This is a genomic window from Thermomonas carbonis (assembly GCF_014396975.1).
GTDB lineage: Bacteria > Pseudomonadota > Gammaproteobacteria > Xanthomonadales > Xanthomonadaceae > Thermomonas > Thermomonas carbonis.
Window position 1 is genome coordinate 335,229 of the sequence record NZ_CP060719.1, and the last position, 115,343, is coordinate 450,571.

A 115,343-nucleotide genomic window follows, 5' to 3' on the forward strand; every position below is an offset into this window, starting at 1 on the left:
GGCGGGTTCCAGCGCCCGGAAACACTGCAGGACACCACCCTGATGATGGGCGCGTTGGTGGTGCATTCGGTGATCCCGATGCTGCTGGTGGCCTCCTACCAGGAACGCTTCAACGTGATGGCCGCGCTGCACCACCGCGCCACCCGCGACCCGCTGACCGGGCTGCTCAACCGCGACGCCTTCGAGGAGCAGGCGCGCGCGGCGCTGGGCGAAGGTGGCGAAACCCTGACCCTGCTGTACACCGACCTCGACCACTTCAAGCTGGTCAACGACTCCGCCAGCCACGTCGCCGGCGACGAGATGATCCGCGGCGTCGCCGCACTGGTCAGCGCCGAGTTTCATGACACCGCGCTGATCGCGCGCACCGGCGGCGACGAGTTCGCGGTGCTGGCGCGGCTCGACGCCGCGGGTGCGAATGCGCGTGGACGCCGCCTGCTGGCCGCGATCGAGGCCATGCGCGTGGCTTGGCAAGGACAGAACCTGGGCACCACCGCCAGCATCGGCCTGACCACCAGCCAGCCACCGCACATGGCCTTCGACGAATTGCTGTCGAAAACCGACGCCGCCTGCTTCGAGGCAAAGGAACTGGGCGGCAACGGGCTGTTCGCGACCGAGCAGGACGCCGAAGGCATCCACGTCCGCACCCGCCTGATGCACAGCGCGATGGCCGCGCGCGAGGCGCTGGACCAGCGGCGCGTCGAATTGTGGTGCCAGCCGATCGTCGACCTGCGCAGCCCCGGCATGCAGCAGACGCATTTCGAGGTACTGATGCGCTGGCGCGATGCCGACGGCAACCTGCGTTCACCGGCGGAACTGATCGCCGCCGCCGAACGCTACCGGTTGGGACCGCGGCTGGACCGCTACGTCTGCGGCGAAGTGCTGGGTTGGCTGGAAGCGCATCCCGAGGCGGCCGCGAAGGTCGAGCAGTGCAGCATCAACCTCGGCGCGGCGACACTGACCGACGAAGACTTCAGCGACTACTTCGCCAATCGCCTGCGACGCAGCACCCTTCACCCGGAGCAGTTCTGCCTGGAGATCACCGAGACCAGCGTGGTTCGCGACATGACGCGTACGCGACACTTCATCGGCCGCATGCGCGACCTCGGCTGCCGCTTCGCGCTGGACGACTTCGGCACCGGCTTCTGCTCGTTCGGCTACCTGCGCGACCTCGACGTGGACTACCTGAAGATCGACGGCAGCTTCGTCCGCGACCTCGACCACTCCAGCCTGTCGGAAGCGGTGGTGCGCTCGATCACCGAGATCGCCCACCTTCTGGGCAAGCGGGCGGTCGGCGAGCAGGCGGAAACCGAATTGCAGCTGCAGCACCTGCGCGCACTGGGCGTGGACTACGCCCAGGGCTACGTGTTCCAGCGACCTCAGCCGATCGAGGCGTTCTTCGGCCTGCCCGAAAAGACCTGAGCCGCGCCGGCCTCGAGGGCCTGGATCGCCAGTGCATCGTCCAGCAGGCCAGCCGCGGTGACATCCGCGCCGGCACCCGGCCCCTGGATCACTAGCGGGCGTTCGCGATACCGATCCGACCAGATCGCGACGCGATTGTCGGTACCGGCGCCACCGACCAGCGGGTGGTCGGCGGGCAGCGACTCCAACCCGACCGTGGCCAGGCCGCCAGCCTGCAGGCGGCCGACGAAGCGCAGCTTCTCGCCATTCCGATACGCCGCCGCGTAACGCTCGCGCAGCGGTGCGTCGACCACAGTGAGACCTTCGGCAACGCCGTCGCGTGGGAGCGATGCCAGCGCGTCCGGCACCAGCGATTCCACCTGCACGGCATCGGCCTCCAGTGGGTAGCCGCTGGCGCGGGCCAGGATCAACAGCTTGCGGCGCACGTCTTCGCCGGACAGGTCATCGCGCGGGTCGGGCTCGGTGTAGCCGGCCTCGCCGGCCTGGCGGACGAAGCCGGAAAACGGCCGCAGGCCGTCGTACTGGTTGAACAGCCAGGCCATCGACCCCGACAACACCCCGGCAATCGCATGGATGCGATCGCCGCCGGCCTGCAGCGCGCGCAGGCTGCGCAGCAGCGGAAGGCCCGCGCCGACCGTCGCGCTGTCGCCGTAGCGCGTGCCGCCGACCGACTGCGCCGCCTGGATCGCATGCCAGCGCGACAGCGAGGTGCCCTGCCCCAGCTTGCAGGCGGTGACCACGTGGATGCCGCGGGCCAGCCAGTGCGAATGCCGCGTGGCGACCTGTTCGGATGCAGTGGCGTCGATGACGATGCGCGAGCCATGACCGGCCAGCACGTCGTCGACTGCCTCCAGCGAACTCGCATGCGGCGGGTTGCGCAACAACATGTCGCGGGTGTCGGCGGGGATGCCGTCGCGGTTGCTGATCGCGAAGCGCGAGTTGGCCGCATGCACCAGCGACAGCCGCTCGCCACGCGGCGTACCGGCCCAACTGGCCAGGCGTGCCCAGACCACGCTGCCCACGACCCCGGTCCCGAGCAAGGCTACGCGAGCCGGCCTGGAACTGGGACTGCGCAGCGGCGCGATCCGTGCACTCACGGTGCGGCGGCCTTGCGTTTGTCCTGGCAGGTCTGCGCACGGTCGAGTGCGGCACCGATGTCGGCCAGCAGGTCATCGGCGTGTTCGATGCCGATCGACAACCGCAGCAGGCCGTCGGAAATGCCGGCGACCGCGCGCGCTTCCGGGCTCATCGCCGCGTGGGTCATCGTTGCCGGATGTGCGACCAGGCTTTCCACACCGCCCAGCGACTCCGCCAGGGTGAAGTACTGCAGGCCATCGACGAACGCACGCACCGCGGCTTCGCCACCGGCCAGTTCGACGCTGAGCATCGCGCCGAAGCCATGCTGCTGGCGCGCTGCCAACGCGTGCCCCGCATGCGAGGCCAGGCCGGGGTAGTAAAGCGTGCCGACCGCCGGGTGGCCGTCGAGCAAGCCGACCAGCGCCTCAGTGTTCTCCTGGTGCACGCGCAGGCGCGCATCCAGCGTGCGCAGCCCGCGCAGGGTGAGGAAGCTGTCGAACGGCGAGCCGGTCAGGCCCAGGCAATTCGCCCACCAGGTGAGTTGTTCGTGCTGCGCCCTGTCCTTCGACACTACCGCGCCACCGACCACGTCGCTGTGGCCGTTGATGTACTTGGTGGTCGAATGCAGCACGAAGTCGGCGTCGAAATCCTCGATCGGCCGCTGCAGCGCCGGCGACAGGAAGGTGTTGTCGACCAGTGCCAGCGCACCGGCCTTGTGCGCGGCATCGATCACGAAGCGCAGGTCGGTGATCCGCAGCAGCGGGTTGGACGGCGTCTCGATCCAGACCAACTTCGGCGACCCCTGCAGCGCTTCGGCCAGCGCGCGCGGATCGGTCAGGTCGCAGGTGATGAGCTCGAACGCGCCCTTCTTCGCAAGCGCGTTGAACAGGCGCCAGCTGCCGCCGTAGCAGTCGTGCGGTACCACCAGCGTATCGCCCGGCTGCAGCAGTGCGTTCAGGGCCAGGGTGATCGCGCCCATGCCGGTCGCGGTGACCACGCCGCCGGCGCCGCCTTCGAGTTCGGCCAACGCCTCGCCGAGCAGGTCGCGGGTGGGATTGCCGCTGCGGGTGTAGTCGTACTGGCGCTTCTCGCCGAAGCCGGCGAAGCTGAAATTCGACGACAGCACCAGTGGCGGAGTGACCGCACCGAACGCGAGGTCGCGGTCGATGCCGGCGCGCACCGCGCGGGTGGCGCGGCGCGCGTGGGTAGCGGTCGGGGCCTGGCTCATACGGATACTCCAATCGGATCGTTGTAGTCGTGGACGGGGGATGGACGTTGCTTGCCGGCCTGCAATTCGCCTGCGAGCAGCGCGTCGATGCGGTCGGTTTCCTTGAGGAAGGCGTCGTGGCCGTACTGCGAACGCAGCACGCGCAGGCGGCCGTTCAAGCCGAGTCCTTCGACCAGGCTGACCGCATCGGACATCGGCACCAGCCGATCGCCCTCGACCGCGACCACGGTGGTCGGCACACCGACGCGCGCGGGATCGACGCGATGCAGGTCGATCGACTCGGACAGGCGCAGCCACGCGGTGGCGGAGACGCGGGCGACGAACTTCGCGCCGGCCGCGTCCAGGTAATCCTCGGCGGCCACGCGCACATGGCCGTTGCACAACGTCGGCGCGGCATCGAAACGCTCGCCGAATTCCTCCGGCGTGCGGTAGCTGAGCATCGCGAACTGGCGGGCCAGCGACAGCCCCTGCTCGTCCGCGCACTGCAATTGCCCGAGGGCGACGGCCTTGCGCTGCAGCGCGCGCCACGCTGCGGCATACGGATGCGCGCGATGCGCACCACTGACCGCGACCAGCTTGCGCAGGCGCTGCGGATGCCGCGCGGCCAGTTGCAGCCCGACCAGCGCGCCGTACGAATAACCGACGAAGGCTTCGAGTACGTCGATGCCCAGCGCGTCGAGCAGCAGCGCGACCGCGTCGGCCTGGTCGGCGGTATCGATCGGTGCGTCGATGCTGCCATCGGCGCCCACGTAGTCGAACGCGAGGATCCGCAGGTTCGCCGGATCCAGCGCGCGGCCGGCGTCGAGCAGGCCTTGTGCCCAGCCCGCATCGCCATCCAGCGCGTTCGCCGCGACATGGCGATGCGCGGAAATCCCGCCGGCGACGAACACCACCGGAGCACCGGCCGGGCCTGCCAGTTCATAGGCGATGCGAAGCTTGCGGGTGCCGGCGTGGCGGGTCGGCAACACCGCGTCGATGCCGCCGTGACGCGCGTCGAGCACATCAGGCACCGCCGTGACGGCCGCACGCATCCCGTCGCCGCCCGGGGAAGGGTCGGACTGGCAAGGGCACTACGTTCGGCAAGGCTCACGGCGGCACTCCGATGTGGACGGCCCATCGGAACGTTGCGGGGAGTACCGGAAAGAAGGACCGACGGCGTCGGCGTCGCGAACCGCACGCGGCGGATCGCAACCATCTTCCGGTGGACACACAGGTCCCCGCAGGATTTGGCACCGCGACATGGGCGCACTGCACTGCAGCTGCACCCCATCAGGTTGCCCCGGCTTCAAAGGGCCTGTCCCTCAGCCGGTCTCGATGGATGCAACCAGTCTGGCCACGCGATCCGGGCATGTCAATCGCTTTATCCGGATGAAGCGATTTAAATAACCAATCGTCATGACCCGGCGTCATCGGGAATACTGGCCACAGTCCTCAAGATCGCGCATCCCGACAGGAGTGGACAAAGGTCCGCACGACGATCCCGATCAATGACTCTTCCTTTGCAGGCCGCAGCGACGCAATGACGATCCGAACCACCTTCTGCCTCACCGCGATGCTGATGCTCGCGGGCCTGCCATTGGCAGTCGGTGGCGCGGATGGGCGAAGCAACGGCCCGGCCGCCATCGCCACCCTGCGCATCGAACCCGCCGACGGCGAGTACCTGGCCTGGGCCGACAATCGCCTGGCCGGCCCGATCGAAGTCATCCTGCGCCCGGGCGCGGGCGGCGACGTGCCCAGCGACCCACATTTGCCCGCGCGCGCCAGCATCCCGGCGGACGGCAGCGTATTGGTCGCGCGACTGCGACCCGCCAGTGGTCGCAGCGGCAGCTTGCGGCTCAGCCTGGAAGGCGTGCCGGGCAGCTCGAATTCGCGCCCGCGCGATGTCGAGTACCTGCCGCCGTTGCAGGGACCGGCACGGATCGATCAGGGCTTCGGCGGAAGTTTCAGCCACGAGGACGTGCAGAACCTCCATGCACTGGATTTCGCCGCCGACATCGGCACGCCGATCTTCGCCGCGCGAGCCGGCACAGTGATGCAGGTCGAGGCCGGCTTCCGCGCCAGCGGCTTGGCATCCGGCGATGGCCGCGCACGGGCCAACTTCATCCGCATCCTCCACGACGACGGCAGCATGGCGCTGTACGCCCACCTCGCCGTCGATGGCGTGCAGGTCCGCGTCGGGCAGCAGGTCCAGGCCGGCCAGCGCATCGGCCTGTCCGGCAATACCGGCTTCAGCACCGGTCCGCACCTGCACTTCGCGGTGCAGGTGAACCAGGGGATGCGTTTGGTCTCGATCCCGTTCCGGATGCGCGGCGTGATCCCGGCGCGCTGATCCTTTCGCGGGCCAGGCCTACTTCGCCTCGGGCGGGAATTCCTTGCGCAACTCGGCGGCCTGGTCGCGCATGCCCAGCGTGTCGTAGGTCTTGGCCAGCAAGGCCGCTGCATCGCGGGTGCGGGGGTGCTTCGGCCCCTGCTTTCCCTTCAGCGCGGCAAGCGCCTGTTCCAGTTTCCGCCGCGCGCCCGGTGCATCGCCGAGCGCGAGGTCCGCATTCGCCGAACTCGCCACGATCGCGGCGTAATTGGGATGATCGACGCCCATCGCGGTTGGTGCCAACGCCAACGCCTGGTCCCAGCTGCGCTTGGCGTCCGCCACGCGCCCCGCGCGGAACAATGCCGTCGCCTTCGCATTGCGCGCCGCCACGGTATCGCGGCTGGGCTTGCCGTCCTCGCTGGCGATCGCGCGATCGGCCATCGCGATCGCGTCGTCGTAGCGGCCGAGTTTCTCCAGCGTGGTCGCCAGCATCACCCGGTCGACGACTGCCTCGAGCGCATCGCCCTGGCCTCGCGCCTCGTGCGCCTCCAGCGAGCGACGCAGCAGGGGCTCGGCTTCCGCCGCGCGCCCCAGGGTGTTGTACGCGGCGGCAAGCTGGCCGCCGGACCCCAGTGTCAGTGGATGCGCATCGCCATAGCGCTTGCGTCGTTTCTCGTAGACCTCGGCATACAGCTGCACGGCGTCGTCCAGCCGGCCTTGCCGATGCAGCGACTGGCCCAACGCCTTCTTGGTGTAGAGGGTCTGCGGATGATCCGCGCCAACGCGCTTCGACTCCGATGCCAGGGTCTCCCGCAGGAGGCGCTCGGACTCCTCGAAATCGCCCGAGTTGTTGAGTGCGTATGCCAGGTTGTGGCGCAGGCTGTCGGTGGTTTCCGCCGCATTCGGCAATCCCGCCAGCGACGGATCCGCCAGCAATTCACGATCCAGCTTGATCGCGGCCTCGACGTCGCCGGACTCCTCCAGCGCCTGCGCCTGCAGGATGCGCGACTCGAACGCCAACGCCTTCGCCCAGTCGGCCGGGATCTGCGCAAGCCGCTGTTGCAGTGCCTGCGCCTGCGCCAGCACCGCCTCGGGTTCGCTGGCGCGTGCGGCATCCTCGATGCGGGTATATCGCGCCCGCATCGCCTCCTCGCTATCGGCACCGAATCCCGCATCGAGCCAGTCCTGCGCGCGGTCCAGCAGCCCACGCGCCTTGGCGCTCTCGCCCAATCCACTCCAGCTGCGTGCCAGCAGCAGGGCGACCTGGCCCTCGGTGCGTGGCGATCCGCTGTTCTCCCGCAGGGTCTGCTCCGCACGCTCCAGGACTTCGCGCATCGGCATGTCGGCCGAGCCACCGGACTCGGGATCGGCTTCGGTCAGCATGGTCTCCACGAATGCGTTGACCGCGGCCAGCTCATTCGCCCGCGATTGCGCCTCCGCCAACGCGGCGCGTGCCCGTTGCGCCGCCAGCGTGCTGACGATGGTCGCCGCGAGCAGCGATGCGAACACGATCGCCGAGGCGATGCTCAATGCGCGATGCCTGCGCACGAAGCGGGCGGCGCGGTAGGCCCGGGTCGGCGCGCGCGCACTCACCGGGCGCGAGTCCAGAACCGCCTCCAGGTCCTCGGCGAAGTCTTCGGCGGTGGCATAGCGACGCGCGGGTTCCGAGGCCAGCGCCTTCATCACCACCAGGCTCAGGTCGCCCCGGGCAGCGTGATTCAGGCGTTCGAGGGGTTCAGGCTCCTCGCGCCTGACGATGTCGAGCGCCTCGAACAGGCTCGACGACGACAGTCGCGGATGCGGAAGACGGCCGGACAGCAACTCGTAGCCCATCGCGCCCAGGGCATAGACATCGCTGCGCGCATCGGCGCCACGGGCGTTGCCCTCGAGTTGCTCGGGGCTCATGTACGGCAGGGTGCCCATCACCTGGCCGACCTGGGTCATGTCGCCGCCGATCTCGCCGAGCATGCGGGCGATGCCGAAGTCGAGGATCTTCGGTTGCCCGTGCTCGTCCACCAGCACGTTGGACGGCTTGAGGTCGCGATGGACGATGCCGCGCTGGTGGGCGAAGTGCACCGCCTGCGCCAGCTTCACCAGCAGGCCGACGCGTGCGCGGAGGTCGGGCTTTTCGCGCTCCAGGTAGCCGCGCAGGTCCGGCCCGCGCACGACTTCAAGCGCGAACCAAGGCGACGGCAGGCCGCCGATCACGTCCTCGCCGGCCGCGTACAGGCGGACGATGCCGGGATGTTCCAGTTGGCCGAGGATGGAGACTTCGCGGCGGAAGCGCTCCAGCGCGCCGCCGGACAGGCCGCGCACGACCTTCAGCGCAACATCGCGCGGAGGATGCGATTCGCGGGCCAGGTAGACCCGGCCCATGCCGCCCTCGCCCAGCAATCCGAGGACGCGATAGGGACCGATCGCATCCGGCAGGCTCGCATCGGCCTGCGCCTGTTCGTCGAGTGCGTGGGTGGCGTCGTCTTCCATGATGGCGCGATGTCCCTGACGGATTGCGTTGGCTGCGATCATGCTGCCCCACCCGTATAATTCCGCAATGTCAGAAGTCGCTTCAGAAGCTGCGCGCCGTCGCACCTTCGCCATCATTTCCCATCCCGACGCCGGCAAGACCACGCTGACCGAGAAACTGCTGCTGTTCGGCGGCGCGATCCAGATGGCCGGCTCAGTCAAGGGCCGCAAGGCCGCGCGCCACGCGACGTCCGACTGGATGGCGCTGGAAAAGGAGCGCGGGATCTCGGTCACGTCGTCGGTGATGCAGTTCCCCTACGAGGGTCGCATCGTCAACCTGCTGGACACGCCGGGCCACGCCGACTTCGGCGAGGACACCTATCGCGTGCTCACCGCGGTCGACAGCGCGCTGATGGTGATCGACGTCGCCAAGGGCGTCGAGGAACGCACGATCAAGCTGATGGAGGTGTGCCGCCTGCGCGACACGCCGATCATGACCTTCGTCAACAAGCTGGACCGCGAGGGCAAGGATCCGATCGACCTGCTCGACGAGATCGAATCGGTACTCGGCATCCAGTGCGCACCGGTGACCTGGCCGATCGGCATGGGCCAGCGGCTGAAGGGCGTGGTCCACCTCGTCAGCGGCGAAGTGCACCTGTACGAACCTGGCCGCAACTTCACCCGCCAGGATTCGACGATCTTCCCGTCGCTCGACGCACCCGGCGTGGAGGCACGCATCGGCGCGGACATGCTCGCCGAACTGCGCGACCAACTGGAACTGGTGCAGGGCGCGAGCCACCCGTTCGACCGCGAGGCCTATCTGGCCGGCCGGCAGTCGCCGGTATTCTTCGGCTCCGGCGTCAACAACTTCGGCGTGCAGCCGCTGCTCGACTTCTTCGTCGAACACGCACCCTCGCCGCGCGCACGCGCGACCACCACGCGCGAGGTCGAGGCGGAGGAAGACAAGCTCACCGGCTTCGTGTTCAAGATCCAGGCCAACATGGATCCGATGCACCGCGACCGCGTGGCGTTCATGCGCGTCTGCTCGGGCAAGTTCGAGGCGGGGATGAAGGCGTATCACCCGCGCACCGGCAAGGAAGTGAAACTCGCGAACGCGCTGACCTTCATGGCCAGCGACCGCGAAATCGCCGAATCGGCGTTTCCCGGCGACGTGATCGGCATCCACAACCACGGCACGATCTCGATCGGCGACACCTTCACCGAGGGCGAGAAGATCGCCTTCACCGGCATCCCCAACTTCGCCCCGGAATTGTTCCGCCGCGCGCGACTGCGCGATCCGCTCAAGCTCAAGCAGTTGCAGAAAGGTCTGGCGCAGTTGTCCGAAGAAGGCGCGACCCAGTTCTTCCGCCCGCTGATGAGCAACGACCTGATCCTGGGCGCGGTCGGCGTTCTGCAGTTCGAAGTGGTCGCGTATCGCCTGAAGGACGAGTACGGCGTGGAGGCGTCATTCGAGCAGGTCGCAGTCACCACCGCGCGCTGGATCAAGTGCAACGACGCCAGGAAGCTGGAAGAGTTCCGCGAGAAGAACGCGATGAACCTGGCGCTCGACGCCGCCGGCCACCTGGTCTACTTGGCCCCCACCCGGGTCAACCTGCAACTGGCGCAGGAACGCGCCCCGTCGGTGGAGTTCCTGGCCACCCGCGAGCATGCGCAGGCGGTGGCGCTGGGTTGATCGGAAGCTCGTGCCGCTCACTCAGAATTCATAGCGGAACAGCTCGATGTCGCTGCGGTAGCGCGTCGCCACTGCATGCTTCAATTCGTCCGTGTAATAGCCGCGGTAATCCCCTCGCGGGCTGCCGTTGACCTGATCCAGCGCGCGTGATGGGATGCCGATGCGCGCGCAGATCGCCTCGTAGGAGGCCTGCATCGTCTCGACCCGGCCAACCATGTCGGTGAGCAGCCGGCCTTCGTCGTCAGCCAGCAGGCTGCTCTGCGGCTGGAACAGGATGTGATGCTCAGGTGGCGCATCGAACAGGAAATAGCGCATGACTGCCTGCGGGTTGCTGGCGAAGTGACCGCTGTCTCGGCTCATGAACGCGCAGTACGAGACGAAGCGATCGAACGGATTGCGCACGAATGCGAACTTGAAATACCCATCGAACGCGTCCTCGCCCAGAAACGGACGCACTTGCTGAAGGGACAGGTGGCCATGCCGAATCGCGGCGAGTTCCTCGAACGGGAAGCGCTTGTTGACGAACAGGCCGACTTGCTCGATGTCGTCCTGGCTCATGTGCTCGCGCAGGGCCTGCCGCACCGAATGCGTACCGGTTTTCGGAACCGCGGCGAATATGAAGCGATGCTGGTGCGAGATGATCATGCGGGCTGATGCAGGCTGCAGGTCGCCATGTTAGCCCGCCAGCCACCACCGAGCATTTGCTCCACCCCCGCCACCGAAGCTGCCCGCATGCCCCCAACGATCGAAACCCCCGCCCCCGCGAAGGCCACGCCCGTGAAGAACTGGCGAGCGCATTGACCCATGGTCTTGGCGCGACCGCCGCGCTGGCCGGTGGTGCGGTGCTCATCACCCTGGCGGCCCTGCACGGCAATGGCTGGCAACTGGGTGCGGCGATCGTGTTCGGGATCGCGCTGGTGCTGCTGTACGTGGCATCGACCCTGTATCACTCGATCCATCACCCCGTCGCCAAGGGCCGACTGAAGGTCTTCGATCACTGTGCCATCTACATTCTGATTGCCGGCACCTACACTCCGTTCACCCTGATCGGCCTGCGTGGCACGGTGGGCTGGTGGCTGTTCGGCGCGATCTGGACGCTGGCGCTCGCCGGGGTGATCTTCAAACTTTTTTACACCGGCCGCTTCAAGCGCCTGTCCACCCTGATCTACATCGCGATGGGCTGGATGATCGTGATTGCGGCGAAGCCGATGCTGGCCGCACTCGACGCGTGGACGCTCGGTTGGCTGCTGACCGGCGGCCTGTCCTACACGCTGGGCACCTGGTTCTACCACCGCGAATCGATCCGCTACTCGCACGCGATCTGGCATCTGTTCGTGCTGGGCGGCAGCATCAGCCACTACATCGCGGTGCTGGCACAGGTCGTGCCCAGCCGCTGAATCTTTCGCGTTTCGATTGCTTAGGAGGCGATGTAACGCTGCAGGTGGTCGAGCTCCAGACGCTGTTCCTCGATCACCGCACGCACCAGGTCGCCGATCGACACCACGCCGAGCACGGCATCGCCATCGACTACCGGCAGGTGGCGGATCCGGTGGTCGGTCACCACCTGCATGCAGTGTTCGGCGGTATCACTCGGCCCCACCGTGATGACCTTCGCGGTCATGATGTCGCGTACCGGCGTGTCCTTCGACGAGCGCCCCTGCAACACCACCTTTCGCGCGTAATCGCGCTCCGAGAGGATGCCGGCCAGCCGCGTTCCCTCCATCACCAGCAGGGCACCGACGTGGTGTTCCGCCATCAACCGGATCGCTTCGATCACCGGTGCATCCGGCGGAACCGCGTGGATTTCAACCGACTTCGATTCCAGCAACTGCCGTACCGTGCGCATCGCTCGCTCCTGTCGAATCGGGAACCTGTCCCGAGGATACTCCGCTCGCCGGCCGCCAGCTGTCGACGAAATACAGCGGCCGCTGCTTGGATTCCTCGTAGAGCCGTCCAAGGTATTCGCCGATGAGTCCGAGCGCGACCAGTTGCACGCCGCCCAGGAACAGGATCACCGACATCATGGTGGGCCAGCCCGCCACCGGGTCGCCCCACAGCAGCGCTTTCAGGATGATCCAGCTGCCGTAGCCGAACGCGACCAGCGCGGTGGCGATGCCGATGTAGGTGGCCATCCGCAGCGGTGCGGTGCTGAAACTGGTGATGCCTTCCAGCGCGAAATTCCACAGCGCCCAGAAATTGAACTTGCTGCGCCCGGCGACGCGCGCCTCGCGCTGATACGGGATCGCCACCTGGTTGAAGCCGACCCAGCCGAACAACCCCTTCATGAAGCGATGGCGCTCGCGCAACTGGCGCAACGCCGCCAATGCACGCGGCGAGAGCAGGCGGAAATCGCCGGTGTCGCGCGGCACCGGCGTCTTCGAGAGAGACCCGATCAGGCGATAGAAGCCGTGCGCAGTGGCGCGCTTCAGCCAGCCCTCGCCTTCGCGCTCGACGCGGGTGCCATGCACATCGTCGAAGCCTTCGCGCCACTTCTCCACGAACTGCGGCAACAGCTCGGGGGGATCCTGACCGTCGGCATCGAGGATAAACGCCGCGCCGCGCTCGACCCGGTCCAGGCCCGCGGTCAACGCGGCTTCCTTGCCGAAATTGCGCGACAACCGCAGCAACGCCACCCGCGGGTCGTTGGCAGCGAAGCCACGCAGGATGTCCCACGTGGCGTCGCGGCTGCCGTCATCGACATACAGCACCCGCGCTTCCAGCCCTTCGGCCTCGGCCAGCGAAAGTGCCTTGGCGATGCGCGGCTGCAGCGCTGGCAACGCCTCTGCCTCATTGAAGGCGGCGATCACGATGGTCAGGCAGCGGTCGTCGGGCGCGATGCGATGCATGGGTCGATGGTATGCCAGCGCCGCTGCCGGCGCTCAGTCCAGCGTACGCAGGTAGGCCGGGCCGCCGATCGCGCGCATCTGCCGCTCGATCGCACGCGTCCGCCGCTGCACGTACGGACCGGGGCGGGTCGCGCTGTAGCGCTTCGGGCTGGGTAACACCGCCGCAAGCCGCGCGGCCTCGGCTGCCGACAGCTTCGATGCATCCTTGCGGAAGAAGCTGCGTGCCGCCGCCTGCCCGCCATACACGCCATCGCCGAACTCGGCGATGTTCGCGTAGACCTCCAGGATCCGCGTCTTCGGCCACAGCAGCTCGATCAGCGCGGTGTACCAGACCTCCAGGCCCTTGCGCAGCCAGCGGGTCGGGCCGCTGCCCTGCCACAGGAACAGGTTCTTCGCGGTCTGCTGGCTGATCGTGCTGGCCCCGCGCAGGCGCCGCACCGGCTTGCCGCGCTTTTCCGCGCGCTCGACCATCTTTTCGTTATGCGCCTGCGCTCTCTCGATCGCGGCGAAGTCGACGCCGTGGTGGTTGGCGAAGTTCTGGTCCTCCGATGCCACCAGCGCCAGCGGCAAATTCGGCGATATCCGCCCGAAATCGCGCCAGTCCTGGGCGATGCGGAAGTCGGTGTCGCCCGCCACCAGCGCATCCAGTTGGCGCGCGACCATGAACGCCGAAAACGGCGGATCGACGAAGCGCAGCACAAGCACCTGCAACACGCTGAAAGCAACGAAACACAGCGGCAGCTTCCACCACCAGCCTCGCCAACGGCGACGGCGCGGCAAAGCGCCGGCATCAGCCTCCATTCGCAACCACCTTGCGATCCAGCCGCGCGCCCCCATTTCCATCGACCGCCCCTTGAATGCCCCGTCGCCCGCGCATTATCCGCAGGCCGTGGCCACACGATACCGACATGACCCAGACGCCCGACACGCCATCGCAGGATCTCCAGCTCCGCTTCCTCCTCCCCGATGCCGGGGTACGCGGCGTGGTCGTGCACCTGGACGACACCTGGACCGCGATGCTGGGTCGCGCCGACTATCCGCCCGCAGCCACCGAACTGCTCGGCGAAGCTGCGGCCGCTGCCGCCCTGTTCACCGGCCACGCCAAGGTCGATGGGCGCCTGTCGGTGCAATTGCGTGCCGATGGCGCGATCCGCACCCTGTTCGCCGAATGCACCGCCGCTGGCACCCTGCGCGGGATCGTGCGGGTATCGGAAGCCGTGGCCGAAGGCCGCGCCGAACCGCCATCGCGGGACCTCCGCGCACTCGGCGATGATGCCGTGCTGGCGATCACCATCGAGAACCCGGCCCTCGGCAACCGCGAGCCGATGCGCTATCAGGGCCTGGTCGCACTGGACGCCGGCCGCCTCGACGAAGCCTTCGAGGGCTATTTCCGCCAATCCGAACAGTTGCCCACGCGGCTGTTGCTGGCCTGCGACGGCCAACGCGCCGCGGGGCTGATGCTGCAGAAGCTCCCCGGCGACGAAGGCGATGACGACGGGTTCCAACGGATCGGCGCGCTGTTCGATACCCTCGGCAGCGACGAACTGCTCGCCCTCGCCCCGGCCGATGTCGTGCACCGCCTGTTCCATGAGGAAGCACCGCAGCTGCTGGGCGAGAAGCCCCTGCGCTTCGCCTGCTCGTGCTCGCGCGAACGGGTCGAGGCCATGCTGGTCTCGCTGGGCGAGCCGGAAGCGCGGGCCGCGGTCGAGGCCGGGCACGGCGAGGCCTCGATCCATTGCGAGTTCTGTGGCCAAGAATACCGGTTCGATGTTGACGCGGTTGGCATTCTGTTCCGCGATGCCGCCGCCGAACTCCCCACCGCACCCGGGATTCAGTAGTCTGCGGCAAGGCAGGTCGCGGCAGGTCGCGACCTGCATGGGCATTGTTAAAGAATCATAAATCCGCTAGGATCGATCGTCCTTGGGAGGGGAACTTCGCCGGCCACGGCCTGTCCATCACACACCATGCGTATGCGCCCGACGTCAATCGCTGCTGCCCTGCTCGCCCTGGCCTGTGCCAGCGGCGTCGCGCAGGCGCAATCGAAGGCAGTCAAACGCGATGAAGCGCGGGTGTCGCTGCCAGTCTTCAACAAGGACAGCCGCAAGCTGGAAGCCGTCCTGCTGCTCGAGCCCGCCACCACCGGGGCCGGTGCAGGTGCCCGCTGGCGCTTTGGTAGCACCACGCTGGAAGCGACCTACGGTTTGCAAACCGGAAGCTCGCTCGCCCTGCTCTGCGACAGCCAGACCGGCCTGTCCTCGACGATGGGGCAGCTCGCGAGTAATTGCGTGCTGGGCGTGCTCGGTTCGGAAGGCGACAAGCCGGGCACCGGCAGCCGCCACGCCGTCACCAGTGCAAGCCTGAGCCGCAACGGCAACAAGGTCGGCGTGTCGGTCGGCAACGGCCGCGATACATTGCCGATCTGGCTGGCACCGAACCAGTCCGGTGGCGCACGCTACGAGCAGAACGATATCTCGCTGTTCGCCGAAAAGGCGATCAGCCGCGAAGGCTTCGTCAGCGTTGGCGGCACCGTCGCTCGCGCGCGCCTGGTGCCGGCTTCCGACGTGCCGCAGCTGGCAGATCAGTGGAACACCCGCAGCCTCAGCATCGGCGGTGGGTTTGGTTCCTTCGGTGCCAACGTGGTCGGTCGGGTGGTCAACGTACCCGGCGAGAGCAACGTCTGGAAGGGCCTGGGCTTGGGCCTGACCTGGCGCACGCCGTGGAGCGGCCAACTCAGCGTGGGCGCCGATAACGTGGTCACCCGCGGCAAGAATCCGTTCTCGGTGAACGGCCAGAAGGATGACGAGGGCACCGTGCCCTACGTGCGTTACCAGCAGGACCTCTGAGCCAACGCCTCGCTGGTGCCGTCCGGCGAACAAACCGCTCGAAAACGAAAGGCCGCATCGCAGGATGCGGCCTTCGCATTTGTGCCGAGGCCGGCGTTACTGCAGACGCAGGGTCGCATCGCCGGAAAACGTCTCCATCCGCACATCGCCCTTGCCGGCACCGTAGCGAGTCTGGAAACTCGATCCCGGCCCGAATTCCTCGCGCTGGATCTTCGCGCCCGGTGCGCTCAGGTCGCCGCTGAAGCTCTCGCCGCTGACCTCGGCAGACAGGTCGCGGGGCAGGCGCAGCAACAAGTCGCCACTGACGCTTTCCAGGCGGATCTCGCCGCCATCGGCCAATCCGGTCTTCAGGTCCATGTCACCGGATACGCTGCCCGCCGAAAGGCTGCGCAGGCGCTCGCCCACGCTGTCCATGCGCAGGTTGCCGGATACCGTCTCCAGCGAGACCTCGCCATTGAGCCGCCCCTGCAGAACCAGCTCACCACTCACCGTATCCACCGAAACATCCTGACTGTTGAGGGTCAGACGGACATCGCCGCTCACCGATTCGACGCTCGCCTCGCGCGGCGCACCGTTGGCGGCGATGTCGCCGCTCACCGATTCCAGCGAGAGTTCGCGCGATGCGATGCCATGCACGTCGATATCAGCGGACACGGTTTCGATCTCCAGCTCAGCCAGGATCGGCACCTGCACGATCAGCACCGTTGGTTCGGTCCGGCCGGAGCGCGAGGGATATTTCACTTCGATGCGCAGGTTGTGGCGATCGCCGTCCATCGAGAATTTCTCGACGCCGTCTCCCAAGGTGCCGGTCACCTTCACTTCCTGCCGATCCCAGGCACGCACTTCCACGCGCCCCTTGAGGTTCTCGATTTCGATCCGGCCGCGCGCATCAAGGGGGCGGGTCTGGTCGATGGGGGTGCCGGCCAGTGCCGGCAACGCCGCCAGGCAGGCCAACGCCAAGGTGGAACGGATCAACAAGGTGCGCATGGTCGACTCCTCAAGCGTAGAGCGCGCGGCGCGACAGGGCGAGCCGGCGGGTATAGGTCTCGCGCAGCCGCTCCAGCAGCAGGCGCGAATCGGGGTTCTGTTGCAGGGCGCTGCGGATTTCGGCCGCGCTGCGGTCCAGCACCTCCAACCCCGGTTGCCAGTTCGCCGGTGCCGGCTGGAATTCCAGCTCACGCAAGGCCGCCTGATACTGGACGGTGAGCGTGCTCGCTTCGCGCTGCACCAACGTGGTCGCGATGCGTGTCTCGGCGGCGGGCAACGCCACGGGCGCATCGACCGGTCGCATCTGCCAAGCCAGGCCAGCGGACAGCAGCATGGAGGCCGCGATCGCCACAGGCCATGGCCAGCGCCTGCGCGGCTCGAGAGGCGTGGACGCTTGCGGCAACGCACGGATGCGAGCCTCGATGCCGGGCCACAGGTCGGATCCGGGATCGCGAGCCTGGCGCAGCCCGCGCAGGGCCAAGCGCAGGGCGGCATCGCCACTGTCATGCATGGGGTTGTGGGTTCGTTCGCTCATGCCATCACTCCGATGCGCGTGCGCAACAAGCCGCGCGCGCGATGCAACTGTGCCTTGGAACTGCCGACCGCCATGCCGAGTTCCGTCGCGATTTCCTCGTGCTTCCAGCCTTCCACGTCGTGCAGGACCAGCACCGCACGCGCACGTGGCGGCAGCGTGGCGACCGCACGTTCCAGGTCGCGGCCGAGCATCGCCTGCCCGGCGGTGTCGGGCGTGGCGACCGACTCCAACGCCTCGTCGTCCTCCGGCCACGGCCGGCTGCGGCGCGAGCGCAATTCCATCAGCGCGGTATTCACCGCCAGCCGGTGCAGCCAGGTCGACACTGCGCTCTCGAAACGGAACGCCGGCAACGCCTGCCAAGCCCGCACGAAGGCCTCCTGGGTCAGGTCATCCGCACGCTCGCCGGCATGGCCGACCAGCCGCGCGATCACCCCATGGATGCGCCGGTGGTGGCGACGGTACAACTGCTCGAAGGCGCGCACGTCGGCCACTGCCGCACGCCGCGCCAGCGCGGCATCTTCATCAGCGGCGGCCTGGACGGGATCCTGCAAGTCCTGCGGAATGGGCATGGTCGACATCAGCATATCCACTGTGATGCCTCCGGGTGCCCGAGGGTTTAAGTGGACGCTTCGGCAACCTCGACGCCGCCTTGGCGCAAGGCGGCGATCAGCGGCTGCAGATGGCGCGCATACGGCACCCATTTCGGCACCTCGCGGCGTACCACCCGGTCGCGTACCTGTACCGCGCTGGCGGTGGCGACCGCACGGGTGCTGCTGCGCGGATCGCGCATGGCGTCGACATACTCGATCCCGCAGAACGCGGCCACCCTGCGCATCACGGCTTCGGGATCGCAGGTGAGTTCCGCGTAATCGACATCGAGGATCCGATCAGGCCAGGCGGCATGCCAGTGCGCCATCAATCGGCGGTACTGCAGGAAATAGTCCGCCAATTCGGTTTGCTCGTAGGAATACGGATTCGCGTCGGAGAACAGTTCGCGCAGGTTGGAGAAACAGGTCTCGACCGGGTCGCGCACCATGTGCAGGATCTTGGCTCCTGGCAATGCCCGGCAGATGAAACCGATGTTGAGGAAGTTCGACGGCAACTTGTCGGTGAAGAACGCTTCATCGCCTAGCCGCCACGCCATGCCCTCCAGGTATCGCCTGCCAACATCGACGAAATCCACGCCTGGGGCGCGTTGCACGATGCTGGCGTCGATCACGCCCTTGCAGTGATGGTCGGTGGCGTAACGCATCGCGCTGGTGAAGTCGTACAACTCGCCGACGCCTCGTACCTGCGGACTTCCGTCCAGCAACTGCTCCAGCAGGGTCGTGCCGGAACGATGCATGCCCACGATGAAAAGAGGCGTCTTGCCATTGCTTGGTGTATTGGCACCAGCTTTCTCGACCGGCATACCGATGAGGTCATCGACCAGAGCGCGGCTGTCGGCGGCGGCGTAGTCCAGGGCGCCACGTTTGGCCCTGCAGGCTTGTTGCAAGGCGTCCCACGCACCATCGGCATCACCCAGGTCATCGAGCTCCTTGTGCAGGGCGAAGGCGAATGAGGTGCGTTCGTTTGCAGGTAATTGTGGTCGAGCGATCCAGCTCCGCAGACGATCCACATGATTCTCCGCTGCAGTCGACCGACCCACATGCGCCAGGAACCAATGCGCTTGGCCAATCTCCGGCGCACGCCTTATGCAACGCTCGAAACTGTCCTTCGCCTCCTCGATACGGCCCACATAAGTCAACAACTGCCCGCGTGACAGGAGCGTGGTTGGGTATGTCGGATCCGCGCGCAACGCTTCATCCAGCAACCCGAGCGCTTCCTCCTGCTGATTCAGGTAGGAGAGCTGTGCCGCGAACGTCAGCAACAGCGGAATCGGCATGTTGCGGGCGGCTCCCGCGCCGGCCACGATGCCCCGCAACAAGGTGGCCTCGTTGAAGGTACGCAACCGCGCGGCAAGTTCACCCAGCAACTTAGGTGAACGCGGCACATGGGTCGCCGCGAGCAGCGCCGCCGTACGCGCATCCACATATGCCCCCGTCAGCGAACACGCATAGGACACCTCCAGCAACCGGGCGGCTTTCGCTTCTCCGTCCACTGGAATCGTGGCTAGCACGCGACGCATCGCATCCATGTCGCGACGCTCCGCCATCGGCCTTGCGTAAGCCAGCAATGCGCGCATGGGCTGGTCGAGATGGGTCATGCGTGGCTTTCCTCGATGCGTTGCGCAGTTTCGAGCGCGGCTTGCAGCGGACCGAGCCATCGTTCATAGCGCCGCCATGTGCCGATGTTGCCATCGGTGATGCGCTCACGTACCTGCACGGCACTGGCGGTTGCGACGGCTGCGCCTACAGGCATGGCCTGCTCTCGCGTTGGCAATCCAAGCAACTCCGCCAACCGATTGGTCTCGACCTCGGGGGAACGCACGAAGTCCTCGTAATCGGCGGCGACGATGCGCTCGCCGAAAGCTTCGCATGCCGAGTCGAGCAGACGCTTGTAGGCGACCTGCCTGCGAGCGACGTGTTTTACGTCGTAGCTGTAACGATAAGCGCCACCGAACCACTCGCGGAGGTTGGACCAACAGCTGTCCATGGCATCCCGCCGCACTGCCAGCACGCGCAGACCCGGCAATGAAGCCAACGCGATCCCCTGCACCAGGTAATTTTCCGGCCACTTGTCGGAATAACGCGAGGCTCCCTGTGCCCGCCAAACCGTGTGCGAACGGTATCGTCTGCCGAGTTCATCCAGGTGGCCGGGTTGGATCGCATCGATCAAGCCTGTGTCGGGTTCGAGCCCTCCCGGGCGATTGGCAATCCAGCGCATCTGCCGCACATAGTCGTGCAACTCGCCTGCCGCCTGCATGTCTCGGGAGCGGCACAGTGATTGCTCGATGATGGTGGTACCGGTACGCGGCATGCCCACCACCATCACCGGCATGGGTGAGCCATCATCCTCGTGGTGGGACTGCAGGTCGTGATGACTCGCCCATTTGCGCATATCCCCAGTCAGTCTTCGCAACAGCGCCGATTCGCGCGGCTCATCGTATGGAACCTGATGACCACGGGCACGCATCGCCCGTTGCAGGATCGGCCAGGCACGATCGACCTGATCATCCGCATCGAGTTCATGGAAGAGGCTGTAGAGCCACAAGGCAGCATCGGGATGCGAATCCTGATGGCGCTCCAGTAGCGATTGCAGTCGGTCGATGCGCTCGCCACGCTGCTCCTGCCGCCGCAGCTTGGCCAAGCTCCAGTACGCCGGCGCGAAAGCGGGATCCAGCCCGACGCTGGCGGTCAAGGCATCGAAGGCGCGATCGAGTTCGCCCAGGTAGAGTCTGTTCAACCCTTCCAGATAATGACCTCCCGCAGAGGGCGGAAGACCTGCATCGCGGGCATGGGCAAGCAGCGCAAGTGCAGCAACCGGTTCCATCGAGTCGGACAGCAATTTCGCGATCTGCGCCAGCAGCGGGAATGCCGAATCGCTGATCCGATCAAGGCGACTGGCCACGTCAAGTGCGGCCTGTATCTCCCCAAGCCCGAACAACTGCCGGCACAGCTGCGCGAGCAAGGATGGCTCGTCATGCGCCAGACGGTATGCCTGCAATGCATGTCCGCTCGACGCGCGAAGTTCTCCGGCCGACAGATCCAGGTCGGCAAGGCGAAGGTGCGCATAGCAGGCAATGGATGCGATGCGAACGAGTTCGCAGTATTCACGTCGAGCGCCCACCAAATCGCCCGCAAGACGCGACGATTCCGCCCTTCGCCAGAGTTCACCTGCATTCAAGCCGGCATCTTCCCGATCCAATCGCCAATACGCATTGTCCGCGACATCGCTCGAGCGCACAAAAAAAGGACGGCCGCACAAGGCGGCCGTCCCATTTACAACGTTACAGCTGGATCAGAAGTCGTACTGCACCATGAAGCGCACGGCACGCGGGGTCTGCCAACCATTCACAGACTTGTACACGTTCGGCTGCAGATTGCCACCCGCATCCTCGCCAAACTCGTTCACGGTCACCGGCTTGCGGCTGTTGAACACATTGAACACGTCGACCTTGAATGTGAGCTTGTCGCTGGCGAATGCCGGCTGCCAGGACACGTTCATGTCCAGCTTCTGGGTCCACGGCGTACGACCTGCGGTACCACGATCCACCTGTTCGCCATCACAGTAGAAGTAGGAGTTGCCGTAGTTCGGGGAGATCGGGTGGTAGCCGAAGCAGTTGATCGGACGACCGGACTGCGCCGAGAAGTTGCCACCGATCGACACCGTGTCGGTCAGGTCGTAGCTACCGAACAGCTTGAGGCTGTGACGACGATCGTTCGGCAGGTAGCCGTACGAGCCTTCCGCCAGTTCCGGATAGTCGAAGTCCTGGGTCGTGCCGGTGTCGTCCTGGCCAATGTCCGACTTCACGCCACCTTCGGTGTTGCCGATGTTCTTGGCGAAGGTGTACGAGCCCTGCAGGAAGCCGCGCTCGAAGCTGCTTTCGAAGAAGACTTCGAAGGCGGTGTACTTGCGCTTGGCCTTCGGGCCCAGCACGTCCGCGTCGATCTCGACCGTCTCCAAGACGCCGTCGCCGTTGACGTCCATCCGGAAGGTCGCATCCTCGCCCGGGTTGTAGAGATGGCAGAAGGCGAAGCCAGGGTTGTACACCGCGACGTCGGTCGGCAGGGTCTTGTCCGCGACTTCCTGGAAGCCGTGCGAGCCGTTGTCGGTGAAGCCATTGGCGAACGCCCAGGCCAGCAGCGGGCGGTAATCGCACTGGTCGTCGATCGCGGCCTTGAGGTCACGATGGATCAGGCGCGCGCCCAGCGAGAAGCTGTCGGTGATCTGCTTCTGCATGCCCAGGATGTATTCGTCCTGGTACATCGGCTTCAGGTCGACATCGGCGATGGTTTCCGGGTTCTTGCCGACGCCGAACTCGTTGTTCAGGTAACGAATCGGACGACCGTTCGCCGGGTTGTCGATCAGGGTCAGGCCGGTCGGAGCGCCGGTGACCGGATCCACGCCGGTGTAGGTGTAGTACTGCTCGCTGAACAGCGACTTGGAGGCACCACGCACCGCCACGGTGGCGGTCAGCGGCAGCGCGTAACGGCCGGCATTGCCGTAGACCTTGAAGGTGGAATCACCGAACACGTCCCAGCTGAAGCCCAGACGCGGGGCGAACTGGTTCTTGATCTCGGCGAAGGTCTCGCCTTCACCGTTCATGTTCTTGAAGTTGTCCCAGCGCAGACCCATGTAGGCGATGAAGTTGTCGGTGACACTCCAGCTGTCCTCGATGTAGTACGCGGTCTGGTCGACGGCCACGGTCGAACCGGACTGGAACACGCGCTTGCGCACCACTTCGTTCTCGCTGGTGTTGCCAGTCGCAGCGTAGCGACCGTAGCGCCACACGGCACCGCCGGAGTACGACTCACCCGCCACCGACTCGAAGTTGTCGATATCAATACCGGCGCGGAGCAGGTGGTCGCCCAGTTGCCATTCGGCGTCGATGCGGAACTGGTCGCGAGTGTCCTTGGCATCCGGACGGCCCAGGATGTCGGCAATGGAGCAGCCGGAGCGGCCGACGATGGTGTTGTTCACAACCGACGGACGCGCATCGACGATCACCGGGCAACCGGCGGCAGGCACGCCAACGGTGCCGTTGTATTCATTGACGAGGCCACTGGACGACACGGAATAGTTGCCGCGCGCGGACTCGGTGGTGCCGGCGAGCACCGACAGGGTGAAGTTGTCACTCAGGTAGCCGGTGTACTTGCCGATGTACGTATTGCCGCCGAACTCGCTGAATTCGGTACCGGTATACACGCCTGAATTCGGGATACCGCCGGTCACCGTGGTGGTGAAGTAGTCGGTCTCGATCTCGCGCTTGTCGGAGATGCCGGTGAATTCGATGATGTGGTTGTCGCTGATGTTCCAGTCCATCTTCAACAGCCACTTCGGCTGCACATTGATGTCGGAACTCGACTTGCCGGCCGTGGTGCCCGGCAGCGCCAGGTTGTTGTCGATCCTGGTGTACTGCACCAAACCATAGGCAAACAGGCGATCCTTGACCAGCGCGCCACCAGCCCAGACTGCGGCGGTCAACTCATCGGCGAACTTGTCGTTCGAGTTGTTCGCGACGACCGTACCATCGTTCAGCACCTGGTTCGGGAAGGTTTCACGCATGCTGCCCGGGGTGTAGAAGATGTTGCCGCCGGCCATGAACTCATTGGTACCGCGACGCGAGATCTGGTTGACCACGCCACCGGTGGAGCGACCGAACTCGGCGCCGTAGCCGCCGGTCTTGGTCTGCTGCTCGGCAATCGCCTCGAACGGCACCTGAGCGAAGTTCAGGTTGTTGAACGAGTTGGTGATGTTGAAACCGTTGAAGAAGTACTGATTCTCGGCGACGGACGCGCCGCCGAAGGACGCCAGGTTGCCGAAGGCGGCGTCGCCGCGCACGGTACCCGGAGCCAACAGAGCGACCGCGGTGGTATCACGCGCGACCGGGATCTTGGCGATCTGCTCGGCGGTCAGGATGGTGGTGGACTCCACCGAAGACACGTCGATCGGATTGATCGCACCGGAGCCGACGACGGTCACGGTGTCGAGGGTGGTCGCATCGCCGCCGGAGCTGACGAAGTCGATGTTGGCTGCGCTACCGACATTGACGGTCACCGGACGCGTGGCACCGCCGTTGCGGCTCAACTGGTACTGGCCAGTCGGCAACGCCGAGAAGCGGTAAGAACCGCTGCCATCGACGGTGATGGTGCGGCTGAAACCGGTAGCCGGGTTGGTGATGGTGATGGTGTCGCCCGACGCGGCACGACCAGTCACCGCACCAGCGGAGTTCGACTGCGCCTGCACGCCGCCGACGAAGCACATACCGAGCGCAACGGTCAGCGCGCTACGCTTCAGGCCTGTAGCGAAATTATTAGAAGCCATTGTGTAAACCCCCATAGGGACAGAAGTGACAAAAATACAAATGTACGTCTGGCCCGAGGCGGGCTGACCGACGGACTATAGACCAGCAAACAAATCCTTAACAAGCCCCTCATCCGCAATTCATATTGCTTTCCACCCATTCAGTTTCAACGGAAAGCATGCTGCGTCGCTGCAATGGACACCTTTCATCAGGCGCTGGCTAGCCGATTGACTTGGCGATTCGTGCCTGCTCCTCCATCAGAGCCACTGGAATTCTTGGGCCGTAATCCTCGAGATAGCTGCCGATGCTCTCGAGTTCGGCCTGCCAGCCCGCGCGGTCGAAACCGAACAGCAACGAACGCGCTTCTTCGCCAAGATCCAGCCCACCCAGGTTGATGTCGCCTTCAGTGGGTTGCAGGCCGATCGGCGTGTCGACCGCACCGGCGGTTCCCTCGACCCGCCCGACAATCCACTCCAGCACGCGGAGGTTGTCGCCGAAGCCGGGCCAGAGGAACTTGCCGTCGCTTCCCTTGCGGAACCAGTTGACGTGGAAGACCTTCGGCAGCTTCGCGCCATCCCGATCAAACGACAGCCAGTGGGCGAAGTAGTCGGCGAAGTTGTAGCCGCAGAAGGGCTTCATCGCCATCGGGTCGCGACGCATCACCCCGACCTGCCCGGCCGCGGCGGCGGTGGTCTCTGACCCCATCGATGCCCCGACCAGCACGCCATGCGTCCAGTCGCGCGCCTCGAACACCAGCGGCACCAGTGATGCGCGGCGCCCGCCGAAGACGATCGCCGAGATCGGCACGCCTTGCGGGTCTTCGGCCATCGGCGAATACGACGGGCACTGCTTGGCGCTGACGGTGAAACGCGCGTTCGGATGCGCGGCCGGTCGCATCGCTGGATCGTAGGGTTCGCCGCGCCAGTCCGTGGCGGGTTGCTGGCCGTTGTCGATGCCTTCCCACCAAGGCTGGTTGTCGGCAGTGACGCCGACATTGGTGAAGATGGCGTCGTGCTGGATGGTGGCCAATGCGTTCGGGTTGGATTTCTCCGACGTCCCCGGTGCGACGCCGAAGAAACCGGCCTCGGGATTGATCGCATACAGTCGCCCGTCTTCGCCCGGACGCATCCAGCAGATGTCGTCGCCGATCGTCCACACCCTCCAGCCGGCTTCGCGATAACCCTCGGGCGGAATCAGCATCGCCAGGTTGGTCTTGCCGCAGGCGCTCGGGAACGCGGCGGCGATGTAATGCGTCTGGCCCTGCGGATTCTCGAGGCCGAGGATCAGCATGTGCTCTGCGAGCCAGCCTTCCTTGCGCGCCTGGTGCGAGGCGATGCGCAGCGCATGGCATTTCTTGCCGAGCAACGCGTTCCCGCCGTAACCGGAGCCGTAGGACTTGATGGTCAGCTCGTCCGGGAAATGCATGATGAAGCGACGGTCCGGGTCGAGCTCGCCGGTGGAGTGCAGACCTTTGACGAACGAGCCTTCGCGCTCGATGCGCGCGAGTGCGGCCGCGCCCATGCGGGTCATGATCCGCATGTTGGCGACGACGTACGGCGAGTCGGTGATCTCCACGCCACAACGCGACAGCGGTGAGTCGATCGGCCCCATGCAATACGGGATCACGTAGAGCGTGCGACCGACCATGCAGCCGTCGAACAGTGCATCCATCTGCGCGTGGCCGTCGACCGGCGACATCCAGTGGTTGTTCGGGCCGGCATCGTCCTGTTCGGACGTGCAGACGAAGGTCAGGTGCTCGACGCGCGCCACGTCATCCGGATGCGAGCGATGCAGCCAGCTGTCCGGATGAGTTCGTTCGTTGAGTTTGATGAGAGTGCCGTCGGCCTGCATCCGCGCGATCAGCGCGTCATTCTCGGTATCGCTGCCGTCGCACCAGTGGATTGCGTCGGGCCGGGTCAGCCGTGCAACGTCCAGCACCCATTGGTTCAATGCATCGAGCCTGCTGCTCATCGATGGTTCCTCGTGAAACTGTTCAGAGTGAAATCGATTGCAATCGCGGGCTGGCGAAGTCCTGCCGCGCGACGCGCGGAAATCAGGTTTGCGGGATCAGGGTATCCATGACGTGTTCGACGTAGGCCTCGAACTCGTCGTGGTGCAGCCGGGGCTGCTGCAACTGCAGGCTGAGCTGCAGGAAGCCGACATAGGCCGCGTAGGCCAGGCGCGCGCGATGCTGTGCAGCCGTGCGGCCCAGTCCGGCCTGGCGGAAGCTCGCGGTGAGGTAGTCCAGTCGTCGCTGGGAGACCCGCCCGATGACCGGGCTGACCGTGGGATGGTCCAGGGCCTTCAGCAATTCGCTATAGATAATGTGTGACTTGACCTCATGCGCGACCAGTTGGAACAGCGAGCGCAACCGCTCGCGCGGATCGGAGACATTTTCCACCGAGCCGAACACGATTTCCTGCTCGGCGGTTTCCCAGCGCTCCAGCGCCGCCTGCAGCAATGCATCGCGCGACGGGAAGTGCCAATAGAAGCTGCCCTTGGTCACGCCGAGTCGACGCGCCAGCGGCTCCACTGCCACCGACGCAACGCCCTGTTCGGCGATCTGGTCGAGCGCTTCGCGTGCCCAGTCATCGGCGCTGAGGCGCCCGTTGCGTGATGCGGCTTCGGTCATCGCGGCATTCTATCCGTACGCTTGCGGATGCGGGAGTATGTCGAGCAAATGCTCTTATCCCGCGATTGACAGCCTCGCCGGGATTCCCATACTTTGCCGTATGGTAGGCGAGGCCGCATCCGCAATGCAATGCCGCCGCGCCCGGAACATCTGCGGTACCCGGAGCCCCACATGAGCATCGCCCTGCCCTTCCTCGCTTTCCTCGTCGCCAGCGCATTTGCTGCCTACCACCGCCTGCGCCTGGCGGTCTGGGCCGCGATGACTGCCACCCTGCTGGTCGCCTGTTGGCTGCTGGGCGCCAACCACGTGGCGACCATCACCGCCGGGGTGCTGGTTGCGCTGATCGCGCTGCCGCTGCTGATCCCGCAACTGCGCAAGCCCTTCATCACCACGCCGCTGCTGGGCTTCTACACCAAGCTGCTGCCACCGCTGTCCGATACCGAGCGCACCGCGCTGGAATCCGGCACGGTCGGCTTCGAGGGCCAATTGTTCTCCGGCAAGCCGGACTGGAATCAGCTTCTGACCTTGCCCAAGCCGCAACTCACTGCCGAGGAACAAGCCTTCCTCGATGGTCCGTGTGAAGAACTGTGCCGGATGACCGACGACTGGGATATCTGCCATGTCCGCGCCGACCTGCCGCCGGAACTGTGGGATTACATCAAACGCAATGGCTTCTTCGGCCTGAACATCCCGAAGGAATACGGCGGCTTGGGCTTCTCGGCGCTGATGAATCACAAGGTGATCCAGAAGCTGGCATCGATCAGCAGCGTGGTCAGCTCCACGGTGGGCGTGCCGAACTCGCTGGGTCCGGCCGAACTGCTGATGCACTACGGCACCGAGGAACAAAAGCAGCAGTACCTGCCGCGCCTGGCCGATGGTCGCGAGGTGCCGTGCTTCGCGCTGACCGGTCCGTTCGCCGGCTCCGATGCGACCTCGATTCCGGACTATGGCATCGTCTGCATGGGCGAGTGGAATGGCATCAACGTCCTCGGCATCAAGCTGACGCTCAACAAGCGCTACATCACGTTGGCGCCAGTGGCTACGCTGATCGGCGTGGCCTTCCGCATGTACGACCCGGACGGGCTGCTCGGCGACAAGCGCGACATCGGGATCTCGTTGGCATTGGTTCCCGCGGACACGCAGGGTCTGGAGATCGGCCGCCGCCACTTCCCGCTGAACTCGCCGTTCCAGAATGGCCCGATCACCGGCAAGGATGTGTTCGTGCCGCTGTCGCAGCTGATCGGTGGCGAAGACTACGCCGGCCAGGGCTGGCGCATGCTGATGGAATGCCTGTCGATCGGGCGCTCGATCACCCTGCCCTCGACCGCCAGCGGCGGCTCGAAGATGGGCGCGGTGACCGTGGGCAGTTATGCGCGCATCCGCAAGCAGTTCGGCCTGTCGATCGGTCGCTTCGAAGGCGTGGAAGAAGCGCTGGCGCGCATCGCCGGCAACGCTTATGCGACCAGTGCGCTGAGCGAAGCGACGGCGGCTGCGGTTGCGCGCGGCGAAAATCCGGCGGTGCCGTCGACCATCGCCAAGTACCACTGCACCGAGATGGGCCGCAAGGCGGCGATGGATTGCATGGACATCCTCGGCGGCAAGGGCATCATCCTCGGCCCGCGCAATTTCGCCGGGCGTTCCTGGCAGGCCGCACCGATCGCGATCACGGTCGAGGGCGCCAACATCATGACCCGCAGCCTGATGATCTTCGGCCAGGGCGCGATCCTCTGCCATCCGTGGGTGATGAAGGAAATGAAGTCGGCGCAGTTGGCCGATCCGGTGGAACGCATCGACCAGTTCGACGCCGCGCTGTTCGGCCACATCGGTTTCGCGATCAGCAATGCGGTGCGCAGCTGGTGGTTCGGCCTGACCGGCACCAATATCGGCAGCGCGCCGGGCGACGACGACACCCGTCGCTATTTCCGCAAGCTCAACCGCTATTCCGCCGCGCTGGCGGTGATGGCCGACACTTCGATGCTGCTGCTCGGCGGCAAGCTGAAGTTCAAGGAATCGCTGTCCGGCCGCCTGGGCGACGTGCTCAGCCAGCTGTACATCGCCAGCTCGATGCTCAAGCGCCACCAGGATGCCGGCAACCCGGTCGGCGACCAGCCGTTGCTGGCCTACGCCTTCCATGATGCGGTCAACAAGATCGAGACCGCGCTGTCGGGCGCGCTGCGCAACTTCCCGATTCGTCCGGTCGGCTGGCTGCTGTGGCTGGTGATCTTCCCGCTGGGTCGCCGCGCGCAGGCACCCAGCGATCGCCTGGGCCACAAGGTCGCGAGCCTGCTGATGACCCCATGCGATGCCCGCGAGCGCCTGGCCGAAGGCGTGTTCACCACACCATGCGCGAACAACCCCGGTGGCCGCATCGTCAGTTACCTGCCGAAGGTGGTGATGGCCGAGCCGGTCGAACGCAAGTTCCTCAAGGCGCTGAAGAACAGCGACATCGAGGCGCTGGAGTTCGATGCGCAACTCGATGAGGGCGTGCGCGAAGGCTGGATCACCGCGGACGAGCGCAAGCAGCTGGAAGAACTGCGCGCGATCACTCTGGACGCGATCATGGTCGACGACTTCGATCCGGAAGAATTGCGTTCGGCCGGGTATGCATCGCTGCACGGCCGCATTGCCCCGCGCGCGGCGGCGTGAACGTACTCGCCTCCTACCAACGCATCAGCCAATGGCCGGCGGGCCGCTGGCTGTTCTCGAAGCTGGTTTGCCTGAAGGCGCCCTACTTCGCCAGCATCGCGCCGCGCATCGAAGTGCTGGAACCGGGTCGCGGTGTCGCCACGCTCTCGCATCGCCGACGGGTGACCAACCACATCGGCACGGTGCACGCGATCGCGCTGTGCAACCTCGCCGAGTTCGTCGGCGGCCTGACTTGCGATGTCAGCATCCCGGCGTCGATGCGCTGGATTCCGAAAGGCATGACCGTCGCCTACCTGAAAAAGGCGGTGGGCACGATGCGCGCAACCGCGACGCCGGCGTTCCCGCCACGCGAATCAGCGGAAGGCCATGAACTCCCGTTCGAGGTCTTGGTCGAGGATCTGCAGGGCGAGGCCGTGTTCAAGGCGACCATCGCGATGTGGGTCTCGCCGAAAGCGATGCGCTGAACCACCGTGTTGTTGGATAGACGGAGAGACCGTGGCGTGCTCGCGTAGCGGCATTTCGAGCCGCGCAGCGAGTACGCCGCGGTAGGCGCCGTCGCGCGAGCAACTACAAGAGCACCGCCGCCAGCGCGGCCAATGCCGGCACCCCCTGCACGACGAAGATCCGCTTGTTGACACTGTAAGCGCCGTACAGTGCAGCGATGATCACGCAGGCCAGGAAGAACAACGCGAACTCGCGCGAGCCGGTGGCGATCGCATAGAACAGACCGGCGGCAAGGAAGCCGTTGTACAGGCCCTGGTTGGCAGCCAGCACCCGGGTGGTTTCGGCTTTTTCCGGCGTGTTGCGGAACGTCTTCAGGCCAAGCGGCCTGGTCCACAGGAACATCTCCAGCACCAGGAAATACAGGTGCAGCAGCCCCACTACACCAATCAGCACCAGCGCGATCATCGACATCATCCGTCCTCCTCAGGATCCGCGTTCTTCCGGCAATTTCTTCGCCTCGCGCAGGACGCCCAGCGCACCGATGGTCATGCCACAGGCGATCAGCAGGCCAACGCCGAACACCACCTGGGAACCGAACGCGGACAGGAACTTGTGCACCCAGACGAAGGTGAGGTCGCCGCCCCGATAGATCACGGTGTCGATCGCGGCACCGGCCTTGTAGCGCCACTCGCGGCCGACCCGGGTGTAGATGGTTTCGCGCGCGGGCTTGGCCAGGGAGAACTCGCTGGCGCGGGTGAAGACCTGCACGATCGCCACCATCATCGGCAGCGGCGACGCGGCGAGAATGGAAAAGCCCAGGATGATCGCCGCACCCGGCACCAGCAGCGCGGGCGCAATGCCGAAGCGCGACATCAGCATGCGAGTCACCAGCAACTGCAGGACAAGCGTCAGCGAGTTCACCGCCAGATCGAGGGTGGCGAAAAACGCGGCACGCTCCTCCGCGGTTGCGAACGCAGTCCGCGCGATCCGGTTCTGCTCGTTGTAGAGCAACGTGCCCACCCCGACGCCCAGCACCACCATGACCGCCAGCCAACGCAACAGCGGCTCCTTCAACACCAGCTTGAGACCGGCGAGCACCTCGCCGCCCATCGGTTTTTCGCCGCTCGTCTGCCCGCGTTGCGCCTCGCGCGCCATCGCATGGCGTCGCAGGCGAACGATGCAGACCACGCACACCGAGAACAGCGCCGCCGACACCAGCATCATGTTGGCGATGCCGACCTGTTCGACCAGGGTTCGCGTCAGCACCGGGCCGAGGAACGCGCCGATGGTGCCGGCCGCACCGATGTAGCCGTAATACGCACGCGCCTCGGCATTGTCGTAGATATCGGCCATGAAGCTCCAGAACACCGCCACCGCGAACAGGTTGAACACCGTGATCCAGAGGATGAACGCCAGTCCGCGCCCGGCGATGCCGCTGTCGAACATCGCGTAGAACAGCAGCAGGGTGGCGATGAAGAAGCCGTAGATCACCGGCAGGAACACGCGCCGCGGGAAGCGACTGACCAGCCAGCCGTACACCGGCTGCAACAGCAGCATGATCACGAACACCGCGGTGAAGATGAACTGCAGGGTGAACTCGCCCAAGGCCACGCCACGACTGGCGAAGGACGCGATCAGCGCCGGCGGGAACACCACTTCGATATCGCTGGAGGCGGCCATCGCCTCGCGCACGGGGCGCAGCACGTAGTAGCCGCACAGCAGGCAGAAGAAATACAGGAACGACCACAGCAGTGGCGGGGATTTTCCGAACGCGGCGCGAAACCGGTCGATGCGTCCGCTGGCGACAATGGGATCGGTCATCCTGGGCCCGTCGTGCCACGGCGATGGGCCACGTTAACCGCAGTCGCGCCACTCCGCCACCGCATCGGCCGAGCATTTGCTCTAGGCCGGGGGCATAGCGTCGCCGGGTCTTCGTCGTGGGGCGGCACATTCTTTGAACGGCATGTTCGATTACATCATCATCGGTGCCGGCTCCGCCGGCTGCGTGCTCGCCAACCGCCTCTCCGAAGACCCGAACACGAAGGTATTGCTGCTCGAGGCCGGCCCGCGCGACTGGCATCCCTTCATCCACATGCCCGCCGGGCTGGCCAAGCTGGTCAACCGCAAGGGCGTGAACTGGGATTACGACACCGCACCCGAGCCGCACCTCGACAACCGCGTGCTGTGGTGGCCGCGCGGCAAGGTGCTGGGCGGCTCCAGTTCGATCAACGCGATGTGCTACATCCGCGGCGTCGCCGGCGACTACGACGACTGGGCGAAGGTCGCGTCGGGCTGGCACTGGGATGCGGTGCTGCCCTACTTCAAGCGCGCCGAAGGCAACACCCGTGGTGGCGATGCCTTGCACGGCGGCGATGGGCCGCTGGGCGTGTCCGACCTGCGCCACCACAACCCGCTGTCGGATATCTTCATCGAGGCTGCCAGCCAGGCCGGCATCGCCCGCAATGGCGACTTCAATGGCGCGACGCAGGAAGGCGTCGGCCTGTACCAGGTCACCCAACGCGATGGCGCGCGCTGTTCCAGCGCCGCGGCGTATCTGGCACCGATCCGCTCGCGTCCCAACCTCACCGTGCACACCGGTGCATTGGTCAGCCGCATCACCTTCGACGGCCGCCGCGCCAACGGCGTGACCTACGCGATGGGCGGCAACGCCTTCCACCAACCCGTGGCGCGCGAAGTGCTGCTGTGCGGCGGCGCGATCAATTCGCCGCAAACGCTGATGCTGTCCGGTGTCGGACCCGCCGATGAGTTGCGCACGTTCGGCATCGACGTGGTGCACGATGCCGCCGGTGTTGGCGGCAACCTGCAGGACCACCTCGACATCTGCACGCTGCAGCATTCGACGCAGCCGATCACCTACGACCGCATCAACGAACCGAAGATGGCGTTCGACTATTTCCTGCGCGGCCATCGCGGCGCGGGCAGCAGCAACCTGGCCGAGGCCGGCGGCTTCTTCCGCTCGCCGCTTGCGCCCGACGAGCGCTGCGACATCCAGTTCCATTTCGTCCCGGCGATGCTCGACGACCATGGCCGCAACCGCCTGCCCGGCGACGGCTACACCCTGCACGCCTGCTTCCTGCGCCCGCGCAGCCGCGGCCGCCTGACCCTGGCCAGCAACCGCGCCAGTGACAAGCCGCGCATCGAGGCGAACTACCTGGGCGATGCCGAGGGCTTCGACCTGCGAATGATGCTGGAATGCGCCAAGGTCAGCCGCGAGATCTTCGCGCAGCCTGCGTTCGATGCCTATCGCGGCGCGCCGATCCACCCGAAGCGTCCCGACCTGTCCGATGCCGAACTGATCGACTTCATCCGCGCCAAGGCGGAGTCGGTGTACCACCCGGTCGGCACCTGCAGGATGGGCGACGACGATGCCTCGGTCGTCGATGCCACCTTGCGCGTGCGCGGCGTCGAAGGCCTGCGCGTGGTGGACGCCTCGGTGATGCCCTGCCTGCCGGGCGGCAACACCAACGCGCCGACGATCATGATCGCGGAGCGTGCGGCGGATTTGATCAAGGCCGGCTGAGAGGCTTCGCCGAAAAGGGCGATATCACCAGACCGACACCATCTTGTCCGCAAACCATCGCCATGCACTCGATCGGCTGCCGACGAAGTCCATCGCATGGGCCGCAAGGAACAGCCCGATGATCGCGAGGTAAGGACTGCGCGACACCGGTCGCGAATACCTGAACTTCGCGAACAGCATGCCTGCGACAAGCGTGCCATAGATACCCGCGACCACTGCAAGGATTCCGGGCAGGCCGCCGATCACATGCAATCCCAGGCGCGCCAGCCCCGGTGTCGCCGCCGCCAGCGAGGCACCGACCATGAAGGCGACATGCTGATGCAGGTTGCGGCGTCGCCAGATCGCCATTGCGTAGAACAGCAGGAACAGCGACAGCCCGGTAAACGATTGCGAGAGCAGGGACAACACGGTGTCCCTTGGCATCTGGGTGATGCCCTGCAGGTAGAAGCGCTTCATGACCTGCACGGCGGTATATGCGACCAGCACTACAAGGATCACCGAGGCCCGGCCCAGCCACCGATGCAGGTCGACCCGGTTCGCACGTATCAGGAATGGCTGCACGCAGAGCAGGACGAACCATGCCAGCGCCACGATGGCATGCGCATGGATGACACCGGGCACCGGCACGCCCTTCGCGACGTGCCCGAAATAGCCGAAGAACGGCGTCTCCGGAATCCTCGGGGTAAAGCCTGCGATGACCAATGCAAGCAGCAGCAGGAAGAAGAATCCGATGTTCGCGTAAGGCCGCTTCATGATGCTCCTTGCATGCACGAGTCAACGGACATCGCATCGCCAAGCGGTCATGTTCGTGGTCAGCCCCGTTCCAGCATCGGCGGCAACGGGCAATGCAGCGCGCCGCAGATGGTGCGCAGCAGTTCCGCCTCGGCCACGCTGACGCGACCGTCGTGGCTGACCGCAGCGGTCACCGCCTCGACCATCGCCTGCTTGGCCAATGGATCCAGCGCATCCAGCGGCTCCCACACGGCGTCCAGCGCGAGCACGCCATTACCGGGTGGTGCATACGGCAGGTGATCGCGCGGCAGCACGCGCTGCAGGCCAGCCAGGTAGGCATGCTGCGCCGAAGCCCGATCCTCATGCCCGGCCTGCGCAACGACCGCGAGCAGCGTGGCGAATTCGTTGCGGACACTGCCCGGCTTGCGCCGGCCGAAGCGCGCATAGCGCGACGGATCCAGCGACTCGCGCACCTGCACGGTGAGCAGGCGTCCCAGACAGTATTCGAATAGCGACACCTGGCCATCGGCATGGACCACCGCATGCACCGTGTCCATGAAGGCATCGAGTTGCGGACGCGGGCGCAGGCGCAGCACCGGGAACGCAAGTGCCGCCAACGGCAAACGCAGCATCGGATGCAGATCCGCGATCAGTTGCTGATGGATGCGCAGCGCATGATCGGCCATTTCGCCATCCAGACGCGCGGCGATTTCCATGTGCTGGTGCTGGGCAAGCGCCTCGTCGTCGGCCAGCAGCAGGCCGAGCAGCAACGGCATCACCGATGCGCGCTCGCTGGCCAGATCGCGCAGGGCGTCGGGGATCGCGATGACGATGCTGTCGGCGCGACGGTAATCATCAGCCGCGGGTGCGGCGACCTGCGCGGCCACCATCGGTGGGGTCACGCTGAGTTCCTGGGTCGCACCGGGCAGGCGCGAACCGCTGCCACCGGCCAGACCGAGCGCCACGTCTTCCTGCATGCCGTCGGGCGGACTCGCGATCCATTGCGCCTGCAGACGGGCCAGTTCTTCGCCGCCGAATTTCGGCTCCAGCGCACGGATGCGTTCCAGCAGCGGCGGATGGGTGGCGAACAGACCACTGAACCCGATGCCGTCACCGAACAGCATGTGGCTGACTTCCTCGGCATCGCTGCGCTGGTTGAGCCGCGAACCATCGTGCAGGCCGCCGATCTTCTTGAGCGCGCCGGACAGGCCGCGGGTCTGCCGGGTGAACTGCACCGCGCTGGCATCGGCCAGCTTCTCGCGGGTGCGGCTGACCCCGGCCTTGATCATCCGCCCGAAGAACAGGCCGATGTAGCCGATGATCATCGCCACCAGCGCGGCAACCAGAATCGCGCCGACGTTCTTGCCGCGTCCGCCGAAGCGTCCGTGCTCCAGGATCTTGCGGCCGATCAGGCCGATCATCAGGATCCCGAACAGCACGCCGACCAGGCGGATGTTGAGACGCATGTCGCCGTTGAGGATGTGGCTGAACTCGTGAGCGACCACGCCCTGCAGTTCGTCGCGATTGAGCCGGTCGAGCGCGCCGCGGGTCACCGCGACCACCGCGTCCGATGTCGAATAGCCCGCCGCGAACGCATTGATGCCGGCTTCGTGTTCGAGCACGTAGATCTTCGGCACCGGCACGCCCGAGGCGATCGAGATTTCCTCGACCACGTTGCGCAGGCGACGCAGGCTCGGTTCGGTGGTGTTCTCAGGCACCAGCGTGCCGCCCAGTTGCTGCGCCACCGGCTCGCCACCGCCGCCGAGGCTGGCGATGCGGTAGAGCGACCCGATCGCGATCACCGCGATCGACGACAGCGTGGCGAACAGCACCATCCGCGGCGACTGGGTGGCGACCCAGACCACGCCATCAACCGCCAGCACGATGCCGCCCACCGCCAGCAGCATGAGGATCACCAGCCGCGCCGACGTCCGTCGCGCAGCGGCCTGTTGCTCGAAGAAATTCATGCGACGGATTCCGCGTTCACCCGCCACGCATCTCCGCGGCCCGGGTCATCCAGGATCAGAACTTCACTTGCGGCGCGGCGCGCACGTCCAACTGCTTGTCCGCCGGGATCTCCAGCAGGTTGGCGGCGGCGAAATTGAACATGCCGGCGAAGATGCTCGACGGGAACACTTCGCGCTTGTTGTTGTAGGCCATCACCGAATCGTTGAACGCTTGCCGGGCGAAGGCGACCTTGTTCTCGGTGCTGGTCAGCTCCTCGGTGAGCTGCATCATGGTTTGGTTGGCCTTCAGGTCCGGATAGGCCTCGGCCACCATCATCAACCGGCCGAGGCCGGCATTGAGCTGGCCCTGCGCGGCGGCCAGCTGCGCCATCGCCTCGGCATCGCCGGGATTGGCCTTGGCCGCAGCCAGTCCCGATTGCGCGGCGGAACGCGCGGCGATCACCGCTTCGAGCGTCTCGCGCTCGTGGCTCATGTAGGTCTTGGCGATCTCGACCAGGTTCGGGATCAGGTCGAAGCGCCGTTGCAGTTGCACGTCGATCTGCGCGAAGGCGTTCTTGAAGGCGTTGCGGGCGGTCACCAGGCCGTTGTAGATGCTCACGCCCCAGAGCCCGACAACCACCAGAATTGCGAGCAAAATCAAGAAGCCAAGCATCGAAGTTCCCCTTGTTCATGCAATTGTGGAAACAGGCGCTAGAATCGACCCGTCATTGCAGCATACGCAGGGGGCATGGCCGATGAAAGAACAGCGCATCCGGCAAGCGTGTCGCCTTGCCTTGGTCACGGCCTTGCTGCCGTTCGCGGTGGGTTCGTCCGCACAAAGCGCGATGCACTGGAAGGGCACGGTCAGTCGCGCGCCGGAACCCGCGGCATCGAACATCGGCCTGCCGACTCCGCTCGATAGCGACACCCAACTCGCCGACGGTTTCGATGTGCAGCGTTTCGAAGCCGCCGCCAACCAGCTCGTGGCCAACGGCCGCATCCCCGGCTTGGCAATGGCGATCGTCAAGGACGGCCGGATCCTCAGCGCGCGCGGCTACGGCGTGACCGATGCGCGCAATCCGCAACCGGTCGATGCGCATACGGTGTTCCGCCTCGCCTCGCTGTCCAAGTCGTTCGCCGGCACCGTGACCGGCATGCTGGTCAACGATGGGGTGCTGCGCTGGGACAGCCACCTCACCGATTACGTGCCCGAGTTCCGTCTGTCCGCGCCGAACGCGGCACAGCAGGTCACGGTGGCCGACGTGCTCAGCCATCGCGTCGGCCTGACCCACAACGCCTTCGATCGCGACATCGAGGCCAACGCCGACTATCACAGCGTGACCATGAAGCTGGCCACGGCACCGATGAAATGCGCGCCGGGCGAGTGCTACGCCTACCAGAACGTCGCCTTCAGCCTGATCGGCGACGTGGTGTTCGCCACCACCGGCCAGTTCTTCGGCGAGACCGTGGCCCGCCGCATCTTCAAGCCGCTGGGCATGCACGATGCCAGCTACGGCCTGGACGGCATCCAGGCCAGCGCGCGCTGGGCCCGTCCGCACGTGCGCGGCGGCGGCGGTTGGGTGCCGCTGACGCCCAAACCCACCTATTACCGCGTCGCGCCGGCAGCCGGCGTCAATGCCAGCATCAGCGACATGGCGCAATGGTTGCTCGCGCAGACCGGCCACCGCCCCGACGTGCTGCCCGCGCCCTTGCTGGCCACCCTGCATGCGCCGCTGGTCGATACTCCCAGCGAGATCCGCGGCGCCGCGTGGCGACGCACCCGCTTGAGCTCGGCCGGCTATGCGCTGGGCTGGCGTTCGTACACCTACTCGGGCCATCAGGTCGTCTTCCACGGCGGTGCGGTGCAGGGCTATCGTGGTGCGATGGCGCTGCTGCCGGGCAAGAACCTGGGTGTGGTGTTGCTGTGGAACAGCGAAAGCGCATTGCCCAGCGGATTGCTGCCGACGATCCTGGACACTGCACTCGGCCTCACCGATGGCCAATGGCTGGACGACGACATCGACATCGCCGCGCCTTCCGAAACCCTGTACGCGACCCAGCCGGTGAAGACCCCGGCCGGTGCCGACTCGTCGGCCGCCACCGCCTCGCCACTCTGAGCGTTCGCACTGGCTGAGGCTTTCGCAGTTCCAGGCCGCAGCGCGCTCGCCACGACCGCCAAAAAGAAACCCCTCCCGCCTGGGCAACGGGAAGGGTCTTCATGGTGTTGCAGACGCCAACCCGGGCATGCCCGGGCCGGTCGCTTGACTTCAGATCACCGGACCCGGGGTCACGGGAAGTACGGCAGCCGGCTTGGCCTTCTTGGCGGGCTTCTTCGCAGCCTTCTTCGCAGCAGGCTTCTTGGCAGCCGGCTTCTTCGCGACCTTCTTCGCAGCCTTCTTGGCGGCGGGCTTCTTCGCGACTTTCTTCGCAGCCTTCTTGGCGGCGGGCTTCTTCGCGACCTTCTTCGCCGCCTTCTTGGCGGCCGGCTTCTTCGCGACCTTCTTCGCGACCTTCTTCGCAGCCTTCTTGGCTGCCGGCTTCTTCGCGACCTTCTTCGCCGCCTTCTTGGCGGCCGGCTTCTTGGCGGCAGCCTTCTTCACTGCCTTCTTTACTGCTTTCTTCGCCGCCGGTTTCTTGGCGACTTTCTTCGCCGCCTTCTTGGCGGCCGGCTTCTTCGCAGCCTTCTTTGCAGCTTTCTTAACGGCCATGGTATGGCTCCTCGTCAATGGGTAAATCGGTAAAGCCCAGTTGCAAAAACACCACGGGTATCGGACCCGCGATCGACCGCCGACGCGCATGGCGCACCGGAACGGATGCCGTGCCGGCGCGCGCCATGCGCGCTGCCGACGTTGGATGTTCCCCGCCCATTAAAAAACCCGCGGCGATGCACGCTGCAGGTTTCGATCATGGGCACGCATCCGGCGACTGGTGTTGTGCATTTCCGCGAAGGACAGTCCGGCTGCGTCCACCGTTTGATGTTGCTGGCGGAGTCGCGTGCCGTGCTGCCGTCTTTCGCGTTGTGCTCACTCACTCGCTTCTGCAGGGAACGTCTGCTGGGCGAAACCTAATCACGGTTTTTTCAACTGTCAACAACCTGTCGCAATCTTTTTCCGCGCGTACCTGCATGTCGTTCGCAACGACACGCTTCCATGCGCATTCGATGCAGCGCATCGACGCATCGTCGTTGCGATTGCAGCCGATGCATCGATGCGCTGCACGCAAGCAATGACGCGGGTTGCAGCAGTATCGCTTGCGAAAAACGCAACATCGAAACATGCATGCATGCATGCGTTCGACGCATTGCAGAAGCTCGACTCGCAGCGCATGTCGCACGCGCGCGATGGCGAACCGCTTGCCGCGATTTCGCGCCGCACAAGTACGTTTGCGCGAAAACTGCGCAGGATTTTCCGCGCGTCCCATGCGTCGATGCCGCCTGCGCGCACTTCGCGAACACCAGAAACGAAGAACCCGCGACGTCGCCATCGCGGGTTCCTGGTCGCCGACTGGCAGTTCGGATCAGTGGTCTTCGTCTTCCAGCAACTCGGCGTAGTCGTCCGGCTCGATCAGGTCGTTGAGCTGGTCGGCATCGTCGATCTCCATCACGAACAACCAACCGTCGCCGTAAGCGTCCTCGTTGATCGTCTCCGGCTTGTCGGCGAGTGCCGCGTTGACGTCGACCACCTTGCCGCTGAGCGGCGCGTACACGTCCGACGCCGCCTTCACCGATTCCACCACCGCGCATGCAGTGCCCACGGTCACCTGGTCGCCGACATTCGGCAGTTCCACGTAGACGAGGTCGCCGAGCAAGCCCTGGGCGTGGTCGGAGATGCCGATGGTGACCTTGCCATCGCCTTCGACGCGGGCCCACTCGTGGGACTTGAGGAACTTGAGGTCGCCGGGGATCTCGCTCATTGCTGGCTCCAGTGGAACGTGCGGGGATTGGGTGGGGAAAGTCTAGCGAAGGCGGAGGCGAAAGTTCACCTCTGCCGGATCAGATGCCGTCCTGGACCTTGCCGTCCCTGACGAACGGGAACTTGACCACGCGCACCGGCACCTCGCGGCCGCGTATGTCGACGCGCACGTCGCCAGGCTCGCCGGCAGGAATGCGGGCGAAGGCGATGGCCTTGCCGATGCTCGGCGAGAACGTGCCGGACAGGATCTCGCCGTCGCCATTCGCGGTCAGCACTTTCTGGCCGTGGCGCAGCACGCCCTTCTCGTCCATGACCAGGCCGATCATCTGCCGCGACGCGCCAGTCGCCTGCTGCGCTTCCAGCGCAGCGCGGCCGATGAAGTCGCGTGGCTGTCCATCGGAATTCGCATCCAACACGACCGTCCAGGCGAGCGCAGCCTCGAACGGCGAGACCGTATCGTCCATGTCCTGGCCGTACAGATTCATGCCGGCTTCGAGCCGCAAGGTGTCGCGCGCACCCAGACCGGCCGGCTTCACGCCCGCATCCAGCAGCGCATTCCAGAAAGCGACGGTCTGCGATTCCGGCACGATCACCTCGAACCCGTCCTCGCCGGTGTAGCCGGTGCGCGCCACGAACACCTCGACACCATCGACGGTCTTCGCCTGCCGCGCGGAGAAGCGCAGCAACTTCGACACCGGCACGCGGTCTTCCTCGCGCAGCAGGCCGATGACGCGTTCGCGCGCAGTCGGTCCCTGCACCGCGACCATGCCGAACTCCGGACGCTCGCGCACGACGACGTCGAACGCCGCGGCTTGCGCGGTGATCCAGGCCACGTCCTTCTCGCGGGTGGCGGCGTTGACCACCAGCCGGAACCAGTCCTCGGACATGAAATAGACGATGAGGTCGTCGATCACCCCGCCCTGCGGGTTGAGCATCGCCGTGTAAAGCGCCTTGCCCGGCTTCTGCAGCTTGTCCACCGAGTTGGCGACCAGATGGCGCAGAAAGTCGCGCACGCGCGCGCCGGTCAGATCGACCACGGTCATGTGCGACACATCGAACATGCCGGCGTCGCGGCGCACCAGATGATGCTCGTCGAGTTGCGAGCCGTAGTGGATCGGCATGTCCCAGCCGCCGAAGTCCACCATCTTCGCGCCCAGCGCTCGGTGGGTTTCGTTGAGGACGGTCTTGTTGGTCATGCGCGCGATCCGGCTACGTGGGAAGCGGCATTATCCCAGACCTCTCGCGCCCTACGCGCCGGTATGCCGCCGACTCATTCGGCCGCTTCGACCTGCAGGGTCATCGCATCGCCACCGATGATCCGCACGCGAGCGCCCGCCGGCAGGTCCGGGCCGGCGACATCCCAATAGGCATCGGCGATCTGCACGCGACCGCGGCCATCGACGATGGCGCGGTCCAGCACCGCCATCCGCCCCACCAGCGCAGCGGTGCGGCGATTGAGCGCTGGCTGGTCGCTGTCGCGCTCGCGACCACGGAACCAGCGCTGGTAGATGCGGATCGACACGAAGCTGAGCGCCACGAATGCGGCAACCTGGGCGAGCAGCGGCACCTCGACCGGCAGCAACCACACCGCGACGAACACCGCCGCCGCGGCGAAGCCGAGCCACAGCATGAACGCACCGGGCAATACCGCCTCGGCGGCGAACAGGACCAGCGCGAAGGCCGCCCATGCGAACACGTCCCAGCGCATGGCTCAGGCCACCGGCTTGCTGCTGGCGATCAGCGTGCCGCCGGGTTGACGATCCAGCGCTTCCTTCGCCAGTTCGGCGATGCCGCCCAGCGAACCGATCACGCCCGCCGACTCCATCGGCATCAGCACGAACTTCTGGTTCGGGCCTTCGGCCAGCGCCTTGAACGCCTCGATGTATTTCTGCGCGACGAAGTAATTGATCGCCTGCACGTTGCCGGAAGCGATCGCGTCCGAGACCATCTGCGTCGCCTTGGCCTCGGCCTCGGCCAGGCGCTCGCGCGCTTCGGCCTGGCGGAATGCGGCTTCCTTCTCGCCCTCGGCTTCGAGGATCACCGACTGCTTCTCGCCCTCGGCCTTGAGGATCGCGGCCTGGCGGAAGCCCTCGGCTTCCAGGATGTTGGCGCGCTTCTCGCGCTCGGCCTTCATCTGCCGGGCCATCGAGTCGACCAGGTCGCGCGGCGGCTGGATGTCCTTCAGTTCGATGCGGTTGACCTTCAATCCCCACGGATGGGTGGCCTGGTCGACCGCGACCAGCACCTTGGCATTGATCTCGTCGCGCTTGGACAGCGATTCGTCCAGGTCCATCGAGCCGATCGAGGTGCGGATATTGGTCATCACCAGGTTGAGGATGGCGATCTCCAGAGTGGCGACTTCGTACGCGGCCTTGGCGGCATCCAGCACCTGGAAATAGACCACGCCGTCGACTTTCACCACCGCGTTGTCCTTGGTGATGACGTCCTGGCTCGGCACGTCCATCACCTGTTCCATCATGTTGATCTTGCGGCCGACGCCGTAGACCACCGGCACCAGGAAATGCAGGCCCGGGGTCATGGTGTGGGTGTACTTGCCGAAGCGCTCCACCGTCCATTCGTACCCTTGCGGCACCATCCGCACGGTCTTGAACAGGATGATGACGCCGGCGAACAGCAGGATCAGCGCGAGAATCGTGCCCATGGAATTTCCTCCCCGGAAGTGAGTCGGAGTATAGGCCCGGCCCGTGGCGGGCGATATTGCGATGCCACTGCGACCGTTTTCCTCGCTCGTGCATCCAGATCAGGGAATGGCCGGACACTCCAGCTTCGCGATCGACGTCCCTACCGCCCTGCTCGCCCGCGTGCGACACGGCGAACGGGATGCGTTCGAGCAGGTGTACCGCTGGTTCGAGCGGCCGGTATTCACACTGGCGCTGCGGATCTGCGGCGACCGCAGCGAGGCCGACGAGGTGCTGCAGGAGACGATGTTGAAAGTATGGTCCTCCATCGACGGCTTCCGTGGCGATGGCGGCACGCCGTTCTGGGGATGGTTGCGACAGGTCGCGGTCAACGAGGCACTGATGCAGCTGCGTCGCGGGCGTCGACTCGCAGCGGAACTGGATGGGGTGGACACCGACGAGTTCGCCGAGGACCTCGCATCGCCACCACCCGCCGCAGCCGATGCCGCGCTGCTGCAACGCGTCCTGGAGCAGTTGCCGCATGCGACCCGCAGCGTGCTGTGGCTGTACCACGGCGAAGGCTATACCCATGAAGAAATCGCCACCGCAATGCAACGCAGCGCGAGCTTCTCCAAATCGCAACTCGCGCGCGGCACCCGCCGCTTGCGCAGCCTGCTGCAGGTTCCCGAACCCGCAGGCGATGCACGCACCTATGAGAAGGAGCAGGCGCATGCCTGATGCCGGCGACTACGAAACGCGCAGCGCACCGGCGTCGCCCGCGAATTGGGGCGATGCGTTCGCCGCACTGCCCGCCGAAGTGCCCCCGGCCGATGGCTGGCGGCGTCTGCAGTCGCGTCTTCCGAAAACCGCGACGCGACGTACGCGCAGGCATTGGCCGCTGTGGCTGGCAACCGCCGCTGCGTTGGCGCTGGTGATGGTGATGGTGGTTCCGCTGCGGATGTCGCAGCAGGCCACCATCGACCCGCTTGCGCCGGCAGCAGATCAACCGGCAACCGAAGACGTGATTGTTCGTCATCCCGGCGCAGGCCGGGATGACGAAAACACGGCCCTCATGGTCAGTGCGCGCCCAGCCACGACGCCCGCTGCCAATCGCAGCAAGCCCGATCGCCCACCGCGCATCGCCCCCGCGCATCGTCCGATGCGCACCGCCGCGGAACCGGCCGGAACGACACGCCTCGCAATCGCGGATGCGGCCACGCAGCCCATCGAATCGCTGCACGCCGAATCCGCGCAACTCGAACAATTGCTGGCGATGGTGCGCGACGACCGCGTGGCCAGCGCGACCAGCGTGGCGCTGAGCAGCGACCTCGACAACCACATCGCCGGCATCGACGACGCGCTGGCCCAGCCCGACCTGGACACCGCCGATCGCGACCGCCTGTGGCAGCAACGGGTGGACGCATTGCAGCAGCTGGTCGGCATCGAGACCACCAACCGCCTGCTGTCCGCACGCGGCGAACACTTCAACGCCTCACTGGTCAGCATCGACTGACCGCGTCTTCCACCCGATCCACACACGAGGTCCGCATGACATTTGCATCCAAAACCCTGGCGCTCGCGATCGGCCTGGCAGTGGCCGGACTGGCCATCGCCCAGACCGCACCCACGCCCGCGCAACAGAAGGAACTCGACGCCGCCCGCGCGCAGCTCGACCAGGCCGCGCAGCGCTACGCCGAACTCGCCCGCAAATACGGCGATGCCGACGCGCCGATCCGTATCGAGAAGCGCGTGTTGCGCAAGCCGGTAATCGGTGTGGTCCTGGCCGCGGACGAACAGGCCGGCGTGCGCATCGCAGCGGTCACTCCGGGCAGTGCCGCCGCCGGTGCCGGGCTCCAGAGTGGAGACCGCATCACCAGCGTCTACAGCCGGCGGCTGGATGCCGGCGATGGTGCAGCACGCGTGGCGCAAGCACGCGAACTGCTGGCCGCGATCGAGGCGGACACACCGGTACTGTTGAGTTACGAGCGCAACGGCAAGCCCGCAACGTTGTCGCTCACGCCGAAGGTCGATGACCGGGTGATGGTCATGCAAGGGCCGGGAGGCGCGTCATTCGATGGCGACGTCAAGGTCCTCGTCGGCGACGATGGCGCTGTTCGCGAAATCGCCGCCGACCGCATCCATGTGCAGGCAGGCGAAGCCCGTGCACATGCCGTCGAAGCACGGGCCCGCGCGCTCGCGGCGCGCGAACGCACCGAGTGGGTGATGGTTGCGCCGGACGTGCGCACCGAGGTGATCCGCCTGGGCAGCGACTGCAAGGGCGACGACTGCAAGCTGCCGGTGCTCGCCGAGGCGTTCCGCTGGAACGGCCTGAACCTGGCCTCGGTGGATGCCGGGTTGGGCCGCTATTTCGGCGCCAGCACCGGCGTGCTGGTGCTCAGCACCGGCAAGGAGCTGGAGGGTCTGCAGGCCGGCGACGTGATCCGCAGCATCGGCGGCAAGGACGTCGGCAGTCCGCGTGAGGCGATGGATGCGCTGCGCGCGCAGCCGGCCGGCGGCAAGGTCGCCATCAGCTACCTGCGCGACCGCAACGTCGCCACTGCACAGGTCAACGTGCCGAAGGCCATGACCTTCATGCTGCCGCGCGTTGCCGCCGCGCCGCGCGTACCCGGCAAGCCCGGCGCGATCGAGCATCGCAAGATGGTCATCGTCGGCAGCGACGGCAAGGTGCAGACCTTCGAGGGTGGCGATGGCTTGGCTCCGCACGCACTCCCGAAGGACGGGCCGCGCGTCGAGAAGCGCCGCTACGTGATGGTCGACAAGGACGGCAAGCGGATGGAATGGGAGGGCGACGCCGGCGACACCGCACCCGCCTGGGTGCAGGCCTTGCCGAAGGATGCGTCGCAGCGACAGGTGCGCAAGATCGTGATGGTCGATGCCGACGGCAAGACCACCGAAATCGAAACCTACGACCCGCCACCACCGCCCGCGCCGCCCGCGCCACCTGCTCCGCCGGCACCACCGTCGCCAGCGGGGCGCTGATCGATTGAACGAAGAAGCCCCGCAGTGCGGGGCTTCTTGTTGGTGTCGTCTGCAACTCTGCTGCAACGGCGGCAGCGCAGCACGCTAACGAATGCGATCCGCCATCAGGATCATGCCCATGTCCTCGTGTTGGAGCCGACTGCTCGCGCGGCGTCGTCTTGTCCCTGCGCCAGCGTGGTGCGGTTCGCCGCCTGCCGGCAGCAGCATTCGTCGATCAGGCCGCCGCAGGCCACGCCTTCGCGCTGGACGATGCGTCGAGCCACGTCCGCGCCGCAGGCCGACAGCCGCGGCAGGCTGGCGGCCAGCAACGACTGCTCCGCGAAACCCGGGCCTGCGGGCGGTGCGTGGAAGCGCAGCACGTTCGCCCGCCACACCGGGCCACCCAAGTGCCGGGCGACCCGTCGCCACAGGCGTTCGCGGATGCCGAGTCCCGGCTCCGGCCGAGCCTGCGCGGGCAACCCTGCAAGCAGGCGCTCCCAAGCCAGGAAGTCGGTGTCCGGCAGCAGGTACAAACGCCAGCAGCAATCACCATCGCGATCGAAGAACTGCAGGCTCTCGCACAGGCCATCGCTGTCGAGTTCGCGAGCACTGCTCACCCGCAATGCCTGCGACCAGCCATCCAGCTCGCTGCCGGCATGCGCGCGATACAGGCACAGCACCGCGCCCAGTGCGGCCAGTTCGTGCGGATGCGGCAGCGACCTCACTTGGTCAGGATCAGCTTGTCGTTGCGGGTGTGGCGCAGCCGGTAGACCTCGTTGCCGTGGTGGATCAGGACTTCGTTGCAGCCCTTGAGCAGGCTTCGGCTTTCGACCGTGGGCGTCATCACCGGCGTTATGCGTGGCGAGCATGGGGTGTTGAGGACGAGGTGGCGGGTGAGGCGGGGACGTGACTCGAGGATCGCGGACATCGGCGGCGCTCCGGTGGTGATCGTCTTGATGATAATGATTCTCATTATCGAGTCAAGCGATCCCCTGCCCCCTATGCTGTGAAATCGAAAGGAGGATCAGGTGCCAATAGCAAATTCCGGCTGGCGCGACTTCTGGCCACGCCTGCTCGAGCGACCGGACGCGCTGATGCTGGAACTCGGCGCCGGCGGTGAATTGCTGGTGTCGCAGATGCGCGCGGTGCTGTCGCTGCTGCTGTTGCCGCTGCCGCTGATCAACGTGCTGGGTGGCGGCAAGCTCGAGGAATCGCTGATCGGCCTGTTCGGCGCGGTGTTCGCGATCGTCATGTCGCTGGTCTGGCTGGCGTTGGCAAGGCAACGTGGGCGTTATCGCTGGTTGCCATGGATCACCGCCACCTACGACGTCAGCATGACCACCCTGGTGCTGGGACTGCTGGCCTGGAGTTCGCCGGTCATCGGCCTCAACAGCCTGGTGGTGTGGGCGTTCTACCTGATCGCGATCTGCATGACCGCGCTGCGCAACGACGGCCGCCTCACGCTTTACACCGGATTGTTGGCGCTACTGGAATATGCGCTGCTGTCGCTGTCCATCTTCGCGCTGGTGGGCAGCCCGGACCAGTTGATGTCGCTCGACTACGGCACCGCCACCCCTGGCACCCAGATCCAGCGTCTGGTGCTGCTGGCCATGGTCACCGGCATCACCACCACCATCGTCTATCGCATGCAACGGCTGGTCGACCTGTCCGGCACCGATGGCCTGACCGGACTGCCCAATCGCACATGGCTGGCCCACCGCTTCCCGGGCATGCTCGAAACCACCCGCGGCCAGGGCGGCTCGCTGTCGATCTGCCTGCTCAACCTCGATCATTTCAGGCGCATCAATGACGAGATCGGCCATCAGGCAGGCGACCGTGCGCTTCGCCATGCCGTGGACGTGTTGCAGCAGCAACTGGAGGAAGGCGACTTCCTCTCGCGGCTCGGTGGCGAGGAATTCGCGCTGCTGATGCCGCTGCCGATCGGCCGCGCCTGGGAGCGCCTTGACAGCATGCGCAGGACCACCGCGTCGCAGCCCTTCCTGTCCGATCCCGGTGCCGACCCGCTGCGGGTCACCTTCAGCGCCGGCATCGCCAGCTGGCCGCAGGACGGTGCCGACCTGTCGCAATTGCTGCGCCGCGCCGACGTGCGCCTGCGCCAGGCCAAGCTGGAAGGCCGCAACCGCGTGCTCGCCCGCGACCTCTGAGCGCGCCGCTTGCCGGCACCGGCGGGCATGACTACCCTGCGGGATCGCGTGCGGGTCCGCACGGTCGGGGAAGGGTCATATGGAAGGTTTGGCAAGGATCGGCTTCGGCCTGTTCGGACTGGCGGTGCTGATCGGGATTGCCTGGCTGTTCTCCAACAACCGGCGTGCGGTGGACTGGCGGCTGGTGCTGACCGGCCTGAGTCTGCAGATCGCCTTCGCGGCGCTGGTGCTGCTGGTGCCCGGCGGCCGCGAAGTATTCGACTGGCTGGGCCACGGCTTCGTGAAGATCCTGAGCTTCGTGACGGCGGGCTCCACCTTCATCTTCGGCAACCTGATGAACGTGGAGACCTACGGCTTCATCTTCGCGTTCCAGGTGTTGCCCACGATCATTTTCTTCGCCGCGCTGATGGGCGTGCTCTACCACCTCGGGGTGATGCAGTTCATCGTGCGGATCATGGCGCTGGCGATCACCAAGGTGATGCGCGTGTCCGGCGCGGAAACCACCAGCGTCTGCGCCAGCGTGTTCATCGGCCAGACCGAGGCGCCGCTGACGGTGCGCCCGTACATCCCGCGGATGACCGAATCCGAATTGATCACGATGATGATCGGCGGCATGGCGCATATCGCCGGCGGCGTGCTGGCCGCGTACGTGGGCATGCTCGGCGGCGGCGATCCCGAGCAGCAGGCCTATTACGCCAAGCACCTGCTGGCGGCGAGCATCATGGCCGCGCCGGCGACGCTGGTGGTGGCGAAGCTGCTGATCCCCGAGACCGGCGAGCCGCTGACCCGCGGCACGGTCAAGATGGAAGTCGAGAAGACCGCCAGCAACATCATCGACGCCGCCGCCGGCGGTGCCGCCGACGGCCTGAAGCTGGCGCTGAACATCGGCGCGATGCTGCTGGCCTTCATCGCCCTGATCGCGATGATCAACGCGCCGCTGACCTGGATCGGTGAAGTCACCGGCCTGCAGGCCATGCTCGGCAAGCCGACCGATCTCGCCGCGATCTTCGGCTGGGTGCTGGCACCGCTGGCCTGGGTGATCGGCGTGCCGTGGCAGGACGCCAACACGGTGGGCTCGCTGATCGGCCAGAAGGTCGTCATCAACGAGTTCGTGGCGTATCTGCAACTGGCCGACATCGTCAACGGCAAGGTCGAAGGCGTGACCCTGACCGACCAGGGCAAGCTGATCGCCACCTACGCGCTGTGCGGCTTCGCCAACTTCAGCTCGATCGCGATCCAGATCGGCGGCATCGGCGGCCTGGCCCCGGAACGTCGCAGCGACCTGGCGCGCTTCGGCCTGCGCGCGGTGCTGGGCGGCTCCATCGCCACCTTCATGACCGCAACCATTGCCGGCGTGCTGAGCTTTTTCGGGTGATGCCATGAGCCACGTCGTCGTCGTCGGTTCCTTCAATGTCGACCATGTCTGGCGGGTGCCTGCGTTGCCGCAGGCGGGCGCCACCCTCAGCGGTGACTACACCACCGGCCCTGGTGGCAAGGGGTTCAACCAGGCGATCGCCGCAAGGCGCGGCGGTGCCTCGACATGCTTCGTGTGCGCACTTGGCGATGACCTCGGGGCGCAGCTCGCGCGCGCGCTGTGCACGGCAGATGAGATCGACCTGCGCGATGTCGTCGTGGCCGCGCCGACCGGCACCGCCGGCATCTATGTCGATGCGCAGGGCCGCAACAGCATCGTGATCGGCGCCGGTGCCAACGCGGCGTTGCAACCCGTCTTCGTGGACGAGGCGCTGGCGGGCTTGAAGCCGGGCGACGTGGTGATTGCCCAGCTGGAGTCGCCACTTGATGCGATTGCACGGGCGCTCGACGCCGGCCGAGCGGCGGGTGCGACCACCCTGCTCAATCCGGCACCGGCGAACGTGGCGATCGACCACGCGATGCTGGAACGGGCCGACATCCTCGTCCCCAACGAAACCGAATTCGCCGCCCTGCTCGGACGCCACGTCGGCGCCCGCATCGAGGCCGATACGATCTCCGGCATCGACCAGCAACGCCTGCATGCGCTGTGCCGCGACCTCACCCGCGGCACCGTGGTCGTCACATTGGGCTCCAGCGGCTGCTTCGTCTCGCACGCGGAAGCGAACCTGCGCGGCGACGCGAGCGCCTGTTATCGGGTACCCGCAGAAGCCGCGCGTGTGGTCGATACCACCGGTGCCGGCGATGCCTTCAACGGCGCGCTCGCGGCGTCGCTGGCGTTGAAGCCGGAACGCTGTTTCGCCGAACACGTGCGCTTCGCCGGCCGCTATGCCTCGCGCTCCACCGAGCTGTACGGCGCAGCATTGGCGATGCCGCGGATGGCGGTCGAATAACTCACTGCCCTGCTCCCCTTGCGGGGGAGCAGGGCATTCGAGCGGCGAAGCCGCGAGCCTGCGAACGCCAGCCGGCATGCAAGCTGGCTGGCCGGGCTGGTCGATGCGCGAAGCGCATCGTGAGAGGGGCCACCTACAATGTGCGCATGCAGATCGGCCCGCACCGCATCGAACCGAAGGTGATCCTCGCGCCCATGGCGGGCGTGACCGACAAGCCGTTCCGGTTGCTGTGCAAGCGGCTGGGTGCGGGCCTGGCGGTGTCGGAGATGACGACCAGCGATCCGCGCTTCTGGACCACGGCGAAATCGCTGCATCGGATGGACCATGTCGGCGAACCGGATCCGGTCAGCGTGCAGATCGCCGGCACCGTGCCCGCGGTGATGGCCGATGCCGCACGCTTCAATGTCGACCACGGCGCGCAACTCATCGACATCAACATGGGCTGCCCGGCCAAGAAAGTCTGCAACGCCTGGGCCGGCAGCGCGTTGATGCGCGAACCGGACCTGGTCGCACGCATCGTCGAAGCGGTGGTCAACGCCGTCGACGTGCCGGTGACGCTGAAGATCCGCACCGGCTGGGATGCCGACCACCGCAACGCGCCGGAGATCGCGCGCATCGCCGAGGATGCCGGCATCCAGGCACTGGCCATCCACGGCCGCACCCGCGACCAGCAATACAACGGCATCGCCGAGTACGACACCATTGCCGCGATCAAGGCGATGCTGCGGATCCCGGTGATCGCCAACGGCGACATCGATTCACCGGAAAAGGCGCGCTTGGTGCTGGACGCCACCGGCTGCGACGCGGTGATGATCGGCCGTGCCGCACAGGGCCGGCCGTGGATCCTCGGCCGCATCGCGCATTACCTGGCCACCGGCGAGTCGTTACCTGAGCCGTCACTGCAGGACATTCGCGACATCCTGCTCGGTCATCTCGAACACCTGCATGCGTTCTATGGCGAAGTGTCCGGTGTGCGCATCGCCCGCAAGCATCTGGGCTGGTATGCGAAGGATCGGCCCGAGAACGCCGCGTTCCGCGCGGTGGTCAATCGTGCGCAGACCGCCGACGAACAACTGCGGTTGACCCGCGATTATTTCGATACGCTGGTCGCCGGCATTTCGCCGGAACTCGCCGCCGCCTGATCCGGCGCTGGCTCGTTCCAGATCCGCGTCCACATTTCGCCGAGGCGACGCCGTGCCTGCCACGGCCAACGCAACTGCTGCGGCGGGATCGCGCGCCAACCCTCGCCATCGCGTTCGGCGACCGCGAAGTTGAAGGTGTAGTCCGGTTCCGCACCCATGCGCAGGTCGCTGAGCACCAACTGGCCGTCGCGCACCTGCGCCTTCATGAAGCCGTGATTGAACCAGCTGAGCCGCTGCACCGCAGGGATCTCTGCGGCCTGACGCAAGGCCTGCACGTTGGAGGCATGGCCGCGGAACTGCATGGGTCCTTCATCGGCCACCAGCGAGCGCTCACCTTCGACGAATCCGCTCGGCGTCATCGCCACCACACGCCACAGCAGCGTATTGAATGGCATCGGCACCGAGAAGCGCGGCGCATCTGCCAGGCCCATCGCGGCAAGTGCGCGATCCGCTTCGCGATCGACCAGCGCCTTCGCCAGCAGCGACCAGCCCAGGTAGGCGGTGCTCAATACCAGTCCCGCGACCAGCACGCGTTGCGCCGAGGCGCGTTCGCGCAGGAAGAACGCGGCCACGCAGGCGGCCAGCAACCAGAGCGTGTACAGCGGATCGATGATGAAGACGCTGGACCACATCGTCGGCGGTGGCATCAGCGGCCACCATAGTTGCGTGCCATAGACGGTGAACGCATCCAGCAGCGGATGGGTGACCAGCGCCAACTGGATCGCCCAGAACCATCGCTGTGGCGCTTCGGCCACGCGTCCCTTGCCGAAGCGCTTGAACAGCCACCAGATCGCGCAGGCCAGCAGCGGCAGCACGAACAGCGAATGGCTGACACTGCGATGCACCGTCATGTTCACCACCGGGTCGTCGCTCAGCAGCATCAGCGGCAGCGCATCGAGATCCGGCAAGGTGCCCAGCGCGGCACCGGCCAGCAAGGCGGCACGCCGGTGGCGGGCGGGTGCGATGGCGGCAGCGACGGCGCTGCCAAGGACGATCTGGGTCAATGAATCCATGGATGGATGCTAACCGGCATCCACCATCGCGATCACGCGGCGCGCGGCAGCGCCTCGGGCGCAGCAGTCGGCACTGCCCGTGACCTTGGCTGCACTTCGGCCAGCAGCTTGCCGGTATGCGCCAGCAGGCGCAGGGTGCCGTCGGGTTCCTCGACCAACGCGCTCAGGCTTTCCACCCAGTCGCCGTCGTTGGCATACACCAGGCCGTCGCGTTGCAGCAGCGCGGCGCGATGGATATGGCCGCAAATGATGCCGTCCAGGCCGCGACGGCGCGCGTCGTCCAGGCCGGCCTGCATGAAGCGCTCGATGAAACGCTCCGCCGCACCGCTCTTCGACTTCAGGAACTCCGACAGCGACCAGTACCGCAGGCCCAAACGACCACGCACGATATTCAACAAGCGGTTGCCGCTGAGTATTCGGTAGTACAGCCAGTCGCCGAACTTCTCCTGCAGGTTGCCGAAGTGGGTGACGCCATCGAACTCGTCGCCGTGCACCACCAGCAGGCGGCGGCCATCCGCAGTGACGTGGATCGCGCGACGGCGCACCTGCATCGCCGGCAATGCCAGCCCGCAGAAGCGGCGGATCGGGCGATCGTGGTTGCCGGGGATGTAGATGAGTTCGGTGCCAGCGCGACGCAGCGTGTGCAGTGCTTCCACCACGCGATTCTGCGCACCGCCCCATTGCGCGCGCCGCTGCGCCATCCACCACAGGTCGACGATGTCGCCGACCAGGTACAGCCGCTTGCAACGCAACGTCGAGAGGAATGTTGCCAGCTCCGCCGCGTGGCAGTGGCGCGAGCCGAGGTGCACGTCGGAGATGAACACCGCGCGGCGCAGCGGCGTCGCGGCAGGCGATGTCACGCGACTGCCTCGGCCGATTGCGACTTGTCTTCCAGATAACGCTGGCGCTTCTTCGGCCGCATGCGCTGGATGTCGACCTCGATCAAGCCATCCACCGCATCGCTGAAACCGGGATCCACCCCGAACGCGAGGAAGCGCGCGCCACCGGGTTCGCAAAGCTCGGTGTACTGCTTGTAGAGCATCGGCAGTTGCGCACCGAGCGCGTCCAGATTGGCCTTGAGCACGCGGAATGCGGTGTCGGCGTCCATCGTGGCGTCCGCAGGCTGCGCGGCGCGATACGCGAACGGTCGCTTCGACACCACTTCATCGGCAGCGCCACCGAAGTAATGCGCGTAGTGCGCCGCAATCTGCTCGCGGGCCGCGATCGGCAGCGCCGCGCTGATCGACACCGCGCCGAACAGGTAACGCACCTTCGGATGCGCGCGCAGGTAGGCACCGATGCCCTGCCACAGGTAATCGATGCTGCGGCTGCCCCAGTACTCGGGCACCACGAAGCTGCGACCGAGTTCCATGCCCTGGGCGATGCGGGCGATGGCGTCGTCGGCGTAGTCGAACAGCGATGCGGTGTACAGGCCGCGGATGCCGTGCGTGGCCAGCACCGGCGCGCCGCGGGCGATCCGATACGCGCCGACCACCTTCGAGGCCGCGTCATCCCACAGCACGATGTGCTCGTACCAGCTGTCCCAGGCGTCGAGGTCCAGCCGGCGGCCGGTGCCCTCGCCGACCGCGCGGAAGGTCAGCTCGCGCAGGCGGCCGATCTCGCGCAGCAACGGGGCATCGACTGCCAGCGTGCCGACCCGGATCTGCTTGCCGTCGCCGGTTTCGCCGAGCACGCGCAGGCCGACCACGCCTGCACGCACCTGCGCGGGATCCACCGCCTCCACGAGCGGCTCGGGCCCTTCGGGTTCGCTGCGCTCGTCGCGTTGCCGGCGCGTGCCCAGCGCATACAACGCACGGCGAATGTCGCGCAACAGCGAGGCACCATCGGAGTCGGCAGGGATCGCGCGTGGCGTGCCGATCTGCAGGAGGATGCGCCGCCCGCGCCGCGCGAACATCTCGCGCGCCAGCAGCGCGGTGCCGGCGGGCTTGAACAGGGCGGACGCGCCGTAGAAGAGCGCTGAATTGCGCGCCTGGATGCGCACCGGCAATACCGGCGCATCGCAGCCGCGGGCGAAACGCAGGAAGCCGCGCCGCCAGCGCGTGTCGCGGATGCCGCGCGGGCCAAGCCGCGAGACCTCGCCGGCCGGGAACACCACCACGCACTCGCCACGCGCCAGCGCCGCATCGACCGCGCGCAGGCTGTCGGGTGCGGGCCGGCCGCCGAGAATGCGCACCGGCAGCAACAGGCCGTCGAGGTTGTCGAGCGCGGACAGCATGTCGTTGGCGACGATGCGCACATCCCGCCGCACCTTGCCGATGGCATCCAGCAGGGCCAGCGCGTCGAGCGCGCCGCTGGGATGATTGGCGACGACCAACAGGCGGCCGTGCGCGGGGATGCGTGCCAGGCCGGCATCGTCCACTTGATAGCGTGCGCCGAGGAACTGCAGCGCCGCGGCGACAAAGTCGAAGCCGCGCACGTGGCGGTTGGCGGCGATGAAGGCGTCGATCTCGGCGAGTCGCGACCAGCGCGCGATCCCGCGCAGCAGCGGGCGGGCGATGGCGGCACGGCGGCCGCGGAACCAGTGCGGGAAACGCTGGCGAACCCGTTCTTCGAGCTGGAGCATGCTGGCGGCCCGCGACCGTGTTGGCCGGCAGCCTGCTCCCACGCTGCGACGCCCAGGTTGCGGCCAGATTGCGGCCCGATGACAACGACGCGGACGGACGCCGCTTAACACAACGGCAATACCCATCCCCGGCGGATGGCGCAAGATGCACGCGGGCCCGCGCAGCTGTATCATGCGCGGCCATCTTTTCATCCGCATACAAGGATGAATCACTTTCCAGGAGCCGCGATGTCCAGCTATCTCTTCACCTCGGAATCGGTCAGCGAAGGCCATCCCGACAAGATCGCCGACCAGATCTCAGACGCCGTCCTCGACGCGATCCTCGCGCAGGACAAGCGCGCCCGCGTGGCCTGCGAGACCATGGTGAAGACCGGCGCCGCCATCGTCGCCGGCGAAGTCACCACCAGCGCCTGGGTCGACATCGAAGCGCTGGCGCGCAAGGTCATCAACGACATCGGCTACGACAATTCCGATGTCGGCTTCGACGGCCACACCTGCGCGATCATCAACATGCTCGGCAAGCAGTCGCCGGACATCAACCAGGGTGTGGACCGCAAGAAGCCCGAGGAACAGGGTGCGGGCGACCAGGGCCTGATGTTCGGCTACGCCTGCAACGAAGCCCCGGAATTCATGCCCGCGCCGCTGTACTACTCGCACCGTCTGGTCGAGCAGCAGGCCAAGGTGCGCAAGAAGGGCAAGCTCAAGTGGCTGCGCCCGGACGCCAAGTCGCAGGTCACCCTGCGCTACGACGGCAACAACGTGCTCGGCCTCGACGCCGTGGTGCTGTCGACCCAGCATGATCCGGACATCAAGCAGAAGGACCTGGTCGAAGCCGTGCGCGCCGAGATCCTGGTGCCGGTGCTTCCGAAGAAGTGGCTGGATTCGCTGTCGAAGAACAAGGTCCACATCAACCCGACCGGCAAGTTCGTGATCGGCGGGCCGGTGGGCGACTGCGGCCTGACCGGCCGCAAGATCATCGTCGACACCTACGGCGGCATGGCCCGCCACGGCGGCGGTGCGTTCTCCGGCAAGGATCCGTCCAAGGTCGACCGCTCGGCTGCCTACGCCGCGCGCTACGTGGCCAAGAACATCGTCGCCGCCGGCCTGGCCGACAAGTGCGAGGTGCAGGTCAGCTACGCGATCGGCGTGGCCCAGCCCACCAGCATCTCGGTCACCACCTTCGGCACCGGCAAGGTCGGCGACGACGTGATCGAGAAGCTGATCCGCGCCAATTTCGACCTGCGCCCGTACGGCATCATGCAGATGCTCGACCTGGAGCACCCGATCTACCAGGCCACCGCCGCCTACGGCCACTTCGGTCGCAAGCCGAAGGAGATCAGCTACACCGACGGCAGCGGCAAGAAGCAGACCGCCACCGCCTTCTCCTGGGAGAAGACCGACAAGGCCGAGCAGTTGCGCAAGTCCGCCAAGCTGTAAGCGCGGCTTCGGCCGCGACCAGCTGCACGCGACATCCGACGGGCCGCAGCGATGCGGCCCGTCTTGTTTACGGGATTCACCGCGCGCCAGGTTCTCTGCCTCAACCCGCCACCAGCAAAGCCGGTCGACGCACGCGGATCTGGTCGTGGAAGAAGTCGCGGAAGGTGATGACCGCATCCTCCTTCTCGTACACGGCTTCTTTCGATGCTTTCAGCGACTCCGGCACCACCAGCACGATCGCATTGCGCGCCATGTCGGCGATCGCCTCGCTTGATACGCGGTCGTCAACGGTGGCCAGGAACACCGGCGCACGCAGGCGTTCCAGCCCCAATTGCTTCAAGCGCTCCCGCAGCGTGGTTTTGAGCCGGTGGATGAGCGTGTCTCGGTCCCGCACGTCTTCAGCCGCGGGAGGTTTTGACGAGCGATGTAGGAATTAGCCGAGCGCGCCAGGCATTCAACTGAGCCAATCCCGGTTCACGCGTTGCAAATCGTAATCCTCGCCATATTGCAAGGCCGCTTCATCTGGCGGCAGGTCGGCGTAGCGACGAGCCACTTCATCGGTAATACCTGCATCGTGGCGCGCAATAGCAAGGTGTTCTTGAAGCGCTTTGTCGAATTCCATCAACCACGTTGCGTCGAGATCAGACATATGGATAACCCAGAGTTAGTGTTCGGGATCAGGCTGAAACCAGCATGCGCTCACGATGACGTTGCACGAAGCCGACCTCAGGAATAAAGCGCTCGGGGAGTTCGATCCGACGATCAGAGATGGGATGAAACGCTTCGCGCAAAAAACTGTCTTTCGTATTTTCCAACGCGGCGGAAAGCACAATTCGGTAGTCGTCTGTCAATGAGAACAAGTAACTGTCGAATGCCTTGTCATGCAAAGCAGACAAGCACAAGCCGTTTCCCGGGTGAAGTCGAATCGCCACATCATCGCGCCAAGGCACGATATGACTGGCCACTAGCAGACGCGAATCGGAGACGCCGCTGATACAACACCGATAGTGATACCCGCTGAGTACGGAACGCCGAAAGAAGGCTTGTTTAACGCGCACTTTCACCATCGCAGCCCGAGTTTCCCCGACAAAGTCCCGCGAAATGTCTTCGACGGCTTCCGCGATTTCGGCATCCCGCACGGGCTGCGCATATTGGGCTCGCAACGCTTCGAGCAATGCTTCGCATTCCAGCGCGAGCGCCTCCCAATCCGAATGAAACTCGCCCCAGATCTGGCGATCCAAAGACGAAGCATTGCCCAAGCCAGCCACCCCACGCGCCCCCATCGCCGGATCGAGGCTGGCGATGTTGCAGCACTTCATCGCAAGCGCATCAGGTGTGCGATTCAGCAAAGAGGCCAGCGCGATGACATCCGGGTTTCGTCCATGCAATTTTCCGAATGGCGTCTGGCAATAGAAATGGAAAGCTAGCTTTGTTTGTTCGCGTGTCCAGTTGCCGGAACTTGCGAATGCATCTTTGGAAATCGCGGGGACATTTGTCATGGCCGGGAACATTACTACTAACCTGAGTCGCACCGATCGCGACCAGCGATGCTGGCTGGGCGCGCCCTTGATGGCTCATGCGAAGAGCACCGCTCCCCAACAACGGCCCTCAGGCATAGCCTTCGGGCGTGCATCAGCGCGCGAGCCGCTGGCTCGCAAGCGCGCTGCTTCACTCCCTGCATTCGTAAGGGAGGGAGCAGAGCACCTATTCGCGCGGGACGGCCTGAAGCCCCGTTATTGCACCGCACCATCGCGCGTGCTATCACGGAACCATCGACCCGGGGACACAGGCTGGCCAGTCGGATGGCGATTGCGTACGACGAGATGCATGACCCGCTGCGCAGGGTGCGGTCGCACTACGGCGCGTTCGACAATTGGCTCAACCGCACGCCGGAAACCGAGATCGCGCACAAGCGCCGCGAGGCGGAGATTTCCTTCCACCGGGTGGGCATCACCTTCTCCGTGTACGGCGAGGAATCCGGCAACGAACGCCTGATTCCATTCGACCTGGTGCCGCGCATCGTGCCCGCCGGGGAGTGGCGGATGCTGGAGGCCGGGCTGCGCCAGCGCGTGCATGCGCTGAACCTGTTCCTGGGCGATGTCTACGGCGAGCAGCGGATCCTCAAGGAAGCCCGCGTGCCCCGCGACCTGGTGCTGGACAACAGCGAGTACCGCCAGGAGATGCGTGGCTTCGAAGTCCCGGGCGGGGTGTATTCGCATATCTCCGGCATCGACCTGGTCCGCGCCGGCGACGGCGAGTACTTCGTGCTGGAGGACAACCTGCGGGTGCCGTCGGGCGTCTCGTACATGCTCGAAAACCGGCGAATGATGGCGCGGCTGTTGCCGGAGTTGTTCGCGCGCCAGCAGATCGCGCCGGTCGAGCGCTATCCGGACATGTTGCTGGATACCTTGCGCGAGGCCGCGCCGGCCAGCGTGGACTATCCGGTGGTCGCGGTGCTGACCCCGGGCGCGGCCAACTCCGCGTATTTCGAGCATGCGTTCCTGGCCCAGCAGATGGGCGTGGAACTGGTCGAGGGCGCGGACCTGTTCGTGCGCGATGCGATGGTCTACATGCGCACGACGCGTGGACCGCAGCGCGTGCACGTGCTGTACCGGCGGATCAACGACGACTACCTGGATCCGCGAGTGTTCCGCGCGGAATCGATGCTCGGCGTGCCCGGCCTGTTCGAGGCCTACCGCGCCGGCAACGTGACGCTTGCGAACGCGCCCGGCACCGGCGTGGGCGACGACAAGTCGGTCTATCCCTACGTACCGGAGATGATCCGCTTCTATCTGAGCGAAGAGCCGATCCTGCACAACGTGCCGACCCGGGTCCTGCGCAACGCGGATGACCTCGCCTACACGCTGGAGCACCTGCACGAACTGGTGGTCAAGGAAGTCCACGGCGCGGGCGGTTACGGGATGCTGGTCGGGCCGGCATCGACCAAGGCGGAGATCGAGGAATTCCGCCTGCGCATCCTGGCCGATCCCGGCAACTACATCGCCCAGCCCACGCTGTCGCTGTCGACCTGCCCCACGTTCGTCGAAAGCGGACTGGCCCCGCGCCACATCGACCTGCGCCCGTACATTTTGTGCGGGCGTCGGATCAACGTGGTGCCGGGCGGACTGACCCGCGTCGCCCTGCGCGAAGGCTCGCTGGTGGTGAACTCTTCGCAGGGCGGCGGCACCAAGGACACCTGGGTGCTCGAATCGGACGGGGGAATCGGCTGATGTTGTGCCGGACCGCCAGTGATCTGTACTGGGCCGCGCGCAACGTCGAGCGCGCCGAGAACACCGCGCGCCTGGTCGACGTCACCCTGCGCATCGCCCTGCTGCCCGAACGCTACGACCGCGGCCGCAAGGAAGCCGCACCGTGGCGACGCGCACTCGATGCGCTCGGTCTGGCCGACGTGGTGCGCAACCGCTATGGGCGCATCGATGCGGAATCCGTGCAACGCCACCTGCTGCTGTCGGCTGAGAATCCTTCATCCGTTTACAGTTGCCTGCAGGCGGCGCGCGAATGCGCACGCGCACAACGGGTCGCGATCACCGCGGAGATGTACGAAGACCTCAATGTCTCCTGGCTGGAGATGCGCGGCCAGACCTGGAGCAGGCTGCATGCCGACGGCGTCAACAACCTGCTGGAACGGGTGAAGGGACGCTCGGCTTCATTCCGCGGCGTCACCATCGGCACCCTCGGACGCGGCGAGGGTTATCACTTCCTGCAACTCGGGGCGTTCGTCGAACGCGCGGAATGGGCGATCCGCCTGCTCGACATCGCCGGCAGCGAAGGCGACGACGCCGAGACCCGCGAGCAGGCCGCGGTCGACTATTTCCGCTGGAGCGCGCTGCTGCAGTCGCTGTCCGCGTTCGAGACCTATCGCCGGCTGTATCGCGGCGCGGTCAACGCCGCTGGCGTGGTCGACCTGATGCTGCTGCAGGAAGGCAACCCGCGCTCGCTGCTGACCTGCGCCACCACCGCGCACAACGTGCTGCAGACCCTGTCCGGCGACGACAGCATGGAAGTGGTGCGGCAAGCCGGCGCACTGTCCGCGCATTGCCGCTACGCGCGCATCGACGAAATCCTCGAGCAGGATCTGGAAGCCTGGTTGCAGGCATCGATGACGCGGCTCGACCGTCTTGGCAACGCGATCCATCGCCAGTTCATGGTGTCCACCGATGTCGCAACGCCGGTGATGGCCGCGCGTCCCTGGAGCCACGAACAGTAGCTCTTCACCTACGATCGAATGCGCGGGCACAATGCGTGCGCAACGACCCACTTCGGCGACGCCTCCTGACATGACTTATTGCATCGGCCTGAACCTCGACGAGGGCCTGCTGTTCGCCTCCGATTCGCGCACCAATGCGGGGGTCGACGATGTCCGCCGCTTCGGCAAGATGCGGGTGTTCGCGGTGGACGGCGACCGGGTCATCGTCACCCTGTCGGCCGGCAACCTGTCGCTGACCCAGAACACCCTGAACCTGCTCGAATACCGCGCCAACCACGGCGACGGGACCAGCCTGTACAGCGCGCAGTCGATGTTCGAGGTGGCGAGCCTGGTCGGCGATGCGATGCGCGAGATCCGCAAGCGCGACGCGCCCTACCTGCGCGACACCGGCATCGATGCCTCCGGCACCTTCATCGTCGGCGGCCAGATCAAGGGCGAGGTGCCGCGACTGTTCCTGGTGTACTCGGAAGGCAACTTCATCGAGTCCAACCCGGACACCCCGTATTTCCAGACCGGCGAGATCAAGTTCGGCAAGCCGATCCTGGACCGCATGGTCACCCCGCAGACCTCGCTCGACGAGGCCACCAAGTGCGCCTTGGTGTCGTTCGACTCGACCATGCGCTCCAACCTCTCGGTCGGGCCGCCGATCGACCTGCTGCGCTACCGCCGCGACGCCCTGTCCATCGACCTGAAGATGCGCCTGGAAGACGACGATCCCTATCTCAACCAGGTTCGCAGCCACTGGAACGACAGCCTGCGGATGGCGCTGGAATCGCTGCCCACGCCGGCGTGGATGACCCCGCAAGGTTGAGCCGTCCGTCGGCCGGGGCGGCAGACGATTCATCCTTGCAACCCGATAAGGCGATAAACTGCGCGCGCCCTGCCGAGGGGCGCTGCGACCGTGTGGATCCCACCACGGCCAGGCTCGGCACGGTTACATGCAAACGGCGCCCGTTACTGCGAATCCCGCGCGGATTCCGACAACGGAGCACCACATGAACGCACAACTGAAGCCAGCTTCTACAAAGCAATTCTCGACCGAGGGCGACTACAAGGTCGCCGACATTTCGCTGGCCGATTGGGGCCGCAAGGAACTCGATATCGCCGAGCACGAGATGCCGGGCCTGATGTCGATCCGCAAGAAGTACGCCGCCAGCAAGCCGCTGAACGGCGTGCGCGTGACCGGCTCGCTGCACATGACCATCCAGACCGCGGTGCTGATCGAGACCCTGAAGGACATCGGCGCCGACGTGCGCTGGGCGTCCTGCAACATCTTCTCGACCCAGGACCATGCCGCGGCCGCGATCGCCGCCACCGGCACCCCGGTGTTCGCGTGGAAGGGCGAGTCGCTGGAAGAGTATTGGGACTGCACGCTGGACGCGCTGACCTTTCCGGGCGGCAAGGGTCCGGAGCTGGTCGTCGATGACGGCGGCGACGTCACCCTGCTGATCCACAAGGGCTACGAGCTGGAGAACGGTTCCAAGTGGGTCGACGAACCCGCGTCCTCGCACGAGGAAGGAGTGATCAAGGCCCTGCTGAAGCGCGTCGCCGTCGAGCGCCCGGGCTTCTGGCACACCGTGGTCAAGGACTGGAAGGGCGTCTCCGAAGAAACCACCACGGGTGTGCATCGCCTGTACCAGATGGTCGAGGCCAAGTCGCTGCTGGTTCCCGCGATCAACGTCAACGATTCGGTCACCAAGTCCAAGTTCGACAACCTGTACGGCTGCCGCGAGTCGCTGGCCGATGGCCTCAAGCGCGCGATGGACGTGATGCTGGCCGGCAAGGTCGCGGTGGTCTGCGGCTACGGCGACGTCGGCAAGGGCTCGGCGCATTCGCTGCGTGCCTACGGCGCGCGCGTGGTGGTCACCGAGATCGACCCGATCAATGCCCTGCAGGCGTCGATGGAAGGCTACGAGGTCAACACGGTCGAGTCGACGCTCGGCCGTGGCGACATCTATGTCACCACCACCGGCAACAAGGACGTGCTGACCATCGAACACCTGAGCCGGATGAAGGACCAGGCGATCGTCTGCAACATCGGCCACTTCGACAACGAGATCCAGGTCGATGCGCTGAACGCGTTCCCGGGCGTGACCAAGCTCAACATCAAGCCGCAGGTCGACAAGTACACGTTCAAGGACGGCCGCGCGATCTTCCTGCTGGCCGAAGGTCGACTGGTGAACCTCGGTTGCGCGACCGGCCACCCGAGCTTCGTGATGTCGAACTCGTTCTCCAACCAGACGCTGGCGCAGATCGACCTGTGGGCCAACAAGGACACGTACAAGCCGGCCGTCTACATCCTGCCGAAGAAGCTGGACGAAGAAGTGGCGCGCCTGCACCTGGAGAAGATCGGCGTGAAGCTGACCACCCTCACCGCCGAACAGGCTGCGTACCTGGGCGTGGACGTGGACGGTCCGTACAAGCCGGAGCACTACCGCTACTGATTGCTGCGGACTGTCACGCATGTGCAACGGGCACCGCAGGGTGCCCGTTGTGTTTGCGGCGATCAGTCCACTGCGTGCGGATGGAAGCTTGTGCCGACCACGCGACACAGGTCGTCGTTCTCCATCGCCTTTCCGTACAACCAGCCTTGCATGCGGTGCACGCCAATTGCCAGCAAGGCATCCTGCTGGCTGCGAAACTCCACTCCCTCCGCAACCACGTGGGCACCAAAAGCCTGGGCCAAGCTGGCGATAGCCTGGACAATGGCTACATCGGTGGTGGCATCGGGCAGGCCCTGGACGAAACTGCGGTCGATCTTCAACACGTCGATCGGCAGCCGCTTGAGGTAAACCAGCGAAGCGTAGCCGGTACCGAAATCATCGATCGCCAGTTGCACGCCCAACGCGCGCAAATGGGCGAGAATCTCCAGCGCGTGGTCGATATCGCGCATCAGGGTGGTTTCGGTGAGCTCCAGGCACAGCCGCGCCGGATCCAGCCCCGACGCCTCCAGCGCCGCGTTGACGTCCTCGACCAGGCCGGGCTCGTCGAACTGGCGCGCGGACACGTTCACGCGCACGCCCAGCGCGGGCCCATCGGGCCTCAGCGGCCAGCCGACAGCGTCCTGACAGGCCTGCCGCAACACCCAACGCCCGACCGGCAACATCAGGTCCGAAGCCTCCACGACCGCGATGAACTCGGCCGCCACCACCAACCGATCGCCCTTGCGCCAACGCAGCAGCGATTCCGCGGCGACCCATCGACCGGAGGCGGCATCGAACTCGGGCTGGTAGTGCACCTCGAATTGCCCGCGGGCAAAGGCATCGCGCAGGGCGCGTTCCTGACGCATCGCCTCGACCAGCGAGGCGTGGTGCTCGTGGTCGTAAATGGCGAATGCGAAGCGGTCGCCTTCGGAAGCCTGTTTTGCGGCCTCCTGTCCCTGTTGGAGCAACACCCGCGCGTCATGAATCTCACCCTGCTGGGCCAAGGCGATCCCGATGGCGGCTGAGGGATCAACCTCGACATCCGTCCAGTCCATCGTACTCAGCGCCGCCAACACGCCTTCGGCCAGGCGAATCACGGTGCCCTTGAGCGGGTTGGCAGTGATCAAGAGGCTGATGGCCGTTGCCCGGGTGCGCGCGATCTCGACGCCGTAGCCGGCGAAGGAACGCAGCCGCGCGGCGATCCGGCCCATGACCTCGTCTTCGGTCGGAAACCCGGCCGACCACGCGGCACCCCCGGTGGCATTCACCTCCACATGGACGATGGAGGTGACCTCGTCCTTTCGAATCGGGACCGCAAGGCGCTGCCGGATCAGTTCGATCATGTAATCGCGGTTGGGCAGCCCGGTCGTGGCGTCGTGCAGGCGCAGGTGTTCGATCTCGGCTTCGGCACGGCGCCGCCGGGCAATCTCGAAGGCCATCGCCACATAGTCGCCCATGCTTGCGGCGAAGGTCGTTTCCTCACGCGACCAGATGCGCGCACCCAGCACACTCTCATGACAGATGACGCCCTGCAGCTCCCCCCGACAAAGGCAGGCGCATCGAGCAACGCGTGGATGCGGTGTCGCTGCAGATAGTCGCGCAACGCCCGATGCGAATTGGACACGGTGGTGTCCGCATCATCCCGCGGGTCGTCCGCATTGAACGTTCGCACATCCTTCAAGGCAGCGATGTAGTCGTCCCCGTCTAGCGACAGGATTTCCAGCGATTCCTGCGGCTGATGCTCGCCTGTGCCTGCGTGGTAAGCGTGCAGGCAACGCAACTGCAACTTGTCGACTTCGTAGCGCCAGATGCTTACCCGCTCGATCCGCAAAGCCCTTGCTGCCGCCTCGCAGATCGAAGCGATCGCGGTTTCGAACGTGCAGTCTGGATGCCAGATCGCCCGGGTCAACGCCACCAAGGTGCGAGTGAATCGTTCGCTGGTGCTCTGCTCGCCTTCAGACACCCGGATGGGAGCCGACATTTCGAATAAAGACGGCATCGACGGCATCCCAACCCTAGAACCTGAACCGATACTAGCACCAAGGATTTGGGCTTCATGCGTTGTCGCATGCAGATCCGCGTTACGGATCTGCCTGCATCACCGTGTTGCGCCCCGACCCCTTGGCCGCATACAACGCGGTATCGGCGGCGTGGTAGAGCGCATCGGCGTCGTGGTGCAGGTGCGGCTCGAAGGCGGCAACGCCGACGCTGACGCGCAATTGCACACTGGCACCATTGCAGGCACCGATGGCCGCCTCGGCAAGTCCTGCACGGAAGCCTTCGGCGCGATCGAACGCCTGACGGCGCGACATGCCCCGCAGGAGCACGCCGAACTCTTCGCCACCCAGGCGGGCCACCAGCTCCTCGCTGCCTGCAAATGACGCCTGCAAGCGATCGGCGAACTCGCGCAGGCAAGCATCGCCTCGCGCATGTCCATGCTGGTCGTTGATCGCCTTGAAATGGTCGAGGTCGAGGATCAGCAGCGACAACGGCGTGCCGTGGGTTCGCGCCTGCATGGACCAGTCTTCCAGCGCCGACGAAAACCGCCGCCGGTTGGCCAGCCCGGTCAGGCCATCGCGACGGCTTTGCTGCTGGAACAGGTCGCGCTGCTCCCGCAATTCGTCCTCCAGATCGAGACGCTGCAAATATTCCGCATGGGATCGGCGCAAGGCCAGACTCACGTAGAGCAGGTACAGCGCACTCACGCCAATCAGCTCGTAACGCGCGCCACTGGCGACCAGGGCGATCAAGGTAGGCAAGTAGATCAGGAACACTGCGGCAAACGCATGCCGAAGGCGCATCGGGAAGTTGTGCGCAAAGGCAGTGGCGAACGCGTAGGAGCTGATCGCGGCGACAGTACGCGCGCTTTCCTCGGGCGCTGCCAATAGCAACCATGCAGCGGCGGCACCCCATACCCCCGCATTTACCAGTAGCAGCGCCCAGATAAAATCCAACCTCCCGCGGACGGCGTTCTCATCGCTGTCGTCGGGAAGCCCCCGTATCCGGAACCGCATCACGGTCAGGCCGCCAAAGCACACGCCGATCAAGGTGAAGGCCACTGGAGCACGCAGCCAGAGGTCGGCGGCAACCCCCGCCAGCAGCCACAGCAGCACGTAGAAGGGACCACCCAGGCGCAACCGTTGCAGGGTTTCGCGTAGCTCCTGCAACAGGCGCGGCGCCGCCTGTGCGGATGAGATCGCGCGATCAATCGTTTCGGACATCGGAGTCCCCATGCCGGCACGATGCATGGGCGTGTTCAACGTCGTCAAGCAACGTTTACTCGCGACCGAACATCATTCATCTTTTGTTTCATCCGGATGAAGAGATATACTCCCGCCATCCTGCACGCGAACGACGCCATGCTGCCGATCAGTTTCGAGTTCTATCCGCCCAAGACCGACGAGCAACGCGCGCAACTGGACCGCAGCGTGCAGAAGCTGAAGGCGCATGCGCCGCAGTTCATGTCGGTGACCTTCGGTGCCGGCGGCTCCACCCTCAGCCATACCCCGGAAACCGTGCAGCGCCTGCGCAGCGAACACGGCGTGGCCGGCGTGCCGCATCTCACCTGCGTGGGCGGCAACCGCGAGGAAATCCGCTCGCTGCTCAAGCTGTACCGCGCACTGGGCTGCGACCGCATCGTCGCGCTGCGCGGCGACACGCCCTCGGGCATGGTCCGCAGCGGCGACCTGCGCTATGCCAACGAACTGGTGGAACTGATCCGCGCCGAGCACGGCGATCACTTCGCGATCGAAGTCGCGGCCTATCCGGAAACCCATCCGCAGGCGGAAGACGCGATGGCCGACATGCGCAACTTCAAGCGCAAGGTCGATGCCGGCGCCGACAGCGCGATCACCCAGTACTTCTACAACACCGACGCCTATTTCCGCTTCGTCGATGATGCACGCGCGCTGGGCATCGACATCCCGATCATTCCCGGGATCATGCCGATCTCCAACTTCACCCAGCTGCGGCGCTTCTCCGAAGCCTGCGGCGCGGAGATTCCGCGCTGGATCGCACAGCGCATGCGCGGCTACGGCGACGACGCCGACAGCATCCGCGAGTTCGCGTCCGACTTCATCGCCAAACTGTGCGAGCGGCTGATCGCAGGCGGCGCGCCGGGGCTGCACTTCTACACGCTGAATCTCTCCAGGCCGAGCGCGGCGATCCTGCAACGGCTGGGCTGATCACTTCCTCGATGCAGCGCGCGCGGTTAGGCTGCGCGGCATGCATCGCCCCGCCCTGCTCCTGCTGCTGTTGATCACCGGCCTGCTGGCACCCGGCGCGGTACTGGCGCAGGTGAAGCGGTGCACCGCCGCGGATGGCACCCTGATCTACACCGACCGCAAATGCGACGACATCGGCGCGACGGAGCGCCTCGGCGCGCTGCCGTCGGCAAGTGGCGTCGTCGCCGGCCACGCTCGCAACGTCTGCGCGCGCACCGTGCAGGACCTGGTCTATTCCTTCAGCAACGCACTGCAATCGGGCGATGCCAACCAGGTCGCCGGCGTCTACGACTGGGCCGGGATGGGGACCTCGAACGCCTATCGGGTGATGACGCGCCTGGAAGCCATCGCCAGGCGCCCGCTGATCGACGTGCAACCGATGTACAGCGGCGACACCAATGCCTACGGCGACGACATCGTCACGTTCGACGAGACCACCGGCGAAGTGATCACCCGTGCACCGCGCAAACCGCGGTTGATCGGCCTGCGAGTGGAGCAGACGCTCGCGAATGGCAGCACGCCGTCGCGCACCAACTTCGGCCTGCGCCAGCGGATGGGTTGCTGGTGGGTGCGGCTTTGAAACCGATCGGCGCGGCGGTCAGCGCAGCCTGACCAGCCAGCCGTGGCGGTCGGGCAAACGGCCGTACTGGATATCGGTGAGTTCCTTGCGGATCGCCATGGTCACCTCGCCCGCCGGCGCATTGGCATCGCCGATGCTTAAATCCTTGCCCTTCAACTCGCCGATCGGGGTGATCACCGCCGCGGTGCCGCAGGCGAAGGCTTCGACGATTTCGCCCGAGGCCACGCCGTCGCGCCACTCGTCCAGCGAGACCTTGCGTTCTTCCACCTGCAGGCCGCGGTCGCGGGCCAATTGCAGGATGCTGTGGCGGGTGATGCCGTCGAGGATGCTCCCCGACAATTCCGGGGTGACGATGCGGCCATCGGCGTAAACGAGGAAGACGTTCATGCCGCCGAGCTCCTCCAGGTATTTGCCCTCGACCGGATCGAGGAACAGCACCTGCGAACAACCCTGCGCACGCGCTTCCAGCTGCGGCAGCAACGACGCCGCGTAGTTGCCGCCGCACTTGGCAGCACCGGTGCCGCCCTTGGCCGCGCGCGCGTACTCCTGCGACAGCCAGATCGACACCGGCGATACGCCATTGGCGAAGTACGCACCGGCCGGGCTGGCGATGACGTGATACGCCGCGGCCTGTGCCGCGCGCACACCCAGGAAGGCCTCGGTCGCGATCATGAAGGGACGGAAATACAGGCTGGTTTCCGCTGCCGACGGCACCCACTCGTGGTCGACCGCGACCAACTGGCGCAACGATTCGACGAATTCGTCCACCGGCAGTTGCGGCAACGCGAGGCGCGCCGCGGAACGCTGAAGACGCTCGCCGTTGGCGCGGGGACGGAAGGTCCAGATGGAGCCGTCGGCATGGCGATAGGCCTTGATGCCTTCGAAGATTTCCTGGCCGTAATGCAGTACCGCAGCCGCCGGATCCAGCGAAAGCGGCCCGTAGGCATGCACGCGCGCATCGTGCCAGCCGCCCGCGGCGTCCCAATCGATGGTGACCATGTGGTCGGTCAGGTGCTTGCCGAAACCGAGGTCACCGGCAAGCAGCGCAGCGCGCGCTTCGTCCGTGCGGGCATGCGTGGAAGGCGTGACCCGGTAGGCCAGCGGGGCGGCGGAGGGAGTGGTCATGCGGGCATCCTGGAGAAAATCGTGCCTGCACATTATGCCGCCACAGCGCGTTATCCGAAGCGCAGCGTCGCGACCACGCCGGTGTCGTCACCCGGGCGCACACGCACGTCCCAGCCGTACAACGCGCACAACCGGCGCACGATCGACAGGCCGATGCCGCCACCCTGCGAATGCCCGGCATGGGTGCCGCGATAGCCGCGCTCGAACAGTTTGGCGGCATCTTCCGCGCTGAGGCCGGGGCCGGAATCCACCACTTCCACCGCGTCATGGAACACGCGGACCACGACCGCGCCACTCTGGGTGTACTTCACCGCGTTGCCGATCAGGTTGCCCAACGCGACCGCCAGCGCGGACTCCGGGGCCTCCAGCAACACCCCGGTCTCGCCTTCAAGGCGCAGCTCGATGGGCTTGCCGCCCAATTGCGCGCGATGGTGGTCCAGCAATTGCTGGGCGACCTTGCCCACGTCGCACTGGCCGACCGCGCGCTCGTTGCGCGAAAGCAGCAGCAGGGCACTGATCAGGTCGGTGCACTGCAGTTCCGCGCGCTGGATGCGCTGCAGGCGGGTGCGCGTGCGTTCGTCGATCTCCGGCTTGGACAGCAGCAATTCGACCGCACCGCGGATCACCGCAAGCGGCGTGCGCAGTTCGTGGCTGACGTCGGCGTTGAATTCGCGGTCGCGCTGCACCACTTCGGTGAGGCGCTCCGAATAGTCGTCGAGCGCCTTGGCCAGCTCGCCCACTTCATCCTCCGCGAAATACGGCGTCAGCGCTTCCGGATCCGAGCTGTTGCCGCTCCGCCGCAATCTGCGTGCCAGCTCCGATACGGGTGCCATCACGCGCGATGCCGACCACCAGCCGAGCAGCAACGAAAGCAGCGTGAACAGCGGCACGACCAGATAAAGCGCCTTCTCGAACTTCTCCGTCCGGCGTGCGCTTTCCTGCATGTCGTAGGCAAGGAAGAACCACGTATCCGGCGTCTTGCGGACGGCGAGCTTGTAGGCCAGCGGCATGCCCTTTTCGTCAGTTCCGACCATGGGGTGGATCCCGTCGCCGAGCCCGTACCATTCCGGATATTCCGCCTTCAGCGCTTCGAATTTGTCCTTGCCCACAACGCGCCCGTACATCTGCTGCACCGGCAGGCCGATGTCGCGCCCGCCGCTTGCGTAATAGCGGTCCGCATAGGCGTTGATGTTGCGGTCCATCAGGTCGGTGATCATGTCCTCCTCGACCCGGCCGCGCACCCAGTTGGTCGCGAACGCGAGCAACAGGGTCAGGCTCAGGCCCAACAGGGCGAACGACAGGATGATGCGGGTGCGCAGCCGCCGCCTGCCGGCCGGCGCGCGTCGCGGCGCGGCCGCCTCAGGCATCGGGCTCTGGCGGCGCGATGCGGTAGCCGATGCCGTGGCGGGTCTGGATCATCGGCACGCCGAACGGCTTGTCGATCACCGCGCGCAGACCGTGGATATGCACGCGCAGCGAATCCGAATCGGGCAACTCCTCGCCCCACACGCGGGTCTCGAGTTCCTGCCTGGTCACCACTGCCGGCGAGGCTTCCATCAGCGACTGCAGGATCTTCAGCGCGGTCGGATTGAGTTGCAGCAACTTGCCCTCGCGGCGGACTTCGAGGGTGTCGAGGTTGAATTCGAGCTCGCCGGTGTTGAGCACGCGCGCCTGCGGGCCCTTGCCGCGCCGTGCCAGCGCGTTGAGGCGCACGTCGACTTCCTGCAGCGCGAACGGCTTGATCAGGTAGTCGTCGGCACCGGAATCGAACCCCGCCAGTTTGTTGTCCAGCGAATCGCGGGCGGTCAGCATCAGCACCGGGGTCTGCTTGCGCGCCTCGTTGCGCAGCTTGCGGCAGACTTCCAGACCGTCCATGCCGGGCAGGTTGAGGTCGAGCACGATCGCATCGAACTCGTGCACCACCGCCAGGTGCAGGCCGGTCACGCCATCCGCGGCGAAATCGACGGTGTGGCCGCGATCCTCCAGGTAGTCGCCCAGGTTGGCGGCGATGTCCGAGTTGTCCTCGATGACCAGGATGCGCATGCAGTCTTCCTTGCGGGGCGGGCGTTGCGATGTGACCGCCGGGAGCGCCGACGGTTCCGGGATTCTGTCACAGGCATGGCGCGCTGCGTCCGGATGGGGAGGCACCGGCAAGCGGACAAACGAAGGCCCAGGCGGGGGACGCCTGGGCCTTAAGGTCACTGCTGCCCTGCATGTTGCCGCTGGGGGGAAATCACCGGCACCACGTGGGCGACGATACGGGCTGCGCGATTAAGAATCCGTCAAATCGGTGTTGCGTTCGCGTTTGCGCGGCGAGGTACCGTGGCTCGCGACGTGGGCGATGATCGTGCCCGCCACGTCGACCCCGGTCGCTGCCTCGATGCCCTCCAGGCCGGGCGAGGAATTGACCTCCAGCACCAGCGGCCCGCGCTTGCTGCGGATCAGGTCCACGCCGGCCACGCCCAGGCCGAGAATTTTCGCCGCGCGCACCGCAGTGTCCATTTCCGCGCGCGTCGCGCGCACCGCCTTGGCGCTGCCGCCACGATGCAGGTTGGAGCGGAAATCGCCCTTCGGTGCCTGCCGGCGCATGGCGGCGACCACGCGGTCGCCAACCACGAAGCAGCGCAGGTCGGCACCCTTCGCCTCGGCGATGAACTCCTGCACGATGAAATTCGCGTACAGCCCGCGCAGCGTCTCGATCGCCCCGCGGGATGCCGACAGCTTCTCGGTCAGCATCACCCCGTTGCCCTGGGTGCCTTCGTTGAGTTTCACCACGTGCGGCGGCGGGCCGAGCATCGCCAGCAGGTCGCCGGTGTCGTCGGGGTTGTCGCCGAACACCGTCACCGGCAAGCCGATCCCGCGCGCGGCCAGCACCTGGTGGCAGCGCAGCTTGTCGCGGGCGCGGGCGATCGCCGCCGCGCTGTTCGGGGTGTAGCTGTCCATCAGCTCCAACTGCCGCAGCACTGCGCAGCCGTAGCGGGTGACCGACGCGCCGATCCGCGGCACCACCGCGGCATAGCCGGAGATCGGCGCGCCCTTGTAGCGCATCTCGAAGCCATCGGTGCTGATCCGCATGTAGCAACGCAGCGGATCCAGCACGCGCACGCTATGGCCCTGCGCGCGTGCCGCCTCGACCAGGCGACGGGTCGAGTAGAGCTTGCTGTTGCGCGACAGGATGGCGAGTTTCATCGAGGGCTTCGTGCTGGGGCGTCGGGGGCGGCAATGGTTCCACGCGGCTTGCGCCGGTGGATGAACGAAGCCAACGGATCGACCACGAACATTCCGGCCAATGCCGTGCGCCCGAGCAGCATCGGGAAGCGCATGCCGCAACGATCCGCCAGATTGATGTCGATGTCGCGACCGACCCCGGCCAGCTCCAGCCGGGTACGCAGGAACACGCGCCGGGTGCGGTGGCCACCGGAATCGGTGACCTCACGTTCGTCCGCGACCGGGGCGAACACCTCCATCGGCAATGCGCGCCGCGCCGGAATCAGCGAGAAACCGACCCAGGGCGCGCCGGCCTCGGTGAAACGCCATTGCCGATCCACGTGCAGCGCGGAGCTGCGCGCACCGGTATCCAGTTTGGCGCGCACGCGCGGCAGGCCGAGTGCGGGCAGTCCCGCCCATTCGCGCCAGCCGACCTCGATCATCGCCATCCATGCGCCCCGGAAACAGGAAGGGCGGCATCCGTCGAGGAGTCCGCCCTGCCGTGATCATGATTGTGGAGCGGGTGAAGGGAATCGAACCCTCGTCAGTAGCTTGGGAAGCTACAGCTCTACCATTGAGCTACACCCGCGGTACCGGTGTTGGATTGCGCGGCAAGTCTATGCCGCGCTCCGCGGATGACGCAACGCAGACCTCCCGGGCCTGCGCTGCGTACCGGTTCAGAACTTGCCGCTGACGGTCAGGAAGAAGCTGGCGTCGTTGCCGCCCTTCTGGCCGACGGTGATATTGCTGCCGGTGGTGACGTCCAGCCCGAACAGCTCGCTGTGCACGCCATAGGTCAAGGTGCCGTAGGTGTCGTCCAGCGGCAGGCCCGGCACCGCGTAGGGCAGGGTGCCCGGCATCGACACCGACTGCGCGAACGCCTGCGCCGGCGCATCCTCGAACTCGCGGTCCCAGGTCAGGCGCGCATACGGCTTGACATGGTCGTTGATGGCGAAGCTCGCCTGCCAACCCACGCTGCCGATCAGCGAGTCGCCGTTCTGCTCGAGGTATGCGAGGGCAGTGGACTCCGTGCTGTTCTCGACATAACCATCGACCGAGATCTTCTGCGCGAGCACGCTCAACACCGGGCCGTGCACCAGCTTCTCGTGACCGAAGTTCCAGCCAGCGCTGCCACCGACGCTCAGGTTGTCGCCATCCGGGGAACCGCTGTGGACGCGGCTGGCCTGGCCCAGGTTGACCTGACGGTGGACGTCATAGCCGAGCTTGGTCCAGCTCAGCTGGCCGGTGGCCCACATCGCGTCGCTGGTCCAGCCGATGAAGCCGCCGACGCCGGCATCGGTCTGGCGGAAATCGCCGCGACGCTCGCCGAAGTCGATGTCCTGGCGGCCGTAGCCGGCGAACGCGCCGTAGGTCAGGTTGCCGCTGCGCCAGCCGACGCCGACGCTGCCGGTAAGCCCGGGGCCGTCGAAGCCCGGATTCTGCGAGCGCTGCTGGTCGCCGCGGATGTCGGCCCACCAGTGAGTGCCGTCGCCTTCGGCCAGCAACATGCCGCTGACGGCGCTGTCGACCTGCTGCGCGCGCGCGCGGCCGACCATCGATGCCGAGCGCGGCAGGATCGCGATCTGGCGCGGCCCCTCGATCACGGAAATCGCGAAGTCGGCGATCGCCTTGTGCGCGCCGCTGGTGGGATGCACGCCATCGGCAAACAGGTAGCTGTTGGGGGCGCCCGGATCCACCAGCGAGGTCGGGTTGCAGGTCAGCGACTGCGCGGTGATCTGCGGTTGGCAGGCAGTGCCGGTGACGTTGGTGATGCCGAACTGCCCGGGATTGGCCACCACTTCCTGCAGGAAGTGGAAGGTGTCCAGCGGGATCACATGCAGGCCGGCCGATGCAAGGCCACCGAACAACGCGTTGTTGTAGCTGTTGGTGAGCGCGGTGCCCTGGGCCATGGCCAGCGCACCACCCGCGCGCGAGGCCGGGGTCAGGCCGAGGTCGGGAATCGTGGGCACGAGGATGTACTTGGCACCGGCCTGGGTCAGCGCGCCGACCAGGCCGATCTGCGCGGTCACCGCACCGCCGATGATGACCTGCGCCTGTGCCGGGTTCGCCTGCACCGCGAACAGGTCATTGCCGCCGCCCCACACCGTGTACAGGGCATTGGGATCGACCGTGTTGCCGGAACTCAGATAGCGCGCGTACTGGCTGGCCAGCGACGGTGTGTAGCCGAGCACATCGACGGTATCGGTACCCACGCGCGCACCGCCCACGGCCCAGTTGTTGCCACCGGCGCTGAGGGCCGGGGTGGCACCGGTCGCCTTCCACGCGACGTCCGCGTTGCTGTCGTAGTAGTCGGCCAGGTACTGCGACCAGACGTAGCCCGGGTTGGTGGTGAACTGGCCGGTGACGTTCTGCACGTTGGCCGGCAGCAGCGAACGGAAGAAGCCGCCATCGGTCAGGCTGTCGCCGAAGAAGATGGTCTGGGTGAACGGCGAGTCGGCGGGACCGGCGAAGGCCGGTGCGGCGGCCAGCGCGATCGCGGCGGTCAGCAGGGTCCGGCGGAGGGTGGCTTTCATGGGGAATCCTCGGATGAATCGGGTGGGAGGTGCCTGGCAATGGCGGCCAGCGCGCCGACATACGACAGCGAATGGCGCGTATGGTTTCACGAAAATCTAACGGCTTCATGTTGCACCGCCGCACGCACCGGGTGCGAACCGGCGACAATCGCGGCATGGACATCCAGCTCAATGGCGAAACCCGCCAGATCGCCGAACCGGCCACCCTCGCCGCCCTGCTAGAAGACGAAGGCCTGGCCCAGCGCCGGGTTGCGGTGGAGGTCAACGGCGAGATCGTCCCGCGCGGCCGGCATGCGACGCACGTCCTGCAGCCCGGCGACACGGTAGAGATCGTGCATGCATTGGGCGGTGGTTGAGGCCGAAGGCGGGAGCGGCGGGCATTCGCTACCCGGCTCGAAATGCCGCTGCACGAACACCCGCCGCTTCCACCTTCGGCGATAATCGGCACATGACGACCCTTCTCGCGCACGACCCGCTGGTCATCGCCGGCAAACCATATGCCTCGCGCCTGTTGACCGGCACCGGCAAGTTCAAGGATCTCGATGAAACCCGCCTGGCGACCGAGGCTGCGGGTGCTCAGATCGTCACGGTCGCCATTCGCCGGACGAACATCGGCCAGACCCCGGGCGAGCCCAACCTGCTCGACGTGCTGCCGCCGGATCGCTACACGATCCTGCCCAACACCGCCGGCTGCTACACCGCCGAGGATGCCGTGCGCACCTGCCGGCTCGCCCGCGAACTGCTGGACGGCCACAACCTGACCAAGCTGGAAGTGCTGGGCGACCAGCGCACGCTGTACCCGGATGTGGTGCAGACGCTCAAGGCCGCCGAGATCCTGGTCAAGGACGGCTTCGAGGTGATGGTCTACACCAGCGACGATCCGCTGCTGTGCAAGCGCCTGGAGGAGATCGGCTGCGTGGCGGTCATGCCGCTGGCCGCGCCGATCGGTTCCGGCCTGGGCATCCAGAACAAGTACAACCTGATCGAGATCATCGAGAGCGCGAAGGTGCCGATCATCGTCGATGCCGGCGTCGGTACCGCCTCCGATGCCGCCATCGCGATGGAGCTCGGCTGCGATGGCGTGCTGATGAACACCGCGATCGCCGGTGCGAAGGACCCGGTGCTGATGGCGCATGCGATGAGGCTGGCGGTCGAAGCCGGCCGCGCCGCGTTCAAGGCCGGGCGCATCCCGCGCAAGCGCTTCGCCTCGGCGTCGTCGCCGATCGACGGATTGATCGCCTGAGATGACCGATCCGTTCGCGAGCGACGGGCGCAAGGCACCGCGGAAGCCATTCACCATCGAGGAAGGGCAGCGCAAGGTGCGCAGCTTCGTGCTGCGCCAGGGCCGCTTCACCGAGGCGCAGCAACGCGCGTTCGATGAACTGTGGCCACGTTTCGGGCTCGATTACGCAGGTACAGCGCGCGATTTCGATGCCGCGTTCGGGCGCGATGCGAAGCGCATCCTCGAGATCGGCTTCGGCAACGGCGAGGCCTTCCGCTACTCCGCGCAACGCGACCCGGCACGCGACCACATCGGCATCGAAGTGCATGCGCCGGGCGTCGGTCGCCTGTTGAACGCGCTGGCCGCGGACGATGCCCGCAACGCGCGGGTCTACCACCACGATGCGGTCGAGGTGCTGGAACACGAGGTCGCCGATGGGTCGCTGGACGAGATCCGCATCTACTTCCCGGATCCGTGGCACAAGAAGCGCCACAACAAGCGCCGATTGGTGAATCCGGATTTCGCCGTGCTGCTGGTGCGCAAGCTCGCGCCGGATGGCCGCTTGCACCTCGCCACCGATTGGCAGGACTATGCGGAGCAGATGTGGGACGTGCTCGACGCGACCGACGGCATCGCCAATCGCGCCGGCATGCGCGGTGCGGTGCCACGCCCCGACTGGCGGCCGCAGACGCATTTCGAGACCCGCGGCCAGAAGCTCGGCCACGGCGTGTGGGACTTGCTGTACGACCGTTGCTGATCCTCTGATCGAACACGGACAAGGACGCCACGCCGCCGAATGGACACCGCGCTGACGCTCACCACCGACATGGAGCTCGTGCTCGGGCTGGTGGTCTTCACGATGGTGATGTTCCTGTTCGAGCGCATCCGCGCCGACGTGGTCGCGCTGGTCGTGCTGGTGATCCTGGGCCTGACCGGGCTGGTGCCGCGCGAGGACCTGTTCGGCGGCTTCTCGGGCAGCGCGGTCATGAGCATCATCGCGACCATGATCCTGGGCGCGGGACTGGACCGCACCGGCGCGCTGAACCGCCTGGCCAGCTGGCTGCTGCGACGCGCGCACGGCGTCGAATCGCGATTGCTGCTGTACACCACCGCAGCGGCGGGCATGACCAGTTCGATCATGCAGAACCCGTCGGTGATGTCGCTGTTCCTGCCGGTGGCGTCGCGCTTGTCGTCGCGCACCGGGCTGACCCTGTCGCGCATGTTGCTGCCGCTGGCGGCGGCGATCGTGATGGGCGGCGCGCTGACCATGGTCGGGAATTCGCCGTTGATCCTGCTCAACGACCTGCTGGTCGCGGCCAACGCCAACCTGCCGTCCGGCGCGGCCTCGCTGGAACCGCTGAACATGTTCGCGCCGATGCCGATCGGCCTGGCGCTGCTGGCGCTGTCGCTGGCGTATTTCCATTTCTTCGGCAGCAAATTGCTGCGCGAGGACGGCGGCGACGCAGTGACGCCGGCGCGCACGCAAAGCTACTTCGCCCGTGCCTACGGCATCGAGGGCGACGTGCACGAGCTCACCGTCGGCGTCGACAGTCCGCTGGTCGGCATGAGCCTGGGTGATGCCGAAGCGCTGCATGGCGCGCCGCTGTTCCTGGCCCTGCAGACCGCCAACGAGTCGCGCCTGTCGCCCCCGGCCGACGCGCGGATCTGGGTCGGCAGCGTGCTCGGCGCGATGGGGCCGAAGCAACTGGTCACCGATTTCGCCCAGAACAACTTCCTGCGGATGTCGTCGCGGTTGCGCGCATTCGGCGACCTGTTCAACCCGAGCCGCGCCGGCATCTCCGAGGCGGTGGTGCCACCGACCTCCGGCTTCATCGGCAAGACCCAGGCGCAGTTGCGCCTGCGCAAGCAGCACGGACTGAGCCTGCTGGCGATCAACCGCGACAAGCAGGTGTTGCGAGAGGACGTGCGCAACACCGCGATCCGCGCCGGCGACATGCTGGTCCTGCACAGCATCTGGACCGACCTGGCGCAGGCGGCGAAAGGCAAGGATTTCGTGGTGGTCACCGACTACCCGAAGGACGAGCAGCGCCCGCACAAGTTCAAGATCGCGATGGCGATCTTCGCGGCGTCGATGCTGCTGGCGCTTTCCTCCAAGATCCCGGTGCCGATCGCGCTGATGACCGGCGTGGCTGGCATGCTGGTCGCCGGGGTGATCCACGTCGACGAGGCCTACGCGGCGATCAGCTGGAAGACGGTGTTCCTGATGGCCTGCCTGATCCCGCTGGGCTGGGCAATGGATTCCAGCGGCGCGGCGGCCTGGCTCGCCGGGCACACCCTGGAGCAATTGCCCGAAGGTTTCCCGCTGTGGCTGCTGCAATTCCTCATCGGCCTGCTGACCACCCTGTTCTCGCTGGCGATCAGCCATATCGGCGCGACCATCATCATGGTGCCGATCGCGATCAACGTGGCGCTGGCGGCGGGCGGTGATCCGGTCGCGTTCGCGCTGATCGTCGCGCTGTCGGCATCCAACAACCTGATGACCGCATCCAACCCGGTGATGTCGATGGTCACCGGCCCGGCCAACTACGCAGGCCGCGACCTGTGGCGCGTCGGCGGACCGCTGTCGCTGGCGTATCTGGTGGTGATCGTCATCGCGATCAACCTGCTTTATCAGCCGTGATCCCGGCGAAAGCCGGAATGACGGCTCAGGATCGATGTGCCAGCCGAACCGCATCGCCATGCACCTCGACGGCGACAGCACGCAACGCCTCTCCTCGACAAGGCCCCGCCACGCACACGCCATTCGCCAGTTCGAAGCTGGCACCGTGCGCCGCGCAGACCAGCGTGCCGTCCTTCGCGCGCAGGAATTTGCCCGGTGCCCAATCGAGCCGACGCCCCGCATGCGGGCACACATTCAGCCACGCGCGCACATCGCCGGCGGCATCGCGATACAGCAGCAGCGATTCCGCATCGCCCTCCACCACCGCCTCGATTTCATGCACGCTGTCCGGCGGCAATGCATCGAGCCGCGCCAGCGCTTGCGCGGCCTCGTGGCCGATCCCGCCATCGCCATGATTTAACGAACTGCTCACAACTTGCGCGGCCGATCTCCGGATACTGCCGGCATTGTGTCATGGCGCTCCGGCGCCGCAGGAACCAGACCACGATGTCGATCTTCCGCAATACCCTGTTCAACCGCGTGCGTTTCGCCACCTTCGGCGCACCGCGTCGTCCGCGTCATCCGTTCCTGCGCATCGCGCTGGGCCTGGTCGGTGTTGCGCTGCTGCTCGCACTCCTGTTCGTCAGTGTGTTCGTGGGCATCGCGATGCTGGCCGTCGGCATGCTGTATCGCCTCATGAAGCAGCGACGCACGCCGATGGCTGCGCACGCGCGCAGCATCGACGGCGACTATCGCGTCGTCGGCAAGGCGCAACTGCCGCTCGCGCACTGAATGGACGACCCGGCTTCCGGCGATCTGATCGCTGCCGCGCCGACGCCACGCATCCCGGTTCGCGACCGCGCCGGCAAGCTCCTCGGTGCATTCCCGGTGCGGCGCATCTACTGCGTCGGCCGCAACTTCGCCGACCACGCGCGCGAGATGGGTGCCAGCGCACCCGCCTCGAAAGCCGAGCGCGGCAACCCGGTGTTCTTCATGAAGCCGGCCGATGCGGTCGTCATCGATGGCGAGGTGCTGTATCCGCCAGGCACATCGGACCTGCATCACGAAGTCGAACTGGTCGTCGCACTGGGCAGCGATGCGCCCACGGGCGAGCTGGCGGTCGATGACGCGATGCTGCTGGTATTCGCCTACGGCGTCGGCCTGGACCTGACCCGCCGCGACCTTCAAGCCGCAGCGAAAGCCAAAGGCCTGCCGTGGGATACCGGCAAGGGCTTCGATCATTCCGCACCGGTCAGTGCCCTGCTACCAGCCTCGGAAGCCGGCGACATCGAAACACTGGCGTTGTCGCTCGACATCAACGGCGAGCGCCGCCAAGAGTCCGGACTGGACCAGCTGATCTGGAACGTGCCGGAGATCCTGCACGAACTCTCGAAGCTGTACGCGCTGCGTGCGGGCGATCTGGTGTTCATGGGCACGCCGGCCGGCGTGGCCGCGCTGCAACCAGGCGACACCTTCGATGCGCGACTGGGCGATATCGCGCGACTGCAGGGTCACATCGTGCAGGCGTCGGTGTAGGCTGACCGCACGCCAACCACGACCTGACAGGAGCACGCGATGGGCATGATGACGGAGTTCAAGGAATTCGCGATGCGCGGCAACGTCATCGACCTCGCCGTCGGCGTGGTGATCGGTGCGGCGTTCGGGAAGATCGTCACTGCCCTCGTCGACAAGGTCATCATGCCGCCGCTCGGGCTGCTGATCGGTGGCGTGGATTTTTCGAAGATGGCGATCGTCCTGAAGGAAGCGACCGTCGATGCCGCAGGCAAGGAAGTACCCGCCGTCGTATTGGCGTATGGCGAATTCATCAATGCCCTGGTCCAGTTCGTGATCGTGGCCTTCGCCATCTTCCTGGTGGTCAAGGCGATCAACCGCGTGCACAGGAAGCCCGAGGAAGCGCCGGCCGCTCCCCCGGAAGACGTGCTGCTGCTGCGCGAGATCCGCGATTCGCTGAAGAAATAACCGCGCGACTTCCAGCACATCTTCGACGAAGCCGCGAGCCTTACACTCGCGGCTTCGTCGTCTACCGGATTCGCCATGCGCCGCACCCTGCTTGCCGCCGCCCTGTCCCTGCTGGTCGCACTGCCGTTGCAGGCGCAACAGCCCACGCGCATCGACGATACGGCGATGGCGCAGGCCGCAACCTTGCGCGAGCGCGCACTGGCCGATGACACCGGCTGGAAGGTCGTCGAATCGCTGACCACCGAAGTCGGGCCGCGCCTTGCCGGCAGCGAAGCCGATGCGCGCGCGGTGGAATGGGCGAAGGCCAAGTTCAAGGCGCTGGGCTACGACAAGGTGTGGACGGAACCGGTGACCTTCCCGAAATGGGAACGCCGCAGCGAGTCCGCACGCGTGCTGGGCGCGAGTGCACAGGCATTGCACGTGACTGCACTCGGCGGCAGTCCGGGTGGCCGCGTGGAAGGCGAGGTCGTGCGGTTCGCGTCGCTTGATGACTTGCAGAAGGCGGTGCCCGGTTCGCTCGCCGGCAAGATCGCCTTTGTCGATTACCGGATGGAACGTGCGCGCGACGGTCGCGGGTATGGCCCTGGCGGACGCGTGCGCAGCGCGGGACCCTCTGCGGCGATCAAGGCGGGTGCGATCGGCTATGTGATGCGTTCCGCAGGCACCGATTCCCATCGCAACCCGCACACCGGCATGACCCGGTTCGATGAAAGCCTCACGCCCATCCCCTCCGCTGCGCTGTCCCTGCCGGATGCCGACCAGCTGGCACGGCTCACCGCACTGGGCGCGACCCGGATCTCGCTGCAACTGGACTGCGGCTGGGATGGCGAATACACCTCGCAGAACGTGATCGGCGAAATGACCGGCCGTACGAAGCCGCACGAAGTGGTGGTGATCGGCGGCCACCTGGATTCCTGGGACCTGGGCACCGGCGCGATCGATGATGGTGCGGGCGTGGCGATCTCGATGGCCGCCGGGCATCTGATCGGCGCGTTGCCGCAGGCAAAGCGTCCGGCGCGCACGATCAGGGTGATCGCATTCGCCAACGAGGAGCAGGGCTTGTGGGGCGGCCGCGCCTATGCGCAAAAGCACGCCGCGGACATCCGCAAGCATCAGCTTGGCGCGGAAAGCGACTTCGGTGCCGGTCGCATCTATGCCTTCGCGGCGAAGACGCCGGATTACGCCAAGGATGCCGTGGCGAAGATCGCGCAGGCGCTTGCGCCGCTCGGCATCGAACATCGCGAAGACGGCGACGGTTGCGGGCCGGACCTGTCTCCGTTCAACGCGATCGGCATGGCCTGCGCCGGCCTGTCGCAGGACGGCACCGACTACTTCGACCTGCATCACACACCGGACGATACCCTGGACAAGATCGACCCGAAGGCACTCGCGCAGAACGTCGCGGCATACACGGTGTTCGCGTTCCTTGCCGCCGACGCCGACGGCGATTTCGGCAGCGCGCCGAAGGTGCCAGAAGTGCGCAAGTGATCGCGCCTAGAGGGCGCGGCGCCAACTCGCCAGCAACACCGCCGTCGCCGATGCCACGTTGAGGCTGTCCACCGCGCCGCTGCCGGGAATCGACAGGCGCAGGTCGCAGGCTTTCGCCAGCTCGGGCGACATGCCCTCGGCTTCGGCGCCCAGTACGTAGACGACGCGCTCCGGCATCGCCGCCTTGAACAGGTCGCTGCCACCGCGCACCACCGTCGCCGCCAGCTTGAAACCGGCACCGTGCAACTGGGCGATGCTGTTGTCTTCGCGGCCCAGGCGCACGAACGGCAGCGCTTCCGCACCGCCCTCCGCCACGCGCGCGGCGGCGCCGGACAACGCCAGCGTCGAATGCTTGGGCAGCAGCACCGCACTCACGCCGAAGTGCGCGGCGCTGCGCAGGATCGCGCCGAGGTTGTGCGGATTGCCCACGCCATCCAGCCACAGCGCGCACTGCGGGCCGGCGGGCAGGTCGCGCAGCCAGCTCGAGAGCGGCTGCGCATCCTCGCGCAGTACCTCGGCGACCACGCCTTCGTGGTGGGTGCTGGCCGCGAGTTTCTGCAGGTCGGCATCCTCGACCACGCGGTAGCCGACACGATTGGCCACGCACCACTTGAGCAACGGCTGCAGTTGCGGGATGCGCGCCTCGGCGAGGTACAGCTTGCGGATTGCCTGCGGCCGTTTCGCGAACACCGCGCGAATCGCGTTCAAGCCATGCAGGCGCAACTCGACATCGCGATGCTCGCGCGCGGGGCTGGCCTCACCCGCCGGCGCAGGTGCAGGCTCGCGCGGCGCGGGCGAACGGCCCCTGTCCGGTCGCGGAGACGCGGCGGGGGATGACGGAACGGAAGGCGCTCGCGACTTCCACGGAGAACCCGGATCACGCATGACCAGATACCTCCGGCGTCGAGGCTTCCAGTGTATCCAGCTGATGCGCCAGTTCCTCCGGCGAACGCGTGTACTTCGCCAGCAGCGAATAGAACGCCGGCACCACGAACAGCGAGAGCACGGTGGAGAACGCCACGCCGAAGATCACCACGATGCCGATGGTCGCGCGGCTGGCCGAACCCGGGCCGCCGAAGATCACCAGCGGCAGCGCGCCCATGATGGTGGCGATCGAGGTCATCAGGATCGGGCGCAGGCGGACCGCGCAGGATTCGACGATCGCCTCGTGCACGCTGCGCCCGTCGTCGCGCAACTGGTTGGCGAATTCCACGATCAGGATGCCGTTCTTGGCCGCAAGGCCGACCAGCATGACGATGCCGATCTGCGAAAACAGGTTGACGGTGCCACCGGTCAGCCACAGGCCGATCAAGGCACCCAGCACGCCCAGCGGCACCGTCAGCATGATCACCAGTGGGTGCACGAAACTCTCGAACTGCGCGGCCAGTGCCAGGTACACGATCAGCAACGCCAGCGCGAAGGTGATCAGCACCTCGCCTCCGGACTGCTGCAACTCGCGCGACTCACCCTTCCAGCTGATCTGCGCATGTTCGGGCAGGTTGGCCTCCGCGGTCTCCTGTGCCCACGCCACCGCCTCGCCCAGCGGATAGCCTTCGGCGAGTCGCGCGCTGAGGGTGATCGAGCGCAGCCGGTTGAAGCGGTTGAAGGTGGCGGGTTCGGCAACCTCGCGCAGGGTCACCAGGTTGGACAACGGCACCAGCGAACCGTCGCGCGCACGCACCTGCAGGGCACCGAGGTCGGCGGGGGAAGCGCGGCCCTTGCGGTCGGCCTGCAGCACCACATCGTATTCCTCGCCGTTGTCGACGAAGGTGGTGACGCGACGGCCACCCATCATGGTTTCCAGCGCGGTGCCGATCGCGGTGGCGGACACCCCGAGGTCGGCCGCGCGCGTCTTGTCGACGACCACGCGCATCTGCGGTCGGGTTTCCTTGTAGTCCGAGTCCGGCCCGACAAAGCCCGGGTTGTCTGCCATCTTCGCCAGCATGATGTCGCGCCACTGCGCGATCTCGGCGTAATCCGGCCCGCCCAGCACCAATTGGAATGGTTGCCCGCGGGTACGTACCAGACCGCCGCCGACCTGGGTGCGCACGCGCACGCCGCTCATCCCCGAGAACTTCTTTTCCAGTGCACTGGCGACTTCCGCGGTGCTCTGCTCGCGCTGGTCCCAGGGCTGCAGGAAAATCATCGCGCGGCCGGTATGCATTTCCTCGCTGGCACCGAAACTGCCGGGCACGCGCGGGTTGGCGCGCTGGATCGGCTTGCCATCGCCCACTTCGCCGGCCAGGATCTTTTCCATCTCCTTCATCTGCGCCACGGTGTAGTCGAAGCCCGCGCCTTCTGGTCCTTCCATCACCATCTGGAAGGACCCGCGATCCTCGGCCGGGGCCAATTCGCTCGGCAGCAGTTTGAACAGCAAGACCATCGCCACCAGCGCCGCCACCATCACCCCGGCGAACAACCAGATCCGGTGCACGTGGCGATCGAGTACCCGTCGATACGCACCGGCCATGCGGGTGAACCGCGCATTGAGCCATTCGCTCAACCGATTGCCGTGCACCGCGTGCGGTCCGGTGTGCGGACGCAGCAGCTTGGACGCCATCATCGGCGTCAGGGTGAGCGCGACGAAGGCGGAAATCGCCACCGCCGCGGCCAGCGCGACCGATAGCTCGCGGAACAGGCGACCGGTATTGCCCTGCAGGAACCCGACCGGCAGGAACACCGCGATCAGCACCGCCGTGGTGGCCAGCACCGCGAACGCGACCTGCGCGGTGCCGCGCTTGGCCGCGACCAGCGGCGGTTCGCCCAGGTCCACGCGGCGCTGGATGTTCTCCACGACCACGATCGCATCATCCACCACCAGGCCGATGCACAGCACCAGGGCGAGGAGGGTCAGCAGGTTGATCGAGAACCCGAATGCATACAGCGCGATGAACGAGGCGATCACGCAGACCGGCACGGTCACCGCCGGGATCAACGCCGCGCGCATGCTGCCCAGGAACAGCCAGATCACGATCAGCACCAGCACGATCGCTTCCAGCAGGGTCTCGTACACGCGATCGACCGACGCGGAAATGAAGGTGGTGGTGTCGAATGCCACGTAGATGTCGGTGCCCTTCGGCAACGTGGCCCTGATCCGATCGGCCTCGGCCTTGGCCTCATCGGCCACATCCAGGCTGTTGGCGGTGGAGGTCTTGACGATGCCGATGCCCATCGCCGGCTCGCCGTTGCTCTGGTAGTACGCGCGACGCTCGGCCGACTCCAGCGCGACACGGGCCACATCGCCCAGCCGCACTACGTAACCATCCGCGCCCTTGACGATGGGCATCTGCGCGAAGGCTTCGGCGGTGGTGTAGTCGCGCGCCACCCGCAGGATGAAATCGCGGTCGGTGGATTCGATCCGGCCAGCACCAAGCTCCACGTTCTCCGCGCGCAGCGCGGTTTCGACGTCGCCGGCAGTGAGTCCGCGCGCCGCCAGCTTGTCGCCATCCAGCCAGATCCGCATCGCATAGCGCTGGCTGCCGCCCAGGCGCACCTGGGCCACGCCTTCGAGGCTGGAGAAACGATCGACCAGGTAGCGCTGGGCATAGTCCGCCATCTCCAGCAGATTCATGCTTTCGGAGCGCAGGTTCAGCCAGATGATCGCGTCGGAATCGCTTTCGACCTTGCTGATCTCCGGCGGGTCGGCTTCTTCCGGCATGCGGTCGGCGACGCGGCTGACCGCATTGCGCACATCGTTGGCGGCGGCTTCGATGTCGCGCGTGGCGTAGAACTCGATGCTGATCCGCGAGCTGCCGTTCTGGCTGCTCGACTCGATGGTGCTGATGCCTTCGATGCCCGCCAGCGCATCTTCCATGGTCTGGGTAATGCGGGTCTCGACCACGCTGGCGGAGGCGCCGGGATAATCGACAGACACCGAGACGATCGGCGGGTCGATGGCCGGCAGTTCGCGCAGGGTGAGGCGCATGAACGACATCACGCCCAGCACGATCAGCAGCAGGCTCATCACCACGGCCAGCACCGGCCGCTTGATCGAAAGATCGGACAGTTTCATGGCTTACTTCGCCGCGGCCGCGGTCGCGGCCACCGGCGGGCCGTCGCTCGCGGCCACCTTCGCGCCGGCCTGCAGCTTGCCCACGCCATCGGTCACGATGCGTTCGCCCGCAGCCACACCTTCCTTCAGCAGCACCTTGCCCGGGATGCGACCGCCGACCACCACGTTCACCTTTTCCACGGTGTCGTCGGCCTTCACGCGCCAGACGAAGGTCTCGCTGCCGATCTGCTGGACCGCGATCTCCGGCACCACCAGCGCCTGCCGGGTATCCCGCGCCACGTTGACTTCGACCAGCATGCCCGGGCGCAGCAGGCGCTCGGGATTGGGGAAATCGCCGCGCACGGTAGCCGAGCGCGAGCCCGCATCCAGGCGCGCCGACACCGTCGCCACGGTGCCATCGAAGGTGCGACCGGCATATGCGCCAGCGCTGCCGCTCAACGCTTGGCCTGGAGCGACGCCGGCCAGTTCGGTTTCCGGCACCGGGAAGTCGACGAACACGCGGGACACGTCATCCAGCGTGGCGATCGCGGTACCCGGCGTGACCAGCGCGCCGGGGCTGACCTGGCGGATACCGAGCACGCCGGCGAACGGCGCGCGAATCACCCGGTCGGACAAATTGGCGCGGATCTGCGCGACCTGAGCGCGTGCGGCGTCGCGGGTGGCGCGTTGTGCATCCAGCGAAGCACGCGCCACCAGCTGCTGCGATGCCAGTTGCGATTGCCTCTGGAAGAGTTGGTCGGCTTCCTTGAGCGTCGCTTCGGCGGAGGCCAGCGAAGCCTGCTGCTGCTGGCCGCTCAATGTCACCAGCGGCGCGCCACGCGCAACGTCCTGCCCGCTTTCGAAATGCACCTGCTGGACGATCTCGCTGACCTTGGCGGTGACCGTGACCGCCTCGCGTGCATGCACGGTACCGAGCGCGCGGAGCGCGTCGGTCCACGGCTGCTCACGCACCACTTCGACCACCACCGGTACAGAGCCACCACGCTGCCCCGCGCCCGGCTTTGCCGCCGCCTCGTCCTTGCTGCATGCACAAAGCGCCAGCAGCAGTGCGGACGACAAGACCAGAAGACGGTGATTGCGTGGCGGCATGAGGCAGCTCGAACAGGGGGTTCCCGATTCTAGCGGGCAGCATGTGATGCCTTCCCCTGCCATCGGCTGGGGGTGTGTTGCAGGAATGCCGTCAACCGGACGCGCGCACGCGCGTTGCGCGACTCAGCCCGGCATGCCGCCGAAAGCGAGCCAAAAACCCGCGGCAAGCAACCCCAGCACGATCAGCACCCACCGGAGTTGTCCGGGCGGATCGCCTTTTTCCACGGTCGGCGGTCGCATGCCGCGCGAAAGCGGTGTCGGGCCCCGCTGCTGCGCGACTTCGGGCTGGCCGGCCGCCGCGCCCGTCGTGGATCGCTGAGCCCGCTGCAAATATTCCATCGCCGCCTTCGCACGGGCCAGATCCAGGCCCGGGTTGGCCGCGCGGACCAGCTTGATCGCCTCGATCATGCGGCCATGCTGGAACGCCTGGATCGCCGCATCCGGCAACTGGATTCCGGCATCCGCGGCGGCGGCCTGCAGCGTATTCGCATCGGGGCGGTTGGCAGGCGGCGTCTGCATGCGGGTGATCCATGGGAGATGAGCCGCAGCATACGCCGCATGCGGAAACGCCCGCGCTGGGCCGGCGTTTCATCGCAACTGTCGTTCTGAGCCGAAGGCGAAGAACCTGCTTTCCTGGATCGCGGAGAAGCAGATCCTTCGCTGCGCTCAGGATGACAAGCCGGCGCTCGCCCCCGGCCCTCGCGCACAGCGCTCGGGCGTTCGTGACCGCAGCCGTTGCCGGATGGCAACGGCTGCGGTCACTCACCCCATTGCCCCAGCGCAGCCAGGCCATTGGCCTTCGCACGCTCGAACACGGTCTGCTGCGCCTTGGCGTAGTTGCCGGTCATGTCCTTGGCCCACGACGCGAGCGCGGCCTGCTGCATCGCACGGCCATAGCTGAAGCTCAGCGGCCACGGGTTCGGGCCCATCCGGTTCATCGCATCCAGGTGCGCAGTGGCGGATTCATCATCCTGCCCGCCGGACAGGAACACGATGCCCGGCAGGATCGCCGGCACCGCGGTCTTCAGGCACATCAGGGTGGATTCGGCCACTTCCTCCACGCTCGCCTGCTCCTCGCAATCCTTGCCGGGGACGACCATCGAGGCCTTGAGGATGGTGCCTTCCAGCATCACGCTCTGGTTGTACAGCGCGTCGAACAGCGAGCGCAGCACCACTTCGGTGACTTCGTAGCAGGTCTCGATGTCGTGGTCGCCGTCCATCAGCACTTCCGGCTCCACCATCGGCACCAAGCCGCATTCCTGGCACAGCGCCGCATAGCGGGCCAGCGCATGGGTGTTGACGTCGATGCACGTGCCGGACGGGATGTCCTCGCCGATGTTGATCACCGCGCGCCACTTGGCGAAGCGTGCACCGAGCTTGTAGTACTCCTTGAGGCGATCGCGCAGGCCGTCGAGGCCCTCGGTGACCACTTCGCCCGGGAAGCCGGCCAGCGCGTGCGTGCCCTTGTCGACCTTGATGCCCGGGATCATCCCGTTGTCGAGCATGTACTTGGCGAACGGGACGCCCGACTTGGTCGACTGGCGGATGGTTTCGTCGAACAGGATCGCGCCGGACAGGTACTGATTCGCATTCGGCGCGCTCAGCAGCAGCTCGCGGTAGGCGCGGCGGTTCTCTTCGGTATTCTCGATGCCGACGCCAGCAAAGCGCTTGGCGCAGGTTCCCGAGGATTCATCGATGGCGATGATGCCCTTGCCCGGGGCGACCATCGCGCGGGCGGTTTCGGCGAGTTGTTCGATGCTCATGGGAGTCCTGCAGGCTGGCGGCGGTAGCCCGCGATTATAGCCGTCCGCCGCGCAAGACCTCCCGGAGCCGGCGGCTACAACTCCCCCAACCCCGCCGCGCAGCCGTCCTCGCCGATTTCCAGCAAGCGCAATGTATTCGTAGCGCCGCGGGTTTCCATGTGCTCGCCGCTGGTGAACACCACCCGGTCACCCGGCTGCAGCAGGCCGGCATCCACCAGCAGGCGGATGCTGCCGCGCGCGGCTTCGCGCGGGGTCTGCCCGCGGCTGTCGTAGTCCATCGGGAACACGTCGCGCATCAACGCCATCTTGCGACGCGCGGGCCCGTGGCGCGAGAACGCGAAGATCGGCACCGAGGAGCGGAACCGCGACAGGAAGCGCGCGGTGCCGCCGGACTCGGTCATCGCCACCACGCCACGCACGCCGATGTGTTCGGACAGGAACATCGTCGCCATCGCGATCGCCTGATCCGCGCGCTCCAGGCCGCGCTGCGCCGCCTCGAAATCGGTATCGGCCACGAACTGTTTCTCGGCGCCCACGCAGATCCGCGCCATCGCCTCTACTGCCTTGACCGGCCAGTTGCCGGCCGCGCTTTCCTGCGACAGCATCACCGCGTCGGTGCCATCGATCACCGCGTTGGCCACGTCGAGCACTTCCGCGCGCGTCGGGATCGGGCTGTCGACCATCGATTGCAACATCTGCGTCGCGGTGATCACGACTTTCTCGCGCGCAACGGCTTCGCGGATGATCTTCTTCTGCAGGCCGGGCAGTTCGGCATCGCCGATCTCCACGCCCAGGTCGCCGCGCGCGACCATCACCACGTCGCTGGCATCGACGATTTCGGTGAGGTTCTCGATCGCTTCGGCGCGTTCGATCTTCGCCACCAGCGCGGCATTGCTGCCGTGCGCCTTGGCGACGCGGCGCGCCTCGTTCATGTCTTCGGCATTGCGGCAGAACGACACCGCGATGAAGTCCACGTTCATGCCCGCTGCGATCACGATCAGCTCGCGGTCCTTCTCGGTGATCGCGCCCAGCGACAAACCGCCGCCCTGTTTGTTGAGGCCCTTGCGATTCGACAGGAAGCAGTCGTTGAGGACGGTAGTGACGATGCGCTCGCCTTCCACCGCGGTGACTTCCAGCTGCACCACGCCGTCGTCCAGCAGCAGCACGTCGCCCGGGACCACGTCGCCCGGCAGTTCCAGGTAGCTGACGCCGACCTGGGTCTCGTCGCCCGGGGGACATCGAGGCTGGCGACCAGATCGAAGCGGTTACCCGCCTTCAACGCGACCTTGCCGTTGGCGAAGGTTTCGACGCGGATCTTCGGGCCCGGCAGGTCGGCGAGGATGCCGATCTCGCGGCCGATCTTGAGCGCCATCGCCCGCACCGCTTCCCCACGCGCCACCTGCGCCGAGGGATCGCCGTGGGAGAAGTTCAGCCGCACCACGTCCACCCCGGCGCGCAGCACCGCTTCGAGAATCTCCGGCGGATCGGTGGCCGGCCCGAGGGTGGCGACGATGCGCGTGCGGCGCTGGTGCGGAACGGCGACTTGCTCGGTCTTGCGTGCGGTCATGTGCGGGCTCCTGTGGCCGCGAACGCTAGCACAGCGCAACGACCGTCGATGGCTCGCCGGACAATGCAAACGACTTCAGCCGCGCGCTTCCAGCGCCGCGACCGCCGGCAAGGTTTTACCTTCCAGGAATTCCAGGAACGCGCCGCCGCCGGTGGAGATGTAGGACACGTTGTTTTCGATGCCGTACTTGTCCACCGCTGCGAGCGTGTCGCCGCCACCGGCGATCGAGAACGCGGGAGATGCCGCGATCGCGCGCGCTACCGCTTCGGTGCCGTGGCCGAAGGCGTCGAACTCGAACACGCCGACCGGGCCGTTCCAGACCACGGTGCCGGCCTTCGCGATCAATGCCGCATAGGCCTGCGCGGTTTGCGGGCCGATGTCGAGGATCATGTCGTCGGCACCGACCTCGTCGATGCGCTTGATCGTGGCCGGTGCATCGGCGGCGAATGCGGGGGCGACCACCACGTCGAGCGGCAGCGGGATATCGGCACCGCGCGCCTTGGCATCGGCCATGATCTGCTTCGCGGTATCGATGAGATCCATCTCCACCAGCGACTTGCCGACGCCGTGCCCGAGCGCGGCGATGAAGGTGTTGGCGATGCCGCCACCGACGATCAGCTGGTCGACCTTGCCGACCAGCGACGACAGCAGTTCCAGCTTGGTGCTGACCTTGCTGCCGGCGACGATGGCCAGCAGCGGGCGCGCCGGGTTGGCCAACGCCTTGTCGAGTGCATCGAGCTCGGCCATCAGCAAGGGACCGCCGGCGGCCTGCTTCGCAAAGCGGATCGCGCCATGCGTCGATGCCTGCGCGCGGTGCGCGGTGCCGAACGCGTCCATGACGAACACGTCGCACAACGCGGCGTACTGCTTCGACAGCGCTTCGTCGTCCTTGCCCTCGCCGATGTTCATGCGGCAATTTTCCAGCAGCACCAGCTGGCCGGGCTGCACGTCCACGCCGTCGATATAGTCGCGCACCAACGGCACCTCGAAGCCGAGCAGTTCGGACAAGCGCACGGCCACCGGCGCCAGCGAATCGGCCTCGCTCCACGCGCCTTCCTTCGGCCGGCCGAGGTGCGAAGTCACCATCACCGCCGCGCCCTTCGCGAGCGCAAGCTTGATGGTCGGGATCGATGCGGTGATGCGCTGGTCGGAGGTGACCTTGCCGTCGGCGACGGGCACGTTGAGATCCTGGCGGATCAGCACGCGCTTGCCGTTGAGGTCGAGGTCGGTCATGCGGACGATGGACATGGCATTCCTGCGGGGATGAAGGCCCCCATTGTCCCGGCCACGCGCGGTCGCCGCAAACGCTGCTCAAGTCGCAGGCTTGCTCCGCAGCAGACTGAAGGCGAAGCCCGCCACCAGCAGCGCACCAATGATCAGCACGCCCCACAGCAGCCAGCGCTTCCAGTCGGTGGGCGGCGCGAGCGGCTGCAACGCGACATCGCCCGCCAGCCTCTGCCGCGTACCGAGCATGGCCGTCGCAGGCTGCCAGTCGCGGCCGCGCTCGGCACGCAAGGCCTCCACCAGTTGCGGCAACGGCGCATCCTGCCGCGATGCGCGCGCGCTGCCGGCGAACAACGCGAACGGCGGAGCGCCCTCGGCGAGGAACACCACGACCTCGGGCCGATAGCCGAGCCGCAGCACCGGCGCAGCACCTTCGGATGGCTCGCGTGCCAGCAACCGCCAGTGTCGATGACGCGAATTCCCGTGCACCGGCTGCGGCGGCGAACTGCTGGCCTTGCCGCCACTGTCGATGCGATAGGCCACCCACGGCGACGCGGCGGATCGCCATGCGGAGGCATCGTCGTCGCGGCTTTCCAGCGTCCAGCCGCGCGTGCTGTTGCCCGCCGAGACCACGTCGGCCGCCTCGACCGGAAAACGGCCGTCGAGCGCGTACTCGAAAGTCGGGCCCTGCGGTGTTTCGACGCGCTTGCCCTGCAGTTCTTCCCATTGCAACGCAGGCGCAGCGATCCGGCCGACCGGTTCCGCGAATACACCCGTCACCGACAATCCGCTGCCCTGTGGCGTCGTTGGCAACAGGCGCAGATAACGCGCCTGCACGGCCGGCAACACGATGCGGCTTTCGATGATGCGCTGCTCGTTGTTGCGCAGTTGCACCAGGCGTGCGTCGGCGACGATATCGCGCCATTGGCGCAGGTCGTCCGAGGCGCTCACCCGATAGCCTCGATCGAAAGGCGCCTCGTCCGACCAGGTGAAACGCAGTGCCGCCAGCGGACCACGCAGCTGGCTGGCATCGATCACGCAACCACCATCGCCTGGCGCGGTCGTTGTGCTGCCGGGGCTGCGCAATTCGACCCGACGCAGACTGCCATCGGTGGCGATTTCGCTGATCGCCGCGATGTCCTGTCGCGACGCGCCGGCATCGACCGGCAACGGGAACCACGGCAACGACACAGCGGTGGCGGATTGCGCCAGCGGCGCATCGGCGGGAAACACCGCGGTCGCCACCGGCGTTCCCTGCGCATTGACCACAACCAGATCATGCAATTGCGGCGATTGCAGCCGCCGGTAGACCTCGCGATCCAGCACCACCCGATACGCACCGCCGTCGTCGCGTTGCAGCGCCAACGGCCACTGGCTGGCGTAGTCGTCGCGCGCGGCGGCGAAGGCCACCAGCGGCAGCAGCAAACACCATGCGAATTTCTTCATGCCGCAGTCTCCTTCGCGCCGATGTCGGCATCGGGATTCGCATCGATGCCGCGCGGCGGCGCAGGCGCGACATAGCCGACCACCGTACACAACAAGCCGTAGGCAATGAACGAGCCGATCCCGAGCAGGTTGCCCAGGTGCTGCCGGTCGACCAGCACCAGCTTGGCCAGCACCACGCCCATCAGCACCGCACCGGCCAGCCACAACATGCGCTGGCCGCGGCGCGAGCCGATGACCCAGCCGAGCACGCCCAGCACGCTCCACACCACGGTCAGGCTGGTCTGCGCCAGGCTGGCCGACAGCAGCCCGCCATCCCATGCGATCCCGCCCCAGTGATGCACGGCATGCAGCACCACCGAGGTGATCCACGCGAATGCCAGCGCGGACAGCAGCACGATACGGGACGACGACAAGCGTCCACCCATCGGCACCTGCCAGCGCAACGCCAGCACCAGCACTGCCAGTTGCGCGAGTTCCATCGGGTTGAGCACCGGCAACCATGGCAATGGCGCGGCAGCGCCCGCGATGAACAGCGACACCAGCCACCACAGGCCCAGCACCACGAACAGCACAGACAGCAGTCGTCCGCGCCAGCCATCGAACGCGTCGCCCAGCGGCATCGACAACCAACGCCAGCGGTACAACGCCAGAGCGGCGACCAGCAACCACGGCAACACGATCAATGCGGCCTGCCAGCCATCGCCCATGCCCGCGAACTGACCGGGCAACCAGCCCAGCAACAGGCTGGCCACCAGCGGCCACACCAGCCACCAGGTGAACTGCGCGGCGGATGCGAGCCGGTGTTCGCCATCGCGCAGGCATTGCAGGCTGCGGATGCCGAGGATCGCGTAGACCAGCCATGCCCACACGCCATTGCCGGCGAACGGTTGCTCATGTGCACCGCTCTGCCACAACGCCAGCGGTACGGCCGAAGCCAGGGCCGCCAAGCCCGTCAACGCGAGCGCGCTCGCGGGCCTGCGGCGATGCACTTCCGCGGCCAACCAGCCGGTGAGCGCGGCGAAGGCGAGCAGCGCGTCTGGCTCGTCGCGATGACCGAGGAAGCTCACGATTTCATTGAGTGCGTTGCCGACCCACCAGGCCAGTCCCCATGCGTAATACAGGCCGGCGATGTTGTCGTTCTTCGCGGCTCGATACGCCCATGCGCTGGCGAAACCGGCAATGGCGATCAGCAACGCGCCCATGAAGGCCGCGTTGGCGATCGGGACCGCGATTTCCTCGCCGGGCGAAAAACGCGCCGCGGTCAGCCCGATCGTGAACGCCACCGCCGCGGCCAGTTGCAGACCGGCACCCGCCAGTTGCGGCAGCAACCGTTGCTGGCGAAGTCCCAGCCAGCACAGTGCCGCGCCTTCCAGCGCGAACACGCAGGCGGTCGCCTGCGCCGACAACGCCAGCGGAACCGCCAGCGTGGCGAAACCCACCGCGAGCAAGGCATGCGACTGCGCCAGCACATCAAAGCCCTTTCGGCGGCGCAACCACCACGACAAACCGGCGTACAACGCGCCCAGGCCGAGCGCGCAGAACGCGAGCGCCATGCGCCGGCCTTCCAGCAAACCGGCCTGCAGCGAGAACGCGACCAGCGGCATGCCGAACACCAGGCAGCCGTCGATCAGGTCGCGACGGCCTGGTGGGCGGCGTCGCGCGAACAGGATCGGGATCAGCAGGTACATCGCGAAGAACAACGCCAGGAACGGCTGCGTGCTGGCGTATTTCTGCGGCGAGTAATCGAACACGCCCCAAGCGGTCGTGATCCCGAAGCTGAAGGCGAATCCGAGCAGGTTGAGGATCCGCCAGGCCTTGTACCAGGCGATGCCGACGATCGCCGCGTTCAACACCGCGTAATACGAAAACAGCGCGACATGATTCCCGCTGCCGGTGGATAGCCAGATCGGCGCGAGGAAGCCGGCGAGCAAGGCGAACACCGCCAGCGCCTTGGCGTCCTGCAACACCGCCAGCACGCCGGCACCGGCGACCAGCACGATGCTGATGGCAAACGCCGCACCCGCCGGCAGCATCCCGAAGTTCTTGAACGCGGCGAACACCACCAGCAGCAGTACGCCGATCGCACCGCCCTGCAGGCTCAGCGCGAACACGCGATTGCTGTCGCGCTTGCGCCAGGCGAATACCAGCGCAGCGAGTGCCGCGGCGGCCACGCCGGCCAGGCGCAATTCCGGAGGCATCGTGAACCAGCCTTGGTCCGCACCGTATTTCAGCAGCGAGGCGACGCCTGCCAGCAGCACCAGCATGCCGATCTTCACCGGCACGTTGCCGACGGTGAACCAGCGTTGCACCGCGCGCATTGCGATGGTGGCGATGCCGGGCTTCGACGGTGTCGCGGGCGGCGGGCGCGGAATCTGCCGGGGGACGGGCGCGATGGCGAGTGCTGGCGCAGGCATTGCCGGCGTCGGCTCGCCGACCTGCGGTGCTGGAGGCGCTGGCTCGCGCACGGCAGGCGCCACTGGCACGTCCTGCACTGGCGAGGGTGGTGCAGGCGCCGGTTGCGATGTCGGCGGTGCAGGCTGACGCATCAGGTCGGCCAGTGCCGGTTCGGTCAGCGTGGCCGTTGCTGCGGGCGTCGCCACGGCGCGTCGATTGAGCGCGGTCACCTGCTGCTCCAGCGCGGCGACGCGTTGCTTCAAACCGGAGATCGAGACCAGCGCGATCACCAGCAACACAGGCACCGCGAGGACCGCCAGCACCAACAACGCGATCATGCCTTCCATGCCTGCCCCTTGCCTCGCCGTGCCGGCAGCCTCGGCGATGCCCCGGGGTTTTGCAACTTCACGCGGCGATGCGCGTGCATTCCGGCTGCATGCTCAGTCGCTGACCCGGTTGCGGCCCGCGGCCTTGGCGCGATACAGCGCGGCATCGGCGCGGCGCAGCATCTGCTCGGCATCTTCGTCACCCGGCAGCACGCTGGCGACGCCGATACTCACCGTCATCCGCCCTTCCGACGATGCAGCGTGAACGATGTCGGCACCGCGCACCCGCTCGCACACGCGCTGGCCGACGCGCATCGCCTGTTCCTGCGTGCTGCCGGGCAGGAACACGATGAATTCCTCGCCACCCGGCCGCGCCAGCACGTCATCCGCATGCAGCAGGGCACTTCGCACCGCGCCGGCAAAACGGCGTAGTGCGCCGTCGCCTTCGGCGTGGCCGTAGTGATCGTTGTAGCGCTTGAAATGATCGATATCGAGCGCCAGCACCGAGAGCGGCCGATCGGTATCCCGCGCCTTCTGCCACAGGGTGTCTGCGACCTCCAGGAACCCGCGGTAATTCAGACTGCCGGTCAGCGCATCCGTGCGACTGAGACGGTCGAGGTCGCTCACGGCCTGGCGCAGGGATTCGGTGCGCTCGGCGATGACATGTTCCCGCTCTTCCAGCACGAGCCTGAGGTCGAGGAAAGCCGTGTTCATTCGCGCCGCCAAGTCGCCGATTCCTTCGGCCAAGGGCTGCAGTTCTTCCGGCATCCGCGCAAGCTGACGCGGATCGAGCATGCCGCCAAGCGCATAGCCATGCAGGCTGGCCAGCAGGTTGCCCATGCTCGAGAAGAGCAGCTGCCGCATCCGCCACAGGGCGAACGACACGCCAAGGCTCGTGACCACGACCAACCCCAGCAAGAACCCGAGCCGCGGCAGCACCGACGCACGCAAACGCTGCTCGGGGGCGACTACCGCGACCACCCACCCGTTGCGCATCCGCACCGCATTCACGTACCCCTCGTCGCCATCACGAAGCAATCCGCGCAACGAACGCCCCTTTGCCGCGAACCTGCCTGATGGGACAGCGGCGTCGCGGATAACCGTGCCAAGTGGCCCCACGGCTTCCAGGTAACTCCAGCGCAGCCCCGGGGTCGCGTGTACAGCGCGTCCGTCCCCGTCGATCAGCAGCAGCTCCAGCCCCCGCTGGCGCAAGTTGTCGACCCGTTGCCGGACCAGCCGTTCCACCGGCATCCATCCGCGGATGGCACCCCGGTCCTGCCCGCCGCGGATCATCGGCGCCGCCAAGGTGATCAGGGCCTGGTCGCCATGGAGGCTGGCGCGGTAGGGCGCGGGCGGGGTTGCGCCGCCCTCGACCGGGAACCAACCGACATCGGGATCCTCGGCCTCGGATCCTGCCGCTCCCTGCTCCTCGCTCCCGGCCTCTTCGCGGAGCCGGCGGGACAGGATGATCATCCCCCGTTCGTCCGTCACTACCGCCCGGACGAATGCCGGATAGGCTTGCAGCAGTCGGCTCAGATCGCGGCCAGCGGTCGGGGACCGCGGCGACTCCAGGTTGCCGGCCAGCAAACGCAGGCTCGACTGATGGGCTTCCAGGAAATCGTCGAACGTGCTCTGGCTGCCTTGCGCGCCAACCGCCAGCCGCACCATCAACTCGTCGCGATCGCGTCGCCACTCGTTCCAGAGCAGGGCAACACTGAACACCAGCACCGGCACCAGCGCTGCGAGAACCAGCACCCGGGACAGTTCACGGCGCAGGCTCCAGCGGAAAGCAGGGGCGGACGTCATGCCGCTACGCTAACCCGCGCCGCCCCACGCTGCCATGTGCAACGCACAAATGGCGGGAAGCCCCGCATGCGGGAGGCTTCGGTTGCGGGAAATCCACTGATGGCTATTGCGCCGCGACGACCTTGACCATTTCGAGGCACTTGTTGCTGTAGCCCCATTCGTTGTCGTACCAGCTGACCAGCTTGACGAAGGTGTCGTCCAGCGCGATGCCGGCCTCGGCGTCGAAGATGCTGGTGCGGGCATCACCGCGGAAATCGGTGGCGACCACCTTCTCGTCGGTGTAGCCGAGGATGCCCTTGAGCGCGCCTTCCGACTGCGCCTTCATCTCCGCACAGATCTCGGCATAGGTCGCCGGGTTCTGCAGCTCGACGGTGAGGTCGACCACCGAGACGTCGCTGGTCGGCACCCGGAACGACATGCCGGTGAGCTTGCCCTTGAGCTGCGGCAGCACCACGCCCACGGCCTTGGCCGCACCGGTCGACGACGGGATGATGTTCTCGAGGATGCCGCGGCCGCCGCGCCAGTCCTTGTTGGACGGGCCATCGACGGTCTTCTGGGTGGCGGTGGTCGCATGCACGGTGGTCATGAGGCCGCGCTTGATGCCCCACTTGTCGTCCAGCACCTTGGCCAGCGGCGCCAGGCAGTTGGTGGTGCAACTAGCGTTGCTGATGATCGCCTGGCCGGCATAGGACTTGCAGTTCACGCCATGCACGAACATCGGCGTGTCGTCCTTCGACGGCGCCGACAGGATCACCTTCTTCGCGCCGGCGGCGAGGTGCTTGCCCGCGCTGTCCTTGTCCAGGAACAGGCCGGTGGATTCCAGCACGACATCGGCGCCGACCTCGTCCCACTTGAGGTTGGCCGGATCGCGCTCCGCGGTCAGGCGGATGGTCTTGCCGTTGACGACCAGGTGGCCATCCTTGACTGACACATCGCCCTTGAAGCGGCCATGCACGGAGTCGTAGCGGAGCATGTACGCCAGGTAGTCCGGTTCCAGCAGGTCGTTGATCGCGACGATCTCGATGTCGTCGCCGAAGTTCTGCACCGCCGCGCGGAACACGCAGCGCCCGATGCGACCGAAACCGTTGATGCCGACCTTGATGGCCATGGAGTCTCCTGGCGGATGGTTCGTGGGGAAGACCGCATTCTACCGAATCGATCAGGTCGTTCCGCGATGGCACGGCGGTCATACCGGCATCGGTCATGCCGGTTTATCCTGCCGGCATGGCCAATCACCGCAATCTCCGCTTGATCGCCGCCCTGCTGTGCCTGGGTGCCATTTCCACCGCCGCGGCCTGGGGCCGGCTCGGCCACGGACTGGTCGGCGAACTGGCGCAACGCCACCTCGATGCGAAGGCGCGCGCCGAAGTCGCGGCCTTGTTGGCTGGCGAACCGGATCCGACCCTCGCCGGCGTGGCGTCATGGGCCGACGACCTCCGCGACAACGACCCGCAACGCTTCAAGGCGACCTCGCGCTGGCATTACATCAACGCGGAGGGGGGCGGCTGCGGCTTCGAGCTGGCCCGCGACTGTCCCGACGACAACTGCGTGGTCGGCGCGATCGAAGCGCAACGCGCGATCCTGGCCGATCGCAGCCAGCCGATCGAAGCACGTCGTGACGCCCTGAAGTTCATCGTCCATTTCATCGGCGACGCGCACCAGCCGATGCATGCCGGCAGCCGCACCGACAGCGGCGGCAACGGCTTCCAGATCAGCCTGCGCACGCCGATCGAGCCCGAGGCCTACGCGCGCAGCAAGTATGTCGACGGGGTGATGGGCACCAACCTGCATTCGGTCTGGGACTACTACATCCTGGCCGGTCGGGGACTCGGCCTGCAGGCCTATTCGGACAAGCTCGACGCGTTGCCGTGGCCGCCCACTCCCGCACCATCGACGCACGACTTCATGCCGCTGGCCTGGACCGGCGAATCCTGCCGACTGATCGACGCGCGCGGCATCTATCCGCCGGACGACAGGCACGCGATGGACAGCGCCTACCTCGACGCGATGCGGCCGCTGGCCGAGCAGCGGGTGCGCCAGGCCGCGTGGCGGCTTGCGCAATTGCTGAACCAGACCCTCGGCGACGCCGGCACGCCGTGAGCAACACCGACCTGCTATTGGCCGCGCTTTTCTTCGCGGTCGCGGTGCTCTATTCATCGGTGGGCCATGCGGGCGCCAGCGGCTACATCGCGTCGATGGCCTTGCTCGGCTTCGCGCCCGAACAGGTGCGTCCCACCGCGTTGGCGCTGAATTTGCTGGTCGGCGGAATCGGTCTTTTCCGCTGGTGGCGCGGCGGCCACGTGCGCTGGCGCAACGTGCTGCCGTTCGTGCTGGCATCGGCGCCGGCAGCCTTCGTATCGGCGCAGATCAAACTGCCGAAGGAAAGCTATTCGCTGCTGCTCGGCATCGTGTTGCTGGTCGCCGCCGTCGGCGTTTTCCGGCATGCGTCGCGCGCGGAAGCCGAAGACCAGGCATCGAGTGGACGCGACGTGCCGTGGCTCGCCGGCCTGCTGGTCGGCGCGGCGATCGGTACGCTGTCCGGCCTGACCGGCACCGGCGGCGCGATCTTCCTTACGCCGCTGTTGCTTTTCGCGCGCTGGATGCCGACCCGCGAGGCCAGCGGCACCTCGGTCGCCTTCGTCTGGATCAATTCGCTGACCGGACTGGCCGGCCTGCTGCATTCCGGTCAGTCCTTGCCGGCGATGTTGCCGTGGTGGCTGGGCGTGGTCGCGATCGGTGCATTGATCGGCACCCAGATGGGCTTGAAGTGGCTGCCCGTGCGCGGCCTGCGGCTTGCCCTCGGCGTCGTCCTGCTGATCGCGTCGGGCAAGCTGTTGTTCGCTTGAGCCGGCGTTCCGAAATCAGCAGCCTTCTTCGACCGGCTTGGGTGGCTGCCAGCTGGCGCTGAGCGAGGTCAGCATTCGCTCGTAGGTATTGAACCGGCCCGTCGTCGTGGCGGCCATCGCCAGCTTGGCCGTGATCGGCTTTGGCTTGGCCGCGGTCGTGCTGGCCGGCATGGCCACTCGCTTCGCAACGGCGACCGCGACCGGCATCGAATCGGTGAGCACGATGTCCAGTCGCACGCCCTTGAACGTCGTACGCCCCGCGGGGTCTGCAACCTCCTCGCCCACATGGATCTGCGCCGACTTGCCGCTGCTCACGACAATCTTCGGTGAAGCGATCTCTCTGACCAGTTTCGGACCGGCGTCCTGCCTACTTCCTTCAACGATGCGCAAATCCAGCGCCAACGCCGGCTGGCCAGCATGCTGCATGCGCGTCACCGAGCCCTCGATCGCATAGTGTTTTCCACCTTCGTCGCCACTCAACGAAAACGGCACGCCCGCGTCGACGACAGCGCGCAGGCGCACGGGTTCGCCTTCATCGACGCGCAACGCGATGTCTGCGGCGATCTTGCCGGCCGGAACCGTAGTGATCGACGGCTGTGAAGGTTGCGCGGCCCACGCCGCATAACCGGTGGCCAGCAACAACGCGACCGCAGTGGCGCGACCAAGCGCGCGACGGCGCATGGAATGCAACGGCTGCTTGAGCATTTCGATTCTCTCCCTGAGCGGATGGGTCTGGCCCCAATGGCAGCCCAGTGGCAGCAGGCCGCGAGCCAGCTGTGTCTTGAGCATCGCTTCGCCATAGGCGCGACGCGCGTCGGGGTGTTGACGCACCACCTGCGCATCGCAGGCGAGTTCCTGGTCATGGCGGAAACGCGTGGCAGCGAAGTGCACCAGCGGGTTGAACCAGAACAAGCAGCGCAATGCCGCAGCGATGGCATTCGCGACGAGGTCACCACGTGCAATGTGGGCACGTTCGTGCGCGAGCATCAGGTCGCGCTGGGCGGCGTCGTAGCGATGCATCGCATCCGCCGGCAGCACGATGCGCGGGCGCAACAGGCCGATGACCGCCGGCAAGCCCTCGGTCGCCTGGGCGACGAAGACGCCATCGCCGCGATCCGCCAGCAATCCGAGGCCGCGAACGAACCGGCGCTGCTGGACGGCCATCCAGCACATGGATGCGAGCGCGCCGCAGCCAACGAACATGACCGCCCATGTCGCCAGGTCGGGCGTCGCGCGCGGCCCGCCAGTGCCGACAAGAACATCACCCGGCGCCTGCATGGCGATGACCGGCACGACCAACACCGGCGACTGTGCGGCCGGCAACAACACCGCAAGCATCGCCAGCGGCCCCAACGCCCAGGCGGCATAGGCAATGCCCGCGCCGAATGCGTGCCGCAACGGCTTCCGCAATGCGAGCACCAGCAGGATCGCCGCGCTGCCGGCGACGGTCGTTTCGCACAAGATGGGGAACAGGTCAGCGGCCGTCATCATCGAGTTCCTCCAGCAGCTTGCGCAGGTCGGCGATGTCCTTGCGGCTCAGCTTGCGGTGCTCGCTGAAGTGCGCGACCAGCGGTGCCACCCGGCCATCGAACAGGCGGTCCAGCAGGCCGCGGCTCTCCTGCATCAACCAGTCAGCGCGCTTGAGCAGCGGCGAATAGAGGTAGCGCCGCCCGTCCTTCTCGGCCGCGATCGCGCCCTTGTTGAGCAGGCGGTTGAGCAGGGTCTTGATGGTTGGCTCCTGCCAGTCGCGGCTGTCGGCCAGTGTGGAGACGATGTCCTCCGCCGCCAGCGGGCTGCGCAACCACAGCACCTCCATCACCACCGATTCCGCTTCGCTGACCTGCATGTCGTTTACACTCGTAATTTCAATTCAAATTACACCTGTAATCGAATCTGTCAAGCCATCGTGTGCAAGCCACGCACCAAGGTGGCCTAAGCTGGCCCGATGAACCCGCCCACCCGTTTCGAATCGCTCGACGATGCCGTCACCGCAGTGCTGGCGCGTATCGATGGCCCGCTCAGGATCGGCGCGCCACTTGGCCTCGGCAAGCCGCATCGCCTGCTCAATGCGCTGTACGAACGCATCGAAGCCGATCCGTTGCGGCCGATGTCGTTGTACACCGCGTTGTCGCTGGACCCGCCCCGCGGTCGCAGCCTGCTGGAGAAACGTTTCCTCGACCCAGTGGTGGAGCGCCTGTACGGCGCGGACTTTCCGCGCCTGGCCTACGTGGCCGCGCAGAAGCGCGACGCCCTGCCCGCGCACATCGAGGTCGAAGAGTTCTATTTGCAGTCGGGTGCGCTGCTCGGCAGCACGCAGGCACAACGCTGTTATGCCAGCCTGAACTACACCCACGTCGCCCGCGCGCTGGCCGACCGCGGGGTCAACTGCATCGTGCAGAAGGTCGCATCGAACGAAGACGGCAGTCGCCTGTCGTTGTCGTCGAATACCGACCTGACCTTCGACGCCGTGGATGCCATCGTTGCGCGTGGCCTGCCACGTCCATTGCTGGTCGCCGAGATCGATCCGCACCTGCCATGGCTGGATGGCGTGGCCGCGGTCGATGCCGGCTGGTTCGACATCGTGATCGCACCACCGGCACCGCATCCGCCGCTGTTCGCATTGCCGCGCGAGCCGGTCGGCGACGCCGAGTACGCGATCGGCCTGCATGCCAGCACCCTGGTGCGCGATGGCGGCACCCTGCAGATCGGCATCGGTGCGTTGTCCGATGCGCTCTGCCATGCGCTGGTATTGCGACACACCGGCAACGCCGCCTACCGGCGCGTGCTGCAGGCGCTCGCGCCCGGCATCGAAACGCATCCGGCGGTGATCGCGAGCGGCGGGCTTGGGCCATTCGAGCAGGGCCTGTACGGCTGCAGCGAAATGATCAACGAAGGCTTCCGCGCGCTGGTGCAGGCGGGCGTGCTCAGGCGCAAGGTCGTCGATGATGAGGCCTTGATGCGACGACTTGCGGATGGCTCCGCTGGCGAAGGCGACCATGCGCGACTGGAACACGACGGCGAATTCCTGCACGGCGCCTTCTATCTCGGTTCACCCGATTTCTATGACTGGCTGCGGACACTTGACGACCAGACCCGCCGCGGCATCGGCATGCGCCGGGTCAGCGAGGTCAACGAGCTCTACGGCGGCAACGAAACCCTCGAGCGCGCGCAACGGCGCGATGCGCGTTTCTTCAACACCTGCATGATGGCGACCGCGCTGGGTGCAGCGGTGTCCGATGGACTCGAGGACGGGCGCGTGGTCTCCGGCGTCGGTGGCCAGTACAACTTCGTGGCGATGGCGCATGCCCTGCCCGACGCGCGTTCGGTATTGCTGTTGCGTGCGTCGCGCGGCGAAGGCGCTTCCAACATCCGCTGGAACTACGGGCACACCACGATCCCGCGCCACCTGCGCGATGTCTACGTCACCGAGCACGGCATCGCCGACCTGCGCGGCAAGCGCGACGAAGATTGCGTGATCGCGATGGCCGGCATCACTGGTGCACGTTTCCAGCAGGCACTGCTGGATGAGGCGAAGGCGAACGGAAAGCTGCGCAGCGATTTCGCCGCGCCTGATGCATGGCAAGGCAACACGACAGCCCAGCTTCGCGAAACCCTCGCACCGTTCCGGCGCGATGGCACCCTGCCCGACTATCCGCTGGGCAGCGATTTCACCGACGTCGAACAGCGACTGGTGAAGGGGCTTGGCTGGCTGAAGGCGCGCACCGCCACGCGCAGTGGCCTGCTACGCACGCTCGCCACGGCCCTATCCACGAGTGGCACCGGCGATGACGAAGCATTGCGGCGCATGCGATTGGATGCGCCATCCGGGATCGCCGAACGCATCAACGCCCGGCTGTTGCGACTGGCGCTGGGGCGCACGGCATGACGCGGCCGGCGCCCAGCCAACGCGGCCTCAGAGTTCGCTGACGGCCTGCAATACGTGTTCGACGGTGAAGCCGAAGTGCGGCATCAGCGCTTCGATTGGCGCCGAGGCACCGAACGTATCGATACCGATCACCGCGCCATCCAGGCCAACGTACTTGCGCCAGAAATCGCTGACCCCGGCTTCGATGGCGACGCGCTTGCGCACCGACTTCGGCAGCACGGATTCGCGATACACCGCGTCCTGGCGATCAAACACGTCGGTGCACGGCATCGAGACCACGCGCACGCCATCGCCGAGCTTGGCTGCGGCCTGCATCGCGAGCCCCACCTCGGAGCCGGTCGCGATCAGGATCACCTCCGGCGTGCCGACGCTCTCCTTCAGCACGTAGCCGCCGCGCGCGATGTCCAGCAACTGGCCTTCGTCGCGCGCCTGGTGCGGCAGGTTCTGGCGGCTGAAGATCAGGCAGCTCGGACCATCGGCGCGCTGGATCGCGGCCTTCCACGCCATCGCCGATTCGACCGCGTCGCAGGGGCGCCAGACGTCGTTGTCGGGGATGTAGCGCAGCGACGCGAGGTGCTCGATCGGCTGGTGGGTCGGGCCGTCTTCGCCGAGGCCGATCGAGTCGTGGGTGTAGACATGCAGCGCACGCACGCCCATCAGAGCGGCCATGCGCACCGCGTTGCGCGCGTAGTCGCTGAACACCAGGAAGGTCGCGTCGTACGGGATGAAGCCGCCATGCAGGGTCAGGCCGTTGGCGATGGCGGTCATGCCGAATTCGCGCACGCCGTAGTAGACGTAGTTGGCGTTGGCATCATCGGTGGCGACCGACTTGCTGCCCTTCCACAACGTCAGGTTGGAATGCGCCAGGTCGGCCGAACCGCCGACCAGTTCCGGCAGCAGCGGCGCGAATGCCTCGATGCAGTTCTGCGAGGCCTTGCGGCTGGCGATGGTCGGGCCGTCCTGCTGGGTCTTGATCGCGAAGGCCAGCGCGGCATCCACGAAACCCTCCGGCAACTCGCCGGCGAGGCGGCGCTGGAACTCGGCGGCCTCGGACGGGAATGCGGCGGCGTAGGCAGCGAAACGCGCGTCCCAGTCGGCCTCGACCGCGCCGAGGTCGCGCGCGCGCCAGCCGTCGTAGAGGGCCTGCGGAATCTCGAACGCGCCGTGTTCCCAGCCCAGGGCTTCGCGGGTGGCGACCACTTCATCCTTGCCCAGCGGCGAGCCGTGCGACGACTCCTTGCCGGCCTTGTTCGGCGAGCCGAAGCCAATCGTGGTGCGGCAGCAGATCAGCGTCGGCTTGTCGGAGGATTTCCGAGCGGTTTCGATCGCGGTCCTGATCTCGACCGGGTCGTGTCCGTCGACGCCGCGCACCACGTTCCAGCCGTAGGCTTCGAAACGCTTCGGGGTGTCATCGGTGAACCAGCCATCGGTATTGCCGTCGATGCTGATGTGGTTGTCGTCCCAGAACGCGACCAGCTTGCCGAGGCCCCAGGTGCCGGCGAGCGACGCGGCTTCGTGCGAAATGCCTTCCATCAGGCAGCCGTCGCCCATGAACACCCAGGTGCGGTGGTCGACGATGGCGTGGCCCTCACGGTTGAAGCGCTGCGCCAGCAGCTTTTCCGCCAGCGCGAATCCGACCGCATTCGCGAAACCCTGCCCGAGCGGGCCGGTGGTGGTCTCGATGCCGCAGGTCATGAAGTTCTCGGGATGGCCCGGGGTCTTCGAATCCAGCTGGCGGAATTTTTTCAGGTCGTTGATCGAGAGGTCGTAGCCGCTCAGGTGCAGCAGCGCGTACTGCAGCATCGAGCCATGGCCGTTCGACAGGATGAAGCGGTCGCGGTCGGCCCAGCGCGGGTTGGCCGGGTTGTGGCGGAGGACATCGTTCCACAGCACTTCGGCGATGTCGGCCATGCCCATGGGCATGCCGGGATGCCCGGAGTTGGCGGCCTGCACCGCGTCGATGGCGAGGAAACGGATGGCGTTGGCGAGGTCGCGGCGGCTGGGCGTCGTCATGAGCGTCTTGGGGAGGCGCCCGGCGGCATGCGGGCCGCCCATTGTCCCATGCGCGCGCCCCGATCCGGAACCGTACGCGGGAAAGCAGTGGCTACGCGGCCTGGGCGTCTTCCTCGCCCTTCGACACTACTGCCGCCAGCATCAGGTCGCCGGTGACATTCAGCGTGGTGCGGCACATGTCGAGGAAGCGGTCCACGCCGAGGATCAGGCCGATGCCTTCCGGCGGCACGCCGACCATGCCGCAGATCAGCGCCACGACCGGCAGCGAGCCGGCCGGGACGCCGGCGGTGCCGATGCCGCCGAGGATGCAGACGAACATCACCGTGACCTGTTGCGTAAGCGACAGATCCACGCCGAAGAACTGGGCGAGGAACAGCACGGTGACGCCCTCGAACAACGCGGTGCCGTTCTGGTTGGCGGTGGCGCCGACGGTCAGCACGAAGCGCGAGATCTTCTTCGGCAGGTGCAGCTTTTCCTCGGCGACACGCAGCGAGACCGGCAAGGTCGCATTGCTAGATGCGGTCGAGAACGCCATCAGCATCGCTTCCTGCGAGGCGCGGAAGAATTTCGGCGGTGACCAGCCGCCGAGGAACTTCAGCATCAGCGAATAGACCACGATCATGTGCAGTGCGAGCGCCAGCACCACCACACCGACGTATTTTCCGAGGCTGCCCAGCAAATCCCAACCGAACAGCGCGGCCAGGTTGAACATGAAGCAGAACACCGCATACGGCGCCAGCCGGATGACCAAGCCGATCAGGGTCATCGAGACCTCGAACAAGCCCTGGATGCCACGCAGCAAGGTCTCGGTGGCTTCGCTGCGGGTCAGCACCAGGCCGATGCCGAGCATCAGCGCGAAGAACATCACCGCCAGAATGGTGTTCTCCGCCGCGGCCTTGACCACGTTGTCCGGCACGATCGCCAGCAGCATGTCCAGGCCCTTGGGCTGGCTGGCGGCGCTGCCGGCGATGTCCTTCGCCCGGTCCGCGCCCTGCGCCAGCATCGCCTGCGCCGCGGCCGGATCCACGCCCGAGCCCGGCTGCAGCCAGTTCACCAGCACCAGGCCCAGCACGACCGCGATGCCGGATGCGACGATGGTGTAACCCAATGTCTTCCAGCCGACCCGCCCAAGCGAACGCACGTCACCCATTTCCGCCACGCCGATGATCAGCGCCGAGAACAGCAGCGGGATCACCAGCATGAAGATCAGGCGCAGGAACAGCGTGCCCGCCGGTTGCGTCACGTAGGTCGTGAGCCACTCCACCCAGCCAGCGTCACTGCCGGCGCTGTAGTGCGCGACCAGGCCCAGCGCCAAACCGGCGAGGAAACCGATCAGCATCTTCCAGTGCAGTTGCAGCTTGCCGTTCGCGGCCTTGGCCTCGCTCATCGTTTCGCCCCGCTTCGTGTAGCGGATGAGCTTAACAAACCGAACTTGCTCGCCCGGAGCGTCGTGACGAAGCCACGATGCCGAAAGGGCTGCTCAACGCTCCGGATACAGCGGCGGCAGCAGCGAGGTCGATGCCGGCGCAGCCTTGCGCCAACGCGCGCCCTTCGCGAACGCGACACGCAACGCAGCGAGTGCCGATGTCGCATCGCCATCGCCCCAGCGCGCGGCCTGCAACTGCATGACTGCATCGATCTGTGCCGCATCGTCCAGTCGCTGGCGCACCATGTCCAGGTCGTCGCGATCCATGCCAGCGACAACACCCAACGCCTGCGCAATCACGCCGAGCTCGCCGTGTTTCAACGCATTCTGCAACGACGGGATCGGCGATGCCGCTGCGTCGGGCGATGACGCTTCGTCATCCGCATTCCGCGCCGTCGTCTTCGCGCGCGGCCAACGCCACCATGCAAACCCAGCCAGCGACAGCACGCCGAGCAGCAGCCATGGCCACCAGCGCGACCATGCAAATTCGGAGGACTTCGACGCATCCACGCCGGCATTGGCGATCACTTGCTTGCCTGCATCAGCCGGATCGGCGATCAGGTTCGCACCCGCAGCGACCTGCAATTGCAACGGCGGCAGCATCGCGGTGCGCGCGACACCCTGCGCCGCATCCCACCATTCGATCCGCGGACCGGCGATCGATACCGCGCCGGCCTGCGATGGCACGATCGCGATGCGCCGGCGCAGGATGCTGCGCGGCCGACCGTCGACGAACTGCTCGTCGACCTGCGGCCTGTCGGCGAACAGTTGCACGCCCGGCGTGTCCACCAGCGCGACCGGCGGCAGTTGCGTGGCGGTGGCACCATCGGCGATGACTTCGATCTCGACGGATGCGGCCTCGCCGGCGCGCGCCTGCGTGGGGGCCTGCACGTAACGCAACCTCAGATCATGCAAGGGCAGCCACGGCTGCGGCGCATTTGCCGGAATCGGCTGAACATCCAGACGCTTGGCCGGCGAGGCCGCCGACACCGCCTTGCGGCCGTCATCGAACACCTGGTCGAAGAAACCGCCCATGGTCTGTCCGTTGAAGCGCGCGCCCGGCAGCGTCAACGCGCCGCTACGCTCGGGAATCAGCAGGAAGCGACGCTCGACCACGTTGTAGCGCCGCCCGTCGATCTCTCGCTGGTAGGTCAGGTCCTCGCCGACTTGCCGCAAGCTGGCGCCCGCCGGTGGATCCTGTTCGAGCTGGCCGGACATCAATGGCACCGCGTAGTGCAGCCGCACCTGCACGCCGACCGCCTGCTGCACGTACGGCCGGGCGGCATCGACCACGGTTTCGACGAAGGCATCGGCGTCGCCGCTGGCCGGCAACACCGAGGGTGCCACCACGGTCAGCTGCAACGGCGCGGTGGTGACGTTGCCGACGCGCAGCGCGGGAACCGTGAACACACCCGGGCCGCGCGGACGCAAGCCGACCACAAACAGCGACATCGCGGTCGAACGCCCGTTGCTGCGCTGGTAGCTGCGGCGCACGGTCTGCCCGCCGACATCGAACTGCCGTTGCAGCGGCGCGTAGTCGATCGACGAGACCGACTGGTCGGTCTGGATGTTGAGGGTGGCGGTTTCGCCATGGTTGACCTGCGCACGATCCAGCCACGCGCGGGTCTGCGCCTGCGCGGGCCACGCAAGCGATGCAAGCAGGCATGCGAGCAACCACGCAACCGCGGGGCTCATGGCGTCGCTCCGCGACGACGCTGCTGCTCCAGCAGAAAACGCGCACGCAACAATGCGCCGGGATCGTCGGGCACGCGCTGCAACCAGGCCTCGTTGGCGAGCCGGCGTTCGCGCTGTTCGGCGGTTTCCGCAGGCTTGTCGCGTTCACCGGATGCCGGCTGCTGGCCCGGGCGCTTGCCCTGTTGTTGCAACGCTTCTTGCATGCGTTCGCGTTGCGCGGCATCGGCTTTTGCCTGCGACTGTGCGTCTTGCGCGGGTTGCGAAGTCGGCGGCGATGGCTTGCGCGCCTGTTCGCCCCTGCCTTGCGATGGCGGCGCTTGCGGCTTGTCCTGCTGGCCTGGCTGTCCCGGCTTCTGCGGTTGCGGCTGACCGCCCTTGCCGTCCTTGCTTTCGCCCTGGTCCTGCGGGCGCTTGGGCATTCGTTTCGCCAGCCGTACCAGGTTGCGGTTGAACGCCGCGTCCTTCAGCCCGGGCTGCAATGCGAGCGCGCGATCGTAGGCGGCGATCGCATCGTCATAGCGACCCGCCTTGGCCAGCGCGTTGCCGAGGTTGTACTGGCCTTCCGCGCCGCCGACGGTCGAGAAGCGTTCGATCGCGCCCGAATAATCCTTCCGTTTGTAGGCAGCGATGCCGTCCTGCATGCGCGCATGTTCGGCCTGGTCGGCGCGTTGCCACAGGCTTCCAGCCGATGGTTGCTTCGCCTGGGCGGATGCGGGTGCCATCGGCAGCCACATCCCGCACGCGAGCAGCAGCGCGAACGCAGCGCCGCGTCGAAACAGCGGCAGGCACAGCAGCAAGACCACGGGCAGCAGCCAGTAGCCGTCGTCGCGCCAGCGCGAGACCTTCTGCCCACGCACACTGGTGCCCGCATCCTGCCGAGGATCCAGCACGCCCAGCGCGCGCAGATCCGCATCGCCCGGCGACAGCGCCTGGTAACCGCCACCACCGCTCGATGCCAGGCGCTGCAAGGCGGAGGCATCCAACCGTGCCTGGCCCAGCCCTTCGGGCGTATCGAACACCCCGCCCTGCGCGGTGCCCAATCCCAGTACGGACACCCGATAGCCAGCAGCATTCGCCTTCGCCGCCGCGGCGATGTCGGTGCCGTCCGCGCGGTCGGTCAGCAACAGGATCTGCCCGCGCGCGAAGCCTGCCTGGCGCATCAGGCCCTGCGACCATTCGATCGCGCGGTCGGTGCGATGGCCGTCTTCCGGCATCACGCCCGGATCGAGCGCATCCAGGAACAACGCGATATTGGCCGCGTCCTCTGTCAACGGGGCCACCGTGAAGGCATTGCCGGCGAACGCGACCAGCGCCACCTGCCCGCCGGCGCGTTCGCGCAGCAGTGTCGCCAACTTGGCCCTCGCCTGCGCAAGCCGCGTCGGTGGCAAATCGCGAGCGAGGGTGGCGCTGGACAGATCCAGCGCGATCACCAGCGGTTCCTGCGCCTGCCACAACGGCTGCTCATCCTTGCCGAAGCCGGGACCGGCCAGCGCGATGATCGCCAGTGCCGCCGCGAACGGCGCCAGCCAGCGCGGCCAGGCACTCGCGCGTTGCCCGGCACTCGCCTCCAGCAAGTGCGGCAACAAGTGTGCATCGACCACGTCGCGCCACGGATTGCGTTGCTGTGCCCGGCGCTGCCACCACCAGCCAATCAAAGGCAACACCAGCAACGCGAGCAACCACCACGGACGCAGGAAATGCACGGCGGACAGCAGGCTCATGCGCGCCTCCGCAGCAGCAGCGCCAGCATGCCGACGGCGAGGGCAAGCCCGAGCGGCCACGGATAGCGTTCGATCTTCGGGCGCACCACCTGTCCCTGCCGCTGGACCGGTTCCAGCGCGTCGATCTCCGCGTAGATGCCGGCCAGCGCCTCGGTGTCGCGGGCACGGAAGAAGCGTCCGCCGGTGAGCTGGGCGATCTTCTGCAGGCCGGCTTCGTCGACTTCGTCACCGCCCGTCGGCAGGCTGAATCCGAACACCGAGAGCGCGCCACCTCCTTCGCCGCCGAAAGCGATCGCGTGGATGCGCACACCGGCATCGCGCGCGATCTGCGCAGCCTTGGCCGGCTCCAGCACGCCGGCAGTGTTCACCCCATCCGTCAGCACGATCAGGACATGCTCTTTTCGAGCACGCTGCTCGCTGCGTTGCTGCTGCAGGCGCTTGGTCGACAAGGCAATGGCATCGCCAAGCGCAGTCGCGCGTCCGGCCAGCCCGACCACGCTGGCGTCGAGTTGCTGGCGCACGCTGTCGCGATCCAGCGTCAACGGCGTCAATGCGAACGCGCGATCACCAAACACGACCAGGCCGATGCGGTCGCCGACGCGGCGATCGAGAAAATCCGCCAGCACCGCCTTCGCCGCGGTCAGCCGATCGACCAGGCGTCCACCGAGCTCCATGTCCTGCTCGCCCATGCTGGCGGACAGGTCGACGGCCAGCATCATGTCGCGGCCGACCTGCGGCGGCGCGATGGGTGGGCCAAGCTGCTGCGGGCGCGCCGCGGCGACGCACAGCAGGCACCAGGCCAGCATCGCCAGCCACGGGAAGCCGCGCGGACTCACCTCCAGCACGCCACCCGACGCCACATTGCGCAGGCGCTCGCCCCACGGCACAAGCAGCGCGGGCACCTGGCTGGCGCGCGGCGGCAGGAGCGCGTGGATCAGCCAAGGCAACGGCAACGCGAGCAGCAGCCACGGCCAGGCGAAGCCGTCGATGCCCAACCAATCGGCGAGCAGGTTCACTTTCCGAGCATCCAGGTCACATAGCGTTGCCGCGCGACGGTTCGCAGCGCGCGAGCCGCACCTTCATCGACATCGCGACGGAATGCACCCTCGCGCAGCAGGGCACCGGGCCCATGTTCGAAGCACGGCGGGGTCATGCCCTGGTCGAGGAAGCGCAGCCAGTCCTCGCCCTGCAAGCGGTCGGCCAGCGGATCCTTGCGCCGCGCCGCGCGCCGCAGCAGGTCCGACATCGCCGCGACCTGCTGCGGGGGCGAGGTCGCGGCATCGACCGTGTCTTCGAACAGCTGCAGGATCGCCGCGCGTCGCAGGCGTCGCCTGCGCAGCCACCACCAGATGGCAGAACCGATCAGCAGCATTCCGACCGCGACCATCCACCACCCCGGCGCGGGCGGCCACCATGACGGGGCAATACCGGGATGTACGTCCTTCAGCGGCAAGGGCAGGTTCAACGCCCGGCTCCCGTCGCCAGCACCGCATGCGGTCGCCCGAGCAGCGACAGCCACGCATCGCTGGAGTCGACGGTGGACAGCGCCATCACCCGCGCGCCCTGCCGCTGCAAGATCGCCTGGGTGGCCTCCAGAGGAACGTCGAACTGCTGCCGCCAGCGTTGTCGTACCGGTGCCGTGTCCAGGCCAAGTTCGATGCGGCCGCCATGTGCACCGAGGAACGGCAGGCGTTTCGGCGGCGGCGACGTTTCCAGCGGATCGACCAACAACAGCACGATCAATTCATGATGCATCGCCAGCGCAGGCCAGCGTTCCGCGGGGATTGAAGCGATGCTGGAGGGATCGGCCAGCAGGACCAGCCGCGAACCCGGGCGCAGCAGGCGCCGCGCATGCTCCAGCGCGACCGGCAAGCCGTCGTCGTCCGCAGGTGGTTGCGCATACCAGCGCACCAACGCATCCAGCACGCGCAAGGCCCCGCGCGGCCCGGAGGCAGGCGGCACCGGCGCTTCCAAGTGCGAGCCGCGCAAAGCGGCAATGCGATCGCCGTCGCGCGCTGCGAGCCACGCCGCCAACGCACCGGCGCGAGCGGCCTGCACCGACTTGAAGCGCACGCGGGTGCCGAAATACAGCGACGGCGAGGTGTCCGCAACGACTAGCGTGAGTCGTTCGCGCTCGGCCTGGAACAGTTTGGTGTGGGTGCGCCCACTGCGCGCTGTCAGCCGCCAGTCGATGTGGCGGGCATCGTCGCCCTGCGCGTACTCGCGCGATTCCGCGTACTCCATGCCGCGCCCGCGCAGGTTCGAAAGCGCCTGCCCCTGCACGCCATGGCGCCCAAGCCGCGCACCGCGTCGGCCCTGCACCAGCGCGCGCAGGCCGACCAGTTCTTGAAGCGTGGGGACGATGCCGTCAGTCACGATTGCTCTGGCTCGACGTGTCCGTGGCCACTTACGGCAGCGGCACCAGACGCAATAGCTCGGCGACCAGCCGCTCGCCATCCCAGCCTTCCGCGGTCGCCTCATAACTGGGCAGCACCCGGTGGCGCAACACGTCCGGCGCTACCGCGCGCACGTCTTCCGGAGTCACGAAATCGCGACCTTCCAGCCAGGCGCGCGCGCGCGCGCAGCGTTCCAGCGCGATCGAGCCGCGCGGGCTTGCGCCCCATGCGATGCGCCGGGCCAGCGCGGCGTCATAACGACCGGCATCGCGCGAGGCCAGCACGATCTCGACGATGTAGCGCTCCAGTGCCGGTGCCAAGTGCAGATCGAGTACGGCCGCACGGGCCGCGAAAACTTGTGCCTGCGGCATCCGCTCGGGCGCATGCGACGCCGCTTGCAGCACGTCGCGGGCACGCTCACGAGCCAGCCGCAGGATCTCGGTTTCGGCATCGGCCCGCGGATAGCCGATGCGCACATGCATCAGGAAGCGGTCGAGCTGGGCTTCCGGCAGCGGGAACGTACCCTCCTGCTCGATCGGGTTCTGGGTGGCCATCACCAGGAACAGCGGCGGCAACGGATACGTCTGTCGACCCACGGTGACCTGCCGCTCGCCCATCGCCTCCAGCAACGCGGATTGCACCTTGGCCGGCGCGCGGTTGATCTCGTCCGCCAGCAGGATCGGATGGAAGATCGGCCCGGGCATGAATTCAAAGTGTCCGTCCTGCGGGTGCCAGACCTCGGTACCGGTGAGGTCGGCCGGCAGCAGGTCGGGGGTGAACTGCACGCGGGCGAAGTCGGCCTCAAGCCGCGACGCCAGAGCACGAATCGCACTGGTCTTGGCCAATCCGGGAGCGCCTTCAACCAGCAGATGGCCATCTGCGAGCAACGCGATCAGCAGGCGTTCGATCAACCCGGCCTGGCCTACGATCTCGCGAGAGAGATCCTCGCGCAGGCTGCGGAAAGCATCGTGCAAGGTGGAAATATCCGGGGTCGTTTTGTCCATTGGATCCCTCGTTCTCAACCGCGTTTGACCCACATGGCTTTGAAAGGTTCTCACGCCGTCGATGAACGCCCCAGGCGTCACCGCAAAACGAAACGGGAGCCTTTCGGCTCCCGTTCGTGTCGTTCGATGCGTGGTGGCTCAGCGCTGAGTGACGCGCATGACCTTCGGGGTCACGAAGATCAGCAACTCAGCCTTGGTCTTGGCGCGGCTCTTGTTGCGGAACAGGTTGCCGATCACCGGCAGGTCGCCGAGGAACGGCACCTTGGACAGATCGGTGGAATCGCTGAACTCATAGACACCACCGATCACCACGGTCTGGCCATCGTCCACCAACACGGCGGTATTGACCTCGCGCTTGGCGATCTGCGGCACGCTGCCGAAGGTACCCAAGTCAACAAATCCATCCAGCTCGTCTTTCTTCACATTGAGATTCAGGAACACCCGACCGTCATTGGTGATGGTAGGAGTGACCTTCAACTCAAGCAGCGCCTCCTTGAAATTCACGGTCGGCACATTGCCACCCTGCCCCCAGACACCGTCAGGTAACCAATTTCGGTACCTTGACGAATGACAGCCTCTTTCTGGTTGCTGGTGACGATGCGCGGATTGGAAATCACTTCCGCGCGGCCTTGCGTCTGGATCGCCGACAGCTCGATAT

At 66.5% G+C, this 115,343-nt stretch carries 98 protein-coding genes, 1 tRNA gene, 3 pseudogenes and 2 riboswitches (2 of these 104 cut by a window edge); of the genes and pseudogenes, 35 read left to right on the top strand and 67 right to left on the bottom strand.

Annotated elements, in window-relative coordinates:
* A protein-coding gene (locus tag H9L16_RS01690) for a putative bifunctional diguanylate cyclase/phosphodiesterase (protein ID WP_187552894.1) crosses the window boundary here: on the top strand, positions 1-1,419 show its 3' portion. 774 nt of this gene lie to the left of the window's left edge; the window shows 1,419 of its 2,193 coding nt (coding positions 775-2,193); the start codon falls outside the window, past its left edge; it ends in the stop codon at positions 1,417-1,419.
* Here the strand turns inward: H9L16_RS01690 and H9L16_RS01695 are convergent.
* Genes H9L16_RS01695 through metX form a run of 3 tightly spaced genes read right to left on the bottom strand, consistent with a single transcriptional unit; the run spans position 1,377 to position 4,755 of the window.
* The gene (locus H9L16_RS01695; RefSeq protein WP_187552895.1) at positions 1,377-2,516 is read right to left on the bottom strand and encodes a homoserine dehydrogenase family protein; all 1,140 of its coding nucleotides are present in this window, start codon (positions 2,514-2,516) and stop codon (positions 1,377-1,379) included. The two genes, H9L16_RS01690 and H9L16_RS01695, sit on opposite strands and share 43 nt — an antisense overlap.
* Positions 2,513-3,724 (bottom strand): O-succinylhomoserine (thiol)-lyase, encoded by a 1,212-nt coding sequence (locus tag H9L16_RS01700; RefSeq protein WP_187552896.1) that lies wholly within the window; start codon positions 3,722-3,724, stop codon positions 2,513-2,515. Before H9L16_RS01700 ends, H9L16_RS01695 begins: the two co-directional genes overlap by 4 nt.
* Positions 3,721-4,755 carry a homoserine O-succinyltransferase MetX gene (gene metX / locus H9L16_RS01705; RefSeq protein WP_187552897.1) on the bottom strand — a complete coding sequence of 345 codons (1,035 nt, stop codon included), beginning with the start codon at positions 4,753-4,755 and terminating at the stop codon, positions 3,721-3,723. Before metX ends, H9L16_RS01700 begins: the two co-directional genes overlap by 4 nt.
* Positions 4,756-4,912: 157 nt before the next feature.
* A riboswitch (SAM riboswitch) is annotated at positions 4,913-5,045 on the bottom strand.
* 198 nt (positions 5,046-5,243) lie between these two features.
* On the opposite strand from metX, the gene H9L16_RS01710 reads away from it, so the two are divergent.
* Positions 5,244-6,053, top strand: coding sequence for a M23 family metallopeptidase (locus H9L16_RS01710; protein ID WP_229796508.1), 810 nt, complete (start codon positions 5,244-5,246; stop codon positions 6,051-6,053).
* Between the two features lie 18 nt (positions 6,054-6,071).
* Here the strand turns inward: H9L16_RS01710 and H9L16_RS01715 are convergent, their stop codons facing one another.
* Positions 6,072-8,558 (bottom strand): serine/threonine-protein kinase, encoded by a 2,487-nt coding sequence (locus H9L16_RS01715; RefSeq protein ID WP_187552898.1) that lies wholly within the window; start codon positions 8,556-8,558, stop codon positions 6,072-6,074.
* Between the two features lie 25 nt (positions 8,559-8,583).
* Between H9L16_RS01715 and H9L16_RS01720 the strand changes: the two genes are divergently transcribed.
* Entirely contained in the window at positions 8,584-10,188 is a 1,605-nt protein-coding gene (locus H9L16_RS01720; RefSeq protein WP_187552899.1) for a peptide chain release factor 3, read from the top strand.
* Positions 10,189-10,209: 21 nt separating this feature from the next.
* Here the strand turns inward: H9L16_RS01720 and H9L16_RS01725 are convergent, their stop codons facing one another.
* Complete coding sequence (locus H9L16_RS01725; RefSeq protein WP_187552900.1) at positions 10,210-10,833, bottom strand: sulfotransferase family 2 domain-containing protein; 624 nt, start codon at positions 10,831-10,833, stop codon at positions 10,210-10,212.
* A gap of 152 nt (positions 10,834-10,985) precedes the next feature.
* Here H9L16_RS01725 and trhA point away from each other — a divergent pair, with 152 nt between their 5' ends.
* Entirely contained in the window at positions 10,986-11,585 is a 600-nt protein-coding gene (gene trhA, locus H9L16_RS01730) for a PAQR family membrane homeostasis protein TrhA (RefSeq protein ID WP_425507210.1), read from the top strand.
* A gap of 20 nt (positions 11,586-11,605) precedes the next feature.
* Here the strand turns inward: trhA and H9L16_RS01735 are convergent, their stop codons facing one another.
* The 3 genes from H9L16_RS01735 to mtgA are packed head-to-tail and all read right to left on the bottom strand — an operon-like array spanning position 11,606 to position 13,871.
* Positions 11,606-12,034, bottom strand: a complete 429-nt coding sequence (locus tag H9L16_RS01735) for a CBS domain-containing protein (RefSeq protein ID WP_187552902.1) — start codon at positions 12,032-12,034, stop codon at positions 11,606-11,608.
* The gene (locus H9L16_RS01740; protein ID WP_187552903.1) at positions 11,994-13,034 is read right to left on the bottom strand and encodes a glycosyltransferase family 2 protein; all 1,041 of its coding nucleotides are present in this window, start codon (positions 13,032-13,034) and stop codon (positions 11,994-11,996) included. The genes H9L16_RS01735 and H9L16_RS01740 overlap by 41 nt, the downstream gene beginning before the upstream one ends.
* Before the next feature lie 33 nt (positions 13,035-13,067).
* A complete protein-coding gene (gene mtgA / locus H9L16_RS01745) occupies positions 13,068-13,871 on the bottom strand; it encodes a monofunctional biosynthetic peptidoglycan transglycosylase (RefSeq protein ID WP_425507245.1) in 804 nt (267 codons plus the stop codon).
* A 71-nt stretch (positions 13,872-13,942) separates the two neighbouring features.
* Between mtgA and hslO the strand changes: the two genes are divergently transcribed.
* Together hslO and H9L16_RS01755 are read left to right on the top strand one after the other, a co-directional pair.
* A complete protein-coding gene (hslO, locus tag H9L16_RS01750; RefSeq protein WP_187552905.1) occupies positions 13,943-14,872 on the top strand; it encodes an Hsp33 family molecular chaperone HslO in 930 nt (309 codons plus the stop codon).
* Between the two features lie 159 nt (positions 14,873-15,031).
* Positions 15,032-15,877, top strand: a complete 846-nt coding sequence (locus tag H9L16_RS01755) for an XOO1806 family protein (RefSeq protein ID WP_187553998.1) — start codon at positions 15,032-15,034, stop codon at positions 15,875-15,877.
* A gap of 96 nt (positions 15,878-15,973) precedes the next feature.
* Here H9L16_RS01755 and H9L16_RS01760 read toward each other — a convergent pair whose 3' ends face one another.
* The 8 genes from H9L16_RS01760 to H9L16_RS01795 all read right to left on the bottom strand — a co-directional run bounded on the left by H9L16_RS01760 (position 15,974) and on the right by H9L16_RS01795 (position 26,938).
* Complete coding sequence (locus H9L16_RS01760; RefSeq protein WP_187552906.1) at positions 15,974-16,864, bottom strand: DUF4097 family beta strand repeat-containing protein; 891 nt, start codon at positions 16,862-16,864, stop codon at positions 15,974-15,976.
* Between the two features lie 10 nt (positions 16,865-16,874).
* Positions 16,875-17,399: a hypothetical protein gene (locus H9L16_RS01765; protein ID WP_187552907.1), complete on the bottom strand. Its 525-nt coding sequence runs from the start codon at positions 17,397-17,399 to the stop codon at positions 16,875-16,877.
* Positions 17,396-17,983 (bottom strand): RNA polymerase sigma factor, encoded by a 588-nt coding sequence (locus H9L16_RS01770; protein ID WP_187553999.1) that lies wholly within the window; start codon positions 17,981-17,983, stop codon positions 17,396-17,398. The genes H9L16_RS01765 and H9L16_RS01770 overlap by 4 nt, the downstream gene beginning before the upstream one ends.
* Before the next feature lie 32 nt (positions 17,984-18,015).
* Positions 18,016-19,605, bottom strand: a complete 1,590-nt coding sequence (locus H9L16_RS01775) for a tetratricopeptide repeat-containing sulfotransferase family protein (RefSeq protein WP_187552908.1) — start codon at positions 19,603-19,605, stop codon at positions 18,016-18,018.
* The gene (locus H9L16_RS01780; protein ID WP_187552909.1) at positions 19,602-21,245 is read right to left on the bottom strand and encodes a tetratricopeptide repeat-containing sulfotransferase family protein; all 1,644 of its coding nucleotides are present in this window, start codon (positions 21,243-21,245) and stop codon (positions 19,602-19,604) included. Before H9L16_RS01780 ends, H9L16_RS01775 begins: the two co-directional genes overlap by 4 nt.
* Positions 21,246-21,299: 54 nt before the next feature.
* Positions 21,300-24,341 (bottom strand): TonB-dependent receptor, encoded by a 3,042-nt coding sequence (locus H9L16_RS01785; protein WP_187552910.1) that lies wholly within the window; start codon positions 24,339-24,341, stop codon positions 21,300-21,302.
* Between the two features lie 184 nt (positions 24,342-24,525).
* On the bottom strand, positions 24,526-26,277 hold the full coding sequence (locus H9L16_RS01790; RefSeq protein WP_187552911.1) for a phosphoenolpyruvate carboxykinase (GTP): 1,752 nt from the start codon (positions 26,275-26,277) through the stop codon (positions 24,526-24,528).
* 82 nt (positions 26,278-26,359) lie between these two features.
* A complete protein-coding gene (locus tag H9L16_RS01795) occupies positions 26,360-26,938 on the bottom strand; it encodes a TetR/AcrR family transcriptional regulator (protein ID WP_187552912.1) in 579 nt (192 codons plus the stop codon).
* A gap of 171 nt (positions 26,939-27,109) precedes the next feature.
* Between H9L16_RS01795 and H9L16_RS01800 the strand changes: the two genes are divergently transcribed.
* Together H9L16_RS01800 and H9L16_RS01805 are read left to right on the top strand one after the other, a co-directional pair.
* Positions 27,110-29,584: an acyl-CoA dehydrogenase gene (locus tag H9L16_RS01800; protein ID WP_187552913.1), complete on the top strand. Its 2,475-nt coding sequence runs from the start codon at positions 27,110-27,112 to the stop codon at positions 29,582-29,584.
* Positions 29,581-30,048, top strand: coding sequence for a hotdog fold domain-containing protein (locus tag H9L16_RS01805; RefSeq protein ID WP_187552914.1), 468 nt, complete (start codon positions 29,581-29,583; stop codon positions 30,046-30,048). The genes H9L16_RS01800 and H9L16_RS01805 overlap by 4 nt, the downstream gene beginning before the upstream one ends.
* A 103-nt stretch (positions 30,049-30,151) precedes the next feature.
* On the opposite strand, the gene H9L16_RS01810 is transcribed toward H9L16_RS01805, so the two are convergent.
* Positions 30,152-30,499, bottom strand: coding sequence for a DUF1304 domain-containing protein (locus H9L16_RS01810; RefSeq protein ID WP_187552915.1), 348 nt, complete (start codon positions 30,497-30,499; stop codon positions 30,152-30,154).
* 12 nt (positions 30,500-30,511) lie between these two features.
* Positions 30,512-31,849, bottom strand: coding sequence for an NTP/NDP exchange transporter (locus tag H9L16_RS01815; protein ID WP_187552916.1), 1,338 nt, complete (start codon positions 31,847-31,849; stop codon positions 30,512-30,514).
* A 142-nt stretch (positions 31,850-31,991) separates the two neighbouring features.
* On the opposite strand from H9L16_RS01815, the gene H9L16_RS01820 reads away from it, so the two are divergent.
* Positions 31,992-33,569 carry a GMC family oxidoreductase gene (locus H9L16_RS01820; protein ID WP_187552917.1) on the top strand — a complete coding sequence of 526 codons (1,578 nt, stop codon included), beginning with the start codon at positions 31,992-31,994 and terminating at the stop codon, positions 33,567-33,569.
* 24 nt (positions 33,570-33,593) lie between these two features.
* On the opposite strand, the gene H9L16_RS01825 is transcribed toward H9L16_RS01820, so the two are convergent.
* Genes H9L16_RS01825 through H9L16_RS01835 form a run of 3 tightly spaced genes read right to left on the bottom strand, consistent with a single transcriptional unit; the run spans position 33,594 to position 36,920 of the window.
* Positions 33,594-34,322 (bottom strand): DUF2306 domain-containing protein, encoded by a 729-nt coding sequence (locus H9L16_RS01825; RefSeq protein WP_187552918.1) that lies wholly within the window; start codon positions 34,320-34,322, stop codon positions 33,594-33,596.
* A 59-nt stretch (positions 34,323-34,381) separates the two neighbouring features.
* Positions 34,382-36,268: a M48 family metallopeptidase gene (locus H9L16_RS01830; protein WP_187552919.1), complete on the bottom strand. Its 1,887-nt coding sequence runs from the start codon at positions 36,266-36,268 to the stop codon at positions 34,382-34,384.
* A gap of 55 nt (positions 36,269-36,323) precedes the next feature.
* On the bottom strand, positions 36,324-36,920 hold the full coding sequence (locus H9L16_RS01835) for a LemA family protein (protein WP_187552920.1): 597 nt from the start codon (positions 36,918-36,920) through the stop codon (positions 36,324-36,326).
* Positions 36,921-37,002: 82 nt separating this feature from the next.
* Here H9L16_RS01835 and H9L16_RS01840 point away from each other — a divergent pair, with 82 nt between their 5' ends.
* The gene (locus tag H9L16_RS01840; RefSeq protein WP_187552921.1) at positions 37,003-38,364 is read left to right on the top strand and encodes a serine hydrolase domain-containing protein; all 1,362 of its coding nucleotides are present in this window, start codon (positions 37,003-37,005) and stop codon (positions 38,362-38,364) included.
* Between the two features lie 150 nt (positions 38,365-38,514).
* Here H9L16_RS01840 and H9L16_RS16445 read toward each other — a convergent pair whose 3' ends face one another.
* The 5 genes from H9L16_RS16445 to H9L16_RS01865 all read right to left on the bottom strand — a co-directional run bounded on the left by H9L16_RS16445 (position 38,515) and on the right by H9L16_RS01865 (position 42,820).
* Positions 38,515-38,955 carry a hypothetical protein gene (locus H9L16_RS16445; protein WP_187552922.1) on the bottom strand — a complete coding sequence of 147 codons (441 nt, stop codon included), beginning with the start codon at positions 38,953-38,955 and terminating at the stop codon, positions 38,515-38,517.
* 808 nt (positions 38,956-39,763) lie between these two features.
* Entirely contained in the window at positions 39,764-40,159 is a 396-nt protein-coding gene (gcvH, locus tag H9L16_RS01850) for a glycine cleavage system protein GcvH (RefSeq protein ID WP_187552923.1), read from the bottom strand.
* A 79-nt stretch (positions 40,160-40,238) separates the two neighbouring features.
* Entirely contained in the window at positions 40,239-41,354 is a 1,116-nt protein-coding gene (gene gcvT, locus H9L16_RS01855; protein WP_187552924.1) for a glycine cleavage system aminomethyltransferase GcvT, read from the bottom strand.
* A gap of 74 nt (positions 41,355-41,428) precedes the next feature.
* Positions 41,429-41,866 (bottom strand): NfeD family protein, encoded by a 438-nt coding sequence (locus H9L16_RS01860; protein WP_187552925.1) that lies wholly within the window; start codon positions 41,864-41,866, stop codon positions 41,429-41,431.
* A 3-nt stretch (positions 41,867-41,869) separates the two neighbouring features.
* On the bottom strand, positions 41,870-42,820 hold the full coding sequence (locus H9L16_RS01865) for an SPFH domain-containing protein (RefSeq protein ID WP_187552926.1): 951 nt from the start codon (positions 42,818-42,820) through the stop codon (positions 41,870-41,872).
* Between the two features lie 106 nt (positions 42,821-42,926).
* Here H9L16_RS01865 and H9L16_RS01870 point away from each other — a divergent pair, with 106 nt between their 5' ends.
* Genes H9L16_RS01870 through H9L16_RS01880 form a run of 3 tightly spaced genes read left to right on the top strand, consistent with a single transcriptional unit; the run spans position 42,927 to position 45,797 of the window.
* Positions 42,927-43,535, top strand: coding sequence for an RNA polymerase sigma factor (locus H9L16_RS01870; RefSeq protein WP_229796509.1), 609 nt, complete (start codon positions 42,927-42,929; stop codon positions 43,533-43,535).
* On the top strand, positions 43,528-44,310 hold the full coding sequence (locus H9L16_RS01875; protein WP_187552928.1) for a hypothetical protein: 783 nt from the start codon (positions 43,528-43,530) through the stop codon (positions 44,308-44,310). Before H9L16_RS01870 ends, H9L16_RS01875 begins: the two co-directional genes overlap by 8 nt.
* Positions 44,311-44,345: 35 nt before the next feature.
* Complete coding sequence (locus H9L16_RS01880; RefSeq protein WP_187552929.1) at positions 44,346-45,797, top strand: PDZ domain-containing protein; 1,452 nt, start codon at positions 44,346-44,348, stop codon at positions 45,795-45,797.
* Positions 45,798-45,907: 110 nt separating this feature from the next.
* On the opposite strand, the gene H9L16_RS01885 is transcribed toward H9L16_RS01880, so the two are convergent.
* A complete protein-coding gene (locus tag H9L16_RS01885) occupies positions 45,908-46,501 on the bottom strand; it encodes a ChuX/HutX family heme-like substrate-binding protein (protein WP_229796510.1) in 594 nt (197 codons plus the stop codon).
* Complete coding sequence (hemP, locus tag H9L16_RS16450; protein ID WP_187554001.1) at positions 46,498-46,704, bottom strand: hemin uptake protein HemP; 207 nt, start codon at positions 46,702-46,704, stop codon at positions 46,498-46,500. The genes H9L16_RS01885 and hemP overlap by 4 nt, the downstream gene beginning before the upstream one ends.
* A gap of 100 nt (positions 46,705-46,804) precedes the next feature.
* Between hemP and H9L16_RS01895 the strand changes: the two genes are divergently transcribed.
* From H9L16_RS01895 to dusB, 4 genes are all read left to right on the top strand, one after another.
* On the top strand, positions 46,805-47,941 hold the full coding sequence (locus tag H9L16_RS01895) for a GGDEF domain-containing protein (RefSeq protein ID WP_187552930.1): 1,137 nt from the start codon (positions 46,805-46,807) through the stop codon (positions 47,939-47,941).
* A gap of 79 nt (positions 47,942-48,020) precedes the next feature.
* Positions 48,021-49,316, top strand: a complete 1,296-nt coding sequence (locus H9L16_RS01900; RefSeq protein ID WP_187552931.1) for a NupC/NupG family nucleoside CNT transporter — start codon at positions 48,021-48,023, stop codon at positions 49,314-49,316.
* Between the two features lie 4 nt (positions 49,317-49,320).
* Positions 49,321-50,265: a ribokinase gene (locus H9L16_RS01905; protein WP_187552932.1), complete on the top strand. Its 945-nt coding sequence runs from the start codon at positions 49,321-49,323 to the stop codon at positions 50,263-50,265.
* Positions 50,266-50,411: 146 nt separating this feature from the next.
* Positions 50,412-51,407, top strand: coding sequence for a tRNA dihydrouridine synthase DusB (dusB, locus tag H9L16_RS01910; RefSeq protein ID WP_187552933.1), 996 nt, complete (start codon positions 50,412-50,414; stop codon positions 51,405-51,407).
* Here dusB and H9L16_RS01915 read toward each other — a convergent pair.
* From H9L16_RS01915 to olsF, 3 genes are read right to left on the bottom strand one after another with little or no spacing between them, the layout of a single operon-like run.
* Entirely contained in the window at positions 51,356-52,420 is a 1,065-nt protein-coding gene (locus H9L16_RS01915; RefSeq protein WP_187552934.1) for a metal-dependent hydrolase, read from the bottom strand. The two genes, dusB and H9L16_RS01915, sit on opposite strands and share 52 nt — an antisense overlap.
* Positions 52,421-52,452: 32 nt before the next feature.
* Positions 52,453-53,280: a UDP-2,3-diacylglucosamine diphosphatase gene (locus H9L16_RS01920; RefSeq protein ID WP_229796511.1), complete on the bottom strand. Its 828-nt coding sequence runs from the start codon at positions 53,278-53,280 to the stop codon at positions 52,453-52,455.
* Positions 53,277-55,004, bottom strand: coding sequence for a bifunctional ornithine lipid synthase OlsF (gene olsF, locus H9L16_RS01925; protein WP_187552935.1), 1,728 nt, complete (start codon positions 55,002-55,004; stop codon positions 53,277-53,279). Before olsF ends, H9L16_RS01920 begins: the two co-directional genes overlap by 4 nt.
* Before the next feature lie 228 nt (positions 55,005-55,232).
* Between olsF and metK the strand changes: the two genes are divergently transcribed.
* Positions 55,233-56,441: a methionine adenosyltransferase gene (metK, locus tag H9L16_RS01930; protein WP_187552936.1), complete on the top strand. Its 1,209-nt coding sequence runs from the start codon at positions 55,233-55,235 to the stop codon at positions 56,439-56,441.
* A 100-nt stretch (positions 56,442-56,541) separates the two neighbouring features.
* Here the strand turns inward: metK and H9L16_RS01935 are convergent, their stop codons facing one another.
* The 3 genes from H9L16_RS01935 to H9L16_RS01945 form a co-directional block, all read right to left on the bottom strand.
* Positions 56,542-56,781, bottom strand: coding sequence for a PDDEXK family nuclease (locus H9L16_RS01935; RefSeq protein WP_187552937.1), 240 nt, complete (start codon positions 56,779-56,781; stop codon positions 56,542-56,544).
* 114 nt (positions 56,782-56,895) lie between these two features.
* Positions 56,896-57,090 carry a hypothetical protein gene (locus H9L16_RS01940; protein WP_187552938.1) on the bottom strand — a complete coding sequence of 65 codons (195 nt, stop codon included), beginning with the start codon at positions 57,088-57,090 and terminating at the stop codon, positions 56,896-56,898.
* A gap of 28 nt (positions 57,091-57,118) precedes the next feature.
* Positions 57,119-57,952 (bottom strand): HNH endonuclease, encoded by an 834-nt coding sequence (locus tag H9L16_RS01945; protein ID WP_223158162.1) that lies wholly within the window; start codon positions 57,950-57,952, stop codon positions 57,119-57,121.
* A gap of 291 nt (positions 57,953-58,243) precedes the next feature.
* On the opposite strand from H9L16_RS01945, the gene H9L16_RS01950 reads away from it, so the two are divergent.
* From H9L16_RS01950 to ahcY, 4 genes are all read left to right on the top strand, one after another.
* A complete protein-coding gene (locus H9L16_RS01950; RefSeq protein ID WP_187552939.1) occupies positions 58,244-59,671 on the top strand; it encodes a circularly permuted type 2 ATP-grasp protein in 1,428 nt (475 codons plus the stop codon).
* Positions 59,671-60,669 carry an alpha-E domain-containing protein gene (locus tag H9L16_RS01955; protein ID WP_187552940.1) on the top strand — a complete coding sequence of 333 codons (999 nt, stop codon included), beginning with the start codon at positions 59,671-59,673 and terminating at the stop codon, positions 60,667-60,669. The genes H9L16_RS01950 and H9L16_RS01955 overlap by 1 nt, the downstream gene beginning before the upstream one ends.
* 70 nt (positions 60,670-60,739) lie before the next feature.
* Positions 60,740-61,480, top strand: a complete 741-nt coding sequence (locus H9L16_RS01960) for a proteasome-type protease (RefSeq protein ID WP_187552941.1) — start codon at positions 60,740-60,742, stop codon at positions 61,478-61,480.
* A gap of 68 nt (positions 61,481-61,548) precedes the next feature.
* Positions 61,549-61,629, top strand: a riboswitch (S-adenosyl-L-homocysteine riboswitch).
* 35 nt (positions 61,630-61,664) lie between these two features.
* Positions 61,665-63,113 carry an adenosylhomocysteinase gene (ahcY, locus tag H9L16_RS01965; RefSeq protein WP_187552942.1) on the top strand — a complete coding sequence of 483 codons (1,449 nt, stop codon included), beginning with the start codon at positions 61,665-61,667 and terminating at the stop codon, positions 63,111-63,113.
* A 62-nt stretch (positions 63,114-63,175) separates the two neighbouring features.
* Here the strand turns inward: ahcY and H9L16_RS01970 are convergent, their stop codons facing one another.
* The 3 genes and pseudogenes from H9L16_RS01970 to H9L16_RS01975 form a co-directional block, all read right to left on the bottom strand.
* The gene (locus H9L16_RS01970; RefSeq protein WP_187552943.1) at positions 63,176-64,600 is read right to left on the bottom strand and encodes a putative bifunctional diguanylate cyclase/phosphodiesterase; all 1,425 of its coding nucleotides are present in this window, start codon (positions 64,598-64,600) and stop codon (positions 63,176-63,178) included.
* 86 nt (positions 64,601-64,686) lie between these two features.
* A pseudogene (locus H9L16_RS16455) lies at positions 64,687-65,100 on the bottom strand (hypothetical protein); the annotation flags it as partial.
* A gap of 73 nt (positions 65,101-65,173) precedes the next feature.
* Complete coding sequence (locus H9L16_RS01975) at positions 65,174-66,205, bottom strand: GGDEF domain-containing protein (protein ID WP_194523945.1); 1,032 nt, start codon at positions 66,203-66,205, stop codon at positions 65,174-65,176.
* Positions 66,206-66,451: 246 nt separating this feature from the next.
* Here H9L16_RS01975 and metF point away from each other — a divergent pair, with 246 nt between their 5' ends.
* Both metF and H9L16_RS01985 read left to right on the top strand, forming a co-directional pair.
* A complete protein-coding gene (metF, locus tag H9L16_RS01980) occupies positions 66,452-67,276 on the top strand; it encodes a methylenetetrahydrofolate reductase [NAD(P)H] (protein ID WP_187554005.1) in 825 nt (274 codons plus the stop codon).
* 40 nt (positions 67,277-67,316) lie between these two features.
* Positions 67,317-67,895, top strand: a complete 579-nt coding sequence (locus tag H9L16_RS01985) for a hypothetical protein (protein ID WP_187552944.1) — start codon at positions 67,317-67,319, stop codon at positions 67,893-67,895.
* An 18-nt stretch (positions 67,896-67,913) separates the two neighbouring features.
* Here H9L16_RS01985 and H9L16_RS01990 read toward each other — a convergent pair whose 3' ends face one another.
* The 7 genes from H9L16_RS01990 to H9L16_RS02020 all read right to left on the bottom strand — a co-directional run bounded on the left by H9L16_RS01990 (position 67,914) and on the right by H9L16_RS02020 (position 74,734).
* Entirely contained in the window at positions 67,914-69,020 is a 1,107-nt protein-coding gene (locus H9L16_RS01990; RefSeq protein WP_187552945.1) for a branched-chain amino acid aminotransferase, read from the bottom strand.
* 50 nt (positions 69,021-69,070) lie between these two features.
* The gene (locus H9L16_RS01995) at positions 69,071-70,387 is read right to left on the bottom strand and encodes a sensor histidine kinase (RefSeq protein ID WP_187552946.1); all 1,317 of its coding nucleotides are present in this window, start codon (positions 70,385-70,387) and stop codon (positions 69,071-69,073) included.
* On the bottom strand, positions 70,380-71,063 hold the full coding sequence (locus H9L16_RS02000; protein WP_187552947.1) for a response regulator transcription factor: 684 nt from the start codon (positions 71,061-71,063) through the stop codon (positions 70,380-70,382). Before H9L16_RS02000 ends, H9L16_RS01995 begins: the two co-directional genes overlap by 8 nt.
* Before the next feature lie 228 nt (positions 71,064-71,291).
* Positions 71,292-72,209, bottom strand: a complete 918-nt coding sequence (gene rimK / locus H9L16_RS02005; RefSeq protein WP_187552948.1) for a 30S ribosomal protein S6--L-glutamate ligase — start codon at positions 72,207-72,209, stop codon at positions 71,292-71,294.
* Positions 72,206-72,676, bottom strand: a complete 471-nt coding sequence (locus H9L16_RS02010) for an ATP-dependent zinc protease family protein (protein ID WP_187552949.1) — start codon at positions 72,674-72,676, stop codon at positions 72,206-72,208. The genes rimK and H9L16_RS02010 overlap by 4 nt, the downstream gene beginning before the upstream one ends.
* Before the next feature lie 66 nt (positions 72,677-72,742).
* Positions 72,743-72,816: transfer RNA gene (locus H9L16_RS02015), tRNA-Gly, on the bottom strand.
* A gap of 88 nt (positions 72,817-72,904) precedes the next feature.
* Positions 72,905-74,734 (bottom strand): autotransporter domain-containing protein, encoded by a 1,830-nt coding sequence (locus tag H9L16_RS02020; protein WP_425507246.1) that lies wholly within the window; start codon positions 74,732-74,734, stop codon positions 72,905-72,907.
* A gap of 182 nt (positions 74,735-74,916) precedes the next feature.
* Between H9L16_RS02020 and thiS the strand changes: the two genes are divergently transcribed.
* The 4 genes from thiS to H9L16_RS02040 all read left to right on the top strand — a co-directional run bounded on the left by thiS (position 74,917) and on the right by H9L16_RS02040 (position 78,624).
* Positions 74,917-75,117, top strand: a complete 201-nt coding sequence (gene thiS / locus H9L16_RS02025) for a sulfur carrier protein ThiS (protein ID WP_187552951.1) — start codon at positions 74,917-74,919, stop codon at positions 75,115-75,117.
* A gap of 92 nt (positions 75,118-75,209) precedes the next feature.
* Positions 75,210-76,004: a thiazole synthase gene (locus H9L16_RS02030; RefSeq protein WP_187552952.1), complete on the top strand. Its 795-nt coding sequence runs from the start codon at positions 75,210-75,212 to the stop codon at positions 76,002-76,004.
* Position 76,005: 1 nt separating this feature from the next.
* Positions 76,006-76,740 carry a tRNA (guanosine(46)-N7)-methyltransferase TrmB gene (gene trmB / locus H9L16_RS02035; protein ID WP_187552953.1) on the top strand — a complete coding sequence of 245 codons (735 nt, stop codon included), beginning with the start codon at positions 76,006-76,008 and terminating at the stop codon, positions 76,738-76,740.
* A 39-nt stretch (positions 76,741-76,779) separates the two neighbouring features.
* The gene (locus H9L16_RS02040) at positions 76,780-78,624 is read left to right on the top strand and encodes an SLC13 family permease (protein ID WP_187552954.1); all 1,845 of its coding nucleotides are present in this window, start codon (positions 76,780-76,782) and stop codon (positions 78,622-78,624) included.
* A gap of 25 nt (positions 78,625-78,649) precedes the next feature.
* Here H9L16_RS02040 and H9L16_RS02045 read toward each other — a convergent pair whose 3' ends face one another.
* Complete coding sequence (locus H9L16_RS02045) at positions 78,650-79,003, bottom strand: Rieske (2Fe-2S) protein (protein ID WP_187554006.1); 354 nt, start codon at positions 79,001-79,003, stop codon at positions 78,650-78,652.
* Between the two features lie 74 nt (positions 79,004-79,077).
* Between H9L16_RS02045 and H9L16_RS02050 the strand changes: the two genes are divergently transcribed.
* The 4 genes from H9L16_RS02050 (at position 79,078) to H9L16_RS02065 (ending at position 82,071) form a co-directional block, all read left to right on the top strand.
* Complete coding sequence (locus tag H9L16_RS02050; RefSeq protein WP_229796513.1) at positions 79,078-79,395, top strand: hypothetical protein; 318 nt, start codon at positions 79,078-79,080, stop codon at positions 79,393-79,395.
* Positions 79,396-80,139, top strand: coding sequence for a fumarylacetoacetate hydrolase family protein (locus H9L16_RS02055; protein WP_187552955.1), 744 nt, complete (start codon positions 79,396-79,398; stop codon positions 80,137-80,139). It begins immediately after the preceding gene.
* A 39-nt stretch (positions 80,140-80,178) separates the two neighbouring features.
* Positions 80,179-80,583, top strand: a complete 405-nt coding sequence (gene mscL, locus H9L16_RS02060) for a large-conductance mechanosensitive channel protein MscL (RefSeq protein WP_187552956.1) — start codon at positions 80,179-80,181, stop codon at positions 80,581-80,583.
* A 75-nt stretch (positions 80,584-80,658) separates the two neighbouring features.
* The gene (locus tag H9L16_RS02065; RefSeq protein ID WP_187552957.1) at positions 80,659-82,071 is read left to right on the top strand and encodes a M28 family peptidase; all 1,413 of its coding nucleotides are present in this window, start codon (positions 80,659-80,661) and stop codon (positions 82,069-82,071) included.
* A 6-nt stretch (positions 82,072-82,077) separates the two neighbouring features.
* Here the strand turns inward: H9L16_RS02065 and H9L16_RS02070 are convergent, their stop codons facing one another.
* The 11 genes and pseudogenes from H9L16_RS02070 to gap form a co-directional block, all read right to left on the bottom strand.
* Entirely contained in the window at positions 82,078-82,956 is an 879-nt protein-coding gene (locus tag H9L16_RS02070) for a TrmH family RNA methyltransferase (protein WP_187552958.1), read from the bottom strand.
* Entirely contained in the window at positions 82,949-86,083 is a 3,135-nt protein-coding gene (locus H9L16_RS02075; RefSeq protein WP_187552959.1) for an efflux RND transporter permease subunit, read from the bottom strand. The genes H9L16_RS02070 and H9L16_RS02075 overlap by 8 nt, the downstream gene beginning before the upstream one ends.
* A gap of 3 nt (positions 86,084-86,086) precedes the next feature.
* A complete protein-coding gene (locus H9L16_RS02080; RefSeq protein WP_187552960.1) occupies positions 86,087-87,172 on the bottom strand; it encodes an efflux RND transporter periplasmic adaptor subunit in 1,086 nt (361 codons plus the stop codon).
* A gap of 123 nt (positions 87,173-87,295) precedes the next feature.
* Positions 87,296-87,691, bottom strand: a complete 396-nt coding sequence (locus tag H9L16_RS02085) for a hypothetical protein (protein WP_187552961.1) — start codon at positions 87,689-87,691, stop codon at positions 87,296-87,298.
* A gap of 239 nt (positions 87,692-87,930) precedes the next feature.
* Positions 87,931-88,935, bottom strand: coding sequence for a class I fructose-bisphosphate aldolase (locus H9L16_RS02090; RefSeq protein ID WP_187552962.1), 1,005 nt, complete (start codon positions 88,933-88,935; stop codon positions 87,931-87,933).
* A gap of 74 nt (positions 88,936-89,009) precedes the next feature.
* Positions 89,010-90,502, bottom strand: a pseudogene (pyk, locus tag H9L16_RS02095) (pyruvate kinase).
* 75 nt (positions 90,503-90,577) lie between these two features.
* Positions 90,578-91,750 (bottom strand): phosphoglycerate kinase, encoded by a 1,173-nt coding sequence (locus H9L16_RS02100; RefSeq protein WP_187552963.1) that lies wholly within the window; start codon positions 91,748-91,750, stop codon positions 90,578-90,580.
* Between the two features lie 63 nt (positions 91,751-91,813).
* Positions 91,814-93,172 carry a DUF3999 domain-containing protein gene (locus H9L16_RS02105; RefSeq protein ID WP_187552964.1) on the bottom strand — a complete coding sequence of 453 codons (1,359 nt, stop codon included), beginning with the start codon at positions 93,170-93,172 and terminating at the stop codon, positions 91,814-91,816.
* Positions 93,169-95,913, bottom strand: coding sequence for a DUF2339 domain-containing protein (locus H9L16_RS02110; protein ID WP_187552965.1), 2,745 nt, complete (start codon positions 95,911-95,913; stop codon positions 93,169-93,171). The genes H9L16_RS02105 and H9L16_RS02110 overlap by 4 nt, the downstream gene beginning before the upstream one ends.
* 93 nt (positions 95,914-96,006) lie before the next feature.
* Positions 96,007-97,698 (bottom strand): GGDEF domain-containing protein, encoded by a 1,692-nt coding sequence (locus H9L16_RS02115; protein ID WP_187552966.1) that lies wholly within the window; start codon positions 97,696-97,698, stop codon positions 96,007-96,009.
* Between the two features lie 103 nt (positions 97,699-97,801).
* Complete coding sequence (gene gap / locus H9L16_RS02120) at positions 97,802-98,806, bottom strand: type I glyceraldehyde-3-phosphate dehydrogenase (RefSeq protein ID WP_187552967.1); 1,005 nt, start codon at positions 98,804-98,806, stop codon at positions 97,802-97,804.
* Positions 98,807-98,901: 95 nt separating this feature from the next.
* On the opposite strand from gap, the gene H9L16_RS02125 reads away from it, so the two are divergent.
* Together H9L16_RS02125 and H9L16_RS02130 are read left to right on the top strand one after the other, a co-directional pair.
* The gene (locus tag H9L16_RS02125; protein WP_229796514.1) at positions 98,902-99,798 is read left to right on the top strand and encodes a S1/P1 nuclease; all 897 of its coding nucleotides are present in this window, start codon (positions 98,902-98,904) and stop codon (positions 99,796-99,798) included.
* Complete coding sequence (locus H9L16_RS02130; RefSeq protein ID WP_187552968.1) at positions 99,795-100,544, top strand: sulfite exporter TauE/SafE family protein; 750 nt, start codon at positions 99,795-99,797, stop codon at positions 100,542-100,544. Before H9L16_RS02125 ends, H9L16_RS02130 begins: the two co-directional genes overlap by 4 nt.
* Positions 100,545-100,559: 15 nt before the next feature.
* Here the strand turns inward: H9L16_RS02130 and H9L16_RS02135 are convergent, their stop codons facing one another.
* Positions 100,560-102,032, bottom strand: a complete 1,473-nt coding sequence (locus tag H9L16_RS02135; RefSeq protein WP_187552969.1) for a M56 family metallopeptidase — start codon at positions 102,030-102,032, stop codon at positions 100,560-100,562.
* Entirely contained in the window at positions 102,019-102,390 is a 372-nt protein-coding gene (locus tag H9L16_RS02140) for a BlaI/MecI/CopY family transcriptional regulator (RefSeq protein ID WP_187552970.1), read from the bottom strand. Before H9L16_RS02140 ends, H9L16_RS02135 begins: the two co-directional genes overlap by 14 nt.
* Positions 102,391-102,489: 99 nt before the next feature.
* Between H9L16_RS02140 and H9L16_RS02145 the strand changes: the two genes are divergently transcribed.
* The gene (locus tag H9L16_RS02145) at positions 102,490-104,430 is read left to right on the top strand and encodes an acetyl-CoA hydrolase/transferase C-terminal domain-containing protein (protein WP_187552971.1); all 1,941 of its coding nucleotides are present in this window, start codon (positions 102,490-102,492) and stop codon (positions 104,428-104,430) included.
* 27 nt (positions 104,431-104,457) lie between these two features.
* Here H9L16_RS02145 and tkt read toward each other — a convergent pair whose 3' ends face one another.
* The 9 genes and pseudogenes from tkt to H9L16_RS02190 all read right to left on the bottom strand — a co-directional run.
* Entirely contained in the window at positions 104,458-106,443 is a 1,986-nt protein-coding gene (gene tkt, locus H9L16_RS02150; RefSeq protein ID WP_187552972.1) for a transketolase, read from the bottom strand.
* A gap of 91 nt (positions 106,444-106,534) precedes the next feature.
* A complete protein-coding gene (locus H9L16_RS02155) occupies positions 106,535-107,830 on the bottom strand; it encodes a dicarboxylate/amino acid:cation symporter (RefSeq protein WP_187552973.1) in 1,296 nt (431 codons plus the stop codon).
* Between the two features lie 93 nt (positions 107,831-107,923).
* The gene (locus H9L16_RS02160; protein WP_187552974.1) at positions 107,924-109,564 is read right to left on the bottom strand and encodes a BatD family protein; all 1,641 of its coding nucleotides are present in this window, start codon (positions 109,562-109,564) and stop codon (positions 107,924-107,926) included.
* On the bottom strand, positions 109,561-111,285 hold the full coding sequence (locus H9L16_RS02165; RefSeq protein ID WP_187552975.1) for a VWA domain-containing protein: 1,725 nt from the start codon (positions 111,283-111,285) through the stop codon (positions 109,561-109,563). The genes H9L16_RS02160 and H9L16_RS02165 overlap by 4 nt, the downstream gene beginning before the upstream one ends.
* A complete protein-coding gene (locus tag H9L16_RS02170) occupies positions 111,282-112,301 on the bottom strand; it encodes a vWA domain-containing protein (protein WP_229796515.1) in 1,020 nt (339 codons plus the stop codon). The genes H9L16_RS02165 and H9L16_RS02170 overlap by 4 nt, the downstream gene beginning before the upstream one ends.
* Entirely contained in the window at positions 112,298-112,750 is a 453-nt protein-coding gene (locus H9L16_RS02175; RefSeq protein ID WP_187552976.1) for a DUF4381 domain-containing protein, read from the bottom strand. Before H9L16_RS02175 ends, H9L16_RS02170 begins: the two co-directional genes overlap by 4 nt.
* Positions 112,747-113,742, bottom strand: coding sequence for a DUF58 domain-containing protein (locus tag H9L16_RS02180; protein ID WP_425507211.1), 996 nt, complete (start codon positions 113,740-113,742; stop codon positions 112,747-112,749). The genes H9L16_RS02175 and H9L16_RS02180 overlap by 4 nt, the downstream gene beginning before the upstream one ends.
* Positions 113,693-114,685, bottom strand: coding sequence for an AAA family ATPase (locus H9L16_RS02185; RefSeq protein ID WP_187552978.1), 993 nt, complete (start codon positions 114,683-114,685; stop codon positions 113,693-113,695). The genes H9L16_RS02180 and H9L16_RS02185 overlap by 50 nt, the downstream gene beginning before the upstream one ends.
* A gap of 138 nt (positions 114,686-114,823) precedes the next feature.
* Positions 114,824-115,343 (bottom strand): annotated as a pseudogene (locus H9L16_RS02190) (type IV pilus secretin PilQ); it runs 1,510 nt beyond the window's last position.

Bases quoted from the DNA above. Each gene is read 5' to 3' on its own strand.
- H9L16_RS01945 (WP_223158162.1), bottom strand. From the start codon at position 57,952: ATGTTCCCGGCCATGACAAATGTCCCCGCGATTTCCAAAGATGCATTC.
- H9L16_RS01785 (WP_187552910.1), bottom strand. From the start codon at position 24,341: ATGGGGGTTTACACAATGGCTTCTAATAATTTCGCTACAGGCCTGAAG.
- mtgA (WP_425507245.1), bottom strand. From the start codon at position 13,871: ATGGGGGCGCGCGGCTGGATCGCAAGGTGGTTGCGAATGGAGGCTGAT.
- H9L16_RS01765 (WP_187552907.1), bottom strand. From the start codon at position 17,399: ATGAGCGAACGAACCCACAACCCCATGCATGACAGTGGCGATGCCGCC.
- trmB (WP_187552953.1), top strand. From the start codon at position 76,006: ATGACCGATCCGTTCGCGAGCGACGGGCGCAAGGCACCGCGGAAGCCA.
- H9L16_RS01700 (WP_187552896.1), bottom strand. From the start codon at position 3,724: ATGAGCCAGGCCCCGACCGCTACCCACGCGCGCCGCGCCACCCGCGCG.
- H9L16_RS02030 (WP_187552952.1), top strand. From the start codon at position 75,210: ATGACGACCCTTCTCGCGCACGACCCGCTGGTCATCGCCGGCAAACCA.
- H9L16_RS16445 (WP_187552922.1), bottom strand. From the start codon at position 38,955: ATGGCCGTTAAGAAAGCTGCAAAGAAGGCTGCGAAGAAGCCGGCCGCC.
- H9L16_RS01810 (WP_187552915.1), bottom strand. From the start codon at position 30,499: ATGTCGATGATCGCGCTGGTGCTGATTGGTGTAGTGGGGCTGCTGCAC.
- H9L16_RS01950 (WP_187552939.1), top strand. From the start codon at position 58,244: ATGGCGATTGCGTACGACGAGATGCATGACCCGCTGCGCAGGGTGCGG.
- H9L16_RS02090 (WP_187552962.1), bottom strand. From the start codon at position 88,935: ATGAGCATCGAACAACTCGCCGAAACCGCCCGCGCGATGGTCGCCCCG.
- H9L16_RS02105 (WP_187552964.1), bottom strand. From the start codon at position 93,172: ATGAAGAAATTCGCATGGTGTTTGCTGCTGCCGCTGGTGGCCTTCGCC.
- H9L16_RS02065 (WP_187552957.1), top strand. From the start codon at position 80,659: ATGCGCCGCACCCTGCTTGCCGCCGCCCTGTCCCTGCTGGTCGCACTG.
- H9L16_RS01955 (WP_187552940.1), top strand. From the start codon at position 59,671: ATGTTGTGCCGGACCGCCAGTGATCTGTACTGGGCCGCGCGCAACGTC.
- H9L16_RS02140 (WP_187552970.1), bottom strand. From the start codon at position 102,390: ATGCAGGTCAGCGAAGCGGAATCGGTGGTGATGGAGGTGCTGTGGTTG.
- olsF (WP_187552935.1), bottom strand. From the start codon at position 55,004: ATGCTCCAGCTCGAAGAACGGGTTCGCCAGCGTTTCCCGCACTGGTTC.
- H9L16_RS01835 (WP_187552920.1), bottom strand. From the start codon at position 36,920: ATGCTTGGCTTCTTGATTTTGCTCGCAATTCTGGTGGTTGTCGGGCTC.
- gap (WP_187552967.1), bottom strand. From the start codon at position 98,806: ATGGCCATCAAGGTCGGCATCAACGGTTTCGGTCGCATCGGGCGCTGC.
- H9L16_RS02075 (WP_187552959.1), bottom strand. From the start codon at position 86,083: ATGAAACTGTCCGATCTTTCGATCAAGCGGCCGGTGCTGGCCGTGGTG.
- H9L16_RS01795 (WP_187552912.1), bottom strand. From the start codon at position 26,938: ATGACCGAAGCCGCATCACGCAACGGGCGCCTCAGCGCCGATGACTGG.
- H9L16_RS02085 (WP_187552961.1), bottom strand. From the start codon at position 87,691: ATGCAGACGCCGCCTGCCAACCGCCCCGATGCGAATACGCTGCAGGCC.
- H9L16_RS02125 (WP_229796514.1), top strand. From the start codon at position 98,902: ATGCCGGTTTATCCTGCCGGCATGGCCAATCACCGCAATCTCCGCTTG.
- H9L16_RS01915 (WP_187552934.1), bottom strand. From the start codon at position 52,420: ATGGATTCATTGACCCAGATCGTCCTTGGCAGCGCCGTCGCTGCCGCC.
- H9L16_RS01710 (WP_229796508.1), top strand. From the start codon at position 5,244: ATGACGATCCGAACCACCTTCTGCCTCACCGCGATGCTGATGCTCGCG.
- H9L16_RS01735 (WP_187552902.1), bottom strand. From the start codon at position 12,034: ATGCGCACGGTACGGCAGTTGCTGGAATCGAAGTCGGTTGAAATCCAC.
- H9L16_RS02000 (WP_187552947.1), bottom strand. From the start codon at position 71,063: ATGCGCATCCTGGTCATCGAGGACAACTCGGACATCGCCGCCAACCTG.
- H9L16_RS02185 (WP_187552978.1), bottom strand. From the start codon at position 114,685: ATGGACAAAACGACCCCGGATATTTCCACCTTGCACGATGCTTTCCGC.
- H9L16_RS02155 (WP_187552973.1), bottom strand. From the start codon at position 107,830: ATGAGCGAGGCCAAGGCCGCGAACGGCAAGCTGCAACTGCACTGGAAG.
- dusB (WP_187552933.1), top strand. From the start codon at position 50,412: ATGCAGATCGGCCCGCACCGCATCGAACCGAAGGTGATCCTCGCGCCC.
- H9L16_RS01715 (WP_187552898.1), bottom strand. From the start codon at position 8,558: ATGATCGCAGCCAACGCAATCCGTCAGGGACATCGCGCCATCATGGAA.
- tkt (WP_187552972.1), bottom strand. From the start codon at position 106,443: ATGACGACGCCCAGCCGCCGCGACCTCGCCAACGCCATCCGTTTCCTC.
- H9L16_RS02055 (WP_187552955.1), top strand. From the start codon at position 79,396: ATGGACGACCCGGCTTCCGGCGATCTGATCGCTGCCGCGCCGACGCCA.
- H9L16_RS01985 (WP_187552944.1), top strand. From the start codon at position 67,317: ATGCATCGCCCCGCCCTGCTCCTGCTGCTGTTGATCACCGGCCTGCTG.
- H9L16_RS01725 (WP_187552900.1), bottom strand. From the start codon at position 10,833: ATGATCATCTCGCACCAGCATCGCTTCATATTCGCCGCGGTTCCGAAA.
- H9L16_RS02100 (WP_187552963.1), bottom strand. From the start codon at position 91,750: ATGTCCATCGTCCGCATGACCGACCTCGACCTCAACGGCAAGCGCGTG.
- H9L16_RS01790 (WP_187552911.1), bottom strand. From the start codon at position 26,277: ATGAGCAGCAGGCTCGATGCATTGAACCAATGGGTGCTGGACGTTGCA.
- gcvT (WP_187552924.1), bottom strand. From the start codon at position 41,354: ATGACCAACAAGACCGTCCTCAACGAAACCCACCGAGCGCTGGGCGCG.
- metX (WP_187552897.1), bottom strand. From the start codon at position 4,755: ATGCGTGCGGCCGTCACGGCGGTGCCTGATGTGCTCGACGCGCGTCAC.
- H9L16_RS02080 (WP_187552960.1), bottom strand. From the start codon at position 87,172: ATGCCGCCACGCAATCACCGTCTTCTGGTCTTGTCGTCCGCACTGCTG.
- H9L16_RS01820 (WP_187552917.1), top strand. From the start codon at position 31,992: ATGTTCGATTACATCATCATCGGTGCCGGCTCCGCCGGCTGCGTGCTC.
- H9L16_RS02110 (WP_187552965.1), bottom strand. From the start codon at position 95,913: ATGGAAGGCATGATCGCGTTGTTGGTGCTGGCGGTCCTCGCGGTGCCT.
- mscL (WP_187552956.1), top strand. From the start codon at position 80,179: ATGGGCATGATGACGGAGTTCAAGGAATTCGCGATGCGCGGCAACGTC.
- H9L16_RS01960 (WP_187552941.1), top strand. From the start codon at position 60,740: ATGACTTATTGCATCGGCCTGAACCTCGACGAGGGCCTGCTGTTCGCC.
- H9L16_RS01720 (WP_187552899.1), top strand. From the start codon at position 8,584: ATGTCAGAAGTCGCTTCAGAAGCTGCGCGCCGTCGCACCTTCGCCATC.
- H9L16_RS01860 (WP_187552925.1), bottom strand. From the start codon at position 41,866: ATGCGCTGGGACGTGTTCGCATGGGCGGCCTTCGCGCTGGTCCTGTTC.
- H9L16_RS01760 (WP_187552906.1), bottom strand. From the start codon at position 16,864: ATGCGCACCTTGTTGATCCGTTCCACCTTGGCGTTGGCCTGCCTGGCG.
- H9L16_RS01995 (WP_187552946.1), bottom strand. From the start codon at position 70,387: ATGCCTGAGGCGGCCGCGCCGCGACGCGCGCCGGCCGGCAGGCGGCGG.
- H9L16_RS01870 (WP_229796509.1), top strand. From the start codon at position 42,927: ATGGCCGGACACTCCAGCTTCGCGATCGACGTCCCTACCGCCCTGCTC.
- H9L16_RS01990 (WP_187552945.1), bottom strand. From the start codon at position 69,020: ATGACCACTCCCTCCGCCGCCCCGCTGGCCTACCGGGTCACGCCTTCC.
- H9L16_RS01815 (WP_187552916.1), bottom strand. From the start codon at position 31,849: ATGACCGATCCCATTGTCGCCAGCGGACGCATCGACCGGTTTCGCGCC.
- H9L16_RS01825 (WP_187552918.1), bottom strand. From the start codon at position 34,322: ATGAAGCGGCCTTACGCGAACATCGGATTCTTCTTCCTGCTGCTGCTT.
- ahcY (WP_187552942.1), top strand. From the start codon at position 61,665: ATGAACGCACAACTGAAGCCAGCTTCTACAAAGCAATTCTCGACCGAG.
- metF (WP_187554005.1), top strand. From the start codon at position 66,452: ATGCTGCCGATCAGTTTCGAGTTCTATCCGCCCAAGACCGACGAGCAA.
- gcvH (WP_187552923.1), bottom strand. From the start codon at position 40,159: ATGAGCGAGATCCCCGGCGACCTCAAGTTCCTCAAGTCCCACGAGTGG.
- H9L16_RS02135 (WP_187552969.1), bottom strand. From the start codon at position 102,032: ATGACGGCCGCTGACCTGTTCCCCATCTTGTGCGAAACGACCGTCGCC.
- H9L16_RS01830 (WP_187552919.1), bottom strand. From the start codon at position 36,268: ATGAATTTCTTCGAGCAACAGGCCGCTGCGCGACGGACGTCGGCGCGG.
- H9L16_RS02070 (WP_187552958.1), bottom strand. From the start codon at position 82,956: ATGCGTGATCCGGGTTCTCCGTGGAAGTCGCGAGCGCCTTCCGTTCCG.
- thiS (WP_187552951.1), top strand. From the start codon at position 74,917: ATGGACATCCAGCTCAATGGCGAAACCCGCCAGATCGCCGAACCGGCC.
- H9L16_RS02145 (WP_187552971.1), top strand. From the start codon at position 102,490: ATGAACCCGCCCACCCGTTTCGAATCGCTCGACGATGCCGTCACCGCA.
- rimK (WP_187552948.1), bottom strand. From the start codon at position 72,209: ATGAAACTCGCCATCCTGTCGCGCAACAGCAAGCTCTACTCGACCCGT.
- H9L16_RS02160 (WP_187552974.1), bottom strand. From the start codon at position 109,564: ATGAGCCCCGCGGTTGCGTGGTTGCTCGCATGCCTGCTTGCATCGCTT.
- H9L16_RS02180 (WP_425507211.1), bottom strand. From the start codon at position 113,742: ATGGCGAGCGGCTGGTCGCCGAGCTATTGCGTCTGGTGCCGCTGCCGT.
- H9L16_RS01865 (WP_187552926.1), bottom strand. From the start codon at position 42,820: ATGGGCACGATTCTCGCGCTGATCCTGCTGTTCGCCGGCGTCATCATC.
- H9L16_RS01875 (WP_187552928.1), top strand. From the start codon at position 43,528: ATGCCTGATGCCGGCGACTACGAAACGCGCAGCGCACCGGCGTCGCCC.
- H9L16_RS01800 (WP_187552913.1), top strand. From the start codon at position 27,110: ATGAGCATCGCCCTGCCCTTCCTCGCTTTCCTCGTCGCCAGCGCATTT.
- H9L16_RS01880 (WP_187552929.1), top strand. From the start codon at position 44,346: ATGACATTTGCATCCAAAACCCTGGCGCTCGCGATCGGCCTGGCAGTG.
- H9L16_RS01770 (WP_187553999.1), bottom strand. From the start codon at position 17,983: ATGCTGATGTCGACCATGCCCATTCCGCAGGACTTGCAGGATCCCGTC.
- H9L16_RS01905 (WP_187552932.1), top strand. From the start codon at position 49,321: ATGAGCCACGTCGTCGTCGTCGGTTCCTTCAATGTCGACCATGTCTGG.
- hemP (WP_187554001.1), bottom strand. From the start codon at position 46,704: ATGTCCGCGATCCTCGAGTCACGTCCCCGCCTCACCCGCCACCTCGTC.
- H9L16_RS01940 (WP_187552938.1), bottom strand. From the start codon at position 57,090: ATGTCTGATCTCGACGCAACGTGGTTGATGGAATTCGACAAAGCGCTT.
- H9L16_RS01775 (WP_187552908.1), bottom strand. From the start codon at position 19,605: ATGACCCATCTCGACCAGCCCATGCGCGCATTGCTGGCTTACGCAAGG.
- metK (WP_187552936.1), top strand. From the start codon at position 55,233: ATGTCCAGCTATCTCTTCACCTCGGAATCGGTCAGCGAAGGCCATCCC.
- H9L16_RS02050 (WP_229796513.1), top strand. From the start codon at position 79,078: ATGGCGCTCCGGCGCCGCAGGAACCAGACCACGATGTCGATCTTCCGC.
- H9L16_RS02010 (WP_187552949.1), bottom strand. From the start codon at position 72,676: ATGGCGATGATCGAGGTCGGCTGGCGCGAATGGGCGGGACTGCCCGCA.
- H9L16_RS01840 (WP_187552921.1), top strand. From the start codon at position 37,003: ATGAAAGAACAGCGCATCCGGCAAGCGTGTCGCCTTGCCTTGGTCACG.
- H9L16_RS01740 (WP_187552903.1), bottom strand. From the start codon at position 13,034: ATGCATCGCATCGCGCCCGACGACCGCTGCCTGACCATCGTGATCGCC.
- H9L16_RS02040 (WP_187552954.1), top strand. From the start codon at position 76,780: ATGGACACCGCGCTGACGCTCACCACCGACATGGAGCTCGTGCTCGGG.
- H9L16_RS02165 (WP_187552975.1), bottom strand. From the start codon at position 111,285: ATGAGCCTGCTGTCCGCCGTGCATTTCCTGCGTCCGTGGTGGTTGCTC.
- H9L16_RS01900 (WP_187552931.1), top strand. From the start codon at position 48,021: ATGGAAGGTTTGGCAAGGATCGGCTTCGGCCTGTTCGGACTGGCGGTG.
- H9L16_RS02115 (WP_187552966.1), bottom strand. From the start codon at position 97,698: ATGACGTCCGCCCCTGCTTTCCGCTGGAGCCTGCGCCGTGAACTGTCC.
- hslO (WP_187552905.1), top strand. From the start codon at position 13,943: ATGACCCAGACGCCCGACACGCCATCGCAGGATCTCCAGCTCCGCTTC.